Below are 113,582 nucleotides of genomic sequence, written 5' to 3'. Positions count from 1 at the left end.
TGCGGTGGCGCGATTGCTGACCCACTGGGCCGAGATTGTCGGCGCAGAGACCGCCGCCCGCGCCCGGCCGGTCAAGATCGGCCACGGCCGGGGTGCGATGGGCGCCACGCTGACGCTGCTGACGACAGGGGCGTTCGCGCCGCTTTTGACCATGCAACTTCCCGCCATTCGCGAGCGGGTGAATGCCTGCTACGGCTATAACGCGATTTCCCGCATCATCATCACTCAGACCGCTCCGACCGGCTTTGCCGAGGGCAGCGCCCGGTTCGAGCCTGCCCCGGCGCGGGACCGCGATCCCTGCGATGCGGATCGTGCGGCGGCGCGCGCCATCGCCTCCGACATCACCGACCCCGACCTGCAGGCGGCCGTCACGCGGCTTGCGGCACTCAAGCTGGCCCGCGAGGGCCGAAAAAACCGAAAGGCCAATCCATGACATTCGAACTTCGCCATCTGCTGACCGCGTCACTGTTTTCCGCGGCGCTGTCGATGCCCGCTTTCGCGCAGGACAGCGCGACGCAGGCAGATGATGCCGAAACGGCGGCGGAATCCTCGGACGCGGCCGAAAGCGAGACTGCCGCGCAGGCAGAGCCGCAGATCCTTGATGACGTGGTGCTGGGCGACGAATCTGCGCCGCTGACGATCTACGAATATGCCAGCTTCACCTGTCCCCATTGCGCGGCGTTCCACGAGGACGGCTTTCCGCAGCTCAAATCCGAATATATCGACACCGGCAAGGTGCGCTTCATTCAGCGCGATGTGTATTTCGACCAGGTCGGGCTGTGGGCCGGGATCCTCGCGCGCTGCGACGAGGACAAGTTCTATCCCGTCGCCGACATGCTGATGGGCGGTCAGGACGAGTGGATGGGGGCCAAGAATGGCGAGGAGCTGGTGGCCAATCTGCGCAAGATCGGCGCCAAGGCCGGGATGACCGCCGAACAGATCGACGCGTGCTGGGCTGACGGGGACCGGGTCGCCGATCTGGTCGCGACCTTCCAGCACAACGCGGCGGAGGACGAGATCAACGCCACTCCGACCTTCATGATCGGCGGAGAGCAGGTCAGCAACCAGCCCTGGACGGATCTCAAGGCGGTGATCGACGAGAAACTGGCCGAGGCGGAAGACGCGGCTCCGGCCGAGTAATGACCCCGCTCGCCGGACTGAAGGTCGTCGAGCTGGCGCGGATTCTGGCCGGTCCCTGGGCTGGCCAGATCCTTGCCGATCTGGGGGCCGTGGTCATCAAGGTCGAGTCCCCCGAAGGCGACGATACCCGCCGCTGGGGGCCGCCCTTCATCGAGCGGGGTGCGGATGCCTCGGCCGCCTATTTCCACGGCACCAATCGCGGCAAGAAATCGGTCATGGCGGATTTTCGCAGCCCAGAGGGGCAGGAGAAGGTCCGCCAACTGGTCGCGGATGCCGATATCCTGATCGAGAATTTCAAGGTTGGCGGGCTGGCGAAATACGGGCTCGATCATGCCAGTCTCTCGGCGCTGAACCCCCGGCTGATCTATTGCAGCGTGACCGGCTTTGGGCAGACCGGGCCTTACGCGCACCGCGCCGGCTATGATTACATCATCCAGGGCATGTCCGGGTTGATGAGCGTGACCGGCGACCCGGAGGGACAGCCCCAGAAAGTCGGCGTGGCGGTGACGGACATCTTCACCGGCATCTACGCGGCGACCGCGATCCTGGCCGCGGTCGAGCAGCGCCACCGGACCGGGCGCGGACAGCATATCGACATGGCGCTGATGGATGTCGCCGTGGCGATCATGGCCAATCAGGCGATGAATTATCTCGTCACCGGGCAGGCGCCGATGCGAATGGGCAATGCCCATCCCAACCTCGTCCCCTACGCGGTGTTCGATTGCGCGGATGGGTGGATCATCATTGCCACCGGCAACGACGCGCAATACCGTCGGCTTTGCGAGGTGCTGGGGCTGCCGGCCCTGGCCGAAGCGCCTGACTACGCCACCAATGCCGACCGCATCCGCAACCGCGAGGCGCTGAGCGCGGCCATCTCGGCGGTGACACGCGGATGGGGGCGGAACGATCTTCTCGCCGCGCTCGAGGCGCGCGGCATCCCGGCCGGGCCGATCAACGACATGGAGGATGTCTTCGCCGATCCGCAGGTGATCGCGCGCGGTTTGCGGATCGACCCTGACGGTGTGCCGGGTGTGCGGCTGCCGGTCGTTTTCTCGGATGCAGAGCTAGCAACGGATCGCGCCTCGCCGCGGCTGGGTCAGGACGACCCCAGCACCGGCTGAAGCAGCGCGTCGAGCGCAGACCAGTCCGCCAGTTCCAGCCGCACCGGCAGGGCAAGCACTTGGCGACGGAAATCCGGCGGCAAGCGGACGGCATCCTTCTCTGTCGTGACAAGCTGCGCAGCGGCGGCGGTGGCCTCGGCGCTCAGCCGCTGAAGCAGGGCCGGGGTGAAGGGCTGGTGGTCGTCAAGCGCCTCGCCGCGAACCAGATCGGCGCCCAGATCGCGCAGCGTGGCAAAGAATTTTTCGGGATGGCCGATCCCGGCAAAGGCCAGCAGGCGTTGTCCCTGCCAGTCAATCCCGGTTTGCAGCGGAGCGAGCGCACCGGCTAGGTGCGGCACGGTGATCGCGCTGCCCCATGTGGTGCGGAACCGGTCCTGCATGGCGGGCGGGCCGATGGACATCACCGCATCGCATCGCGCCATCCCGGCGGAGACCGGCTCGCGCAGCGGACCCGCGGGGATGCACAACCCGTTGCCGAAGCCCTTGGCCGCGTCCACCACGATCAGTGACAGGTCGTGATGCAGCGCCGGATCCTGGAATCCGTCATCGAGCAGCAGGATCTCGGCCCCGTCACGGATCGCGGCGCGGGCGCCGTCAAGGCGGGACGGGGCGACCCAGACCGGCGCGAAGGCCGACATCAGCAGCGGCTCGTCACCCACCTCTGCGGCGCTGTGGCGGCGCTCATCCACCCGCGTCGGCTCGCTGACCGTCCCGCCATAGCCCCGGCTGACGATGGCGGGCTTGCGCCCCTGGGCCCCAAGGCGCTGTGCCAGGGCAATGACGGTCGGGGTCTTTCCTGTCCCGCCGGCATTCAGATTGCCGACGCAGATCACCGGCACCTCCAGCCTGATCCGCCGCCCGCGCGCCAGCCGCCGCGCCGTGCCGGCCGCATAGAGCGCCGCGAGCGGTCGCAGCAGTGTCGCGGCGGTCGAGGCGGGCCTGATGAACCAGAAGGCCGGGGCGCGTCGGCTCATGCTGTAAGGTCCTTTTCGTCGAGGATCTCGGCCATGACCTGCGCAATCCGGCTGGCGGCGCCGGCCCCGCCCGTGGCCACGGCCCAGGCATTGGTGGCCATCATCGCCGCCTGATCCGGGGCCAGCAGCGTGACCACCGCGCCGGCCAGCCCGCCTGCATCGCCAACCTGTCGGGCGGCGGCCGCACCGTCAAGCTGCGCCCATTCCACGGCGTAGGCGCCATCCCGCGGCCCGTGCATCAGCGCAGAGCCGAGCGACGCCGCCTCGTAGGGGTCGCGCGCCGCGTCGGTCGGTCCGGCCAGCGTCGTGCCCGTGAAGCAGAGCGGGGCGAGCCGGTACCACAGCCCCAGCTCATAGGAATCGTCGGCCAGGTAGACGCTGACCTCGTCGGTCGGGTCTTCGTCGAGGCTGCGTTGCGCAACAACCAGCCCGGCGGCCTCCATGCGTGCCGCCATCGCCTCGGCCCGCCGCGGGTCGTCCGGCATCACGATCAGCATCGCACGATGACTATAGAGCAGCAGGGCAAGATGAGCGTCGATCACCGCCTGCTCCTCGGCCTCTGTGATATGCACGGCCAGCCAGATCTGGCGGCCCTGAAACGCCTCTGCCAGGGCCTCCCGCTCCGCTTCGTTGTGCTTCAGCGGCTCGCGGGCGGGGGTGATCGGCCCGCAGATTTCCACATGCTCCGGTGAGGCCCCCAGCTCCAAGGCGGCCGTGCGGCTGATCGGGTCGGGCAGCAGCAGCCGGGTCAGCAGGGTGATGGCAGAGCGACGCGCCAGCTTGGGCAGGGGCAGGTTGCGCCGCGATCCGGCCAGCCGGGCCTCTGCCAGGATCACCGGAATATCTCGCGACGCGGCGATCTCGATCAGGGGACGCGGCAGGTCGGTGCCGATCAGCAGGATGGCCGCTGGGTTCAGCGCATCGAGATGCGCCCGGATCCGGGTCGCCGTCAGCGGCGGATCGGCGATGGAGCTGACCCCGCGTGTCCCGAGCTCGGCCGGTCCGCCCACCGCTCGGCTGAGCGCCACCTGCATGCCGCGACGCCGGATCTGGGCCAGAAGCTGGATCAGCGGAGCCGGCACCTGTTCGGCGGATATATCGGACTGGTCATACCCGGCCCCGATCCGCATCCAGATCAGCGGGCCGTCGCCATTGGGCAGCGGCAGATCGGGCAGCGGCATCTGCGGGGCGGGCGTGGCGGGCGACAGGATGCCGCGCAGCCAGCCCATCACGCCGCCATCGCCGCCGCCCGGCATCAGATGCCCAGTTCCGCCGTGGGGCTGGTTTCGCGCTCCTCGTCCATCAGCCGGTGCAGATGGGCGATGAAATAGCGGGTATGGGCACTGTCCACGGTGCGCTGCGCGGCCCCCTTCCAGGCCGCCTGCGCCGAGGCGAAGTCGGGGAAAACGCCAACCACGTCGATGGCCGATGTGTCGCGGAACTCGGTTCCGTCCAGATCCGTCAGTTCGCCCCCGAAGACGAGGTGAAGTCGTTGTGTCATCGGAAATTCTCCAGCTTGGGTCGATGGCCGGAAACTATGCGCCCGGCGGCGCGGACGCAATCGCGGCGTCGGCGCGATCCAACGCCGCGGCGATCAGCGCCGGCACCTCGTCTGCCAGCCCGATGGGCGGCAGGCAGGGACCGGCAAAACCCGAGGATTGCAGGGCCTCGGGGATGTCATCGGTCACATGCTCGGCCCGTGTGGCGAAGAACGGCAGGGCAATGGCGCGCGGGCCCAGATTCCGCGCGGCATCGGCGAGGAAGGGGGCCTCCTCGATAAAGCCGGTGACGACGCGGCCGAACGCCCCGCGCAGATTCGCCGCCATCTCCTCCGCCCCGCGCGCCGATCCGCGTGCGCGCTGCGAACCGTGTGCGATCAGCAGAAGCGTGGTGTCGGATGCCTGCCATCCCTGCCGTGCGGCCTCCTGCGCGATCCGGGCTTCGCACAGCGCGGGCAGGGCAGGATCGACCCCGAAGGGCCGCAGGATCAGCGCGGGATCCCCGCCGGCCAGCGTGACCCTGCGGGGCAGTTCGGTGCCGGTGAACCAGCCCTCCGCCATGAACATCGGATAGATCAGTGCCCCGCCGTGACGCATCACCGCCTCATCAAGGGCACCCGGCATGGCGAGCGTCGCGCCGACCGACTTGCGGTCCGAGACTTCTGCAACGGTCCCCGCAAGCGCCTCGATCGCCGCTTGTTGCGGCGCGGGGGCGGAGGGCTGGCCGTGTGCGACGATGATGACGGGGCGGGGCATGCTGGGTTCCGTCCGGGTTCAGGCGCGGGCTGGGATCAGCCAATCACGGCCGCGGCAGGACCGCAACCCGGCCCGGCCGGCGCATCACCCGCCCCGGCTCGTCGCATCGCCCGTCATGGACAGGCGAAAGGACTCGGGTATCACGTCGTGCCCGTCAAGCACAAGATCCGCCGTCATCCGCGCCATTTCCGGCATCATGCCGAAACCGATCTTGAACCCGCCATTCAGCACGAATTGTCCCGGCCGGCCGGGCCATTCCCCGATCAGCGGGGCGCGGCTGCGCGCGCGCGGGCGGATGCCGGCCCAGCTTTCGATCAACTCCGCCCCGTCGAGGCTGGGGCACAGGACGCGCGCCCGGTGCAGAACTGCGTCAAGCTGCGCATCCACGCGGTCATGGTCAAAACCGTTCTCCGAGGTCGAGCCGATCCCGACCGTGCCATCGACATGCGGCACGACATGCACCCCGTCGGTTAAGACTTGCGGCGCGTCGGGCGCATCGTATCGCAGCGACGCACTCTGCCCTTTCACCCCCTGGCCGATCTTGCGCCCGAGATCCTGCGACAGCGCCTCCAGCCCGGCGGCGCCGGTCGCCCAGATCGCTTGTGCCGCCACCTCACCCGGCGTCGCGGGATGCTGGGTGAGGATCTCGCCGCCCCGCGCGGAAACTGCCGCGGCAAGCGCCGCGCAGGCCCGGCGCGGATGAATGCGGGCGGTCAGATCGTCCATCAGCCACCAGCCATCCGCGCTTTCGGGAACAAGCGGCGTGTCCGGGGCCTGCGTCAGCCACATCCGCGCCGCCCCGCGCCAGTTTGCCGAAGCCCCCTCGAGCCGATGCGCGAGCCGGTCCAGATCGGCGCGCGCCACGGGCTGGATGCGGCCGGTGCGGGCATAGCCGGGATCGACACCGCCGGCCTCCGCCACCTCGCGCCAGAAATCACCGGCCGCCAGCAGGCTGTCGAGCTGGATCTGTTTCTTGACGTTCCAGCCATCCGGCGCATGCGGGGCGAGCGCGCCGACCGTGCCGCCCGATGCGCCAGCCGCGATCTCGCATGCCTCCAGCACGCGGACGTGATGGCCGCGCCGGGCGATCTCCCACGCCACGCCAAGCCCGGCAATGCCTGCGCCGATCACGGTGATGCTTGCCATTGCCGCCCTCTTTCGCCAGTTCTGCACATTCAGGGAGTTAACGGCGATGAGCGAACATGACCAGCCACCGGACCTGGAATGGCGCGACGGCGGCGTGCCGGTGTCGCGCCGGTTCGACGATCCCTATTTCAGCCTGGCCGGCGGGCTCGACGAGACGCGGCATGTGTTCCTGTCCGGGAACGACCTGCAAGCGCGCATCGCGGAGGCGGGAGCAGATGTGCTTCACGTGGTGGAGCTGGGATTCGGAACCGGCTTGAATCTGCTGGCGCTTGCCGAGCTTGCGGACCGGCCGGTCCGGTTCAAGAGCTTCGAGGCCTATCCGATGGACGCCAGCCAACTGGCGCAGGCCCACACCGCCTTCCCAGACCTCGCGGAACTGTCGGCGCAGCTTCGTCTTGGCTACGGGTCGCGGCGTTTTCGCGTCGGGCAGGTGCAGGCGGAACTGATCGTCGGCGATGCCCGCCAGACCCTGCCCTTATGGAACGGCATGGCGGATGCCTGGTTTCTCGACGGGTTTTCCCCGGCGAGGAATCCCGAGCTTTGGGGGGCGGAGCTGCTGGCGCAGGTGGGCGCCCTTACCCGGCAAGGCGGAACATTCGCGACCTATTCCGCCGCGGGCCATGTCCGGCGCGCGCTTGAGGCGGCCGGGTTCGAGGTCCACCGCAGCCCCGGCTTCGCCGGCAAACGGCATATGAGCCGGGGGATCAGGCGCTAGCCGCTGCTCGGCCGGGCCGTGGGGCGGGTCGGGGCCGCCGGGGCGGGAGACTCGGGTTCCACGAATGCCGCGGCCGCGGGCGACAGCGCGTCACCCGGCTGCGGTGGCGGGACGGAGCGGGTCAGCACATCTGGCAATGTCTGCCTCGGCTTCGGCGGCGGCGGCACATAGCCGTCGCCGGTCAGATCCCGCGTCGGCGTCAGCGGCATCGGCCGGCCTGCGATGCGGGCGCGATAGATCGGCAGCGCCTCGGTCACCCGCATGACGTAGTTGCGGGTTTCGTCGAAGGGGATCATCTCGACCCAGTCTACCGGATCGGCCTGGGTGCGAATATCGCCGAAACGTTCGGTCCATTCGCGCGACCGGCCCGGCCCGGCGTTATAGCCCGCCGCGACAAGCGCCGATGACGGCCCGAACCGCTCGCGCAGCCCTTTCAGATAGGCGGCGCCGAGCGTGGCGTTATACTGCGGGTCCTGCGTCAGCCGCGCCCGGTCATAGCGCAGCCCGACCTGCCGGGCCATCTGCTGCGCCGTGCCGGGCATCAACTGCATGAGGCCGAGCGCGCCGACATGGGACGAAACGGTATGGTTGAACTCCGATTCCTGGCGGGAAATGGACATGACCAGCTCTGGCGGCAGGTCCAGGGGGGCGCGTTCCAGCCCGGTCAGCGGGAAATAGGCCGCCGGATAGACCGCACCTTGTGCTGCGGCACGCTTGGCCAGTCGCAGCGCATGCCAGGGGTAGCGCATCTCCAGCGTCAGCCGCGCCATCCGCGCGATATCCTCGGCCTCGGCGGTTTCCGACAGATGCAGGAAGAACCGCTGGCCCAGATCCGGGTGGCCGGATGCGAAGGCAAAGACGCCGGCCTGGAACACCTCGTTCTCGCGCAGCGCGGACCGCCGCCATTGCGGCAGCGCAGCCTCCGCCCGTCCGGGCACGGAGAGGGCGGGATCGGTGGGCGCGCCGATGCGTTCGGCGGCGAGTTGGCCGTAATAGGCGGACTGCATCTGCGCCGCTTTCTCGAAGGATTCCCGCGCGGCCGCGTCGGCGCCGGCGGCTTCCTGCGCCCTTCCCTGCCAGTAGAGCGCGCGGGACTGGCTGATGACGCTGCTGGTGTTCTCGCCCAGATTGTCGAAATGCGCCAAGGCCCGGTCCGCATCGCCGCCACGAAGCGCCGCATAACCGGCGAGAAACTCCATCTCGGCATATTCTTCGGTGCCGGGTTCGAGGAAATGCGGTGCCGCGATGCTCTCCGCCGCCGTCCAATCGCCGTCGCGCAGCGATGCCCGCGCGTAATCGGCCCGCGCCGAGGCCCAGATCTCGGGGCGGCGCAGATCCTCGGCAGAGCTGGAGCGTTCCGCCATCAACTCGCGTGCCAGATCATGCAGCTTCGCCTGCACACGCCAGCGGAACCGGTCCATCGCGAGCCCGGCATCGTCCTGCTGCGCGGCCGGCAAAGCGAGGATCATCTCGTCCACACCACCGCGCCGGGCCTGGGTTGCGATCCTTGCCGACGCGAGTGCCCGCTCGGCACCGTCCAGCCGGGACAGCCCCTGCTCCGCGATCTGCCATTCGAACTGATCGAGCAGCGCGAACACACGCGCGCTGTGCAAATCGGCCACGTCAGCGCCGAACCTCGCCAGGAAAGCCGTTTCATCCGTCGCCGTCATCGGCATGGTCAGCCAGACGCGGCGCGCCTCTTGCTGCGCGCGGTCTGGATCCGTCTGCGTCAGGGCGGCAATCAGGGCCATGGCACCAGCGGGCAATTGCGGCGCGTGGCCGTCGAACCAGGCCAGAACGTCCCGTGCCGGGATGTCTTCCGTGATCTTGCCCTCGCCCCGACGGCGCAGAAGCTCCATCCCCGGCCAGTCGGCATGGTCCTGCACAAAGGCCAGGTAATCGCCGAACAAACCGCGACCGGCGCGGAGCGCCTGCCACTCCACCAGGGCGCGCGCCAGCGGGCCGGACTGATCCGCCGCATCCGTCGCGACGGCCCAGTTCCCCGCATTTGCCGCCGTCAGCGCGGTGGCGAGTTCGGGTACCGACTCGGCGCGGGCGGGCAGCGCCGCGGACAGGGTCAGCAGGGCTGCGGCCATCATGTCGCGTAAAGGATACATCATCGCGCCCAATGTGATGGCAAGCCTGCCCATCTTCAATTCACAAGCTTGGCAATTCGCTTTGCCGGGTCTAGTGTCCCGCCAGCTTTTTTTAACCCCCGAGCTTCAGGAGCGTGTCATGTTCAAAGGGTCCTTGCCCGCACTGGTCACGCCGTTCACCCCGGACGGCGAGCTGGATCTGGACATGCTCAAGAAGGTCGTGGAATGGCACATTGCCGAGGGCAGCGACGGGCTGGTGCCGACCGGCACGACGGGCGAGTCCCCGACGCTGAGCCATGACGAGCATCGGCGGGTGGTCGAGGAGGTGGTGCGGATCACCGAAGGCCGGGTGCCGGTGATCGCCGGGACCGGCTCGAACTCCACGCGGGAGGCGATCGGCCTGGCGCAGCATGCCGAGACCGTGGGCGCCGACGCGGCCCTTGTCGTCACGCCCTACTACAACCGGCCTACCCAGGCCGGGCTGATCGCGCATTTCACGGCCATTCACGACGCCACCGATCTGCCGATCATCATCTACAACATCCCCGGCCGCTCGGTGGTGGACATGCTGCCCGACACGATGGGCGAGCTGGCCCGTCTGCCGCGCATTGTCGGCGTCAAGGATGCCACCGGAAAGCTGGAGCGCGTGAGCCAGCAGCGGATTGCCTGCGGGCCCGATTTCGTCCAGCTTTCGGGCGAGGATGGGACGGCGCTCGCCTTCAACGCGCATGGCGGCGTCGGCTGCATCAGCGTCACGGCGAATGTCGCCCCCCGGCTTTGCGCCGAGTTCCAGGCCGCGACCTTGTCGGGCGATTACGGCAAGGCGCTCGAATTGCAGGACCGGCTGATGCCGCTGCATGTGGCGCTGTTCATCGAGCCGGGGCTCGTCGGTGCGAAATACGCCATGTCGCGGCTTGGCATGTGCGATGAGCGGGTGCGGCTGCCGCTTGTCGGGCTGACCCAGGCGACCAAGGCCCGCATCGACGAGGCGATGCAGCACGCCGGGCTGATCTAGGTCGTAGCGTTGCAGCAGGCGGGGCTGTGCACCGGCTGCGCCAAGATCGCGCGCGGTCTGACGATGGCGCGCTCAGTCGCCTTCGTGTTTCAGGCGGGAATCCGCGCCGTCATCCATGATGCTGGGCCGGTCGGATTGGGTGGCCCAGTTCGTGCCGGTGCCGGTGGGCGGCAGCTCCTCCTTGTCCCATTGCAGGTGGATATTCGCCTTGGCGATCATCAGCCCGGTCACCGGGGCGGTCAGGAAGACGAAGACGGTAATCAGCAGCTCGTGCCAGCTGACCCTGCCCCCGAACCAGGCGAAATGGATCATCGAGGCGATCAGCACCGCGCCGACGCCGAGTGTCGCGGCCTTGGTGGGGGCGTGCAACCGGGTCATGGGTTCCGGCAGCTTCACCAGACCGTAAGACCCGACAAAGCCGAAGATCCCGCTGATGACCAGCAGGGCAGAGACGATGATTTCAAAGATCAGGTCCATGTCGTCTCCTATTCGATGATGTCGCCGCGCAGGATGAATTTCGCATAGGCCACCGTGGACACGAAGCCGGTCATGGCGAAGAGCAGCGAGGCCTCGAAATACATCTCGGTGCCCTCGCGAATGCCGAACAGCGTCAGCAGCGCGATCATGTTGATGGCCACCGTGTCGAGCGCCAGAATGCGGTCCGGCACGCCCGGCGCGATCACCACGCGATACAGGTTGAACAGCAGCGCGATGCCGTAACAGGCAAAGGCGAAGAGAAGCGCGTAACCGATCATGTGAAGATCTCCTTCAGCCTTGCCTCGTAGCGGGTCTTGATCTCGGTCACGACGCTATCGGGATCGGGCGCGTGCAGGCAGTGGACCAGCAGGGCGTGTCCGCATTCCGACAGATCGCAGCTTACCGTGCCGGGCGTCAGCGTGATGGTGCCCGACAGCATCGCGATCGCCTCGGGCGAGCGCAACTCCAGCGGGATCACGATCCAGGCCGGCTTCAGTTCGGCGCGGGGTTTGAACAGGACGATCCGCGCGACCTCGATATTCGCGACGACGATATCGCCGATGACCATGCCGCAATAGCTGAGGCAGCGCATCGGAGCGCGCAACGCGCCGCTGCGCGGCCAGTAAGGCGCAATCAGCGCCGGGATCAGCACCGCCAGGATCATGCCGAAGACCAGCGATCCCCAGCGGAAATCATTGACCAGCAACAGCCAGATCACGACCATCAGCACCGACAGGTAGGGATGCGGGAAGAACCGTTTCACTGCCGCGCTCCTTCCTGACGGATCAGCACCGACTCCACGTAGGGTTGCGGATCGAAGAGCTGTTCGGAGATCGAGTCGGTCATCAGCATCGCCGGGCGCGAGAAGACGGTCAGCGCGATCAGCCCGGCCAGCAACGTCCCGGCGGCGACGAAGGTCAGCGTGGGCGACACGGCGTCGTCAATATCCTGGATATGCTCGTCCGGCTCCAGCTTGGGCGGGATCGGGCCTTGCGGGCGGGGCCGCCCCTCCTCCTCGGCCTGGGCCTCGATGCGCTGAAGCTGGTAGGGCAGCCAGAACAGCGTCGAGCCGGCGCGGCTGAATCCGATGATCGCAAACAGCGATGTGACAAGGATGGTGGACCAGATCCCGATCCACCAGATGTCGTCGCGGGTCGCGTCCAGCACCAGCAGCTTGCCGATGAAACCCGACAGCGGCGGCAGGCCGGCGACAGCAATGGCTGCGGCGAAAAAGAAGGCGGCGATCAGCCCGTTGTCGCGGATCTTGGGGCGCAGCGTCAGCCAGAGCTCGCCCTTTCGCCGCGCCGCGATCATGTCGGAGACCAGGAACAGCAACGCCGCGGCCAGCGTGGAGTGAATGGTGTAATACAGCGCCGCAGAGATCGATTGCGGCGTGAAGATCGACACCGCGATCACCAGCGTCCCGATCGAGGCGATGGCCGAAAGGGCGGCAACGCGACCCAGATGGCGCCCGCCGAGCACTCCGATCTGGCCGATCACCAGCGTGATGAGCGCGGCGGGCAGCAACATGTCGGAGGCGATGTCCTCAACCACGGAATCGCCGGGGAAGACCAGGGTGTAGAAGCGAATGATCGAATATACCCCGACCTTGGACATGATCGCGAATAGCGCCGCGACCGGGCCGGGCGCGTTGGCATAGGTCGACGGCAGCCAGAAATGCAGCGGCACGAGGGCCGCCTTGATCGCGAAGACCAGCATCAGCAGCACCGCACCGGTGCGCAGCAGTGCGGTATCCTCGGCCGGCATCTGCGCGACCTTGACCGCCATGTCGGCCATGTTCAGCGTGCCCGTGACCGCGTAAAGCGTCCCCAGTGCCGCGAGAAACAGGGTCGAGCCCATCAGGTTGATGATGACATACTGCACCCCCGCCCGCAGCCGCAGCGCGCCGCCTCCATGGATCATCAGCCCGTAGGAGGCGATCAGCAGCACCTCGAAGAACACGAACAGGTTGAAGGCGTCCCCGGTCAGGAAGGCGCCCATCACCCCCATCATCTGGAACTGCCAGAGCGCGTGGAAATGCCAGCCCTTGCGGTCCCAGCCCGATCCGATGGCGTAAAGCTGGACCACCACTGCCAGGAATGCGCCCAGCACCAGCATCAGCGCCGCCAGCTTGTCGAGCATCAGCACGATGCCGAAGGGCGCGGGCCAGTTGCCGAGCCGATAGACGAAGACCTCGCCGCCGCTGGCATGGAACGCCAGATACAGCGACACCCCGAGCAGCACGATCGACCCGGCGGTCGAAAAGATGCGCTGCAACAGCATGTCGTGGCGCATCCACAGGATGATGAGTCCGCCAATAACCGCCGGAATCACGACAGGGGCGATGATAAAGTGGTTCATTCGGCGTCCCCGTCCTCGCGCCGGTCGGCGTCAGGCATGTCGATATAGTCGTCCCCGCTCTCGATATAGGCGCCGAGCGCCAGCAGCACGACCACGGCGGTCATCCCGAAGGAGATCACGATGGCGGTCAGCGTCAGCGCCTGCGGCAGCGGGTCGGTGTATTCGATCCCGGTCGCGTACGGGTCCAGGATCGGCGGCTTGTTCACCGCCAGCCGTCCCGATGCGACGAGAAAAATGTTGATCGCATAGGACATCATGGTCATCCCGATCACGGTCGGGAAGGTGCGAAGCCGCAGGACCAGATAGACCCCGGCGGCGGTCATGGCCCCGATGGCAATGGCGACGAGTGCTTCCATCAGTTCGCCTCCCCGTGGCTGTGCCCGTCCCGCGACGGATCGATGTCCATCGGCTCGCGATTCACCGTCTCGCCGGCGCGGCGCGCGATCCGCGACAGCGAATTCAGCGCCAGCATCACCGCACCCAGCACGCAGAGGAACACGCCCAAGTCAAAGGCCATCGCGGTGGCCAGCTCGAACTCTTCCAGGAAGGGCAGTTTCACATAGGTGTAGTTCGAGGTCAGGAACGGCACCCCCCAGAGCCAGGCGCCCATCCCGGTCGCGGCGGCGACGACGACGCCCAGCCCGATCATGGCGTGGAACGGCACGCGCTGCTTTTCCTGCGCCCAGGCAAAACCGGACGCCATGTATTGCATCAGCAGCGAAATCGCCACCACGAGACCGGCCACGAATCCGCCGCCCGGCTGGTTGTGCCCGCGCAGGAAGATGAACAGCCCCACGGTCAGCGAGATCGGCAGGATCAGCCGCGTCGCCACCACCAGAAGCAGCGGGTGGCGGTCGCCCGCCTCACGATGGTCATGCCGCCAGTTCAGCAGGCGGCGCGAGGAACGGCCGGTCATCAGCGTCTCGGTCATCGCGAAGATCACCAGGGCGGCGATGCCCAGAACTGTAATCTCGCCGAACGTGTCATAGCCCCGGAAATCGACAAGTGTCACGTTGACCACATTGTCGCCGCCGCCCAGCTTGTAGCTGTTCTCCAGGTGATAGCCCGAGATCGTCTCGAAGGCGAAATCACGACGCATGATGGCATAGGCCAGACCGCCGAAGCCCAGCCCGACCGCCGTCGCGATCAGCGCATCCGCGCCGCGGCGCAGCCCGCCGGTCTCGACCCAGGTGCGTTTGGGCAGGAAATTCAGCGCCAGCAGCATCAGCATCACCGTGGCCACCTCGACCGAGATCTGGGTGAGCGCGAGATCGGGTGCCGACAGATACACGAAAGCGCAGGAGACGATCAGCCCGACAATGCCGATCAGGACGAGCGCGAGCAGCCGGTTGCGGTGGAAGGTGACCATGCAGCCGGTCGCCACGATCAAGAGCACGAAGCCGATCGCCGCCACCGGCTCGACTGGCAGCATCTCCCGTGTGCTCGGCCCGACCGCCCCGGTGGCCCAGGCGAAGATGCCCGCCATCACCACGGTGATCGCCATCATGCTGGCCCCGCGGGCCAGGCGTCCGTCATGCAGCGCGTCGTTGACCGCCTGCGCCCACCGCGCGGCACGGCGGATCACCGCGTCGAACATCGCCTTCGCCTCAGGTCGCGGTGCAGCATCCCAGCCGCTCTGAAGCGGGCGGTGCAGGAATACCAGCAGCGCCCCGCCGGCAATCGCGATGATCGAGGCGATCAGCGCCGCGTTCACCCCGTGCCACATATAGATATGGGGATGCGTCTCCAGCCCGGTCACGGCATCGGCGGAGACGCGCACCAGCCATCCCGACATCGTCATCGGCATCAGCCCGATCAGGATCACCAGAACCACCAGCAGCGCCGGGCTGAACCACAGGCCGGGGCCCGGATCATGCGGGTGGTGGGGGTAGTCGTCGCGCTGATCCCCGAAGAACACCTGCCAGATGAAGCGGAAGGAATACCCGACCGAGAACAGCGCCCCGATCGTGGCCATCACCATGAAAAGCTGCGTGTATCCGGCCCAGACCGTGTCATTCGCCTCGGCCAGCATCATCTCCTTGGAGAGGAACCCGTTGAAGGGCGGGATCCCGGCCATGGACAAGGCCGCGATGGTGCCGATCAGGAATGTCACCGGCATTAGCTTGCGCAGCCCGCCAAGACGCGCGATCGACCGCGTGCCGGTCTCGTGATCGATGATCCCGGCTGTCATGAACAGCGCCGCCTTGAAGGTGGCGTGGTTGATGATGTGGAACACCGCGGCGATCGCCCCGGCCTCTGTTCCCAGCCCCAGCAACATGGTGATCAGCCCCAGATGGCTGACCGTCGAAAACGCCAGCAGCGCCTTCAGGTCATCCTTGAACAGCGCGATCAGCGCGCCGAGCAGCATCGTTACAAGCCCGGTTGTCGCGACCAGGTAGAACCATTCGGGCGTTCCCGCCAGCACCGGCCATAGCCGCGCCATCAGGAACAGCCCAGCCTTCACCATCGTGGCCGAATGCAGATAGGCCGAGACCGGCGTCGGCGCGGCCATCGCATGCGGCAGCCAGAAATGGAACGGGAACTGCGCCGATTTGGTGAACGCACCGATCAGGATCAGGATCAGCGCCGGCAGATAGAACGGCGAGGCCTGGATCGCCTCCTTCGCCTGCAAGATGTCGCTGATGCGGTAGCTGCCGGCGATCTCGCCCAGGATCAGCATGCCTGCGATCATCGCCAGCCCACCCGCGCCCGTCACGGTCAGCGCCATGCGTGCGCCCTGCCGCCCCTCGGGCAGATGTTTCCAGTACCCGATCAGCAGGAAGGAGGACAGCGAGGTCAGCTCCCAGAACACCAGCAGCAGAAGGATGTTGTCCGACAGCACGATCCCCACCATCGCGCCCTGGAACAGCATCAGATAGGTATAGAACTGCCCGACCGGATCGTCTTTCGACAGGTAATAGCGGGCGTAGGTGATGATCAGCAGCCCGATCCCGAGGATCAGGATCGCGAACAGCAGGCTCAGCCCGTCGATGCGAAAGCTCGCATTCAGACCGATCCGCGGCAGCCAGGCGAAATCCGCGACGATCACCTGCCCCTGAAGGATTGCGGGGATATGCAGCACCGCCCCGATCAGCGCCAGCAAGGTCATCGTGCCACAGGAAAACGCCGCGACATTGCGGCCCGAGCGGATCAGCAATCCGGGCAGAAGCGCGCCCAGGAAGGGCAATGCGGCGATCAGTGCTGGTGACATGGCCCCTCGGGAGTTTGCTATGACGGCAACCTAGCGAAAGATTTTTCTCTTTAGAAGGGGCCGCCCTGTCAAGCGGCGGATCGCGCCTGATGATCCGGCTTGCTGCGTTAACCATTCCCTGAAGTCGGCGGCCGAAGACGCTTGTGAAGACCACTTACATATGCAATATCATACACACCAAACCGTCTAGTATGGGCGGTTTATGACCCATGACAGAACGTCCCATCGCTTGTCCGGCCTCAGGCCGGAGGCTCTCGCATGCAATAGGACGCTGACATGGCCCGTTCCGATACTTTCAATGTCATCTATCTTGGCAAGCACGATGTCATCGACACCTTTGAGGGGTATTATTATCCTAATGCTAATCCTCCCCAAGCTGACCCCAACTATAAAGCAGAACAGGCCAGCAAACTGATCGGTGAGTATAACGACCTCACGCCGGAAAGCGTTGTGACGTTCAGCCCCGATAGGGGGGCGAATAGCTACAATACTTATCACGACGGCACGACCAGCCAGTACGCGAATAAGACCTACGACCAAGCCGAAGTGATGTCACAGCTGGTCTATACACAGCCGAACAGCTTCAAGATCACCACGCAGGACGGCACATCCACCAACCATATCTTCGATGCCGTCGCGCTTTATAACGGCGAGGTCACCTTCGACGACGGCACCAAGCGTACGGGTGAGATTGCCATCATCCAGGATAAAGTCGGCAACACCTATATGGTGCCGGTCACGCCAGAACCGCATACCGATTATTATCGGCCCAACATCCCCATGAGTTCGATGTTTCCGGCCGACAAGCCTATTCAGGGAATCAAACTCACCTCCGTCGCGCAAGACACGTTCCGCGGATACTATTTTGCCAACGAAAACTACAATGTCCGCACCGTCCGCTGCTTTGCCGCAGGCACGCTGATCGCGACGGATCGCGGGCTTCGTCCGGTCGAACAGCTCTGTGAAGGCGAGATGGTCAAGACCCGCGACAACGGGTCTCAGCCCGTCCGCTGGATCGGGTGTTCGCGCGTCGATGCCGGCGCGCTGTCGGACACCCCGTCGCTCCTGCCGATCCGCATCTTGAAAGGCGCGCTCGGGAAAGGCGCGCCGAACCGCGATCTGGTCGTGTCGCCGCAGCACCGGGTTCTGGTCCGGTCGCGCATCGCGCAGCGCATGTTCGGCACGGATGAGGTTCTGGTCGCCGCCAAGCATCTCCTGTCGCTGGACGGGGTCGAGGTCGAGCAGCCGGCGGACGGCGTGGCCTACTACCACATCATGTTCGACCGCCACGAGATCATCTATTCCAACGGGCTGGAGACCGAGTCGCTCTACGCGGGCGAAGAGGCCATCCGGGGCATGGACGACGCGGCCCGTGAGGAGCTGTTCACCCTGTTCCCGGAACTCCGCGAGGAGCAGCAGCCGGAAGCGGCGCGGGTGCTGACCAATGGCCGTCGCGGTCGTCAACTGGCCATGCGGCACGCCCAGAACGCCACGCCGCTGCAATAAGCCGTGGCACAAGAAACCCTGGCCGGCGCCGCCTCTGTGCGGTGCCGTTCTCTTGTGATCGGCTCGCACCTCTCCGGCCTCTAGGCGATGTTCGCGTTTCGTGCTAGCGTCGCGAAAACAACCGGATGAGGGCGGGCATGAGGGTTCTGGGCATCGACCCCGGATTGCAGAATATGGGCTGGGGCGTGATCGAGACGGACGGGGCGCGGCTGCGCCACGTGGCCAACGGGATCGTGCATTCCGGCAAGGGGGATCTGGGCGTCCGGCTGCTGCGCCTCTGCGAGGGGCTGCGGGCGGTGATTGCCGCCCATCGCCCGGACGCGGCGGCGGTTGAACAGACCTTCGTCAACAAGGACGCGGTCGGCACGCTGAAGCTGGGTCAGGCGCGGGGCATCGCGCTGCTGGCCCCGGCCGAGGCCGGGCTGGAGATCGGTGAGTATGCCCCCAACGCCGTCAAGAAGGCGGTGGTCGGCGTCGGTCATGCGGCCAAGGACCAGGTGCAGCACATGGTGCGCCATCAACTGCCGGGGGTTGATTTTGCCGGGGCGGATGCCGCCGATGCGCTCGCCATCGCCATCTGCCACGCCCATCATCTGCAATCGCGCGCCCTGCGCATCAAGGTCAGCGCATGATCGGGCGGATTGCGGGGATCATCCTGCACCGGGCCTCGGATCACGTCCTGATCGACGTGCGCGGTGTCGGCTATGTTGTGCATATCAGCGAACGCACCGCCGCCAATCTTCCGCCTGTCGGGCAGGCGACGGCGCTCTATACCGATCTCTTGGTGCGCGAGGATCTGTTGCAGCTTTTCGGCTTTCCGACCCTGCTGCAAAAGGAATGGCACAAGCTGCTGACCAGCGTGCAGGGGATCGGCGCCAAAGCGTCGCTGGCCGTGCTGGGAACGCTGGGCGAGGACGGGCTGGGCCGGGCGATTGCGCTCGGTGACTGGTCGGCGGTGCGCAAGGCGCCGGGGGTGGGCCCGAAACTGGCGCAGCGCGTGGTGCTGGAGTTGAAGGACAAGGCACCCTCGGTCATGGCGATGGGTGGGGCGCTGACCGTGGATGCAGGCATGGCGGTGATCGAGGGCGACACTGATCCCGCCATGACCGCTGCCCCGGCGGGCGCCGCCTCGCGGGCAGGCGAGGCGCCCGGCAATGCGGCCGCGCAATCCGAGGCGCTGTCGGCACTGACCAATCTCGGATATAACCCCTCCGAGGCGGCCTCGGCCGTGGCGCGGGCGGCGCAGGCGGAACCGGCTGCGGCCATGCCCGCGTTGATCCGCGCGGCGCTGCGATCCCTGGCGCCGAAGGAATAGGAGAGGCCGGATGTCCAGCACGCTTCGCACATTCACCCTGATGGCCGCGCTGACCGCGCTGCTGATGGCACTTGGCTGGCTGATCGGCGGGATGACCGGAGCGATCATCGCGCTGCTGTTTGCCGGGGCTGGCAATATCTGGGCGTGGTGGAACAGCGACAAGGCCATGCTGCGCCAGAACAACGCGGTTCCCGTCACCCGCCAGAACGCGCCGGAACTGGTCGATCTGGTGGAAGAGCTGGCCCGGAATGCCGATCTGCCGATGCCGGCGGTCTATGTCATGCAGACCGAGCAACCAAACGCCTTCGCCACCGGCCGCAACCCTGAAAACGCGGCAGTCGCAGTCACGCAGGGCCTGATGCAGATCCTGAACCGAGACGAGCTGGCCGGGGTGATCGCACATGAGCTGGCCCATATCCGCAACCGTGACACGCTCACCATGACCATCGCGGCGACGCTGGCCGGGGCGATTGCCATGCTGGGCAACATGGCGCTGTGGACCGGCGGGCGGAACGGGCGCGGAGGTTTGCTGGCCGGGCTGGCGGCGATGATCCTGGCCCCGATTGCGGCCAGCCTGGTGCAGATGGCGATCTCGCGCACGCGCGAGTTCAAGGCCGACGCGCTTGGTGCCGAGATAGCCGGGCAGACCGGGGGGCTGTCCTCGGCCCTGCAGAAGATTGCGCAGGCAGCGGGGCGGGTGGTGAACGTGCCGGCCGAACGCAACCCGGCCTCGGCCTCGATGTTCATCATCAACCCGCTGTCTGGCATGAATATGGACGGGCTGTTCCGCACCCATCCGCCGACCGAAGCGCGCATCGCCGCGCTGAGAGAGCTGAGGCTGAATGGACGCGCCTGACCCCACGCTGCGCCCCGCGCCCCTGCCCGAGGATGAGCCGGGACGCGCCCTGCGACCGCAGGCGCTGAGCGAGTTCGTCGGGCAGGCCGAGGCGCGGGCGAACCTGGCGGTCTTCATCGAAAGCGCGCGGCGGCGGGGCGAGGCGATGGACCACACGCTGTTCCACGGCCCGCCCGGTCTCGGCAAGACCACGCTTGCGCAGATCATGGCGCGCGAGCTGGGGGTGAACTTCAAGATGACCTCCGGCCCGGTGCTGGCGCGGGCGGGCGATCTGGCGGCGATCCTGACCAATCTGGAAGCCCGAGATGTCCTGTTCATCGACGAGATCCACCGGATGAACCCGGCGGTGGAAGAGGTGCTCTATCCCGCGATGGAGGATTTCGAACTGGATCTGATGATCGGCGAGGGCCCGGCGGCGCGCACCGTGCGGATCGAATTGCAGCCCTTTACGCTGGTCGGCGCGACGACCCGGCTGGGCTTGCTGACGACGCCGCTGCGGGACCGGTTCGGCATCCCGACGCGGCTGCAATTCTACACGGTGGACGAGCTGGATCAGATCGTGCGGCGCGGCGCGCGGCTGATGGGATATGAGGCTGACCCGGACGGCACGCGCGAGATTGCGCGGCGGGCGCGGGGCACGCCGCGGATCGCCGGGCGCCTCTTGCGTCGGGTGGCGGATTTCGCCCTGGTCGAGGGCGACGGGCGGATTTCGCGCGCGGTAGCGGATAACGCGCTGACCCGGCTCGGCGTCGATGACCTGGGGCTGGACGGGGCCGACCGGCGCTATCTGGGGCTGATCGCGGAGAATTACGGCGGCGGGCCGGTGGGGGTCGAGACGATCTCGGCGGCGCTGTCGGAGAGCCGCGATGCGATCGAGGAGGTGATTGAGCCTTATCTTCTTCAGCAGGGGCTGATCGCGCGGACGCCGCGCGGGCGGATGCTGGCATCGAAGGGCTGGCGCCATCTGGGGCTGGACGCGCCGAACGCGCCCGCGCAGCAGCCCTTGTTCGAGGAGTGAGCCCGGACCGGGGCGCTGCCCCGGACCCCGGGGTATTGGGAGTGAAGAAGAATGGAAATCGAGGACCGGGTTCGCCAGAGTTTTGCGAAACAGACGATGATGCAGACGCTCGGCGCTTCGCTGGAGAGTGTGGCCGAGGGGCGGGTGGTGATCGTCTCTCCCATCCTGCCGAGTGTCCTGCAGCAGCAGGGGGCGGGCCATGCCGGGCTGGCCTTTTCCATCGGTGATTCGGCGGCGGGCTATTCCGCGCTGACGGTGATGGAGGCAGGGCGCGAGGTGATGACGGTCGAGATGAAGATCAACTTGATGGCCCCGGCCATGGGGGATCGGCTCGTCGCGGAAGGGCGGGTCATCCGCGCCGGCCGCCGGATCGTGGTGGTCGCCGCGGATGTGTTTGCCGAGACCGGCGATGCCCGCAAGCATGTCGCCATGCTGCAGGGCACGATGATCCCGGTCTAGACTTTTTCCAGCAGGGCTTCACCGCCCGAGATCGAGCACTGGCCGGGCGATTCCTCGGCCTGGAGCGTCGTGATGGTGCCGTCCTCGACCAGCATGGCATAGCGTTTCGAGCGGCCGAACAGCCCCGCCGGGGCGGCGTCGAAATCCATCCCCATCGCCCTGGTGAAGCTGCCGTCCGCGTCGGACAGGAAGGTCAGACCGGCCTCGCCTGCGCCCGTGTCCTTTTCCCAGGCGCCCATCACGAACGGGTCGTTGACACTGATGCACAGGATCCGGTCGACGCCCTTTTCGCGGAACTTGTCGGCGGTGCGCATGAAGCTGGGCACGTGCTGGGTCGAGCAGGTACCGGTGAAAGCACCCGGCAGGGCAAAGATCGCCACGCGGCCCGTGTGGTATTCGGCCAGATCGACCTCAGCCGGGCCGTTCTCGGTCATTTTCAGAAGCGTGCCGTCGGGCAGGCTGTCGCCTTCGCTGAGCGCCATGGTCGGATCCTTTCCGTGTCTTGTTCGCGGGGAGCCTAACCGATTGGCGCGGCGCGACAAGGGTCAGAGTGAGGCGATGTCGTCCAGGAACGCGTCTGCGAAGCGGTCGAGCCTCGCCTCGTCGAGCAGGCGCGACATCGCGTCGCGGCTGGCGGGCCGGGTCTCGGCAATGCGGCGAAGCTGGCTGGTCGAACAGCTCAGCGGCTTTTCGGTCCCGTCCTGGCCGCGCGCGAGCCGCTGCTGGGTTTCGGCCAGCCGGTCGAACAGCGTGCCGGCGGGTCGTCCCGCGAGCGCGCGGCGTTGCGGGTGCATCGGCGCGGCCTCGCCCGCGATCACCTCCAGGAAGGCGGTGCCGTAGCTCTCCAGCTTCTTGGCGCCGACACCGTTGATGCGGGCCATGTCGTCCAGGGTCTTCGGGCGGCGCTCGGCCATTTCCTGCAGGGTCCGGTCCGGGAAGATGACATAGGCCGGCACGCGCTGCGCCTCGGCAAGCGCCCGGCGCTTGGCCTTGAGGGCCGAGAGCAGGGGCGCGTCCTCCTCCGACACCTGCATCTTCGGCGTGAAGGCGGGTTTGGCGCGGCGGATGCTGTCCTCGCGGAGCGTCACCTGCGTCTCGCCGCGCAGGATCGGATGGGCGGCGTCGGTGATGTGCAGGGCACCGTGGCGCGACGGGTCGGGCCGGCACAAGTCGCGGCCCATCATCTGGCGGATGATGGCCTGCCATTGCGGGCGCGACCAGTTGGTGCCGACGCCCCATGTGGGCAGCCGGTCGTGACCTCGCTGGCGAATCTTGTCCGTCTCATTGCCGGTCAGCACGTCGATGATATGGCCCGCGCCGAACCACTCCCCGGTCCGCAGCATGGCCGACAGCGCCATCTGCACAGGCTTGGTCGCGTCGAAGAGGCGCGGCGGGTTCTGGCAGAGATCGCAATTCCCGCAAGGCTCGGCCGTGTCCCCGAAATAAGCCAGCAGCATGACCCGGCGGCAGGACGTGGCCTCTGCGAGACCCAGCAGCGCATTCAGCCGGGTGTGATCGGCCCCCTTGCGGTCGTTTTCGGCCAGACCTTCGTCGATCTGCGCACGGCGCATGCGGATATCGTCGGGGCCGTAGAGGGTGAGCGTTTCGGCCGGTTCGCCATCGCGGCCGGCGCGGCCGATTTCCTGGTAATAGGCCTCGATGGATTTCGGCAGGTCGGCATGGGCGACCCAGCGGATATCGGGCTTGTCGATCCCCATGCCGAACGCGACCGTTGCCGCGACGATCAGCCCGTCCTCGCGCTGAAACCGGCCCTCGGCCTCGCGCCGCGCCTCGGGGTCCATGCCCCCGTGGTAATGCAGCGCGGAATGTCCTGCCGCGTTCAGCGCGGTGGCCAGCGTCTCGGTCTTGGCGCGGCTGCCGCAATAGACGATGCCGGACTGGCCGGGCCGTGCGGCCACGAACTCCATGATCTGGCGGCGCGGGCCGTCCTTGGGCTGGAAGGCCAGGTGGATGTTCGGGCGGTCGAAGCCGCGCAGGAAGGTCACAGGCGCCGTTCCGCCGAACAGCCGGGTCACGATCTCTGCGCGTGTTTCGGCATCTGCCGTGGCGGTGAAGGCGGAAAGCGGCACGCCGAGAGTCTGCTTCAGCTCACCGATGCGCAGGTAGTCGGGGCGGAAATCATGGCCCCATTGGCTGACGCAATGCGCCTCGTCCACCGCGATCGCGGTCACGCCCGCCCGGCGCAGCAGCGGCAAGGTGCCGCCTGAGGCCAGCCGTTCCGGCGCCATGTAGAGGATCTTGAGCGCACCGTCGCGGATCGCGGCAAACACGTCGTCGGTTTCGGCCTCTGTATTGCCGGAGGTCAGCGCGCCCGCCGCCACACCCGCCTCGCGCAGCGCGCGCACCTGATCCCGCATCAGTGCGATCAGTGGCGAGATCACCACCGTGACCCCTTCGCGCATCAGCGCGGGCAGTTGGTAGCACAGCGATTTGCCGCCGCCCGTCGGCATGATCGCCAGCACGTCGCGGCCATGGGCCACGGCCTGCACGATTTCCTGCTGGCCCTCGCGGAAATCATCGAAGCCGAAGATCTGGCGCAGCAGGTCGGCCGGCATCAATACCCCAGGAAGAAGCCCGCATTGTTCTGCAGCGCCATGCGCAGCACGATGATGATGACGAACACCACCAGCGGCGCCAGGTCGAGCCCGCCCGTATTCGGCAGCAGCCGGCGGATGGGGGCATAGATCGGCTCCAACAGACGGGTCAGCCCGTCCCAGATCGTCGCCACCATCGGCTGGCGCAGGTTCAGCACCTGGAAGTTGATCAGCCAGGACATGATGATATGGGCGATCATCAGGAACCAGACGATGCTCAGGATCAGGTCGATGGCCTGGTACAGCGTGGTCATGGTCTTATGCCTCGATCAGGATGCGCAGCATGCGGCGCAGCGGTTCGGCCGCACCCCACAGAAGCTGGTCGCCCACGGTGAAGGCGCCGACATGGTCCGGCCCCATCGCCAGCTTGCGGATCCGGCCGACCGGAATGTCCATCGTGCCGGTCACGGCGACGGGGGTGAGGTCGCGCATCGTCGCTTCTTTCTCGTTCGGGATGACCTTCGACCAGGGATTGTCCTCTTCGATCATCGCCTCGATCTCGCCCACCGGCACATCGCCCTTCAGCTTGAAGGTCAGCGCCTGGGAATGGCAGCGCATGGCACCGATCCGCACGCAGATCCCGTCCACGGGGATCGCGCGCTCCTCCGACCCGCCAAGCGCGTCCGGGCCGCGGCCGAGGATCTTGTTGGTCTCGGCCATGGCCTTCCATTCTTCCTTGGAGACGCCATTGCCCAGATCGGCGTCGATCCAGGGGATCAGCGAGCCGCCAAGGACCGCGCCGAACTGCGCCGCCTCGTCGCCACCCGTCATCGCCTGCTGGCGGCCGAGCACCTGACGGTCGATTTCGAGGATGGCGGATTTCGGGTCGTCGAGCAGGGATTTCACTTCGGCATTCAGCGTGCCGAACTGGGTCAGCAATTCGCGCATATGCTTGGCGCCGCCGCCCGAGGCCGCCTGATAGGTCTGGGTGGACATCCAGTCCACCAGCCCCGCCTTGAACAGCGCGCCCACCCCCATCAGCATGCAGGAGACGGTGCAGTTGCCGCCGACCCAGTTGCGGTTGCCAGCCGCCATGGCCGCGTCGATCTGCGGCCGGTTCACCGGGTCCAGCACGATCAGCGCATCCTCGTTCATCCGCAGGGTCGAGGCCGCGTCGATCCAGTGCCCGTCCCAGCCTTCGGCGCGCAGCTTGGCGTGCATGTCCTTGGTATAGTCGCCGCCCTGGCAGGTCAGGATCGCCTCGCAGCTTTTCAGCGCCGCGAGGTCATAGGCATCCGCCAGCGGTTCGTCGCCCATCGGGGCCTTGCCGCCCGCGTTGGAGGTGGAGAAGAACACCGGCTCGATCTTGTCGAAATCGCCTTCGGTCGTCATCCGGTCCATCAGGACCGAACCCACCATGCCCCGCCAGCCGATCAGGCCGACACGCGGCGTCGCATTCATCGCCATAGCCGTTTCCCCTCAGAGATTCCGCCCATGACCTAAGCCAGCCGCGCCGCCGGTGCAAGGTTGCGCGACGTTCGCGTTGACACCGCAAGGCGCTCTGCTACCCGCGCCGGATCAGGAGGTCGCCGATGTATCCCGTTATCCGATTTGCCAAGGAAATGCTGAAATTTCGCAGCGCGCCGAAGCTGGGGCCGCTCGATGCCCATGTCTCGACGCATATGTGCTGGCCTTGGGATCTCGATCCCTGGGCCGAGTTGAACAACGGTCGGACGCTGACCCTGTATGATATGGGCCGGATCCCGCTGGTCGTCCGCACCGGCATGGTCGATGCGCTGCGCGCGCAGGGCTGGGGGATCACGGTCGCCGGAAACTCCACCCGCTATCGCCGCCGGATCCGGGCCTTTCACCGCTTCACCATGCTGAGCCGCATGATCGGCTGGGACCACCGCTTCATCTATCTGGAGCAGTCGATGTGGCGGAATGGCGAATGCTGCAACCAGATGCTGCTGCGCGGGGCGATCACCGGGAAAGAGGGGATCGTGGCACCCGACCGCGTGCTGGAGGCGATGCAGATCGAGCAGGAGGCGCCGGAGCTTCCCGACTGGGTTGCCGCGTGGATCGCCGCGGACGCACAGCGGCCCTGGCCCCCGCTGCAGTCGCCGGACACGGCATCGCCGGGTCCGGCCGCGGTGACCGACGCGCAGCGCTCACGAGACGCCGGCGGCGCTTGATCGCGCCGCGGCGCATTCGCCCGCGCGGCTGCTGTCAGACGGCGCCCGGTTGAGCCGCCCTGGGCGTGCGGTCGCTGGAAAAGAAGGTTGCCAAAACAGTGCGGTTCGGACTTATCTCGGCTCAGGCCGCGGGAAGGGGACCGATGGAGCGCAGACGCATCTGGGGCTGGTGGTTTTTCGACTGGGCCGGACAGCCCTATCACACGCTGCTGGTGACATTCATCTTCTCGATCTATTTCGCGGAAGTGGCGCGCAACAGCTTCGTGGCCCAAGGGATAGACCCGGTGCAGGCGGGGGCGCAGGCGCAGTCGCTCTGGGGTTACGGGCTGGCGGTCAGCGGCGCGATCATCGCCGTGCTGGCGCCGGTTCTGGGCGCCATTGCCGACACCACCGGGCGGCGCCTGCCGTGGGTCTGGTTCTTCTCGGGCGTGGTGGTCGTGGGTGCGGCTGGTCTTTGGCTGCTGTCGCCGGACGACCCGCGCCTGCTGACCGCAGTGGCGTTTTTCGGCCTGGGCATGATCGGGCTGGAATTTGCCACCATCTTCACCAACGCGCTGCTGCCGGGCCTCGCGTCGCGCGACGAGATCGGCCGGATCTCCGGTTCCGGCTTTGCGTTCGGATATCTGGGCGGGCTGACATCGCTGGCGATCATGCTGATCTTTTTTGCCGAGGGCGGGAACGGCACCACCATCGTCGGGCTCAGCCCCGCATTCGGTCTCGACCCGGTGGCGCGTGAAGGCACGCGCTTCGTCGGCCCGTTCACCGCGCTGTGGTACGCCATCTTCATGGTGCCGTTCTTCCTGTGGGTGAGGGAGCCCGCGGGCAGCGGGCGGCCGATCCGGCTGGGTGTGGCGATGCGCGACCTATTGGGGCTGATCCGCAGCCTGCGCCATCGCCGCAGCCTGGCGGCCTGGCTGATCTCTTCCATGCTGTCGCGGGATGCGCTGAATGCGCTCTACGGCTTTGGCGGGGTCTATGCCGGCACCGTGCTGGGCTGGCCGGTGATCCTGTCGGGCGTGTTCGGCATTGTCAGCGCCAGTGCCGCGGCAGTGATCTCCTGGCTAGGCGGCAAGGCCGACCGCAAATGGGGACCGAAACCCGTCATCATCGCCACAATCCTGGTGCTGAGCCTCGTCTGCGTCATCATCGTCGGCATGAGCCGCGAGTCGCTGTTCGGTGTGCCCCTGACCGCAGGATCGAAGATTCCGGATGCGATCTTCTTCGTCTGCGGGGCGCTGATCGGCGGCGCGGGCGGCGCGATGCAGGCCGCGTCGCGCACGATGACCGTGTTCCACACCTCCGAGGCCCGGGCGACCGAGATCTTCGGCCTCTACGCCCTGTCGGGAAAGGCCACGGCGTTTCTGGCGCCCTTCCTAATCGCGGTGACGACGGATCTGACCGGAAGCCAGAGGATCGGCATCTCTCCGTTGATCGTGATGTTCCTTCTGGCGATCTTCCTGTTACACTGGGTCCATAAGAACGGAGAGGCAGTGCAGTGATCCGCAAGTTGATGTTGACCGCAGCCGCCCTGGTCGGGCTGGCCGCACCGAGTTGGGCCGACCCGCTGGCCAAGGATGTGTTCGGCTATGCGCCCGGCCCCACGGCGGCCCCCGGTGTGGCCATCGGAACCTATAACAAGGGCTGTGTGTCCGGCGCCGTGCAATTGCCGGAAACCGGGCCGACCTGGCAGGCCATGCGGCTGTCGCGCAACCGCAACTGGGCCCATCCCGAGATGGTGAATTTCGTGATCGGCCTGTCGCAGGCGGCGACGAAGATGGGGTTTCGCGGCCTCTATGTCGGGGATATGAGCCAGATGCGCGGCGGCCCGATGCTGTCGGGCCATGCCAGCCACCAGCTTGGGCTGGATGCCGATATCTGGATGCTTCCGCCATCGTCGCTGAGCCTGTCGCGGGCGCAGCGCGAGAACATCTCCTCGATCTCGGTCGTTGCCGGGAACGGGCTGAGCGTCAACGGCAACTGGACCGGCTCGCATTCGGCGATCATCCAGTCGGCGGCGATGGACCCTCGGGTGGACCGGATCTTCCTCGACGCGGCGATCAAGGTGGCGATGTGCGACCAGAATGGCGACCGGGGACGCTGGCTGCAAAAGCTGCGTCCGACGCCGAACCATGACTACCATTTCCATGTCCGGCTGAACTGCCCGCCCGGCAGCCCGAACTGTCAGAACGGTGCCGCGCCGGTGGCCGCCTTGTCGGGCAATGACAATGGCTGCGGTGCCGCGCGGCAGGAGCTGCGCTATCGCGCCAACCCCTCGACCCGCCCGAAAGGGACGCCGAACCCGAATTACCGCCACCCCCGCAGCTTCCGCCTGAGCGAGATGCCGAGGCAATGTCAGGCCGTCGCAACCGCCCGCTGATCTTCTTTGCATTGATGATGCTGCTGACGGCGCCCCCAGCGGGCGCCGCCACGGTTGAGTATGTCGGCACTTATGTCTGGTCGCTGCCGGACCGGGATTTCGGCGGGTTTTCCGGGATCGAGATCAGCGATGACGGGGACGAGTTCCATGTCGTGAGCGACCGCGCCTGGGTGCGATGGGGCAGCGTGGCGCGTGACAGCGCCGGCCGGATTCGCGGCATGCGGATGGCGGGCCGCGCGCAGCTCAAGGACAGCCACGGCACGCCGCTGCGTCCCGGCCATCTGGGCGACAGCGAAGGTCTGGCGATCGGCGGGGATGGAACCGCCTGGATCAGCTTCGAGGGGTTGGACCGGATTGCGCGCTACGATGATCTCGACGGCGCGGCGATCCGCATCCCGATCCCGCCGGACTGGCAACAGATCCCTACCAATGAGGGGTTCGAGGCGCTTGCGATCACCCCGGACGGCAGCCTGCTGACCCTGCCGGAATACGCGCTCGGGGACGGTCAGGAATTCCCCGTCTGGCGCTATCGCGACGGGGTCTGGGACCAGCCTTTCGCGATCCCGGCATCGGACCGGTTCCAGGCCACGGGCGCGGATATCGGGCCCGACGGGATGCTGTATCTGCTGGAGCGGAATTTCCGCGGTCTGCTGGGGTTCCAGTCCCGCGTCCGCCGCTTCGAGTTGCGCGACGACGGCATCGGCGCGGGGGAGGTGCTGCTGGAAAGCACCACGCTGCAATATGACAATCTGGAGGGGATCTCGGTCTGGGATGACGGGCAGGGGATCCGCATCACCATGATCTCGGACGACAATTTCCTGGCGATCCAGCGGACCGAACTGGTCGAGTACCGGGTGCTCGACTGACCACTGCGACATTGCCGTTATGGGCGCGGCGCGATGCAGGGCCAGGGGTCGTGTTGACTCCGGCGCGGTCCTGACCTATCGCCCGTCCGTCCCGCATCGCGGGGCCGAGTTCTTCCGCAACCTTGTAAAACGGAAATCAGACATGACCCGCTTTCTTCCCGGCGTGATCGCCATGGCCGTCATCGTGGTGGCCTCGAATATCCTCGTTCAGTATCATCTCGGCGCCTGGCTGACCTGGGGCGCGATCACCTATCCCTTCGCCTTTCTGGTCACTGACGTGATGAACCGGGTCTATGGCCCCGCCGCCGCGCGTCGCGTGGTGTTCGTGGGGTTTGTGATCGGCGTGGCCTGCTCGCTGATCGCGGCCGGGTTTGACAAGACCACGCTGCGCATCGCCATTGCCTCGGGCTCGGCCTTCCTGCTGGCGCAGTTGCTTGACATCTCGGTGTTCGACGCCATGCGCAACCGCGGCTCTTGGTGGACCGCGCCCCTGATGTCGTCCTGTCTCGGGGCCGCGCTCGACACCGCCATCTTCTTTTCCGTGGCCTTTGCGGCGCAGTTCAGCTTCATCGACCCGACCGACAATGTCGCCTGGGCCAATGAGATGATCCCGTTGCTGGGGGCCGGCCCGGCCGCGCCGGTCTGGATGTCGCTCGCCACGGCGGACTGGTTGATGAAGATGGCACTGGCCCTGCTGGCTCTGGTGCCGTTCCGACTCATCGTCCGCAATATCTTGCGTCGTCGCCCTGCATTTTGAGTTGACTTATCCACAGGCTGTGGCACCCTTTCCCTACGTGGCAACATATTGAAAGGAGGTGGTCCAGTGTCGAGAGTGATATTGGAGAGAGGTGTCGGGACAGTCAGGGGGGCCGCGGCCTGAGGGCAAACCCAAGGGTTCAGAACCCTGGCTGGGACGGACGGATGACTCATCCCTAACCGGACCATCTCCGAGGATCTCGCGGGCCGCTGCTCTTCGCGCGGCCCGTTTCCTTTTTCAGCCATGTCTTTACCGGCGATTAGCTTCTCTGCGCTAACTCCGGGGCATGAGAACCGCGCCCCCTGACCGCCCGCAGCCCGATGTCGCCACCCAACGGCGGGTGCTTCTGGTGGACGACAGCCGGGCACAGCGCGCCATGCTGGCGATCCACCTGAAACGCGCCGGCTATGAGGTGGTGGAGGCGGTGAACGCGGACGAGGCGCTGTCGGCGTTCCGCCACGCCCGCCCCGACATCATCCTGTCGGACTGGGTGATGCGCGGCATGTCCGGCCCCGAACTTTGCCAGCAGATCCGGTCCGAAGGGCACGGCGCCTATATCTATTTCATCCTGCTGACCTCGAAGGCCGAACCGGGGGATATCGCCTTCGGGCTGGAAAGCGGCGCCGATGATTTCCTGATCAAGCCCGCCTCGGCGGCGGAATTGCTGGCCCGGCTGCGGGCGGGCGAACGGATCCTGCAATTGCAGGATGACGCCCGCAGCGCCCATGACCGGCTCAGCGAGACGCTGGCCGCGCTGCGCAGCGCACAAGCCGCGATGGACCGCGATCTGAACGAGGCGAGGCGTTTGCAGCAGGGCCTGATCGGGGACAGCCAGGCGGTGTTCGGCGATTTCCGGGTCTCGAACCTCTTGCGCCCGGCGGGGCATGTCGGCGGCGACCTGACCGGAAGCTTTGCCATCAATGCGCGCAAATTCGGCGTCTTTGCCATCGATGTCTCCGGCCATGGTGTGGCGGCCGCCCTGTTGACGGCGCGGCTGGCGACGCAATTCTCGGCCTCGGTCGATCAGAACGCGGCGCTGTTCATCGACGAGTTCGGGCTCTACGATTCGCGGGCGCCGGCGGTGCTCGGGCGCTATCTGAACCACCTGATGCTGGCCGATCTGAAGACGGATTCCTATTTCACCATGATTTATGCCGTGATCGACCAGGTCAGCGGCGATGTCCGGCTGGTCCAGGCCGGTCACCCGCATCCCATCGTGCAGCGCGCCTGCGGCAGGATCGAACGGCTGGGCGAGGGCGGCTTGCCCGTCGGCGTGATCGAGAACGCAACCTATGAGGAGATCTCGCTCAAGCTGGACCCCGGCGACAGGCTGCTGATCGCCTCCGACGGGCTGTGGGATGCGACCGACAGCTCGGGCAACATGCTGGGTGAGGCGGGGCTGGCGAATATCCTGCGCACCAATCGCGGCACGCGGGGATCGAACATGGTCGATGCGATGGTGTGGTCGGTGCTGGGATATAGCGGCGGGCAGCAATTCGACGACATGTCCGCCGTGCTGGTGGAACATGATGCCAGGCCGAGGGCGGAGGCTGCTGGCGCCTAGCCAGCCGCGTCCCGCGCCGCGCCGGGTTCCGCTTTCCGCCTCAGCGCCTTCACTCCCCGCTCGGCCTCGCCGCGATACCGGGCAATGGCCGCGGACTTCACCGGGCCGTAGCCGCGCATCTGCGATGGTGCGTTCAGGATGTCGCAGAGCGTTCCGACCTCACCCGACTCCGCAAGCGTGGCCACATCGCTCAACATGGTGTCATACCACGCGATCAGTTCGCGTTCCTCGCGCCGCTCGGCCTGCCAGCCGAACGGGTCCATCGCGGTGCTGCGAAGGCGTTTGCCGCGCGCGACAAGCCTGAGCGCCGGGGTCAGCCAGCCGCCGAAGCGTTTCTTGACCGGGCGGCCGCGCGCGTCACGGCGCGCCGGCAGGAACGGCGGGGCGAGGTGATAGACGATGCGCCCGCCCTGCCAATCTTTCGCCAGATTATCGCGGAAGCCGGGCAGGGTCAGCAGCCGCGCGACCTCGTATTCGTCCTTATAGGCCATCAGCCGGAACAGGTTCCGGGTCGCCGCCGCCACCAGCATCTCGCGCTGCGGGGCCGGCAAATCAGGCAGAGCGTCGGAAAAGGCGCCGATCCTTTGGCGAAACCCCGCCGCATAGCGCGCGTCCTGATACAGAACCAGCTCCGCCTCAAGCCGGGCAAGGAGTTGGTCCGGCGTCTCTGTCTGCGGGGCCGGATCTCTGGCAGGCAGCCGCTCGGGCCGCGCGGCCAGCACGCGGCCCAGATCGAAGGCGCGCTGATTGGTTTCCACGGCGGTCCCGTTCAGGATGATCGCCTGGCGCATGGCATCAAGCCCGACAGGTACCAGCCCGGATTGCCAGGCATGACCCAGCAACATGACATTGGCGAACACGCTGTCGCCCAGCCATTCCGCGGACAGCCGGTTTGCGTCGAACGCCGCCAGGTTTTCCGGACCTACTGCCCGGCCGATCTCGGCAACGCGGTCATCCACCCTCAGATCCGCGTCCCGGTTCAGCACCAGATCACCCGTCGGCATTTCCGCCAGGTTCAGCACCATTTTCGTGCCGCGCCGATAGAGCGCCGATGCCTTGGGCGCGGAGGCCACAACCACGTCGCAGCCGATCACCGCGTCTGCGGCACCGTTCTCGATCCGCAACTGGTGAATGCGGTCGGGATGATCGGCCAGCCGCACATATCCCAGCACCGTGCCGAATTTCTGCGCGAAGCCGGTGAAATCGAGCACGGACGCGCCCTTGCCTTCCAGATGCGCGGCCATGGTGATGAGCGCGCCGACCGTCACCACCCCGGTGCCGCCGACGCCGCCGACCAGAAGGTCGAATGTGGCGTCGAGCGGGGGGAGATCCGGCAGCGGCACCCCATCCAGCAGCCTGTCCATATCCAGATCGGCAGGGGTGGGCCGGCGGCGCGTCCCGCCCTCGATGGTCACGAAGCTGGGACAGAACCCGCCCAGGCAGGAGAAATCCTTGTTGCAGCTATTCTGGTTGATCTGCCGCTTGCGTCCGAACGGGGTGTCGAGCGGCTCGACCGAGAGACAGTTCGACGCAACCGAGCAGTCGCCGCAGCCCTCGCAGACGCGGTGGTTGATGACCACCGACCGCGCCGGATCGGGCAGCAGCCCGCGCTTGCGGCGGCGCCGCTTTTCCGTTGCGCAGGTCTGCTCATAGATCAGCACGGTGACGCCCGGTATGTCGCGCAGCTCGCGCTGAATGGCGTCCAGCCGGTCTCGATGATCGAAGCTGGTTTCGGGCGGGAAGGCCGCGCGATCGAACTTGTCGGGATCGTCGCTGACGACCGCGATGCGCGCCACGCCCTCGGCCCGGCAGGACTGCGCGATCGTCGCCGGGCTGACCGGGCCGTCAACCGGCTGACCGCCGGTCATCGCCACCGCGTCGTTATACAGGATCTTGTAGGTGATATTCGCGCCCGCCGCGACGGCCTGCCGGATGGCGAGAGAGCCGGAATGATACCACGTCCCTTCGCCCAGATTCTGGAAGATATGCTTGCCGCCGTTATAGGCCTGCCGCGCGATCCAGGGCACGCCCTCTGCCCCCATCTGTGCATAGCCGACCGTGTTGCGGTCCATCCAGCTTGCCATGACATGGCAGCCGATCCCGGATGCCGCCATCGAGCCGTCGGGCAGCCTGGTCGAGCTGTTATGCGGACAGCCGGAGCAGAAATAGGGCGTGCGCGTGGCGCCGGTGACATTCATCGACAGATCTGGCACGGATTGCAGCGCGGCGGCGCGATCCGGCAGGCCCTCATCCGGGAAATGCCGGTGCAGCCGCGCGGCCAGGATCGGGGCCAGCAGGCGCGGCGACAGCTCGCCCGCGAAGGGGATCAGCGGCGCGCCTTTCTCGTCATGTTTGCCGACCATTGCCTCGGGCTTGTGGCCGGGCCAGTCGTAGAAATGCTCCTTGAACTGGCTTTCGATGATGCCGCGCTTTTCCTCGACCACCAGCACCTCGGTCTTGCGGTGCACGAAATGCAGCGCGTCGCGCCGGGCCAGCGGCCAGACCATGCCGACCTTGTAGATGTCGATCCCGAGCCGGCGGCATGCGCTCTCGTCCAGCCCCAGCAGATGCAGCGCCTCCATCAGGTCGAGATGCGCCTTGCCGGTGGAGACGATGCCGTAGCGCGCGCCCTTGATGTCATAGATGCGGCGGTCGATGGGGTTGGCCTCCACGAAGGCTTCGACGGCGCGCAGCTTGTGGGTCAGCCGGGTCTCGATCTCCGGGCTGGGCAAATCGGCGGGGCGGACATGCAGCCCGCCGGGCGGAGCCTCGAACGCCGGGATGACGAACTGCCGGTCCTCGGGCAGATCCACCGAGGCGCCCGATTCGACCGTCTCCGAGATGGCCTTGAACCCGACCCAGGTGCCGGAGAAACGGGAAAGGGCGATGCCGTATTCCCCGAAGGACAGGTATTCGGCCACGGATGCCGGGTTCAGCACCGGCATGAACCAGGTCATGAAAGCCACGTCGGATTGATGCGGCATGGAGGAGGAGACGCATCCGTGATCGTCGCCCGCCACCACCAGAACGCCGCCCTTCGGCGAACTGCCATAGGCATTGCCGTGGCGCAGCGCGTCGCCGGACCGGTCCACCCCCGGCCCCTTGCCGTACCACATCGAAAACACGCCCTCGACTCGCGCTTCCGGGTCCAAAACCGCCTGCTGCGCACCCAGCACGGCCGTCGCGCCCAGATCCTCGTTCACCGCCGGCAGGAAGGTGATGTCGCTGTCCTGAAGCCGTTTGCGTGCCCGCCACAGCTCCAGATCCACCCCGCCGAGCGGCGAGCCGCGATAGCCGGACACGAAGCCCGCCGTATTCAACCCGGCCGCGCGATCGCGCCGTGCCTGGTCGAGCATGATGCGAACAAGCGCCTGCGTCCCGGTCAGAAACACCCGCCCATTGGTGGCGTCGTAGCGGTCTTCCAATGCGTAGCTGTGCGGACTCGACTGATCCAACATGGCTGATCCTCCCCATTGTGAACAGGGTATACCGAATCATCTGGAGAAATCGGCCAAGTTGGGCGACAGTCAGGCTTATGACCGGAAGAATTAATCAGAATTGGCGCTAATATGGATCAGATTGACCTTACCGAGATCGACCGCGGCATCATCCGCGCCTTGCAACAGGACTGCCGCCTGCCCAACGCGCAACTGGCCGAACGGGTGGGCATGTCGGCCTCGGCCTGCTGGCGACGGATGCGGCTTCTGGAAGAGGCGGGGGTGATCTCCGGCTACGCCGCAACGGTGGACCCGGACCGCGCGGGGCTGGAATTTCAGGCCATCGTGCATGTGAAGCTGGCCCGCCATGATCGCGATGCGGTGAAGCGGGTCATGGCAGAGCTGAATATCCGGCCGGAGGTGGTCGAGTGCTATGCCGTCACCGGTCAGTATGATTATCACCTGCGGGTGATCTGCGCCGACATGGCCGCCTATCGCCGGTTCCTGGATGATTTCCTGTTCCGCCTGCCGGCCATAGAAAGCGCCCAGACCAACGTGGTGCTGGAGGCGATCAAGCGCCGCAGCGTGATCCCGGTCTAGCGACGGATATCGGCGCAGGTTCAGCCCCGCGCGCGCTGAAACCCGAAGGCGCAGCCGATGGTCCAGCTCAGGTTGAAGATCAGGTTGCTGAGCGCGGCCCCCTCGACCCCGAACAGATGCACCATCGGCAGGAATGACAACGCAAAAAGCAGCGTCGAGACCACGGTGACCAGAACCAGCAACCCGTCCTTGCCCATGCTGAGCAGCGCGGGGTTGAGCGCCACGCCCGCGGCGAAGATGATCGACGACATCAGCAGGATGTTCATCACCGTGCCCGCCCCGACGAAATCGGCGCCGAAGACGATCTCGATGATCCGTTCGATGTTCAGCATCACCGGAATGGCCACGACCAGTTGCAGCGCCAGGATCGAGACCGACACGATCACGATAAGCCGGTTGAACCTCGCGACCTTCCCCTGCTCCCACAGCCGCGCGAGTTCGGGATATATGGTCTGGCGCACCGGCCCGGCCAGCTTGACCACCCGGTTCATCACCCGCTTGCCGAGCTGATACATGCCGACCGCCGCCGGGTTCAGCATCGCGCCCAGAACCAGAACGTCGAAGCGGTTGGCGGATTGGCGCAGGATGACGTTGAAATTGGAATTCCACATGAAGCGAAGGATGCCGGGGTTCTCCCTGATCGCGGAGATCCCGTTCGCCGCAAATACTCCGCGATGTCCACGCCGGCGCATCTCGCGCATCGCGAAGCCGAAGCACAGCAGCCGGTCCGAGAGATTCTGCACCAACAGGATCACGAAGAACGCCCATAAACCCATCCCCGCCTGCCACGCGATCACTGTCAGGATCAGACGGATCAGCGCCGAGGCCATGTCGATCTTGGCCAGCACATCGAACCGGTCAAAGACACGCAGAACCGCCGTCGCGGTGGGCCGGAAGGAGAAGAACAGCGCGAAGGCGGTCAGGTAGATATAGTGCGGCCCGGTTCCGGGATCGAGCCCGATCAGCGGCGCCACGAACCCCGCAAGGATCATGCAGGCCAGGGCCGCGACAACGCCCCCGACGGCGTCGATCAGGATGGACAGCTTGATGAGCCGCAGAAACCCGGCATCGTCGCCGCGATTCTGGGCCTGGATCGCATAGCGCATCACCGCCTGCCACGGCTCGATCCGCAGGATCAGGTCAACCACCCGAACAAAGGATTCGACAAGCGCCAGGATGCCCAGATTGGCGGGTCCGAGCGCGCGGGCGGTGATGAACAGCGTGATGACCGCGCCGGCGGAGATGATGACCTGGCTGGCGAAGGTCCAGGACAGGTTTCGGGCCAGCCGTGCGCGCAGCGAGCTAGTCGCCCCCGTCATCGAACCCTGATCTTGCATCACTCGTCACGTTGTAAAACCACAAAATGCAACCGAAACAGCGGTTGCCTTGTTCATGTCGCCTGGCTGGTCGCGGCGCAACAGAAAAATGGCCGGGTAAATAAATGAGCGGAGAAACCGGGCCGGTGTCCCGCCATTCATGTTGGAGTGATGTGCGGCGGTGGTGGCGTGAATTGCACCGAATGCGGACGCAGACGCGAATTGCACGCGAAAAGCTTTCGCCAATGTGAGTGGCCTATTTACAATCCTGAGACGCACATAATTCCCCGAATTGCCCGCAAAACGGGAAAGCCAGCGCAATTCTACAGCCTGCCGCGCAATCGTGCCCGGGCAATCTGATAGAACGCCATGAAAACGACATATTTTCAGCCGGTTGAGACGACGCCGCGACGTTCATTTTCTGAACCAGATCAGGACTATGCTGTTGACAATACCGGCCCGCGATTTCAATCTCGCCGGGGCGGACGGCACCTGTCGGCTGCTGCCGCTTTAACGAGTTTGGGAACATCCTTTGTCGTTCCGGGCCGCAATTCGGCCATGATCTGGAATTGCGATGCGATGATCTCGATGCGATGCATTGTTGCGTCGCAGTTGAATGAAGTGAGGTCACTCGATGCGGGTTCTTGTCACCGGCGCCGCAGGATTCATCGGATATCACCTGTCTGAAATGCTGCTGTCCGAGGGCCATCAGGTCATCGGTCTGGACAGTCACAACGACTACTACGATCCGGCGCTGAAGGGCGCGCGCGAAGGTCAGCTAAAGCTCAACCCCGATTACCAGGCCATCCGCGGCAAGGTCGAGGAGCCGGGGCTGCTGATGGAGCTGTTCGCGACGCACAAGCCGGAGGCCGTGGTCCATCTGGCCGCGCAAGCCGGCGTCCGGTATTCCATCGACAATCCGCGCGCCTATGTGGAAGCGAACCTGCTCGGCAGTTTCGAGCTGCTCGAGGCGGCTCGGGCGCACCGGCCGAACCATCTGCTGATGGCCTCGACCAGTTCGGTTTACGGCGCCAATACGGAGATGCCTTACCGCGAGATCGACAAGGTCGACACGCAGATGTCCTTCTACGCGGCGACCAAGAAGTCGAACGAGGCGATGGCGCATTCCTATGCGCATCTGTTCGGGATTCCGACGACCATGTTCCGCTTCTTCACCGTCTATGGACCCTGGGGACGCCCCGACATGGCGCCCTATCTGTTCACGAGCGCGATTTTCGAGGGCCGGCCGATCAAGGTGTTCAACCACGGCGACATGCGGCGCGACTTCACCTATGTCACCGATCTTGTCCGCGCCATCCGCCTGCTGATCGACGCCGCCCCCGCTAGGCCCGCCAATCCGGCCGAAATCGCGCCGGATGATTCGCTGTCGCCCGTCGCCCCCTGGCGCGTGGTGAATATCGGCAATGGCGAATCGGTGCAGCTCATGGATTTCATCGCCGCGATCGAGGATGCTGCCGGGCGCGAGGCCATCAAGGACATGCTGCCGATCCAGCCGGGCGACGTGCCTGCCACCTGGGCCGATACCGCGCTGCTGCGACGCCTGACCGGCTATGCGCCGCAGACTTCGGTCCGCGACGGGGTGCGCAGCTATGTCGAATGGTTCCGCGACTTCTACAAGATCGCCGCGGAATGAGCGCGCTGTCCCGGATCCCGGTCCTGATTTCCTCGGCCGGGCGCAGGGGGGCACTGGTTCGGGCCTTCCAGCAGGCCGCGGGCGGCGCCACCGTCGTGCATGGCTGCGACATGCAGCCCGAGCTGTCCTCCGGCTGCGTGCTGGCCGATCATGCGCATCAGGTTCCGCGCTGCACGGCCCCCGACTTTATCGACCGGATCGAGGAGATCGTGCGGCAGAACGGCATCCGGCTGATCGTGCCAACCATCGACACGGAGCTTGCGGCCTATGCCGCCGCGGCGGATCGCCTGGCCGATGCCGGGGCATTCGTCCATGTTTCCCCGCCCGGCGTGATCGCCACGGTGCGCGACAAGATGCAGACCATGCAGGTGCTGGGCGCGGAAGGGGTTCCTGTCCCGCCGAGTTGCAGCGAGTCCGCGCTTCGCGCCGATCCGGATCGTCTGGGGGGCTGGCCGGTCTTCGGCAAGCCGGTCGGCGGCAGCGCCAGCCGGGGTCTCGGCGTCTATCGGGCGCTGTCGGATCTGCCCGACGGCTACCCCGAGGCAATGATGTTCCAGCCGGTACTGAACGGGCCGGAATACACGATCAACATGTTCATCGACCGGAACGGCGCGCTGCGCTGCGTGGTGCCGCATCTGCGCATCCAGACCCGTGCCGGCGAGGTGGAAAAGGGCCGGACCACCCGCCGCGACGATCTGCGCGAATTGGCCGAGGGGATCCACCGCGCCTTGCCGGGTGCGCGGGGCGTGCTGTGCTTTCAGGTGATGGACGATGCGCAGCGCGGTCCGCAGGTGATCGAGATCAATGCGCGGTTCGGCGGCGGCTATCCGCTGGCCCATCATGCCGGCGCCCGCTTCGCGGACTGGCTGGTCGAGGAGGTGTCGGGACAGGAAAGCCGCGCCCATGACGACTGGCGCGACGGTGTCACCATGCTGCGATATGACGATGCGGTCTTCACCGGCTGACCGCATCGTCTTCGATCTGGACGACACGCTGTATCTGGAACGCGATTTCGCGTTCAGCGGATTCGCGGCGGTGGGACACTGGGTCGAGGCGCGGCACGGTGTGCCGGGCTTCGCGGCCATGTGCCGGGCGCTGTTCGACAGCCCGCATCGCCCGGCCATCTTCGATGAGGCGCTGCGGCGGACCGGGCTGACCGATCGGCAGACCGTGGGGGAGTTGGTGGGGATCTACCGTGACCACGACCCGCGCATTGCGCTGTGCCCCGATGCCGCACGCTATCTGGACCGACGCGGCGGGATGTTCGGCCTGATTACCGACGGGCCGGATCGGATGCAGCGCAACAAGATCGCGGCGCTCGGGCTGTCCCGCCATTTCGATCAGATCATTCCGACCGGGCAATGGGGCGCGGGTTTCGGCAAGCCGCATCCCAGGGCGTTTCAGGAGATCGAGGCCGCCGCGCCGGACCGGCGCTGCGTCTATGTCGCGGACAATCCACGCAAGGATTTCGTGACCCCGAACCGGATGGGATGGATCACCGTCCAGATTTGCCGACCGGGGCGGGTGCATCTGGTGTCGCCACCGGATCGGGCCCACGCAGCGCAGCGCGTGATCGAAACCTTCGATCAGCTCGATGCGGCGCTTTCGGCCGATTGAGACGGCGCAACACGCGGCGACTGCCGGGCTGCCTGATCGATGAGCTCGTCCCATTGCGACATGATTTGCGCGGGCTTCAGCCGGTTTGCCATGAGATGGGCCGATCGCCCCAATGCGCGGCGCAGCTCCCGGTTGCGGCTGATCCGCTCCATCGCCTGGGACAGGCCCATCACGTCGCCATCGGGCACGATCAACCCGTTTTCTTCATGCCGGATCATCTCGGACACGCTGTAGCGGCAATCGAACCCGATGGCGGGCAGGCCGGAGCATGTGGCCTCTGCCAGCACATTGCTGAAGCCCTCGTAGCGCGAGCTGACCACCAGCACATCGCCCGCCGACATCCAGTGCCGCGCGGTCGGCGCCAGCCCCGCCAGCCGCACCCGGCCCTCCAGCCCGTGATCCCGGATCCGCTGCGACAGCGCCCCATGCGCGCCGCCCTGTCCGAAAATGTCGAGTGTGGCGGGCAGGTCGCGGGGCAGGGCCGCGAAGGCGTCGATCAGCATGTCGAAGCCTTTTTGCGGCGTCAGTCGGCCCACCGCGACGAAGCGGCAGGTCTCGGATGGCGGGGCCGGGGAGAAGTCGACCGGCAGGCAGGGGTTCGGGATGATCCGCGCCCGGTCCCGCTGCGATGGCGCCAGGTCGTCCGCTGCGTCCTGCGTCTGCATCGCGATCCCGGCCGCGCGCGGCATCAGTGCTTTCTGCAACCTGCGCCAGACGCGCGCGGACTGCGCGCTCGGATTGTTGCGCTCGGAGATGACAACGGGCACGCCCGTCCCGGCCGATGCGATCAGGGTCAGACAGTTCACCTTGGTCAGGAAGCTGACCACGAGATCGGGCTTCAGCTTGCGGATCAGCCGGCCCGTATCCACCGCGCGGCGGGGCTGGAGCAGCGGTCCACGCGCGCGCTGCGGCCCCATGACATGCAGCCGGACCGAGCCCGGATAGGCGAAGAAGCTGCCCGCCTCGGGCATCATCATCGCGGCCACGTGAACCTCGTCGCCCAATGTGGCGCGATGCGCGGCAAGCGCGGCCATGACCTTCTCGGCACCTCCCGCCCCGAACCCGGCCTGGATCATCAGGATCTTCAACGGAACTCCTCCCGACGCTATTCCGCCGCGTTCACCACCGCCGGCCGCTCGAAGCGCAGCCAGGGCGGGGTGTCTGTGGTGCAGAAGCCGCTCAGCCGCTTGCGGTCGCGGACCGTGTCGACCGGATGCCAGAACCCGGTATGGCGATAGGCGTTCAACTCCCCGTCCTGCGCAAGCTGGGCCAGCGGGGCACGCTCCAGCGGCTCGGAATCGTCGACGAGATAGTCGAACACCGTCGGCTCGAACACGAAGAAACCCCCATTGATCCAGGTGTCCTGCGCCCGGACACTGTCGGTGAACGCGGTCACGCGGCTGTCGAGCAGTTCCAGATTGCCGCCACGCGCCGGCGGGCGCACCGCCGTGACCGTCGCGATCTTGCCGTGGCCGTGATGGAAATCGACAAGCGCCGAGATATCCACATTTCCCAGCCCATCGGCATAGGTCACCATGAAGCTCTCGTTGCCGATCCAGTCCCGCAAAAGACGCAACTGCCCGCTATTGGCGGTGAAAATGCCGGTATCGACCACCGCCACGGTCCAGCCGGCACCATGGGTAGGATGCAGCTCGACCTGTCCGGTGTCGATCGACACGCGCACGTCGTTCGCCATCAGGTGATAATTGGTGAAGAACTGCTTGATGACCGCCGTCTGATGACCGGCGGCGATGATGAAATCGCTGAAGCCGAAATGGCTGTAGATATCCATCACCCGCGTCATGATCGGGCGTCCGCCGATTTCGATCATCGGCTTGGGAATTGTGCTGATCTCCTCGGCGGGAAGCGTATCGCTTCCTCCAGCAAGCAGGATCGTCTTCATCACGCGCCCTCTCGATCGTCTATGGCAGCTCAGGAAATCTCGGGAATGTTATGCGACGGCGTGTTCAATCGCCGGGGGCGAGGCGATGCGGGGTTCGGCCTCCAGCCCCATCTCGGTCAGAAGCAGCCGGTTGACGGCATGGATGTCATTGTTGCGGCGCACGCGCTCGCGCGCCTGCCGTCCCATGCGCGCGGCGAGATCGGGATCGTCCAGGAAGCGGCGCATCGCACCCGCCAGGGCCACCGGATCACCCTTCGGCACCACGACGCCGCCTTCGCCATCGCCCACCGTCTCGCCACAGCCTGGCGCGTCGGTGGTGATGACAGCGCGGGCGGAGGACATGGCCTCGAGAATGGTGCGGGGCACGCCTTCGCGTAACCGGGTCGGCAGGACAAAGACATGGCACGCCCTTAGGTAGGGCCGCACATCCCGCGTCGCGCCGTGATAGATGATCTCGCCGGAATCATGCAGAAGCTGGAGGGTCTCGGCGTCGATGGCATCGGGATTGCTGTCCGTCGGGCCAAGCAGTTCCAGCCGGAACGCGCGCCCCTCGTCGCGCAGGATCCGGGCGGCCTGCAGCAGATCCGAGATCCCCTTGCTGCGCAGCATCCGGGCCACGAAGAGAAAGACCGGAATGCCGTCCGGGATCGGCGTGGCCGCGAAATGATCGGTATCGGCCCCGGAACCGGGGATCGCCACCATGCGCGCCTCCTCCGGGATCATGCGGAACCGGCGCAGATCCTGCAGATCGGCAGAGTTGTAGTAGAAGCCGAGACGCACAGCCCGCAAAGCTCTGCGATGCAGCTCGATCGCGACGCGCCGAACCACCCGCCGCTTTCCCTGCGGCGCATCCTCGGAGAACGCGTATCCCAGCCCGGTGAACAGCGGGTAGCAGCGGTGATGGCGCTCGAGCCGCGCGGCGAGGCAGCCATAGACGATGGGCTTCATGGTATAGGGCAGGATCACGTCCGGCCGCCGGTCCCGGATCAGCTTGCGCAGCGCGCGCAGGGTCTGGACATCCTGCGAGGGGTTCAGCCCGGTGCGGTGCATCGGCACCGTCAGTGGCTCGATTCCTTCGGCGCGCAGGCGGGTTTCCGTCTCGGGGTCGAAGTCCGGCGCCGCGGCGAGCACGCGGTGGCCGTTTGCCATCATGCGCTGCATCAGCGTCAGCCGGAAATTCACAAGCGACCAGGCCAGCCCGGCAATGACAAGGACGGTTTTCGGCGCCACCGCCGGTGCCGGCACCTGCGCTCCCTCCAGATCTCGGGTGAACCGGTTCATGCCATCGCCTTTCCCCGTGCCACGAAGACCGGCTCCGGGAATTGATGCGGCTGCGATGCGGGCACAAGCTGCGGCCGTGCTGCGGGGAAGGGATGAACCGCGCCTTTCGGCTCCGCGCCGGGCCCCGGAGTCTCGGGGCCGGTGCTGCCGTTGAAGCCGGGCACCAGCTCCGCCAGGCCGCGCCGCACGGCAGTCTCGTCGCCGCTGCGTGCCGAGCGTTCGAGCTGCAAGAGCGCCGCCCTGAGGCGCGAGATCGGCAGGGGGCGTGGTATCGCGCAGCTTACGCCGGCAAAACCTGCGGGTTCGACGACCTCGTTGCGGTCGAACAACTCCTCGAACAGCTTCTCGCCCGGCCGGATGCCGATGTAATCGATCTGGATGTCTTCGCCCGGCACCTTGCCGGCCATGCGGATCATCCGCTCCGCCATCTCGACGATGCGCACCGGCTTGCCCATGTCCAGCACATAGATCCGGCCGTTATGGTCAGGCGCGCGAAGACCCTGGGCTGCGGCGACCAGCGTCAGCTCGACCGCCTCGCGAATGGTCATGAAATAGCGCTCCATGTCCGGGTGGGTGACGGTCAGCGGCCCACCGCGCGCGATCTGCTCCTGAAACAGCGGGATCAGCGAACCGGAAGACCCCAGCACATTGCCGAACCGCACCGCAAAGAACCGCGTGTCGCAACCCAGATCGCGGGTGATGAGATCCTGCGCCTGGCAGTAGAACTCGGCCACGCGCTTTGTCGCGCCCATGATGTTGGTGGTGTTGACCGCCTTGTCGGTCGAGACCTGCACGAATGCCCTGACGCCGACCGCGCGGGCGGCGTCGCAGACATTGCGCGTGCCGATCACGTTGGTCAGCACGCCTTCGCAGGGATTGGCCTCCACCAGCGGCACATGTTTCAGCGCCGCGGCGTTGAACACCATGTCGGGCAGATGTTCCTCGAAGATCGACTGCAGATGCACCCGGTCCCGGATGCAGCACAGATGCAGCTTGCGCGGCACATCGGGGAAGTGGCGCGCCAGAAGCCGGTCGACCTGGTAGGCGTTGTATTCGCTGTGCTCGATCAGAACGAGCTCCTTCGGCCCGAGCGAGGCAAGCTGCCGGACCAGCTCGCTGCCGATGCTGCCGCCTGCGCCGGTCACCAGCACCTTCTGGCCCCGATAGGTGTTGCGCAGCAATTGCAGCTCCACCGATTTCTGCGGCCGGGTCAGCACGTCCTCGGGGTCGATGGTCCGCGCATTGCCGGCCGTCTGCGACAGGTTCTCGGGATCGGTCAGGTTGGGCAGGGAACGCAGCTTGATGCCATGCGCCTCGGCCCAACTGCGCAGCACGCCGATGCCCTCGCTGTCGTAATGCGTCACAGACTCTGTCAACAGCAGCGCGCGCGGCAGCTCGTCGGCCGCCATCAGCCGACGGATGACCTTCTGCGGGTTCCGCACCGAACCAAGGATCGGCACCGAATGGAACAGCAGATCGGCGCTGTCCATGGCGTGATCGACAATGCCGACGATGCGATAGGGCGACAGGCCCTGATGCACCGCGCGCATGAACATGTCGCTCGTCGCACCAAGACCGACAAGCACCGCCGGCTCGCCCTCGCCTGAGACATTGCGCCGGCGGCGGCGCACCTCGCGCGTGCGGGCCATCACGCGGGCGCCTGCGAACATCGTCAGCATCAGCAGGAACATGATCGGGAAGGTGGTGATCGGCAGTTCGGGCAGCCAATAGGATCCGCGCGCCATGAACCAGCAGGCGGCGACGGCCATGATCGTGCCCGGGATCAGGGTCAGCAGGCCGGGCACGGTCGCCGAATGCCGGTGGCGGCGATAGAAGCCGGACAGGATCAGGATCGGGATGACCACCAGCAATGACGCGCCGATGAATTCCGGCATGACCGCGATCTCGGTGTAGCTGAGATAGGAGCCAGAGGCGAGCACGATGCTGATCGACGCCGCCGTAACCACGGAGACCAGATCGGCAGCAAACAGCTTCCAGTTCGACCGAAGCTCGGATCCGATGGTCACGAATTTTCTGGAGGCCCAGAATCCGAGCCGCCGCAACTCGTCAACACGCGCAAACATAACACACACACCTATCAAGGTCAGTCGAGCGATCTCGCGGACAACCCCCGACAAAATCAGAACTAATGCCCCGTAGCTATGATGGCACGATCATGGCGTCCACAACCCGTCAGTTCGCATGGGTTCGGCAAATACCGCCGATCCGGACATCTGCTGACCTGCCATGGGCAGTGCCGGCAATTTTCCTGCTTGTATGGGGGGTTCTGCACATTCGTTGAAGGTCGACACTTGCAAACTTACAACTGAAAAGTGAGCCAGGTTTGTCGTTGCACTTTGACCCGGCGTCAGGACAGGCGCCGCGCTGAAAACCGTTCAGCAAAACGGGCGCAGGTGCCGCGCCGCCGCGCACTGCATGATTCGACATATATCCCTGGCGGCGCGGATCAGGCATCAGGCCACGCCGTGAACTGCTTGCCGGTCATCGCTTCAAGACGGGCGATCTGAGGGCGGTAGAATGCCGAAAGCTCTGCCCTCAGCTTTTCATCGAAATCCGGGTATTTCACGGGCCGCGCGACCAGGTTGCGCAACGTGCTGACCGCGGCGGTGTTGCGGATCGGGTCGACCAGCGGGCGGAACGGTGCCAGCATACGCCGCAACGGCCGTGGCACGACGGCGGCGCGGGAATCCTTGATGCGCCCCTCGATCGGCAAGGCCAGCACTTCGCGCAATCCCAGATGCGCCGAGCATTGGGCAAGCTGCCGCACCGGATCGCGCTTGATGTCCTCATAGCGGAGAACCAGGATCTGCTCCGCCGGGAACAGATCATAGAAACGCTGCATATGGTCGGCATAGCGGCCGTCATTCAGAAACCGGCCCGAAGCGGATTTGTCAGGGTCGAGATGGTGGGAGATGTTCGCGTCCACCTCTCCGCGCCGGAACAGCATCAGGTAATCCGAGTAGGCCCGCGCAACCGGGTCGCGCAACTGAAAGATCAGCCGCACATCCGGGACGTGCCGCCGGATCCGTGCGGCCGCCTCCGGCGCGGTCAGATAGCTGTTCGATTTCTCGCCCAAGACTGTGCGGGGCGACGCCTCGCCAAGCTCCTCCAGATAGGCGTCGATGCCCTCCTCGTAGCGGCGCGAGAAGAAATGCGGCTCGTGGCTGGGCATGGTGATCTGCGGCGATTGCTGCAACGAGTGCTGCAGCCAGGTCGTCGCGGATTTCGCGGCGCCGGCGATGATGAAATCTGGCAAATGGCGGGCATCGCTCATTGCATCATGTCCTGCTCGGTCTCGGCGGTATCGATGGCGGGCAGGTTGATATCCAGCGTATCGCCCGGTTGCAGCCGGTCGTTGGGCAGGATCTCTCTGCTGTCGCCGTCGCGGGTGACGATGAAGATCGGCTCCGGCGGCGTTTCCGCGTCCGGGGCCGGCGTGTCCGCCCCCAGCACCGCCTGAAGCTGAGCCCGCGCCGTTGATTGCCGGATTCGCGCCGCCGCGAGTTCGGACTCCAGCACGCTCAGCCGTGCGAGGCGTTCGGCGATGGCATCGGTGGTGATCGTGTCGCGGTCGCGTTCGGCCTGGTTCAACTGCTCGTCCAGCAGAAGCAGGGCCGTCTCGATCTCCAGCCGCTTCGACTCCAGCTCGCTCAGCGAGGCTTCCAGCGAGGTCACGCGGGCATTCACGGCAAGCCCCCGCTCGTTCAGCGATTCGATCCCGGCAAGCTGTTCACGGGTCGATTCGATCTGCTCATCGCGCAACTCGAGCTGCTTGGTCAGGCGCGCGCCCTTTTCCTGCAACATGACGTGCAGGTCGTTGTAGCTGTCGATCCGCACCTGCCGCGCCGTCTGGTCGGCGATCTGCAATCGCCGTTGCACGTCCTTTTCGGATGGCGTCGGCGCGTCAGTTGCAGCCGTCGGATCGCCCTGCAATTCGGCCAGTTCGCCGCGGATCCGGGCCTGTTCGGTCTCGAAGGCGCGCAGCGTGCCCTCCGCCTCGCTCAGCGCGCCGGAAAGCGCCACGATTCTGACCGTGTCATTGGCGGCCTGCGCCCTAAACATGCCGCCCGCAAGCGCAAGCGCCTGGCGCGCCGTCATGCCGGGCCGGTATTCGACCGCGCCGCGCTGTTCGACATTGCCCAGAACATAGACCGGCAGGCTGGACATGAGTTCGACGGAAAGCTGCGGGGTCTCATCCAGCCCGGCCCGCCGGCGCAGCAGGTCGGATATCGCCTCGCTCAGCTCTGCCTGGGTCAGGCCCTCGGCCTGCAGGGTGCCGGCGAGCGGAAGCTGAAGACTGCCTTCCGGGCTGATCCCGTACTCGCCCGACAGGCCCTGCCAGCCGGTCAGGCTGTTGAGCCGGTAATCATAGGTCAGGACGCGGATCATCAGCCGGTCCTGCGGGTTCAGGCGATAGGGTTCGGCCTGCGCGTGGGCCGATTGCGGCTGGATCGCGAGCGCGCAGACGGCAAGGATCGGCGCGATGCGGGGGGCGGTGAAGCGGCAAAACCAGCGTCTCGGCAAACGGCGTATCCGGTCGATCATGCGTCACCTGCCAACTCCGCCAGCCATGTCTCGACGGCCGACATGCCGCTGCCGTCCATCACCTGCCAGGGATCATCGGCCCGGTCCGGGTCGAGCCCGTCCTGCGCCTCTTCCCAGGCATCCGGCAGCAGATCGCCGTCGCGATCCGCCGCGCCATCGGATGCGGCGATGTCGGACCAGCCATCGACTTCCGCCGGGTCGTCGATGACCTCGCCCCGGCATTCGCTGACATCGGTGATGACCCGCTGATCCAGCCGGTCACGATGCGCGCCGTCAGGCAGCACGTCCCCCGCCCGCCGGATCAGCGATCCGGGCAGATCCGACGCCGCAGCCGGTGCCAGGGTCAACTCGATCGGCGCATCGGTCTGCAGGTTCTCGGCCAGCGGGTCGAGGACCGGCAGATCAGATTCGCCGTTGCAGCTTCGCGCGATGTTGTCCTGCGCGAAGATGCGCACGTCATTGCCCTCCACCCGGTCGAACAGCTCGACCGCGGCGGTGGCGCGCTTGTTCGTCGAGGGGCCGGTCATGGCGAGGTTGCCGACATAGGCGATACGGGCATTGCCCAGATGGTCGTAGAACTCACCGAATTGGCTGATCGGATCATAGAAGACGTTGTTGACCACTTCGACCGGCCCGATATCGGTTGCCTTGATGTCGGGATTGCGGTCGCGGTGATGGGCGAAGATGTTTCGCAGCAGGCTGATCCGCCCGCATTCATATCCCTGCCCCTCTTCCGAGCAGATCAGTGCGCCCTTGGAGTGGCGGCCCTTGGGATGGTTCGCGCCGTCCAGGCTATAGGCCAGGATGCTGTCGGCCAGCGTGATGTCCGACGAGGTGCCGCTGGAGACATGGATCGCGAAGGTCTCGTCCGAGGCGAACATCAGCGACAGATTGCCCAGATAGACATCGGTGCCATTCTCCACCGTCAGCGCATCGATGGTGGAGCTTTCCCGGTCGCCCGCGCCGGGGCGCAGCTTCAGAAAGCGGATCACCACGTCGTCGGCGTCCTTCGCGATGATCGGGCCGTGGGTGGCGCCGGCGCGGTTGCGAAGCTGGATCCCGTCGCCCGGCGCGGTCTGCCCGGCGATGTAAAGGTCGGATTTAGCGAAGATCGGCTCGTCCAGCTCGATCGTGCCGGAGACCTGGAACACGCAAACCCGCGGCACGTCGCGCTCGGCACAATCGCGCAGGCTGCCTGTGCCGCGCGCCTCCAGATTGGTGACGGCGATCACCTCTCCGCCGCGCCAGCCGGTTGCGGCGGCGCCGTATCCCTGCGCACCAGGAAAAGCCGCTGCCCGCGGTTCCTGCGCCGCGGATTGCAGGGCCAGCCACGGCAAGATCGCAAGCAGGACGGCCAAGCGCCAGACAAGCCTGCGTAAGGCGGGATCAGTAATAGCCATAGCTGCCCCCGAGATTGGTCTGCCGGAAACGGCGCGCCTCGATATCGTTGATGACGGTGCCCGCGATCTTGACGCCGCTATCCTCCAACCGCTCGGCACAGTTGCGCAGCGCGCGCTCCGGCGTCTTGCCCGAGCGGACGACGATCAGCGTGTTGTCGGTCAGCGTCCCCAGCCGGGCGGCGTCCGCGACACCCAGTGCCGGGGGCGTGTCGATCAGGATCATGTCATATTTGCGGATCATCTTCGGCAGCACGTTCTTCTCGAAATCCGACACGACGCGCGGGGTCAGCATCGTTTTCTGGTCGAAGGAGATGACGTCGAAATTGCCGTCCTCGCCCGCCGCCACCGCCGCCTGATCCAGCGTGATGCGGCCGTCATTCATGTCCGAGAGCGAATGGGCGTTGACGTTGCCGCTGACATATCGCGTGGCCCCGGCGCGCTGCGTGTCGAAATCCAGCAGCAGCACCTCCATCCCGTCCTGCGAGGCGATGGCCGCCATGGATGTCGCCACGGTCGACTTCCCCTCATTGGGCAGGGCCGAGGTAATCATCGCCACGCGCGGGGCCTTGTCGCGCGTGTCCTGGCTGGACCAGACTGTCAGCAGCGCGCGCATCGCCTCGCTGTATTCGGACCGGGGATAGCGGTTGACGAACCAGGTGGGCCGATGGTTGCGGAACAGGCCGCGACGCGGGATCCGGGGCAGATTGCCCAGATTGGGCAACTGGCTGACATGGGTGGCCTGCGGGCCGTTCCAGATCTGCCGGTTCATCGTGCTGCGCAGCAGCGCCAGGATGAACCCGAGGATCAGCCCGCCCGGCAGCGCGAGTGCCAGCGTCGTCGGGATATTCGGCCGGAACGGCTCGGTCGGCACTTCCGCCGTCGTGATCTGCCGGGCATCGGGCTGCACCTGATCGCGCTGCGGCTCCAGGATGTTCAGGCGCTCCACCGCGGTCTGGTAGCGGGTGTTCATCAATTCCACCCCCAGCTCAAGCCGGGCCAGACGAAGCTCGCTCAGCGTGCGTTCAGAGAGCTGTTCCTCGACCTCGGCCAGATCGGCCTCCAGCCGTTGCCGTTCGGCCGTGTTCCCCTCGTTTCTCTGGTTCATCACGTCGATGACCGAGCTGATATGGGTTCGTTCGCGGCGCAGCCGGTCGGGCAGTTCCATGTCGTCCAGCACGTTTTCGCGGATGAAGGTCGCCAGTTCCATCTGTGCCAGCGTCAGATCCTCGCCCATCCGGTCGATCTGGCTTTGCAGATACTCGATGGACTTCTCGATCCCCTCGCTCTGCGCCTCGGTTGACATGGCAATGAAGGCCTTGACCACCGAGTTCGCGATGGCCGCCGCCATGTCCGGCGATGAGGATTCCGCCACGACGGTAATCACAAAACTCTCGCCAGAGCGCTGCAGCGTGTAAGACGCCAGCACCTTGTCGATCACCGCGCGGCCGCGCGCGGGCGAATCGACCGCCGGACCGCCCTCGCTCACCGGCAGGAAGGTCGGGTCGCTGAACAGGTCGAGCGACTTGGCCACCCGTTCGGCGAAATTGCGCGAGCGCAGCCGGTCAAGCTCGGTCTCGACGCGGGCGCGGGTCAGGTCGAACACCTCGAGCTCGGTATCGACCTGGCTGATCCGCACCTCCGACGTGGTCAGCGCCATGCCGGCCTCGGCGCGATACATCGGCGTGACGCGCGACAGGTAGGCATAGGTGCCGCCCATCACCAGCAGCACCACGACCAGCATCAGCCACATGTTCCGTCGCAAAAGCTGGATGAATTCCTCGCTGTCCATCCGCTCTTGCGGGGTGGATGCGGGTTTGACGGCACGACGCCTTGGCAGGCCGGGGCTGTTCATGCCGCCTCCTGGCGCGGGGTTGAACAGCGCCTCCGCCGGACACGGCGGTACAGATCAGCATGTCGCAAGATATACTCGTTCATGGACAAAAACTCGGCAACTCGTCGACGGCAGGCCTCCGACAACACAACACGGTCGGCCGCAGATAATTCTAACAGACCTCTCGCGGCCTTCGCCAGTGCCTCGGGCTCTCCGGGCGGGCAAACCGCGCCGCAGCCCTCCACCAGCCAGGCGCAATCGCCGATATCCGTGACCACCGCCGGCACCCCGGCCGCCATCGCCTCGGCCACCGCGAGCGGCAGCGCCTCGCCCCAGGCGGAGCTCAGCAGATACAGGTCCAGACCCGGCACAAGCTGGGGAATGTCTCGCCGCGCCCGAAGCGCGGTGAGGCGGTCGGCAATGCCGCATCGCAGCGCCTCCGCCATCGCCGCCCCGTTGGGCTGGCCATCGCCGATCAACACCCCGTGAGCATCCACTCCATCCGCGATCAGCCGCGCAATGGTTCGCGCGAAGGTGGTGTGGTCCTTCATCGGGTGGCTGCGGCCGATGGTTCCGATGATCTTTCGTTGCGGCGGAATGCCCGTCAGGGCACACAGGCGGGACCGGGCTTCCGCGTCCGGTGAAAACTCTGCGGAATCAACCGCATTGGGCAGAAATTCCCAATGATTGGGAGGCAGGCCGAACGCGATATGCTGAGCCGCCGACCGGCGCGAGCAGTAGGTGATTCGATCCGCCCGGCCCGAAAGACAGCGCAGCGCGCGCAGCACCACCCGCGTCGCGCGCTTTTCCAGCCGCAGGTCGGACAGGGAATGGTGGATCGCCCAGATCAGCCCGATATCGCTGCGCCGCGACAAAAGCAGCGCCAGCGTCGCCACGAGACAGCCGTGATACATCCAGCCATGAACCAGCCGGGCCTGCGTCCCTGCAATGACGGTCTGGAAACGGCGCACCGCAAAACCCAGATCGCGCCCGGATTGCGCGCCGAGGTCCACCACCTCGACACCGAGCTCGCGAATCATCTCGCCGATCTCTCCCGGCGGCATGACCGAGACGACGAGATGATCGTGGCGGCGCGCGTCAAGGGCGCGCAAATAACGGTAAAGCATCATCTCGGCGCCACCTAATGATGTGCCGGCAATCACATGAACAATTTTTGATTGAGCCATACCGTGGAAAACTTGATAACCGAACAAAACAAAGCACACGCTAATCGAGATTTCGTGAATTTGAAACGGAAAGTTTAATGCATGTGCGCGCCTGCTGCGAATGGACGGCATTGATCGTTGCGGCAGAAGCGGTTAATTGGCTAAGACAAGACCAAGGCGTTTACGTGTTATCGAGTATCAGGTTCAGTTCGTGTCCCGTCCTCTGGAATTTCTCATCTCGGCGATATTGTTAGCCGTATCTCTGCCCGTTCAGCTTTCGGTTGCATTATTAATTTATATGCAACTCGGCCGGCCGGTCATTTTCCGTCAGATCCGGGCTGGAAAAAACGCGCGAAAAATAACTGTTGTCAAGTTTCGGACGATGACGGATGCGCGGGATGCGGCCGGCGCGCATTTGCCCGACGATCAGCGCCAAAGCGCAATGACCCGGCTGATCCGGCGACTGCGGATCGATGAGCTGCCGCAATTATGGCACGTGCTGCGCGGCGACATGGCGCTTGTCGGGCCGCGCCCGTTGCTGCAATCGACAGTGGCCGGTTTTGGCCGCCTGGGCGAGATCCGCAATTCCGTGCCGCCCGGTCTGACCGGCTGGGCGCAGGTCAGCGGGAATACCCGCCTCAGCAATGCCGAGAAGCTGGCCTTCGATCTCTGGTATGTGGCGCATCGTCGCGCGGGGCTGGATCTCCGCATCCTGGCCGAAACACTGCTGGTGCCGCTGCGTGGCGAGGTCCGGCACGACGCCCGGCTGGCGCGTGCCTCTCGCTGGGCGCGCGAGCGTTTCGGTCGCGCGGTCGAGGAGGCAGCATGAGGACCGTCTTCATCGGCGCGGTGGAGGGATCGGCGGTCGCGCTGCGGGCGCTGTGCGAAGCCGGTCAGGCGCCGGATCTGGTGGTGACGCTGCCGCTTGAGCGCGCCTCGGCCCATTCGGATTTCGCCGATCTCGGCCCGATCGCGGGCGCGCATGGCATCCGCTTGCAGCGCGTGGCGCGCACGGATGATCCGGCGCTGATGGAGGCGCTGCGCCAGATGGCGCCGGACCTTGTCATGATCATCGGCTGGTCGCAGTTGATCGGTCGCGACCTGCTGGACCTGCCCGGCCAGGGCGTGCTGGGCTTCCACCCCGCGCCATTGCCCAGGATGCGCGGCCGCGCCGTCATCCCCTGGCAGATCCTGACCGGGCAGCGGGTCGGCGGCGCCACGCTGTTCTGGATCGACGAAGGCGTCGACGATGGCGAGATCGCGGCGCAGAGCGTGTTTGATATCGACCCGGACCGGATCACCGCCCGCGAACTCTATGACCGCGCGGTGGGAGAGATGGCGCGGATCCTGCCGCCGCTCGTCGCGGGGATCGCGGCGGGCGAACGCCCCGCCATCCCGCAGGATCACGACGCGGCCACGATTTGCGCCCGGCGCCGCCCCGAAGATGGCGAGATCGACTGGACCCGGTCCGCCGCGATGATCGAGCGGCTGATCCGCGCCGTCGGCCCGCCCTATCCCGGCGCGACCACCCGGACCGGCAAGTCAGAGATCGTGACCGTCACCTGCGCAAGGCTGCATCCGCGCAGCGACCGTTTCATCGGCCTGCCCGGCCAGATCCAGCACATCGACGGGCGAGAGGTGACGGTGATGTGCGGCGATGGGCGCTGCCTCGACCTGCTCGACTGGTCCGGGCCTGTGCGGCTCGGGCGCCATGCAATTCTGGGGGGCAGGGCATGACCGACGCATTGGCGGGATTCGGCCCTGTCCTGGTGATTGCCCCGCATCCCGATGACGAGGTGCTTGGCGTCGGCGGCACGATGGCGCGGCTCTCCGATGCGGGGGCGGAGCTGCATGTCGCCATCGTGACGACGGGCCGTGCGCCGCGCTTTGCCAGCGAGCAGGTGGCGGCCGTGCGGGCCGAGGCCAAGGCCGCGCATGACGCGCTTGGCGTGACCGAGACGCACTACCTCGACTGCCCCGCGGCGGAACTGGGCGAATACGCGCATACCGAGCTGAACGCCGCGATCTCCGCCGTGGTGGGGAACGTCGCGCCGCGCACCATCTTCGCGCCGCATCCGGGTGATATTCACCTCGACCACCAGCTCAGCTTCCTGTCCGCCCTCGTTGCGTCGCGCCCGCATCAGCAGGCCTATCCGACGCAGATCTTCGCCTATGAGACGCTGTCGGAAACCAACTGGAACGCGCCCTATCTGACGCCCGGTTTCCTGCCCAACATGTTCATCGACATCTCGGACAGCTTGCAGCGCAAGCTGGACGCGTTCGCCATGTTCGAGAGCCAGCAGAAACCGCCGCCGCATGAACGCTCCGTCGCGTCGCTGACCGCGCTTGCCACGTTGCGCGGCGCGACCGTTCACCGCCGCGCGGCGGAAGGTTTTGTCACGATCAGAATGGTGGTTTGACGATGCAGCGATCCCAGAACTGGCCGGTTTTCGACGAGGAGCAGATCGCGGCTGTCGCGGCAACGCTCGCATCCGGCAAGGTGAATGCCTGGACCGGCCCGGATGTGCGCGCCTTCGAGACGGAGTTCGCCGCCCATGTCGGAACCAGCCACGCCATCGCCATGTCAAACGGTTCCGTGACGCTGGACGCGGCGCTGCGCGCGCTCGATCTTCAGCCGGGCGAGGAGGTGATCGTGACGCCGCGCAGCTTCGTCGTCTCGGCAAGCTGTGTCCTTCTGGCGGGCGGGCGTCCGGTGTTCGCCGACATCGACCCCGACAGCCAGAACATCACGCCCGAGACGATCGCGCCGCTGATTACGGATCGCACGATCGGGATCATCCCGGTGCATCTGGCCGGATGGCCCTGCGACATGGCCCGGATCATGGAGCTGGCACGGCAACATGATCTCTGGGTGATCGAGGATTGTGCGCAAGCACATGGCGCCCGCATCGGTGATCGGCCGGTGGGCGGGTTCGGCACGCTCGGATCCTATTCCTTCTGCCAGGACAAGATCATGTCCACGGGGGGCGAAGGCGGCATGGTCGTCACGGATGACGCGGATCTCTTCGACCGGATCTGGAGCTTCAAGGATCACGGCAAGGACCGGGAGCTGGTGTTCCAGCAGAACCCGCCACCCGGTTTCCGCTGGCTGCATGCGGCGGGGCCGGGGACGAATCTGCGCATGACCGGACCATCCGCCGCGATTGGCCGCATCCAGCTTCGCCGCCTGCCGGACTGGCGCGCGGCGCGTGAAGCCAACGCCCTGACCCTGGCCAAGGCGCTTGGCGAATCGCCGGCGCTGCGCATCCCGATGCCGCCCGAGGGGATCACCCATGCGTGGTATCGCTTCTACGCCTTCCTGCGCCCGGAAACGCTGGCAGCCGGATGGGATCGCGACCGGATCCTGGCCGAGGCCGGCGCGCGAGGTCTGCCGGTGTTCTCCGGGAGTTGCTCAGAAATCTATCGCGAGCAGATTTTCGCCGCACCCGGCAACCGCCCGGACGCGCCCCTGCCGGTGGCGGAGGAGCTGGGGCGCACCAGCCTCGCCTTCCTCGTCGATCCGACATGGTCGGCAGAGGAGCTGCACAGCCTCGCCGGAGCCCTGCTGGAGGTGCTGGCCGATGCGACGGGCTGAGAGGTGGGCAGGAACCGGATGCGACACAGCGTTTCGACGGGGGATGTGATGGAGCGTCCCGGCATCGACCGGTCGCGGCGGATCATGCTGTGCACGGATGACAGATCGCTGCAGGAGCGGCTCATGCCGGGATTGCAGTGCCGGGGTTTCCAGGTCTCGCTGGCGGCGGATGCGGATAGCGCGTTGTTCCAGCTCAACGTCGTGCCGCCGGATGTGATGCTGTGCGACCAGGCCTTGCCGGGGTATGAGGGCATGGCGCTGTTGCAGATGATCCGGCGTGACCGCGGCGATCTTGCGGCGATGCCGATCATCGTCATGTCGGAATATGGCCATTCCTCCGACATCGCCGCGGCCAAGCTGGCGGGGGCCGATGATTACGCGGTCAAGCCGGTGGACCTCAATCTGATCGTGGCCTCCATCGAGGCGCAGCTTCGCATCGCGGCGCGCCTGCGCTCGGCCATGCTGATCGAGGGCGAGCTTGACGAGGGCGTGCCGCGCATCCATGCCTTCCACCGGCTGCTCGACGGGCTGTCCTTTGGCATCGTGCTGTTCGATTCGCATGGCCAGCAGATCTTTACCAACCGCAGCGCGCGGCAGCTTTCGCGCGCCCATGCTGCCCGGATCCGAAGCTGGGTGCTGCGCCAGGTGTCGCAGATCGGGCGCGAGAACGGGAATGGCGCGAACTGCGTCCAGTTTCCACTGCTTGATTTCCGCATGATCCCGACCGGCCTGTCGCGCGGCAATGCGGCGCAGCAGCTTTTCGTGGCGACAATGGCGCTGACCGCGAAGGACGACCCGGAGATGATCGTCGCCTCGCTGATCTTCGCCACCAGCCATCAGAGCGACGAGGGCGGTCGGCTGGTCGCGGACGCCATCGGGCTGACCCCGACCGAGGCCCGGCTGGCCCAGTTTCTTGCCGAGGGGCTGCGGCTGGACCAGATCGGCGACATGATGGGGATCGCCAAGCCGACGGTGAATTATCACCTGCGCAATATCTATCAGAAAAGCGGCACGTCGCGGCAATCCGACCTGATTACCCTGCTGCGCGCGGTGCATCTGGCCGAATCGCCGGGCGGTCCGGCCGCCGACGGCTAGGCGGCCCGGCCTGGCGGCGCCAGGCGATCATAGATCTCGGTCATCTGGCGGATATGCACCTCGCGCCCGTATTTGGCATGCACATCTGCGCGGGCATTGGCGACGATGCGGGCATATTGGCCGGGGTCGTTCAGCAGGTCCAGCACCGGGGCGACGAAGGCGGCGGGATTTTCGGGCGCCACCAGAAAGCCGTTTTCGCCATCCCGGATGGCCTCGGGATTGCCGCCATGCGCGGTGGCGATCACCGGTGTGCCCAAATGCATCGATTCGATCAGCGTGCGGCCGAAAGGCTCGTTGATCGCCGTGACCAGATACAGATCGACCCCCGCCATGTAGCCCTGGATCGGGTGGCGGAAGCCCATCATGCTGATGGCGTCGGACATCCCCAGGGACGCTGCCTTGTCCAGGCATTGCTGCCACTGCGTGGGGTCGGTATCCACCGCGCCGCCGAACAGGAGCCCGTGCACCGGGCGGTCGGTCACGGCGTTGCGGATCGCGGCCACGGCCTCGACAAAGCGAACCGGCTTCTTGCGGTCCACCAGCGTTCCGAACCATCCCAGCAACAACGTGTCATCGGGCAGGCCCAGCTCCGCCAGAATGTCCCGTCGCGCCTGCGCGGGATCGGGCACCTGGTCGTCGAAATCGAACGGGCTGCGCACCACCGTGAAGATGTCGTCCACGGGCCGGACCGGGGCGGCGGGGCGCGAGAAATGCGAGACGCTGACGATCTGGTTTGTCAGCAGCGGCGCCATCTTGTTGATCCCGAAGGCGCGCGGATCCTGGCGGTGATGCCACAGGTGCTTGCGCCGGGCCATGCGCGTCGGGATCACCCAGTTGGTGTGGATTCGCCCCTCATTGGTGTGGACGATCTGCGGATCGAGACGCCTGATCTCGCCCATCATCCGCCGCGAGAGAGAGCCGATATAGCGGCCGATCCCGACATCTCCGTCGCGCGGGTAATTCAGGGTGCGCATCAGCGGCAGATCCTCGATCACCTCGCAATTGAGGCCCATGTCCCGGAAATATTCGCCCACCGTGCCCAGCCTCTGATGCAGCAGGATGCGCACGTCGAAGCGGTCGGGGTCGAGGCCGGTGATGAGATTGAGCGCGGAGACATGGCTTCCCCCGAGGCCGGTATCCCCGGCAAAGGGAAACAGAATTCTGACTGGGCACATAACACAGAACTTCCCGAAAGCGGCCCGAGGCAAACACCGCGCCGGACCCCAGTAAACAACGTGTTATGATTAGCATGGCTGCCCTGCGCAACAAAGCGCCTTGCCGCATATTTTTGCTGCCTTCATAATCGCCGAGGTAACGAGTTTGGACCGAGTCGATGAGTGATCTTGCGGCAGCGCCAAGGCCGATTGAGGCGGGCGCGGCACGGGGAGAGACGTTTTTCCGCGCCGACATGATGCTGGCGACCATCGCGGTGTTCCTGTCGCCGATCAACTTCCTTCGCGCGGATTTCGCCTATGTGACGCTCGGTGATCTGTTCGCGCTGGCGACGATCTCGGTGATGTTCGTGCAGGGCCGGCTGCCGCTTTATCCGTTCGGTCAGGCGACGGCGGGATGGCTCATCAGCGTGCTGATGCTGACCTTCGGGCTGATCATCGGTTCGGCGATGAACGGGGATCTTCTGAACGGCCTCGTCGTGGTCGGCCAGTATTGCTTTTCGCTGATCCTGCTGCCGCTTCTGTTCATGCAGCGCGACCGGCAGGAACTGGTGTTCCTCATCAAGGTTTTCGTGGCGGCAATGGTGATGGTGCTGATCCACGGCGCATGGGCGGTGGTCTACACCCCCGAGGATCTGCGATTCGTCAGCCGCAATGGCCGCCTGGCCGGCCTGGTCGAGCGTGAGAACGCCACCGCGGCACTTGCCGCGATTGCCATCACCTTCACGCTCTGGCTGTTCTTCATCAAGGAACTCAGGCCGTGGCTGCTGCCCGTGGTTCTGGCGCCGCTCGTCTGGGGGCTGCTGCTGACGGGGTCGAATTCCGGCTTCCTGCTGACCGCCATCGGCGCGTCCTGCCTGGCCTTGTTCAGCGGCGCGCTGCGCGTGCTGATCGGCATGGCCCTCGGCGCGGGAGCGTTCATCTATGTTCTGCTGACATGGGGGGATCTGTTCCTGCCCGAGGTGTTCATGGAGCGGGTCTTCGGCGCGTTGGAAAGCGGCGATGTCAGCGAGGCCGGAACCTTCGAGGATCGGCTGGCGCTGATGCGCGAGGCCTTCGCGATCTCACGCGACACGATTTTTCTCGGCCTCGGGGCCGACCAGTATCGCGTGGTCAGCAGCTATCAGGCGCCGGTGCATAATGTCTATCTGCTGCTGCTGGCGGAGGGCGGGCTCATCAGCCTGCTGGGTCATTTCGGGCTGCAGGTCACGGGGCTGTATATCGCCTGGCCGGTCTGGGCGCGCAGGGCGACCCGCTGGTTCGGCGCGCTGACCATCGTGATGACGCTGATGCTGGCCTTCGCGCAGATGGGAATCACCCATTACTACGCGCGGTTCTGGGTGGTGCCCTGGCTGCTCGCCATCGCGGTCAGCGTGGCGGCGCGCGCGGAGGAAGAGACGGGCTACTGAGGCGGTCCCGAGATGTTCCACAGGTGCCGCAAACAAAAGACCCCGCGGACCGGGTGGTCTGCGGGGTCTTTTGGTGCCCAGGAGAAGACTCGAACTTCCACGCCTTGCGGCACACGGACCTGAACCGTGCGCGTCTACCAATTCCGCCACCTGGGCAGGTGTCGTGAGGCGGGTGATTATCCCTGCGGCCAAGGGGTGTCAACGGGGATTTCGCAGAATCTTGCGCCTGCCACCGCTGCAATGGCCCGGAGCCGGCGCCTGCAGCTTGCCCGCCCCGGCCCGGCACGTTATCAGCGGGGACGACGCCGCTAGCAAGAGGGCTGCTCCATGTCGAAGATCGTCACGATTTACGGCGGTTCCGGTTTTGTCGGACGCCAGATCGCCCGGCGGATGGCCAAGCATGGCTGGCGCGTGCGGGTGGCCGTGCGCCGCCCCAGCGAGGCGCTTTTTGTGCGGACCTATGGCGCGGTGGGCCAGGTCGAGCCGGTGCCGTGCAACATCCGGGACGATCTGTCGGTGCGCGCGGCGATGGCCGATGCCGAGGCGGTGGTGAACTGCGTCGGCATCATGGTCAACGAGGGCAGGAACCGCTTCGAGGCCGTGCAGGCCGACGGCGCGGGCCGCATCGCGCGTCTGGCCGCCGAGACCGGCGTGTCGCGCATGGTGCATGTCTCGGCCATCGGCGCGGATGCCGAATCGGACAGCGATTACGCGTCCTCCAAGGCCGGGGGCGAGGCGCAGGTGCTGGCGCATTTCGCGGATGCGGTGATCCTGCGCCCCTCGGTGATGTTCGGACCGGAGGGCGGCGTGTATGAACGCTTCGCGGCCATGGCCGGCATGGGGCCGGTGCTGCCGATCACCGGCGGCGCGACGCGGATGCAGCCGGTCTATGTCGATGATGTGGCCGCCGCGGCGGAAATGGCCGTGCTGGGCCAGGCCGCGCCGGGGATCTATGAGCTTGGCGGACCCGACGTGATGACGCTGCGCGAAATCGTGGATCAGACGCTTAAGGCCAGCTATCGCCGCCGCCTCGTGGTGAACCTGCCATTCTGGCTGTCGGGCATCGTCGGCGGAATCTTCGACATCGGATCTAAGATCACCGGCGGCTTGCTGACCAACCGGATCCTGACGCGGGACCAGGTGCGGCTGCTGCGGCAGGACAATGTCGTGTCGCCGCAAGCGCGTGGCTTCGCCGAGCTGGGGATCGAGCCGCTCTCTCCGGGGGCGGTCATCGACGAGTATCTCTGGCGGTTCCGTCCCAACGGTCAATATGCCGACATGACCGCATCCGCCAAAAACCTGCGGACACGCTGAGAGCATCATGGACAACACGATTGCCGCGGCCCTGCTGGGTCTGCTGGAAGGGCTGACCGAGTTCATCCCGGTTTCCTCGACTGGCCATATCCTGCTGGCCGGACATTTCCTTGGCTTCGACAGCCCCGGCCGCGCCTTCGAGGTGCTGATCCAGCTCGGCGCGATCCTGGCCATCCTGGGCGTCTATGCCGGGCGGCTGTGGTCGCTGTTCTCCTCCGCGCCGCATGACCCGGCGGCGCGGCGCTTTATCCTCGCCGTGCTGCTGGCCTTCCTGCCGGCCGCCGTCATCGGCGTGATGGCGCATGAAATCATCAAGACCGTGCTGTTCGAGACCCCGGTGCTGATCGCCTCGATGCTGGTGATCGGCGGGATCATCATCCTGATCGTGGACCGCCATGCGCCCACGCCGCGGGTGGAGCAGGCCGAGGCGATTACCCTGCCCATGGCGGTCGGCATCGGCTTCATTCAGTGCCTCGCGATGATCCCCGGCGTCTCACGCTCCGGCGCGACGATCGTGGGGGCGATGCTGATGGGTGTCGGAAAGCGCGCCGCGGCAGAGTTCTCGTTCTTCCTGTCCATGCCGACCATGGCCGGCGCCTTTGCCTATGATCTGATGCAGAATCGCGATATTCTGGACGGGCAGGCGCTCGGGAATATCGCCATCGGCTTCGTCTGCGCCTTCTTTTCGGCCGTGATCGTGGTCAAGTGGCTGCTCGGCTACGTCTCGCGGCACGGATACGCGCTGTTCGGCTGGTGGCGAATCATCGTCGGAACCGTTGTTTTGCTGGCGCTTGCGGCTGGTGGGTAAGCCAATCTGACCTATTTTGTCGGTCGAATGCCGCCTTTCTTCTCTGTCTGACCATTAAAATGGCATTTAGGTCAGTTATGCTGCCTTTTAATCGTTCTTTTGCCTGTGTAGGGGAGTGGGGAGTGAGAATTGGGGGCGCAGCGCATGGCCACGCAGAAGATGCTCAAATTTGTCGATGTCGGGCGGGAGATGCCCGAAAAGCGGTCGGCTGAGGAGCGCAGCGACGATTTCCATGAGATCTACCAGGAATTCGCCGCCGCCAAAGCCGCCGAGCAGGCGAGCCGGTGCAGCCAATGCGGCGTGCCCTATTGTCAGAGCCATTGCCCGCTGCATAACAACATCCCCGACTGGCTGCGCCTGACCGCCGAGGGGCGGTTGCAGGAGGCGTACGCCGTCAGCCAGCAGACCAACACTTTCCCCGAGATCTGCGGCCGCATCTGCCCGCAGGACCGGCTGTGCGAAGGCAATTGCGTCATCGAGCAGTCGGGGCATGGCACCGTCACCATTGGCGCGATCGAGAAATACATCACCGACACCGCATTCGACGAAGGCTGGGTGGAGCCGATCCGCCCGGCACAGGAGCGCGGTGAGTCCGTCGGCATCATCGGCGCGGGGCCGGGCGGGCTGGCCGCCGCCGACCGGCTGCGGCGCATGGGGTTCCAGGTGACGGTCTATGACCGGCATGACCGCGCCGGCGGGTTGATGATCTATGGCATTCCCGGCTTCAAGCTGGAGAAGGACATTGTCGAGCGCCGCAACCGCCAGCTTGAAGAGGGCGGGGTGGAGTTCGTGCTGAACGCCAATGTCGGCGAGGATATCAGCTTTGACGCGATCCGCGGCAAGCATGACGCTGTGCTGATCGCGACCGGCGTCTACAAGACCCGCGATCTCGACATCGACAATGCCGCCGCCAAGGGCGTGATCCGGGCGCTGGATTTCCTGACCGCTTCGAACCGGATCGATCTGGGCGACGAGATCCCGGATTACGCCGATGGCGAGCTGGACGCGAAGGGCAAGCGGGTGCTGGTCATCGGCGGCGGCGATACAGCGATGGACTGCGTGCGCACGGCAATCAGGCAGGGCGCGACATCGGTGAAATGCCTGTATCGGCGGGACCGGACGAACATGCCCGGCTCTCAGCGCGAGGTGCAGAATGCCGAGGAAGAGGGCGTCGAATTCGTCTGGCTGTCGGCGCCCGGAAGCTTTGTCGGGGCGGTCGAGGGCGAGAGCGGCATCGACACGCCGATCAATGACGAACAGGCCCATATCTCGGCCGTGCGGGTCCAGAAGATGCGGCTGGGCAAGCCCGATGTGTCGGGCCGCCAGAGCCCGGAGCTGATCGAGGGGGCGGACTACGACGAGCCCGCCGAGATGGTCATCAAGGCGCTGGGTTTCGAGCCCGAGGAGCTGCCGCGGCTCTGGGGGGTCGAGGGGCTGGAAGTGACCCGCTGGGGCACGATCAAGGCGGAGTTCGGCAGCCACCAGACCAGCCTGCCGGGCGTCTATGCGGTGGGCGATATCGTCCGGGGTGCGAGCCTTGTCGTCTGGGCGATCCGCGACGGGCGCGAGGCCGCCGACAGCATCGCCGCCTATCTGAGCGAGACCGCGCAGGTCGCGGCGGAGTGATGGCACAGCGCGCCGCACATGGCGTACACAGGCTGTACACCGCGCGTACACAGGCTGCGCACGGAGGCGTTGCGCGGCGCGCATCCGCGCCGATCGGGGCCTGTATCGGCGCATGCGCGTTCATGTCAGCCTTTCTGACCCTTTCGCCCGCACAGGCGCAGCAATTCGGGCCGCCGGACGGCTGCGCACTGGAGATGACCGTGCAGCTTCGCGGCTGTGTCGTGGCGCAGCATTACCGCTGCGAGGCCGATGCGCCGGGCGATCAGCATGTCACCTATTACAACCGCGAGGGGGCGAGCTATCACTCCGTCATCGACGCCGAGACGCGCTGGCTGGAATCGAACGATCTGCGCACCGGGCTGAGCGATGTTCTGATCGAGGAGTCGGCCGATCACGCCTCGCTGACCACGCTGCTGCGCACCGGCCGGGACGATTTCGATTTCTGGACGCTGTCCAACACCGGCGAGCGACTGCGCAATATCGGCGAGGACCGGTTGACCGGCGAGACCGCGGTGATCGACGGGGTCAGGCTGGAACTGACCGAGTTCGAGCTGCGGACATTTTCCGAGGACGGGCAGTTGCTGATCGACTCGGCAGGTCAGCAATTCGTCAGCCGCGATCACGGGCGCTTCTATGGCGGCCTCAAGCGGTCCGAGGACTGGACCGGCGCGGTGCAGGAAACCAACGATACGCCGGTCGCCTTCGCCACGCCCGGAGAGGCCGGGTTCGGATCGACCGAGCCGCTTTACGATTGCGACATGCAGATGGTGCGGTCCGGCCCCGGACCCGGCCCGGCGCGCGCCGACCAGATCCCGGCGCGGCTGACCGCGCCCCCGATGAACACGCAGGCGGCGCTGCCGCAAGCTGCACAGAGCATCTCTTTTCAGGAGGTCGTCCCATGACTGAATTTCCGCAAGACTGGCAAGCCCGCGAAGACGCCCGCCGCAACTGGATGGCGGAAAACAGCCTCTATCGCGCCGAGGACGAGCATTCCTCCTGCGGGGTGGGTCTGGTGGTCAGCATCGACGGCACGCCGTCGCGCCAGGTGGTGCAGAACGGCATCGACGCGCTGAAGGCGATCTGGCATCGCGGCGCGGTGGATGCGGATGGCAAGACCGGCGACGGGGCGGGGATCCATGTCCAGATCCCGGTGCCGTTCTTCTATGACCAGATCCGCCGCACCGGGCATGAGCCGGACAAGGACAAGCTGATCGCGGTCGGGCAGGTCTTCCTGCCGCGCACCGATTTCGGCGCGCAGGAGCGCTGCCGCACCATCGTCGAGACCGAGGTGATCCGCATGGGTCACTATATCTATGGCTGGCGGCATGTGCCGGTGGATATTTCCGTGCTGGGCGAGAAGGCCAATGCGACCCGGCCCGAGATCGAGCAGATCCTGATCCGCAACGAGAAGGGGCTGTCGGCGGTCGAGTTCGAGCGCGAGCTGTATATCATCCGCCGCAGGATCGAGAAGGCGGCGGCCGCCGCACAGATCCCGCAGCTTTATTTCTGTTCGCTGTCCTGCCGCAGCGTGATCTACAAGGGGATGATGCTGGCCGAGCAGGTGGCGGAGTTCTATCCCGACCTGAAGGATGAGCGCTTCGAGAGCGCGTTCGCGATCTATCATCAGCGCTATTCGACCAACACCTTCCCGCAATGGTGGCTGGCCCAGCCTTTCCGCATGCTGGCCCATAACGGCGAGATCAACACGCTGAAGGGCAATCTGAACTGGATGCGCAGCCACGAGATCCGCATGGCCTCATCCGCCTTCGGGGACATGGCGGAGGACATCAAGCCCATCGTGCCGGGCGGGTCGTCGGATTCCGCGGCACTGGACGCGGTGTTCGAGGTGATGGTGCGCTCGGGCCGGTCGGCGCCGATGACCAAGACCATGCTGGTGCCGGAGAGCTGGTCGAAGGCTGTGACCGACATGCCGAAGGCCTGGGCCGACATGTATGCCTATTGCAACGCGGTGATGGAGCCCTGGGACGGCCCGGCGGCGCTGGCGATGACCGACGGGCGCTGGGTCTGCGGCGGGCTGGACCGCAACGGGCTGCGTCCGATGCGCTATGTGGTGACGGGCGACAATCTGCTGATCGCCGGATCCGAGGTCGGCATGGTGCCGGTCGATGAGGCGAGCGCGGTCGAGAAGGGCGCGCTGGGGCCGGGGCAGATGATCTGCGTCGATATGGAAGAGGGCAAGCTTTACCACGATTCGGAGATCAAGGACCGGCTGGCCGGGTCGCAGCCCTTCGGCGAGTGGATCGAGAAGGTCGTGCAACTGTCCGAGGAGATGCGCGATCTGCCCGAGGAGCTGACCTTCCGCGGCGAGGAGCTGCGCCGGCGCCAGACCGCGGCGGGCTATTCCATCGAGGAGCTGGAGAACGTGCTCTCGCCCATGGCGGAGGACGGCAAGGAGGCGCTGGCCTCGATGGGCGACGACACGCCGCCGGCGGTGCTGTCCAAGCAATACCGGCCGCTGAGCCATTTCTTCCGGCAGAATTTCAGCCAGGTGACGAACCCGCCCATCGACAGCCTGCGCGAGACGCGGGTGATGTCGCTGAAGACGCGGTTCGGGAACCTCAAGAACGTGCTGGACGAATCGAGCGCGCAGACCGAGATCCTGCTGCTGGAGACGCCGTTTGTCGCCAATGGCGAATTCGCCGAGATGATGAACATGTTCGGCGATGCGGCGACGGTGATCGACTGCTCCTTCCCGAAGGATGCCGGGCCTGAGGCGCTGGGCGAGGCATTGGCGCGGGTCCGGGCCGAGGCCGAGGACGCGGTGCGTTCCGGGGCGGGGCAGCTCGTGCTGACCGACGAGAAGCTGGGGGCCGACCGGGTGGGCATGCCGATGATCCTGGTGACCTCGGCCGTGCATAGCTGGCTGACGCGGAAAGGGCTGCGGACCTTCTGTTCGCTCAACATCCGGTCCGCCGAATGTATCGACCCGCATTATTTCGCGGTGCTGATCGGATGCGGGGCGACGACGGTGAATCCCTATCTCGCGCAGGACAGCATTGCCGACCGGATCGACCGGGGGCTGCTGGAGGGCACGCTGATCGAGAATATGCGCCGCTACCGCGATGCGGTGGATGCGGGGCTGCTGAAGATCATGGCGAAGATGGGGATTTCGGTCCTGTCCTCCTATCGGGGCGGGCTGAACTTCGAGGCGGTGGGTTTGTCGCGCGCGCTCGTGAACGAATATTTCCCTGGCATGCAGAGCCGGATCTCCGGGATCGGTCTGCACGGCATCCAGCACAAGCTGGAAGAGGTTCATGCGCGCGGCTTTGCCGGCGACGCCGATCTGCTGCCGGTGGGGGGCTTCTACAAGCTGCGCCGCTTGGGCGAGAAACATGCCTGGGAAGCCAACACCATGCGGCTTCTGCAACTGGCCTGCGAAAAGGCCAGCTATGACGTGTGGAAACAGTTCTCCAAGGCGATGCGGTCGAATCCGCCGATCCATGTGCGCGATCTTCTGGACATCAAGCCGATGGGCAAGCCGGTCCCGATCGAGGAGGTCGAATCGATCACCTCGATCCGCAAGCGCTTCGTGACGCCGGGGATGAGCCTGGGCGCATTGTCGCCCGAGGCGCATATGACGCTGAACATCGCCATGAACCGGATCGGCGCCAAGTCGGATTCCGGCGAGGGCGGCGAGGATCCGGCGCATAGCCATCCGCTGCCCAATGGCGACAATCCCTGCGCCAAGATCAAGCAGGTGGCGTCGGGCCGGTTCGGGGTCACGGCGGAATATCTGAACGCCTGCGAAGAGCTGGAAATCAAGGTGGCCCAGGGCGCCAAGCCCGGCGAGGGCGGGCAGTTGCCCGGCATGAAGGTGACGAAGCTGATCGCGCGGCTGCGCCATTCGACGCCGGGTGTCACGCTGATTTCGCCGCCGCCGCATCACGATATCTATTCCATCGAGGATCTGGCGCAGCTCATCTATGACCTGAAGCAGATCAACCCGCGTGCCAAGATCACGGTGAAGCTGGTGGCCTCCAGCGGTGTCGGCACGATTGCGGCGGGCGTGGCCAAGGCCAAGGCCGATGTGATCCTGATTTCGGGCCATAATGGCGGCACCGGGGCCTCGCCCGCGACGTCGATCAAGTTCGCCGGTCTGCCCTGGGAGATGGGGCTGACCGAGGCGCATCAGGTGCTCGCCATGAACAATCTGCGCGAGCGGGTGACGCTGCGCACCGATGGCGGGCTGCGCACGGGCCGCGACATCGTCATGGCGGCGATGATGGGGGCCGAGGAATACGGCATCGGCACCGCAGCACTGATCGCCATGGGCTGTATCATGGTGCGTCAGTGCCAGTCGAATACCTGCCCGGTGGGGGTCTGCACGCAGGATGAAAAGCTGCGCGCGATCTTCAACGGCTCGGCTGACAAGGTCGTCAACCTGATCACCTTCTATGCGACCGAGGTGCGCGAGGTGCTGGCCAGCATCGGGGCGCGGTCTCTGGATGAGGTGATCGGGCGCGCCGATCTGCTGACTCAGGTCAGCCGTGGCTCGGCCCATCTGGACGATCTGGATCTGAACCCGCTTTTGATCACCGTCGATGGCGCGGACAAGATCGTCTATGACCGCACCAAGCCGCGCAATGCGGTGATGGACACGCTGGATGCCGAGATCATCCGCGATGCGGAACGCTTCTTCAGCGCGGGCGAGAAGATGCAGCTGCATTATGCGGTGCGGAACACGCTGCGGACCATCGGCACGCGGACCTCGTCGATGATTGTGCAGACCTTCGGGATGCGGAACAATCTGCAACCCGATCACCTGACGGTGCGGCTGTCGGGCAGTGCCGGTCAGTCGCTGGGTGCGTTTGCCGCGCCGGGGCTGAAGATCGAGGTCTCGGGCGACGCGAATGACTATGTCGGCAAGGGGCTGTCGGGCGGCATGATCGTCGTGCGCCCGCAGATGGTCTCGCCGCTGGTCGCGGAGGACAACGTCATCATCGGCAATACCGTGCTCTATGGTGCGACCGACGGCTATCTGTTCGCCGCCGGGCGCGCGGGAGAACGCTTCGCGGTGCGCAACTCGGGCGCGAAGGTGGTGATCGAGGGCTGCGGCACGAATGGGTGTGAATACATGACCGGCGGTGTGGCGGTGATCCTGGGCCGGGTGGGGACCAATTTCGGCGCCGGGATGACCGGGGGGATGGCCTATCTGTATGACCCGGACGGGGTGGCGCAGAACTATATCAACCCGGAGACGCTGGTGACCTGCCCGGTCACGGTGGCGCATTGGGAAGATGAGCTGAAAGGGCTGATCGCGCGCCATGCCGAGGAGACCAATTCGGTCAAGGCGCGCGAGATCCTGGACAACTGGGACCGCGAGAAGGCGCATTTCCTGCAGATCTGCCCCAAGGAGATGCTGCCCAACCTGGAGCATCCGATTGCCGAAAGCGGCGATCTGGCGGCCATGCCGGCCGAGTAACCTTCCTCACGGGCAATTCAGCGGGGGCCATCTGGCCCCCGTTGTCATTTGATGGCATAGTGACGTCGAGTAACGTGCTGGTTCCGAAGGCGCTTTTCTGGATGCGGATTGCAACTCTTCTCCTGCTGGGCGGGATGCTGACGACCTGGCCGTCGGGTGGGCCAGTGGCGTCGGAGATGGTCACGGACCGATTCTACGATGTGGTGGTGCCGGGCCTCGCCCGCGGGCGGGTGGCGTTCCTGGCGGACGGGCGGGTGATCGGGCAGCGATCCACCGAGACCGAGCTGGAGCAGAAGGGCCGGTGGTGGCGCGATGACGGGCTGCTGTGCCTGGAGGACGAGCCGGGCGACAAGCCGGTCTGCGTGCAGGAATTGCCGCATGACGATCCGCGCGGCTTCAGCCTGCGCTACATGATCTTCCGCGCCGATCTGACGCCGGAGGGCTGATCCCCCCGGCGAGGATGTGCCGGATCCATACGGAGTCGCGTCATGCGCCAAATCCCCACGAAACCGATTGCCGCCTTGCTGGCGGGGCTGTGTCTTACCCTGCCGGTCGCGGCGTCTGCGCAATCGCAAATGGCGGTTCTGGATTACACCTGTGCGGATGCGCGGCGCCTGTCGGTGGCCTTCATCAATGCCGGGGATGGGAGCTTCGCGGTTCTGCAGGATGGCGGGCGGCTGGTGACGCTGGAGATCGCGCCGTCGGGTTCCGGCGCGCGCTACCTGTCCGATGATGGCCGGATGGAGCTGTTCACCAAGGGGAATGCCGCCACGGCGAGCCTGATCGGCGATGAGGATATTCCGCTGTACCGGGACTGCGACGGGGTGGCTCAGGCCCGGTGATAGGGCGCGCCGGCCAGGATCGAGGCGGCGCGGTAGAGCTGTTCGGCCAGCATCACACGCACCAGCATATGCGGCCAGACCATGCGGCCGAGGCTGATCTGCCAGTCGGCGCGCTGGCGCAGGCCTGGGTCCAGCCCGTCCGCGCCGCCGATGACGAGGCAGATGTCGCGGCCCTGATCGCGCAGCGCGGCGAGCCGGTCGGCAAAATCGGGTGAGCTGGGCTGCTCGCCGCGCTCATCCATCATCACCACGAAGGATCCGGCGGGGATGGCGCGTTCGATCAGCGGGGCCTCGGCGGCCATGCCGCCGCCGCGCTTGTCCTCGACCTCGATCACCTGCACCGGCGGCAGGCCGAGGCTGCGGCCGGTCCTGGCGAAGCGGTCGAGATAGTCGTCGATCAGGGTCAGCTCGGGCGATTTCCGCAGACGGCCGACGGCGAGGAGGGTGATGCGCATGGGGTGTTTTGCGGCGCGGGCGGCGAGGCGTCAAGCGGCTGCGCCGGGGCTGGTGGCTTGCGCAACGGGGGTTTCTGGACAGCCGGTCCCGCCCGCATCCTTGCGCGGGCAGGAAGATGGGGTCGTGGCGGCCGGCGATGCTCCGCGCGCGGCAGCCCCGGGGCGCTTAATGCGCGGCGGTGTCGCTGCGCAGCGCCTTGAGCTGGTCGCTGGGCATCCACATCTTCTCGAGCTGGTAGAAGTCGCGGACTTCGGGCCGGAACACATGGACGACGACATCGTCGGTGTCGATCAGCACCCAGTCGCCGGCATCCTTGCCCTCGATCCGGGCGGATCGGCCGGTGGCGTCCTTGACCCGCTGGGCGAGTTTTTCGGCGATGGTGGCGACCTGGCGGGCGTTGCGCCCGGATGCGATGACCATGTGATCGGCCATGGCGGAGCGGCCGCGAAGATCGATCGTCACGACATCCTCGGCCTTGTCATAGTCAAGAGAGGTCAGGATGCGCTGCAGGATCTCGTCGCTGCTCAGATCATGCGGCGCGGCGGTCACATTCGGCTGTACGGCCGATTGGACTTGGGTGGACAGGGGTTCATCCTCCGGTCATCGCGCCTGATCGCCCCGGCGCCGGGCTGATCTCAATATAGCATTCATGCGGCTATTCTCAATCACCGGCGATGAATTTCGGCGGCGTGGCGCCGTCCTCGTCGCCCAGCACCCGCACCTCGCGCTGTGGGAAGGGGATGGAGATGTCATGTTCCTTGAACGCGTCCCACAGCGCCAGGAACACCTGGCCGCGCACATTGGTGAGCCCGCCCTGCGCATCCGAGATCCAGAAGCGCAGCACGTAATCGACCGAGCTGTCGCCGAAACCGGTGATCCAGCAGACCGGCGTGCGCTGCGCCAGCACGCGCTTGACGGTCATGGCTGCGTTGATCGCAACCTTGGAGACCTTGTGCGGATCATCGCCATAGGCGGTGCCGAAATGCACGTCCAGCCGCACGAAATTATTGGTATGCGACCAGTTCACCACCTGGCTGGTGACCAGATCCTCGTTCGGGATCAGGAATTCCTTGCCGTCGCGCGTGACCACCGAGACATAGCGGGCGCCGAGCGCGTCGATCCAGCCGAACGTGTCGCCCAGGCTGATGACGTCGCCGGGCTTCACCGATTTGTCGAGCAGGATGATGACGCCGGAGACGAGGTTCGAGACCACCTTCTGCAGGCCGAAGCCAAGCCCGACGCCGACCGCGCCGGAAAACACCGCAAGCCCGGTCAGGTCCAGCCCGATCGCCTTGAGCCCGATCACCACCGCCAGGGTGAACAGCGCCACCTGCAGGATCTTGGCGGTGAGCACCCGCATGGTGGGCGACAGATCCGCGGTGTCGGCCAGCCGCCGGGTCAGCACCCCGGTCAGCAGCCGCGCCCCCGCCAGCAGCGCGGTCATCACCGCGAGCGCCTGCAGGACGGTCAGCGCCGAGAGGCGGAACGAGCCGATGCTGATCGCGATGCTGTCCATGAGCTGGGCTGCCGCGGGTGTCAGGTCCAGCAGATACAGCACCGCCCAGATCCAGGCCGCCCATTTCGCGATGCGCCGCATCAGCGGGTTCACGATCAGCCGTGAGGCAAAGGCGATGAACAGCACCGCGGTGGCAATCGTCGCCGCCAGCCGGATCACATGGCTGAGCGACGGCCATGTCACCTCGCGCATGACCAGCACCACGATCCAGGCCATGGCCGAGAACAGGATCAGCCGCAGCCGCCGGTCGATCACCAGCCCCAGCCGCAGCCGCCATTTCGCCCAGCCCTCGCGCCGCCGCAGCCAGAGCCGCAGACGCGGCGACAGCAGCCGGGCCAGCAGATGCGCGGCCAGGATCATCACCAGCACCGCGAGCACCTGATTGAGCCGCGAGGGCAGCAGCATGGTGCGCGCGATCTGGTCCAGCTCCTGCCAGAACCCGCCGGCGGCGTCGATGATGGCGTCAGGGGGGGCGATACCTTCCATATGTTCAATTAGACCGCCGCCGGGCAGGCTCTGCAAGGCCCGTGCGGATGAACAAAGATGAGTTTCCGCTTGCCTGACCGCCCTTTGTCGGGCTAGGCGTGCAGCCGGAACACGGGAGACGCTGGCGCAGGCCAGGGCCGAAGGAGCAACCGCCCCGGTAATCTCTCAGGCAAAGGGACCGGTTCCGCATAAACTCTGAAGAGTGGTCCGCAAGGGCCCGCCGAAGGATAACGATCTCAGGCGCCGGCGACGGCAGGGACAGAGGGGGCAGCCAACGGCGCGGGGCCACACGCTGGGAGGATGCTCTTGACTGAACTGAAACGCACACCGCTTCACGAACTCCATCTGTCGCTTGGCGCGAAGATGGTGCCCTTTGCCGGATGGGAGATGCCGGTCCAGTACAAGGCCGGGGTGATGGCGGAACATCTGCATACCCGCGAGAAGGCCGGGCTGTTCGATGTGAGCCATATGGGGCAGGTGATCCTGCGCGCGCCCTCCGGCACTGCGGAGGATGCGGCGCGCGCGCTGGAAACGCTGGTGCCCGCCAATCTGCTCGGGCTGGCCGAGGGGCGGCAGCGCTATGGCCTGTTCACGAACGCGCAAGGCGGGATCCTTGACGATCTGATGATCGCCAATCGCGGGGATCACCTGTTCCTGGTCGTCAATGCCGCCTGCGCCGATCAGGACATCGCGCATCTGCAGACGCTGGACGGCGTCACCGTGGAGCCGGTGACGGACCGGGCGCTGCTGGCGTTGCAGGGGCCGGAGGCGGTGGGCGTGCTGTCCGGGCTGGTCCCGGATGCGGCTGCGATGAAATTCATGGATGTGGCGATCCTCGACTGGGACGGGGTGGCGCTGTGGGTCTCGCGCTCGGGCTATACGGGCGAGGACGGATTCGAGATCTCGGTGCCCGCGGCGGCGGCGCGGGAGTTTGCCGACCGGCTGCTGGCCGATGCGGCGGTGGCTCCGATCGGGCTTGGCGCGCGGGATTCGCTGCGGCTGGAAGCGGGGATGCCGCTTTATGGCCATGACATGGATGCGGGGGTGACGCCGGGGGCGGCGGCGCTTGGCTGGTCGATCCCCAAGATCCGCCGCCGGGACGGTGCGCGGGCGGGCGGGTTCCCCGGCGCGGATGTGATCCTGGCGGAACTGGCCGAGGGCCCGGCAAAAAAACGTGTCGGGCTGCGCCCCGAGGGCCGCGCGCCGATCCGCGAGGGCGTGGCGATCTTCGACGCGGCCGAGGGCGGCGCGCAGATCGGCACGGTCTGTTCGGGCGGGTTCGGGCCGAGTGTCGGTGCGCCCGTCGCCATGGCGATCCTGCCCGCGACGCTTGCCAGCGGCGACACGGTCTGGGCAGAATTGCGGGGCAAGCGGATCCCGGTCTCTGTCGCCGATCTTCCCTTCATCACACCTGACTACAAGCGCTGAGGAGCATCCCCATGCTGAAATACACCGAAGATCACGAATGGCTGAAGCAGGACGGTGACGAGGTCACGGTCGGCATCACCGCCCATGCCAGCGAGCAGCTTGGCGATGTCGTTTTCGTCGAACTGCCGGAGGTCGGCCGCGAGGTCGAGAAGGGCGAGGAGATCGTGGTGATCGAATCTGTCAAGGCTGCGTCGGACATCGTGGCGCCGATCGCGGGCGAGATCGTGGCCGTGAATGACGATCTGGCCGATAATCCCGGCGCGGTCAATGACGACGCGATGGCGGCGTGGTTCTTTCGCATCAAGCCGGCCGGTGGCGAAAGCATCGACGGCTTCATGGACGAGGCGGCGTACAAGGCGCTGATCGGCTGAGGCCGGACCGGGGGCGCTGCCCCCGGACCCCCCGGGGTATTTCGGGTGAAGAAGAATTGGGCATGTTCCCGTGTGCGGAGATCTGGACGAGATGACGCGTTGGAATCCTACCGACTACAATCCTGACGATTTTGCCAATCGGCGCCATATCGGACCCTCTCCGGCCGAGATGGAGGAGATGCTGGCGGCGGTGGGGGCGGAGAGTCTCGATGCGCTGATCGAGCAGACCGTGCCGGGCTCCATCCGGCAGGACGCGGCGCTCGACTGGGCGCCGTTGTCCGAGGCCGCGCTTCTGGACAGGATGCGGGCGGTTGCGGCGAAGAACGAGGTGATGACCAGCCTGATCGGGCAGGGTTATTACGGCACGGTGACGCCGCCGGCGATCCAGCGGAATATCCTGGAAAACCCGGCCTGGTATACCGCCTATACGCCCTATCAGCCGGAGATCGCGCAGGGCCGGCTGGAGGCGCTGCTGAATTATCAGACCATGGTCAGCGATCTGACCGGGCTGCCGGTGGCGAATGCCTCGCTGCTGGATGAGGCGACGGCGGCGGCCGAGGCGATGGCCATGGCGCAGCGTGTGGCGAAGTCGAAGGCGAAGGGGTTCTTTGTCTCCGAAAACCTGCATCCGCAGACGATTGCGGTGATCGAGACGCGGGCGGAACCACTGGGGATCGAGGTGATCGTGGGGCGGCCCGAGGATCTGGAGCCGGAGGCGGTCTTCGGTGCGATCTTCCAGTATCCGGGCACGTTTGGCCATATCCGCGATTTGAGCGCCGAATGCGCCGCGCTGCATGACGCCAAGGCGGTGGCGATTGTCGCGACGGATCTGCTGGCGCTGTGCCTGCTGCGCGAGCCCGGCGCGATGGGGGCGGATATCTGCGTGGGTTCCAGCCAGCGTTTCGGCGTGCCGATGGGCTATGGCGGGCCTCATGCGGCCTTCATGTCCTGCCGGGATGCGTTCAAGCGGGCGATGCCGGGGCGGATCGTCGGGGTCTCCATCGACGCGAAGGGCAATCAGGCCTATCGCCTCGCGCTGCAAACGCGCGAGCAGCATATCCGGCGCGAGAAGGCGACCAGCAATGTCTGCACGGCGCAGGCTTTGCTGGCGGTGATGGCGTCGTTCTATGCCGTGTTCCACGGGCCGGTGGGGCTGCGGGCCATTGCGCAGCGTGTGCATCTGCATGCGGTGACGATTGCGGATGCGCTGCGCGCCGCCGGGGCCGAGGTGGAGCCGGAGGCGTTTTTTGACACGATCACCGTGCGGGTGGGCGTGGGGCAGTTGGGGATTCTGGCCGCCGCTCGCAATCACGACATCAATCTGCGCAGGATCGGGCGGGATCGCGTCGGGATCTCGGTCGATGAGACCACCGATGCGGGCGTCATTGCGCGGCTGCTGGACAGCTTCGGGATCACCGATCCCGCGACCCCCGCGACCGCGCCCGCGATCCCAGAGGATCTGCTGCGCGAGAGCGATTATCTGACCCATCCGGTGTTCCACATGAACCGGGCGGAATCGGAGATGATGCGCTATATGCGGCGGCTCTCGGACCGCGATCTCGCGCTGGATCGGGCGATGATTCCGCTCGGGTCCTGCACGATGAAGCTGAATGCCGCGGCCGAGATGATGCCGATCACCTGGCCGGAATTCGGCGCGCTGCATCCTTTTGCGCCGGCGGATCAGGCCGCGGGCTATGCCGAGATGCTGGAGGATCTGACGGAGAAGCTGTGCACGATCACCGGCTATGACGCGTTCTCGATGCAGCCGAACAGCGGCGCGCAGGGGGAATATGCGGGCTTGCTGACCATTCAGGCCTATCACCGGGCGAATGGCGACGATCAGCGCGATGTGTGCCTGGTGCCGTCAAGCGCGCATGGGACCAACCCGGCAAGCGCCCAGATGTGCGGCATGAAGGTCGTGGTCGTCAAATCGGCGCCGAATGGCGATATCGATCTGGAGGATTTCGGCGACAAGGCCAAGGCCGCGGGCGACCGGCTGGCGGCGGTGATGATCACCTATCCGTCCACGCATGGCGTGTTCGAGGATACGGTGCGCGAGGTCTGCCGGATCACTCATGAGTATGGCGGGCAGGTCTATATCGACGGCGCGAATATGAACGCGCTTGTCGGGCTGGTGAAACCCGGAGAGATCGGCGGCGATGTCAGCCATCTGAACCTGCACAAGACCTTTGCCATTCCGCATGGCGGCGGCGGGCCGGGCATGGGGCCGATCGGGGTCAAGGCGCATCTGGCGCCGCATCTGCCGGGCGATCCGCGCGGGGGCGACGGCGCGGTCTCTGCGGCGCCTTATGGCAGTGCCTCGATCCTGCTAATTTCATGGGCCTATATCCTGATGATGGGCGGGCCGGGGCTGACGCAAGCGACGCGGGTGGCAATCCTGAACGCGAACTATATCGCCGCACGTCTGGCCGGGGCCTATCCGATCCTGTTCATGGGCAATCGCGGACGGGTGGCGCATGAATGCATCATTGACACCCGGCCCTTTGCCGAGCATGGCGTGACGGTGGACGATATCGCCAAGCGGCTGATCGATAACGGTTTCCATGCGCCGACGATGAGCTGGCCGGTCTCCGGCACGCTGATGGTCGAGCCGACCGAGAGCGAGACCAAGGCCGAGATCGACCGATTCATCGCCGCTTTGCTGTCGATCCGCGAGGAGATCCAGGCGGTGGCCGATGGCGAGGTTGACGTGGAGGTCAGCCCGCTGCGCCATGCGCCGCATACGGTCGAGGATCTGGTCGCGGAGTGGGACCGCCCCTATAGCCGCGAGCAGGGTTGTTTCCCGGCCGGGGCCTTCCGGGTGGATAAATACTGGCCGCCGGTCGGGCGTGTGGACAACGTTCATGGCGACCGCAACCTGATCTGCACCTGTCCCCCGCTGGAGGATTACGCCGAAGCGGCGGAATAAAGCGGCGGCGGCTGAGATCCCGGCCGCGGCGCATCGTGCCGGGTGCCGCTGTCGCGCTCGGACCGGGCGCGCGCCAATCCGACGCGATTTTTCGTTGATCGGGGCACGTGACCCGGCGACACTGCCGTCACAGGCAGAAACAAGAAAAACAGAACGGGCAGATGATGATCGTTACGGTGAAGATGCGGCTTGCCGCGATGGGCGCGGTTCTGGCCGTGGCCCTGGCGGGGTGCGGCGGGGATTCCGCGCCGTTGCGGCGTGGCGCGAAAGGCGATGTGGCGTGCATGGAACGCGCCATCTTCTTCGAGGCCAACCGCTCCAGCCGGGTGGGGATGATCGCGGTGGGCAATGTGGTGATGAACCGCGTGGCCTCGGATGATTTTCCGAACACGGTGTGCGGGGTGGTCGGGCAGAAGAACCAGTTCGCGCCGGGGGTGATGACGCGCAAGATGAACTCCCGCGCGATGCCGGATGTGCAGGAGGCGGCGCGGGCGGTGCTGCGCGGCGAGCGCGCGCCGGGCATCGGCAAGGCGCGGTTCTTTCACACCTATGGCTACCGATTCCCCTATCGCAACATGCACTATGTGCTGACCGCCGGCGGCAATGCCTTCTACGAGAAGCGCAAAAAACACCTGGTGACGCAGCCCGTGCCGCGCCGGCCCATCGACTGAGGCGCAGGTTCAGCGCGCGGCGCGCGCGATGCTGCGGCGGATGCGCCGGGCGAAGCGTTCGGCACGCGCGGGGCTGACGGTCTCGGCATCATGGAGCGCCAGCCAGCGCAGTCGGGCCTGCGGGGCGCAGGGATGCAGGATGGCCAGCCGCAGCACCCGGCGCAGCGGCTGGCGCAGCACCAGCCGGTCGATCCAGCCGGGCGAGCCCATGGTGGTGATTGCCACCACCTGCCGAAGCCGGGACAGGCGCGGGTGCAGACGGCTTTTGTCCGGCGCGTGATCGAAAGCGATGCCGGGCCGCCAGACGCGGTCGAACCAGCCTTTCAGGATGGCCGGAAACCCGTACCACCAGGTCGGGAAGACGAGGATCAGCAGCTCGGCCGCCTGCAGGGCCGCGCCATGATTCGCGATGTGCGCATCGGGGATGGCACCGGGATCGGCGTAATAGGCGCTGCGTTCGCCCGCGGTCAGGCGCGGCTCGAACCCGGTCTAGTAGAGGTCGATCCGGCGCAGCGAGGCGCCCGCGTCCTGCGCTGCTTTCGCGGCGATCTCTGCCAGATGGCGGTTGAGACTGGCGGGAACGGGGTGGGCGACGATCAGCAGCGCGTTCATTTCGGCTTCGGCCGGAACGCCTCGATCCGTGCCGGGTCGGTCTCGATCCGGGCGGCGCCGAGCAGGTCGAGGCAGTAGGGCACGGCAGCAAACACCGCGTCGAGGCAGGTGGCGATGGCCGAGGGCTTGCCGGGGATGGTGATGATCAGGCAGGCCCCGCGGCTGACCGCGGTCTGGCGCGACAGGATGGCGGTCGGCACCTCGCGCAGGCTGGCGCGTCGCATCTCCTCTCCGAAGCCGGGATATTCGCGCTCGGCCACGTCCATCACCGCCTCTGGCGTCAGGTCGCGGGGTGCGGGGCCGGTGCCGCCGGTCACGAGGATCAGATCGGCGCCCTGATCGGACAGCTCGCGCAGCCGGGACGCGACCACCTCTCGCCCGTCGGGGACGATGCTGCGGCTGATCTCCATCGGCGAGGTGACGGTGCGCCGCAGCCAGTCCTCGGCGCCGGGGCCGCCCTTGTCCTCATAGGCACCCGCTGCGGCGCGGTCGGAGACGGTCAGGATTGCGACGCGGGCGGGGCGGGCGGCTGTGTCGGTCATGGCGGCAAGTCTGCATCCCCGCGCGGGGGAAGGAAAGCCCGGCGGCGATGTGGGGCGGCTGGATGACTGGCGCAGCGCCGCCCGGTCTATCTTGATGCCGCCGGTGTGGTGAGGCCTTGATCCGCAGCTCGGGCGTGCAGAACATCTGTTGCAGCCGCTGGCGACGGTATCCCGTCCCCGACCCTGCGCACGGCTTGAGGCCGCAGCGCGGGGGTTTTCGGTCTGAATCAAAAGGGGAAACCCGGCCTCTCAACCCTTGATTGTGCGCGCGGCCCGCGCCTAGGCTTGGGCAGGCGATGATGGAGGCACGGATGACGGATTTCAGGTTTTCGCGGCGGCTGTTCCTCGGCGCGGCCGTATCGGCGCTGTTGCCGATGCGCGCGGCTGGCGAGATGCCGGATCCGAACCGCTTCGTGGCGCTCGATGCGCCGCCGCAGCAGATCGAGGCGGCCATTGCCGCGATTGACGGGATCGTGGCAGAGGTGATGGCGCGGAGCGGGGTTCCGGGCATCGCCGTGGCGGTGGTTCATGGCGGCCGCACGGTGAAGGCGGGCGGATACGGATTGCGCGAGATCGCGGCCCCCGATGAGATCACCCCGGACACGGTCTTCCAACTCGCCTCCGTGTCGAAATCCATCAGTGCCACGGCGATTGCCGCGCGGGTCGGGCAGGGTGCCGTGGGTTGGGACAGCCGGATGCGGGAGCTGCTGCCGTGGTTCGCGCTGTCCGATCCAGCGGTGACCGCGCGGCTGACCATTGGCGATCTGCTGAGCCATCGCTCCGGCCTGCCCGATCATGCCGGCGACGATCTGGAGGATATCGGCTTCGGTCGGCGCAGGGTGCTGGAACGGCTGCGGCTCTTGCCGCTCAGCGCCTTTCGTGACAGCTACGCCTATACGAATTTCGGATTCACCGCGGCAGCGGAAGCCGTGGCGGCGCAGGCCGAGATGGACTGGAGCGAGCTGGTCGCGCAGGAGATCTTCGCGCCGCTCGGCATGTCTGCCACGAGCGCGCGGTACGACGACTTCATGGCGCGGGCCGATCGCGCCGTGCCCCATGCCAGGACCGAGGATGGTTTCGCGCCGCTGTTCCAGCGTCAGCCGGACCCGCAGGCCCCGGCGGGCGGGGTCAGCGCCTCGGTCAGCGACATGGCGAAATGGCTGGCGATGATGCTCGCGGATGGGGGTGATCTGATCCCGGCTGCGGCGCTGCGTCCCGCCATCTCGCCGCAGGCCGTGTCGGTGCCCGCCCCGACATCGGATGCGCGGGCCGGGTTCTACGGCTTCGGCTTCAACGTGTCGACCGAGTCCTCGGGGCGGAAGAGCCTGAGCCATTCGGGCGGGTTCCTGATGGGGGCGGGGACGTGCTTCACGCTGATCCCGTCGCTCGATCTGGGGATCGTGGTCTTGTCCAACGCCGCGCCGGTCGGCGCGGTGGAGGCGATTGCCGCCTCCTTTACCGATCTGGCCCAGCTTGGGCGGATCAGCCGGGACTGGTACGCGGCCTATCAGGGGCTGGTCGGTCCTTTCTTCACGCCCCTGGGCAGCACGGCCGGGATGGCGCCGCCCCGCGCCTCCGCCGCGCCGCCGGATGCGGGCTGGGCGGTCGGCAGCTATCAGCATCCCTATTTCGGCAGCGTCGAGGTGCGCGGGGGCCGCGACGGGCTGGAGCTGGTGGCCGGGCCGGCGGCCATGGTGCTGCCGCTGCGCCCTTGGGATGGCCGGACGATGGTCTTCGATTTCGTCACCGAGAATGCGGTCGAGGGCTCGCGCTCGCTGGCCGTGTTCTCGGGCGAGGGCGAGGTGGCGGAGGCGCTGGAGATCGAGCTGTTCGGAGAAAACGGCCCGTCGCGTTTCCTGCGGCGCGCGCCGGGGTAATCCTGCCGCGCGTCAGTTGCGCGTGGTGATCGAGAAAAGCGATGCGGGGTGGGACATGCGCACCTGGGTCAGCGCCTCTCCGTTCAGGAAGGTGCGGCGTTCCAGCACGAAGATCGGCGCGCCGGGCGAGAGCGCCAGCCGCTCGGCCACGTGATCCGACGCCCCATCCGCCCGCAGCGTGGTTTCGACATCGGTGGCCGGGATCAGGCTGACCAGCCATTCATTCGGGCTTTGCTGGCTGAAATCGGCCTCGGCGCTTTCCGGCAGGCTGTCGAGGCTGATCTGGCGTTCCTCAAGCTGGAACGGGACATTGTTGGCCAGATGCAGGCATTCGACATGCAGCATCCCGGCCGGCCCGCCGAATGCCGTATCCGCCTTGGAGATGCGCCGGTCCAGCAGGCGGTAACCATATGTGTCGCCGCGCGCCTCGATCCCGTGGCGCACGATCGGGATGCTCATCCGCGACGCATGGGCCTGACGGGCGGCGACGCGTGTGCCGGCACGCTTGCGCCGCTCCACCAGCCCCTGTTCGGAGAGCGCATCCATCGCCCGCCGCACCGTGCCGCGCGCGACGCCGAATTCGGCGGCAAGCTGGGGTTCGGTCGGCAGCTCATGCCCGACCGGCCAGTCGCCGTCATTGATCCGGCGCAGCATCTCGTCGCGTATGGCGGCAAAGCGTTTCATCATCCCTTGCGATCCTAATCGCTTTCTGCCTCGGCTGAGAAGCGAGAAATAAGATTGAACAAATGAAAAATATGTTTAAACATATGAGGGGAGATGCGCCAGCCGTGATTCGGATTGCGGCGCCGCATCGGGGGATGACGCAGACCGGAACGGGTCTGACGCGAGATTGCGATGTCTTGGATGGCCGGGCAGATCGCCCGGATAAATCGACAGCTCGGAGAGGGAGGAGCGAGATGAAAAGACGGAATTTCCTGAGGACGGCCGGGATCGGCGCCGCGGCGAGCGCCGTGGCCGCGCCCGCGATTGCGCAGGACGTGCTGCAATGGAAGATGGTCACGGCCTGGCCGAAGAACCTGCCCGGGCCGGGTGTGGCGGCGCAGAAGCTGGCCGACCGGATCACGCTGCTTTCGGGCGGCCGGATCGAGGTGCAGCTTTTCGGCGCGGGCGAGCTGGTGCCGGGCAATGGCGTTTTCGACGCGGTGTCGCAGGGCACGGCGGATCTGTATCATGCGGTGCCCAGCTATTGGGGCAGCAAGTCGAAGGCGATCCTGCTGTTTTGCAGCCAGCCCTTCGGTCTGACCGCGACCGAGCAGGTCGGCTGGATGAGCTATGGCGGCGGTCAGGAGCTTTATGACGAGGTCTATGCGGGGTTCGGGCTGAAGCCGTTCCTGTGCGGCAATTCCGGCCCGCAATGGGCGGGCTGGTTCCGCGAGCCGATCAACTCGGCCGAGGACCTGAAGGGGCTGCGCTTCCGCTCGACCGGGCTCGCCTCCGAGATGTGCACCAAGCTGGGCATGTCGGTGCAGGCGCTGTCGGGCGGCGAGATGTTCCAGGCGCTGCAGTCGGGCGCGCTCGATGCGGGCGAGTTCATCGGGCCGTGGACCGATGCCGCCGTCGGCTATCAGCAGATTGCCAAGAATTACTACTGGCCCGGCATCGGAGAGCCGGGGTCGGCCGAGGAATGTGCGGTCAATCTGTCAAGCTGGGAGGCGCTGCCCGACGATCTGAAGGCGGCGGTGCGGGCGGCCTGCGAGAGCCTCTATAACGAGGTGCTCACCGAGTATCTGACCAACCATGCCCGCGCGCTGAGCGAGCTGGTGGCGAATGACGGCGTGCAGGTGCACCGCCTGCCCGACGACGTGCTGGCCGCCATGTGGACCGCCGCAGGCGAGGTCTATGACGAGTTGCTGGCGGGCGACGAGACCACGAAGAAGGTTACCGAGAGCTTCATGGCCTATCGTGACCTGATCGCCGGCTACCAGGTGCAATCCGAGGCCGGTGCGATCAATGCCCGCGCCGCGGCGATGGGCGTCTGATGCTAAGGCTGGCGGACGGTCTGGACGCGATCAATCGGATCACCGGCCAGACGGTCCGCTGGCTGGCGCTGCTGCTGCTGGCGGTGCAGTTCGCCATTGTGCTGCTGCGTTACGTGTTCGGGATCGGCGCGATCTGGGCGGATGAGGCGGTGCTGTACACCCATGCCAGCCTGTTCATGCTGGCCTCGGGCTATACTCTGCTGATCGACCGGCATGTCCGGGTCGATATCTTCTATGCAAGCTGGCCGCCGCGCGGAAAGGCCCTGCTGGACCTGGCGGGGCATTGCCTGCTGCTGCTGCCCAGCCTCGCCGTGATCGCCTGGTGGAGCTGGCCTGCCATCCGCGCCTCATGGGCGATCCGCGAGGGGGCGATTTCGGTTGGCGGTCTGCCGTTTTCCTATCTGCTCAAATCGCTGATCCCGGCCTTCTGCGCGCTGATGGCGGTGCAGGGGATCGCGCTGATCCTGCGCGACCTGGCGCGGCTGACCGGACACGGCGAGGGAGAGACGCCGCATGCTTGATCTGTGGATGATCGCGGCGCTGATCGTGGGCATTCTGCTGGGCTATCCGGTGGCCTTCACCATCTCCGGCGTCGCGGTTTTGTTCGCCGGGATCGGCTGGCTGACCGGCGGGTTCGAGACCGCGCTGTTCGGGGCGATCGGCCAGCGTTTCTTCGGCATCATGACCAATCGCACGCTGATCGCCATCCCGCTTTTCGTGATGATGGGGGTGATCCTGCAACGCTCCGGCATTGCCGAGCGGCTGCTGGAGACGATGGCGCGGATGTTCGGGCATCGGCGCGGGGGGCTGGGCATCTCGGTGGTTCTGGTCGGCGCGCTGCTGGCGGCCTCGACCGGCATCGTCGGGGCGACGGTGATCGCGATGGGGATGATCGCGCTGCCCACGATGATCCGCAACGGCTATGACGTGCCGCTGGCCTGCGGCACGGTCTGCACGGCGGGCACGCTGGGCCAGATCATCCCGCCCTCGACGCTGCTCATCATCCTGTCGGACGTGATGTCGTCAGCCTATCAGCAGGCGCAATATGCGCAGGGGAAGTTCTCTATCCAGACCATCTCTGTCGGGCAGACCTTCGCCGCGGCGATGCTGCCGGGTCTGGCGATCGTGGGGATCTACCTGATCTATCTGGTGGTCCGCGCCTGGCTGCGCCCGAACGACATGCCGCCGGTGATGGACGAAGGCGGCCGGCCAACGGCCGGGGAGGTCATGGCAGCCGTGGTGCCGCCGATTGCGCTGATCGTCGCGGTGCTCGGCGCCATACTGGGCGGCATCGCGACTCCGACCGAGGCGGGCGCTGTCGGTGCGGCGGGCGCGCTGTTGCTGGCGGGGCGTCACGCCGGGATGCCGGCATGGCAATTCTGGCTGGGCTTCGGCGCGCTTCTGGCACTGGCCATCGCGGCGGGCGCGGCCCCGGTGCGGATGCAGCGCAGCGATCTGACCCAAGCGCAGTTCATGCTGGGGCTGGGCTATGCCGTGCTGGCGGTGCTGTCGATGATCGTGCTGGGCCTCGCCGCCTGGCGCGTCAGGCTGGGCGGGATGCTGGCCGCGGTGGTCACCGAAACCGCCACGGTCAGCGCGATGATCTTTGCCACCATCCTGATGGCCGGGATGTTCTCGCTTGTGTTCATCGGGCTGGGTGGCGAGGAGCGGCTGGCGGATTTGCTGGAGCAGATGCCGGGCGGGCCGACAGGGGCGCTTCTGTTCACCATGGGGCTGATCTTCATCCTCGGCTTCTTTCTCGATTTCGTCGAGATCTCGGTGATCCTGCTGCCGCTGGTGGTGCCGGTGCTGATCACCATGGGCCATGATCCGATCTGGCTGGCGGTGCTGATCGCGATCAACCTGCAGACCAGCTTCCTGACCCCGCCCTTCGGGTTCTCGCTGTTCTATCTGCGCGGCGCGGCCCCGCCCGAGGTCTCGACGGGGCAGATCTATCGCGGTGTGGCACCTTATCTGGCGTTGCAGGCCGCGGCGGTGGCGGTGGTCTGGCTGCTGCCGGTGATCGCGACATGGCTGCCGGGATGGCTTTATGGCTGAGATCCTGCCGCCCGAGCCCTGGACCGGACGCAGCGACCCGGAGGACGGTCCGAATGCGCTGCGCCTGCATCATCGGGCCGGTGCCGATGGCGCGAGGGTCGCGTTGCTGGGATTTGCCTGTGACGAGGGGGTGCGCCGCAACAAGGGCCGGCCCGGCGCGGCTGAAGGTCCGTCGGCGCTGCGCGCGGCGATGGCGGGGCTGGCCGTGCCGGCCGGCTGGCCGGGATTTGCGGATCTGGGCGATGTCGGCGTGACCGGGTCCGATCTGGCGGACGGGCAGGCGGCCATGGCGCGGAGGATCGCGGAGGGGCTTGTCCGGCATGATCGCGCCGTCGTGCTCGGCGGCGGGCACGAGACCGCCTTCGCCTCGTGGGGCGGGTTGCGGCGCGCGCGCGCCGGGCGAATCGGGATCGTCAATATCGACGCGCATCTGGATATTCGGAACCCCGGCGCAGAGGGTGCGTCCTCCGGCACGCCCTTCGCCCAGATCCGCGCCGAAGACCCGGAGGGCTTCGACTATCTCGTGTTGGGTCTGTCGGAAGAGGCCAACACCCAGGCGCTGCGCGAGCGGGCGGCGGAGTGGTCGGTCGGCGTTGTCGCCGACCGCGCTTTGCAATCAGGCGCCGAGCCGGCGCGGGCGGCGGTCGAGGCGCTGTGTGCGCGGGTCGATCAGGTCTATCTGACGCTGGATCTGGACGTGCTGCCGCATGCGGTCATGCCGGCGGTCAGCGCGCCCGCCGGGCGCGGTGTGCCGCTGCATGTGGTGGAGGCGCTGATCGACATGGTGTTTGACTGTGCGCCCACAGTCCCGGTGGCGGATATGGTGGAGTTTTCGCCGCGGCTGGACCCGAGCGGATGCGCCGCGCGCAGCGCCGCGCTGCTGGGGCGGCGGCTGTTGCTGGGGCGCGGAGATTCGCGGCAGGACTGACCGGCCAAAGCCGCGGCGCGCCCTGCGGACAGAGTCACGAATTGCGGCAATTGCTGGACCTTTCCGTGCCGCTCGCATTAAAGCGGGTGGAACCGGCCCGCGGCGGGCGCCCCGCCTGCACTCTCATCAGGGTCGCGCCACCCGATGCCGTCTGGAACGCCGATGCCCGACCCGATCTCTCCGCCGCTGCAACTCGACCGGATCTCCTGCCGCTTCGGGCGCCATGAGGTGCTGAAAGACATCTCGGTCGAGGTGCCGGCGGGGCAGATCACCTGCCTGCTGGGCGAATCGGGCTGCGGGAAATCGACCTTGCTGCGGCTGATTTCGGGGGTGGAGCGGCCCACGAGCGGCGCGATTTTCATGGCCGGGCGTCAGATCACCGGCGAGGGCGTGTTCGTCGAGCCGGAGCAGCGCCGCATCGGGTTCATGTTCCAGGATTACGCGCTGTTTCCCCATCTGAGCGTGGCGGACAACCTGACCTTCGGATTGCGCGATCTGCCCGGCGATCTGCGGCGCGCGCGGGTCACGGATATCGCCGAGCGGATCGGGATCGCTCATCTCTTGGACCGGTTCCCCTATGCGCTGTCGGGGGGCGAGCAGCAGCGCGTGGCGCTGGCCCGCGCGCTGGCGCCGCAGCCCGCCATCCTGCTGATGGACGAGCCGTTTTCCAATCTGGACCAGGGGTTGCGCGAACGGGTCCGCCGCGAGACCGTGGACACGCTGCGCAAGCTGGGCACGACGGCGATCCTGGTCACCCATGACCCGCAGGAGGCGCTGGCGGTGGGTGACCAGATCGTGCTGATGAAGCAGGGCCGGATCGAGCAGATCGGCAGTTCCTTCGACATTTACGACCGTCCGAACTCGGCCTACTGCGCCGAGTTCATGGGGCCGTGCAACCGGCTGACCGGGATCTGGGCGGGTGGCGAGATCGAGACCCCGATCGGCCGGTTCGCGGGAAATCTGGACCTGCCGGACGGTGCGCTGGCACTGGCCTGTATCCGCCCGCAGGCCATCACCATCGGCCAAAACGGCGAAGGCATCGTCGCCCGCATCCTCGGCAAGACCTTCCTGGGCGAAAGCGAGCAGATCGATGTCAGCGTGCATCCGCTGGCCGAACCGCTGCGGATGCACAGCCATGAGCGCATCCCGATGAAGATCGGCGAGCAGGTGCATCTGCAACTGAATGGCGCGCAAGTGCATGTTTTTGCAGAACCTGTATCGCGGAACTGACGAAAATCACCTGCAAGAAATAGTTGACTGAAATGCTTTGGCACGCTAGCAGGGCGGCGACACCGAAGTAACCGATTGATTTTGTCGGTTTCCCAATTGGAGATGTTGGAATGAAGATTGCCGCCCGCCTGACCGGAGTCCTGATCGCCTCCACCGCCCTGACCGGCGGTGCGACCGCCGCCGCGGCGCAGGAGCTGAACATCTACACCTCGCGCGAGCCGGGGCTGATCGAGCCGCTGCTGGAGGCCTTCACCGACTCCACCGGCATCGCGGTCAACACCGTGTTCCTGAAGGACGGGCTGGCCGAGCGGGTCGAGACCGAGGGCGAAAGCTCGCCCGCCGATGTGCTGATGGCGGTCGATGCCGGCAACCTGGCCGATCTGGCCGAGCGCGGGCTGACCCAGCCCATCGACTCCGAGGTGCTGGATGCGGCGGTCCCGGAAAACCTGCGCGACCCCGACAACCAGTGGGTGGCGCTGTCCACCCGCGCCCGCGTGGTCTATGCCGCAAAGGATCTGGATCTGGACGCGATCACCTATGAGGAGCTGTCGGACCCGAAATGGCAGGGCAAGCTCTGCATCCGTTCGGGCCAGCATCCCTATAACACGGCGCTCTTCTCGGCCTATCTGGCTCATCACGGGGCCGAGGCCACCGAAGAATGGCTGACCGGCATCAAGGACAATCTGGCCCGTCAGGCCGGCGGCGGCGACCGTGACAGCGCCCGCGACATCCTTGGCGGGATCTGCGACATCGCGGTCGCCAACTCCTACTATGTCGGCCGGATGCGCTCGGGCGCGGGCGGCGACGAGCAGACGGAATGGGGCGATGCGATCAAGGTGATCCTGCCGACCTTCGAGAATGGCGGCACCCATGTGAATATCAGCGGCGCGGCCATCGCGAAATATGCGCCCAACAAGGACGAGGCCATCCAGCTTCTGGAATATCTGGTTTCCGACGAGGCGCAGAAGATCTATGCCGAGGCGAATTACGAGCACCCGGTGAAGGAAGGCGCGCCGCTGGACCCGATGGTCGAATCCTTCGGGGAGCTGACCGTGGACACGATCCCGCTGACCGAGATCGTCACCTATCGCAAGGAAGCCAGCGAGCTGGTGGACAAGGTCGGTTTCGACAATTGATCCGGCCCTGTCCGAAACGCACGGGCCCTGCCGGATGACGCGATGACGCTCGCCCTTGCGCCGCAGGAGATCCCGGCCAGACCCTTCCGCATCCGCGGGAGGGTCTGGATCGTTCTGAGCGCGGTGATCGCCGCGCTGATGCTGCTGCCGGTGCTGGCACTGATCTGGCAGGCCGCGCGCGGCTCGGCGGGGCTGTGGTCGCATCTGGCCGCGAACGTGCTGCCGCATGCGCTGTCGCAGACCGCGATCCTGCTGGCCGGGGTGGGGGTGCTGGTCGCGGTGATCGGGACGACCATGGCCTGGCTGGTGACGGCCTATGATTTCCGCGGGCGGCGGGTTCTGGAATGGGCGCTGCTGCTGCCGCTGGCGGTCCCGACCTATATCGTGGCCTATGCCTATCTCGACATGCTGCATCCGATCGGGCCGGTGCAATCGGCGATCCGCGCCGTGCTGGGCTATGACAGCCCGCGCGATTTCCGCCTGCCCGATATCCGCAACATGGCGGGCGCCATCATCCTGCTCAGCCTGGTGCTGTATCCTTATGTCTACCTGCCGACGCGGGCGATGTTCATGACCCAGGCCGCCAATCTGGTCGAGGTGTCGCGCACGCTGGGCACCGGGCGGGCGCAGGTGTTCCGCCGGGTGGCGCTGCCGCTCGCCCGACCGGCCATCGCCGTGGGGATGAGCCTTGCGCTGATGGAGACGCTGAACGATATCGGCGCGTCGGAATTTCTGGGCGTGCGCTCGCTGACCATTTCCATCTACACGACCTGGGTGACGCGGTCCGATCTGCCCGGCGCGGCGCAGATCTCGCTCGCCATGATCCTGCTGGTCGTGCTGCTCGTTTCTCTGGAGCGGTGGGCACGGCGGCGGCAGCGTTTCTCGGTCAGCGCGCAGCGGTCGCGCAGCTTCGAGCCGAGGCGGCTCAGCGGCGGAGCCGGGCTGGCGGCGCTTGCGGTCGGGCTTGCGCCGGTGCTGCTGGGTTTCGTGTTCCCCGCGCTGTTCCTGGCCTCGGAGGCGTGGCGGCGATTCCGGTTCGCCGGGCTGTCGGATACGCTGGTGACCGAGGCGGCCAACACCTTCATCCTGTCGGCGTCAGCGACGCTGGCGGTGCTGCTCTGCGGGCTGGTTGTGGCCTATGCTGCGCGGCTGCGGCCCAAGCGCGACATGCTGGCGCTGCAACGCATCGCCTCGCTGGGTTATGCCATGCCGGGCACGGTGCTGGCGCTGGGGATCCTGATCATTTCCGCCGGGCTGGATCGCTGGATCGACCAGACGGCGCGGCAGGTTCTGGGGGTCTCGACCGGGCTGCTGATCATCGGGTCGGGTGCCGCGCTGGGTTATGCCTATCTGGCGCGGTTCCTGGCCATCTCGGTCGGCTCGATCGAGGCGGGGTTCAGCCGCATCCCGCGCAGTTACGATCACGCCGCGCGGGCATTGGGCAGCGGGGCGACAGGTGCCATGTGGCGCGTGCATCTGCCGCTGTCGCGTGGCGCGATGGCGGCGGCGGGGCTGCTGGTTTTCGTGGATTGCATGAAGGAGCTGTCTGCGACGCTACTGCTGCGCCCGCTGAATTTCGAGACGCTGTCGACTCATCTTTACGCCGAGGCCGCACGCGGCACCTATGAGGATGCCGCCCTCGCGGCCCTGGCGATCGTGCTGGTGGGGATCCTGCCGGTGGTGATGCTGGCACGGGTCGGCCGGCGCGACTGAGGCCGGGCGCGGGCACATCCCCCGCACCCGGCCCCTTGCGACCCCGATCCTAGCCGCCCATCACCGTGCGGATCATCAGATACATGACCGACGGTCCCAGCAGGCAGCCAAGCCCGGTATAGAAGGTGGCCGTCATTGCCCCATAGGGCACCAGCCGCTTGTCGGTGGCGGCCAGACCGCCCGCGACCCCGCTGGTCGTGCCCATCAGCCCGCCATAAGCCATCGCCGCCTTGGGATTGTTCAGCCGGATATAGGGCGCGATGAACGGGGTGCCGATCATCACCAGCACCGATTTCACCAGCCCCGCGGCGACCGACAGCGCCACGATCTCGCTCGACGCGCCAAGCGCCGATCCGGTCACCGGCCCCACGATATAGGTGGCGGCCCCGGCCCCCAGCGTGGTCATGCTGACCGAATCGTTGTAGCCGAACATCAATGCCACCGCCGCGCCGACAACGAAGGACAGGACAATGCCCAGCAGAAGCGACAGCACACCGACCATGCCGGACCTGCGAATCTCCTGCAGATCGACACCGTAGGCCGTCGAGACGATGGCGAAGTCCCGCAGCATCGAGCCGCCCATGATGGCGAGACCTGCGAACAGCGGAATGTCAGACAGACCCTTGGTGCCGCCGGTGAACAGCCCGCCCAGCCAGGCCAGCACCAGTCCCATGATGATCGCGACGGCCGAGCCGTGCAGCCGGCCGCGGGTCAGGTGATGCGAGACGTAATAGCTCAGCCACATCACCGCGCCGACCACCACGAAGGCGAAAAGCAGCCCATTCTTGATGAGAACGTCGGAGACCAATTCCATGCTTACACCTCCGCTTCTTCGCTGATCGGGGGCAGGGGCGGCTCCGCGCCGCCAATGCGCGACAGGACCGGGACAAGCCCCCAGGACAGCACCGTGGCAAGCACCCCGGCCAACAGCGCGACCGGCCCGGCGCCGACGGCGGCCACGACATTCTGGATCGAGGCCATGGCGACGACGATGGGGATATACATCGCGCTCCAGAACAGCACCCCGTCGGCGCTGTGCTGGGGAAACTGGCCGGCGCGGCGCAGCCGGTCGGTCAGCAAGATCAGCAGCAGCATGGCAAAGCCGACCCCACCAACATTCGATTCCACCCCGAGCAGCGCGCCGAGCGCATCCCCCACGATCATGCCCGCAATGAGGCAGGCCGCCAGAACGGCGACACCGTAAACAATCATCGAATTCCTCCCTGAAATACGGCCGCCGGCGGGCCTCCCCCCGCCGTGCGGTCGCGAAAACTAGCGATAAAGCTCCGCGTAGGATTTGCGCAGCTCGGCCTTCTGAACCTTGCCCATCACGTTGCGGGGCAACTCCTCGACGAAGATGATCTTCTTGGGCTGCTTGTAGCGCGCGAGGCTGTCGCCGATGGCGCTGAAGATGTCGTCCTCGCTCGGCGCGGCACCGGGCTGCGGCACGACCACGGCGGTCACGCCCTCGCCCAGATCGGGGTGCGGCACGCCGATCACGGCGCTTTCCAGCACGCCGGGCAGATCGTCGATCAGCGCCTCGATTTCCTTGGGATAGACGTTGTAGCCGCCCGAGATCACGAGATCCTTGTCGCGGCCGACGATGCGCAGATACCCGTCCTCGCCGATCTGGCCCAGATCGCCGGTGATGAAGAACCCGTCATCGCGGAATTCCGAAGCGGTCTTTTCGGGCATCTGCCAATAGCCCTCGAACACGTTGGGGCCGCGCACCTCGATCGCGCCGATCTCGCCGTCGGGCAGCGCCTTGCCGGTTTCGCGGTCGGTCACGCGGATCTCGATCCCCGGCAGCGCCATGCCCACCGCGCCGGGCTTGCGCGCGCCGTCATAGGGGTTGGTGGTGATCATGCAGGTTTCGGTCATGCCATAGCGTTCCAGGATCGCATGCCCGGTCCGATCCTCGAAGCTGCGGTGATCCTCGGCCAGAAGCGGGGCCGAGCCCGAGACGAAGAGCCGCATGTTCTGCGTGGCGTCGCGATCCAGCCGGTCGGATTTCAGGAGGCGCGTGTAGAAGGTCGGCACGCCCATCAGCACGGTGGCGTCGGACATCAGCGAAACCGCCTGATCGGCATCGAACTTGGTCAGCCAGATCAGGCTCGACCCTGCCACCAGGGTCATGTTGACCGCGACGAACAATCCGTGGGTGTGGAAGATCGGCAGGGCGTGGATCAGCACGTCCTCCGCGCTGTAATGCCAGCTTTGCAGCAGCGCTTCGGTGTTCGAGGCGAGATTGCCGTGGGTCAGCACCGCGCCTTTCGAGCGTCCGGTGGTGCCGGATGTATAGAGGATCGCGGCCGGGTCGTCTTTTTCGCGCGCGACTGCCTCGGTCATCGGGGCCGCGTCGCGGGCCAGCTCCGCCAGGCTACCATCGCCGGATGCGCCAAGGCTCTCGACGCTCAGCGCATCGCCGGCGCGCGACTTGTGCTGGTCCAGGCTGGCGGGCGTGCAGACGAACAGCCGGGGCGATGCGTCGCCCAGGAAATAGTCGATCTCCGCGCCGGTATAGGCGGTGTTCAGCGGCAGATAGACCCCGCCGACCTGCAACGTCGCCAGATAGAGGCAGATGGCTTCCGGCGATTTATCGGTCTGCACCGCGACCCGGTCGCCCGGCTGCACGCCAATCCCGGTCAGCACCGCCGCAAGTTTCTGCGTCAGCTCACGGATCTGCGCATAGCTGACATCCGGCTGATCGGGGCGGCGGAACAGAGCCTTGTCCGGCTGCGCCTCTGCCGAGGTGAGAAAGCTTTCGTAAATGGTCTGCATCGGTATCCTCCCATATGCAGTTCAACAAGTCAGTGATGTGTCAGCGCGCCAGGATCGCGGCAAGCGGCTTGCCGGTTGCGATCGTGCCGGCGCGGACAAATGCTTCGTGCTGCGCCTCGATGGCGCCGGGTTCGTACAGATAGTTGATCATCAGCCCGTGCGCGGAGTCGAGAGCGCCCGGCGACAGGTTGGCCGGCCAGTTGACCCGCCAGGCGGATGCGCCGTTACCCAGGTGGAACCGGGCGACCGGATCGAGGGGCTGGCCGGACCGTCCCTTGGCGGCGGTGAAGTAGCTTGCGGCGAGGGCCTCGACCTCCGGCTTCAGCTCCGCCTGCCGCTCCGGGTTGTCCTGCCAGTCGTCCTTGCGTAGACGTTCGGCAAGTGCCGTGGCGCGGGGATCGTCCTGCCCGGCCAGCCATGCGGCAAATCCGGGTGCCGGAGACAGGGTCACAAAGGTCTTGAGCGAAGGAAGCTCCGCCGACAATTCGGCGACCACCTGCTTGATGAGGAAATTCCCGAAGGAGACGCCCTTGAGGCCCCGCATCGTGTTGTTGATCGAATAGAACACGGCCGTATCGGCATCCTCTGCCGACCCCTCGCTGGCGGCATTCAGGATGGGTGCGATCCGGTCCGGGGTGTCGCGGGTCAGCGCCACCTCGACGAAGATCAGCGGTTCGTTGCCGGTGGCCGGGTGGAAGAAGGCGTAGAACCGGCGATCTGCCGGATCGAGCCGGCGGCGAAGATCTTCCCACCCGGTCATCGGGTGCACGGTCTCGTAGCGCATGATCTTTTCCAGCACTTCGGCCGGGGTGGACCAGCTTATCCGCTCCATCCGCAGAAAGCCGCGATTGAACCAGGAGCCGAAGAGATGCGCGAAATCATTGTCCACCGGCGCAAGCGTGGGATCCTTGCGGATCTCCGCCAGCAGCTCGGCCCGCATGGACACCAGCCTAAGCGTGGCCCCCGGTGCGGTGTTCAGGCGCCGCAGCAGGGTCTGGCGCGGCGGTTCGACAGCATCGAACAGCGGCACCAGCGTATCCGCGGTCGGGTCGCTGTCATATGCGGCGAAGGCGGAGCGGATGGCGTCCGGGTCGGGATTGAACCCGTCCCGCAGCAGGCAGAAGAACTGCCGCTTGCCGTCCCGATCCTGCTCGGCATAGGCGGCAAGCGCCTGTTCGGCCACGGCCACGCGCGCGGCGTCGCCGATGCGGCCCATCAGCACCTCGCAGGCGGCGACCAGACGTTCCGCAGGCGGGCGGGCCAGGGCCTTGCGCAGCGCCGTTTCGTCGCTGCCCCGCGCGGTTTTCTCACGCCGGTCGCCGCCCATGATCGCCTGCGCCAGATCGTTCAGAAATGCCAGTTTCGGTCGCGCCATGCTTCGTCCTCCCTGCAACTCTTATACATAAATCACCACCTGATGTATATAACAGAAAGTTTGATGGACATGAGGCGCGAAACCGTCAGAATTTCCGCGTGGCGACAGCAACTTGACCGGACCGACGCATGACAGTGAAGAACAGGATGACCGCGCCGCAGATCCGGCAGGCGATGGAAAACGCGATTGTCGAGGGCCGATTCGCGCCGGGCGACAAGCTGGATCTGGAAAAGCTGGAAGCGGAATTCGCCTGCTCGCGCACCCCGATCCGCGAGGCGCTTCAGGCGCTGGAGGTCTCCGGTCTCGTCCGCATCGAGCCGAAACGGGGCAGCTTCGTGACCCGTCTGGACGTGGTCGAGCTGACCGAGCGGTTCGAGGTGATGGCCGAGCTTGAGGCGATGAGCGCAAGGCTGGCCGCGACCCGCGCCGGTGCCGACGACATCTGGCGGATCCGGGAAACGCTGGCCGGATGCGAGACGGCGGCCGAGACCGGGAACAGCGACGAATATTATCACCAGAACACCTATTTCCATCACGCGATCTACGCGGCCTCCGGCAATCGCTTCCTGGAAGCCGAGGCGCGCCGGATGCAGACGATGCTTCAGCCCTATCGCCGCAGGCAGGTGCAGTTGCGCGGGCGGATGATGCGGTCCTTGCATGAACATCGCCGGATCGTGCAGATGATCGAGGCTGGCGATGCGGAACGCGCGGCGACGGAGATGAACGCGCATGTCGTCATTCAGGGGGAGCGGTTCCACGAACTCGTTGCGGCGCTCCGGCTCGATCCGGTCTGATTGGGGACAAAGCGTCCCGCTGCCCGCGCGGTGCTTGAACAGCCGCCGGTTCCGGCGCTATGCCCGACATGCTTGCGGGCCCGGGCGACATGACGCCGGGGCCATGACCGGCTGGCGGAGGCAAGGAAAAGGGGCGGATCGTGACCAAGACATGCTGTGGCGCGGGGGGCGGTGGCAAGCTGGACGCGCGGGACGCCGCTTATCTGGCGGCGGCGCAATCGGTGCCACCGGCGGCCGAGGCCACGCGACAGCAGCTTTCATCGGCACTGATCCCGCTGAAGGGCGGATTCTTCGACATGGGCGCAAGGCGGTCGCGCTTTCCCGAGGATCTGGACGCGCCGCGCCGCAAGGTGAAGCTGTCGCCGTTCCGCATCGCTGCCACCGCCTGCAGCAATGCCGAGTTTGCCCGTTTCGTGACCGAGACCGGCTATCGTAGCGTGGCGGAGGCGGAGGGCTGGTCCTATGTCTTCCATCTGTTGCTGGCCGAGCCGGAGCGGTGGACCGAGGCGCCGGCCTCGGTGCCGTGGTGGCGCAAGGTCGATGGCGCCTTCTGGGCCGCGCCGGAGGGCCCCGGCAGCGATCTGGCCGGGCGCGAGGATCACCCGGTTGTGCATGTCTGCTGGTATGACGCGCTTGCCTATTGCACCTGGGCGGGGTTGCGCCTGCCAAGCGAAGCGCAATGGGAATATGCGGCGCGTGGCGGGCTGGCCCGGCGCAAATTTCCCTGGGGCGACGCGTTCTGGCCGGGCGGTCGGCCCGCCATGAACACCTGGCAGGGCGAGTTCCCGATGGTGAATACCGGCGAGGACGGATTTGTCGGGACAGCCCCCGTGACCGCCTACAGCCCGAACGGGTACGGCGTCTACAATATGTGCGGCAATGTCTGGGAATGGACGCAGGATCTGTTCGGCAGTGAACCTGTCTCCGGCCCGTTCCCGCTGCGCGATCCGACCGGCCCGGCGCAAGGCTATGCGCGGGTGCAGCGCGGCGGATCCTATCTGTGCCATGTCAGCTATTGCGACCGTTATCACGTCCATTCCCGCACCCGGAATGACCCCGAAAGTTCGACCGGGCATATCGGGTTCCGGGTCGCGGCGGCGGGGTAGCGGCGTTCCGCACCACGCGGCGGGACGGCCTGCGGCGGCGTGAGGCACAGTGCCGTCGCGGAGTGCGGGCTTGACTGGCCGCGCCTTGCGTGCCACGCCTGTCCTCACGCGACGGGGGCGCCCGGGATGACCGGGCTGAGATGCACCCTTTGAACCTGAACCAGATAATGCTGGCGGAGGGAGGCGCGGGTGGGGCCTCCCTTCTGCTTGGGAACTTGCTCGTCCGATCCTCCTCGTCCGGCGAGAGAGGCGGCCATGATCCCCAACATCCTCAGCATTGCCGGATCCGATTGCTGTGGCGGTGCCGGCATTCAGGCCGACATCAAGGCCATCTCGGCCAATGGCGGCTATGCCATGTCGGTGATCGCGGCACTGACCGCGCAGAACACCCGCGCGGTCACGCAAGTCCAGATCACGCGGCCCGACATGGTGCTGGCCCAGATCAGGGCGATCCGCGACGATATCCGCATCGACGCGGTGAAGATCGGGATGCTGGGCACGGCAGAGGTGATCGCCGCCGTTGCGCAGGGGTTGGAGGGGCTGCGCTGCCCGGTGGTCCTCGATCCGGTGATGGTGGCGAAAAGCGGTGCGCGGCTCTTGGATGAATCCGCGGTCTCGGCGCTGTGCGGCCATCTGCTGCCGCGCGCCACGATCATCACGCCCAACCTGCCCGAAGCCGCCGATCTGCTGGGCCGCCGCGAGGCGAAGACCACCGACGACATGGCGGAACAGGCGCAGGCGCTGCTGGCGCTCGGCCCGCGCCACGTGCTGCTGAAGGGCGGGCATCTGCCCGGCGGGGACAGCCCCGATCTGCTGGTCGGCGACGGCCGCGCCCGCTGGTTCGCGGCGACGCGGGTCGTATCGAAGAACACGCATGGCACCGGCTGCACCCTGTCCGCGGCGCTGGCGACGCAGCTTGCCCTCGGCCTGACCGTTCCGCGCGCGGTGGAGCGGGCCAAGCGCTACACCACCGACGCCATTGCAGCGGCCGGCGCCCTGTCCGTCGGGCACGGCCATGGCCCGGTGCATCATTTTCACAACCAGAAAGGAATCTGACCCATGTCCTTCACCCAGCAACTCCGGCGCGACACGGCGCAGCTTCGCCAGCAGATCCTCGACATGCCGTTCAACCGCGACCTGGCCGCAGGCACCCTGCCGCAGGAGGTGTTTCGCGGCTATATCGTTCAGGATGCGCATTATCTCGAAGGCTTCGCCCGTGCCCTTGCCATGGCGGCGGCCAAGGCGCCGGATGCGGATGCGGTGGCGCAGCTTGCCGGGTCCGCGATCAAGGCGATCTCGGTCGAGCGGGGGCTGCATGGCGAGTACATGGCCCAGTTCGGGGTCAGCGCCGAGGAATACGAGGCGACGGAGATCTCCGAGGCCTGCGATCACTATGTCTCCTTCCTGCTGCGCATGGTGGCGACCGATGACTTCGCGGTCGGGTTGACGGCGCTGCTGCCCTGTTTCTGGATCTATCACGAGGTCGGACAGAAAATTGCCGCCGAGGCCGTGCCGGGCAACCGCTACCAGGCCTGGATCGACACCTATGCCAGCGAGGATTTCGCGGATGGCGTCCAGCGGATGCTGGAGCTGATCGACCGAACGGCCGCCGCCTCCTCGGACGCCACGCGGGCGCGGATGCAGCGCAGCTTTGCCCGGAGCTGCTGGCATGAATGGCATTTCTGGGACAGCGCCTATCATATGCGGGGCTGGCTTGCGCCGGATGCCGAGCCGAGCGCGAAACGGATGCCGGCCATCGCGGAATAGCCCGGATCGGCGCGACCGCATTGCCCGGCTGCGGCACATCTGAACCGCAGCCGGACGGCCCGTCCCGCCGCGCCCCCGCTGCCGTCCCGGCCCCCGCAAGCCGCGACAGGGGTGGATGCCGGTGCCGTTCCGCCGCAAGATGCGCAGCAACGCCGCAGCAGGGGGGCTTTGGAAGATGACGCGCAATGGCGGACAGTTGCTGGTGGACTGCCTGATGGCGCTCGGCGCCACGAAGAGCTTCGGGATTCCGGGCGAAAGCTATCTGGCGGTGCTCGATGCGCTGCACGACACCGCAGGGCGGCTGGATTTCGTGCTGTGCCGGAACGAAGGCGGGGCGGCGTTCATGGCGGCGGCGCATGGCAAGCTGACGGGTCAGCCGGGCATCTGTCTGGTCACGCGCGGGCCGGGCGTCACCAACGCCTCGATCGGGATCCACACGGCGATGCAGGACAGCGCGCCGATGCTGGTCTTTGTCGGGCAGGTCGGCACCGACATGCGTGGGCGCGAAGCGTTCCAGGAAATCGATTACAGGGCGGTGTTCGGGTCGATGGCGAAATGGGCGGTGGAGATCGACGAGATCGACCGCATCCCCGAACTGGTCGGCCGCGCCTGGCGCACCGCCATCTCCGGGCGGCCGGGGCCGGTCGTGGTGGCGCTGCCCGAGGACATGCTGACCGACATCACAGACGCCGAACCGCTGCCCGGCCCGATCGTCGCGGCCGAGCCCGCCCCCGACCCGGAGATGCTGGAGGAGGCGCGCGGGCTTCTGGCGGCTGCCGAACGACCGCTGATCCTGATCGGCGGCTGCAACTGGAGCGCGGCGGGGCGGGCGGCCATGCAGGACTTCGCGGAGCAATCGCAGATCCCGGTCGTCGCGGCTTTCCGTTTTCACGACTGCTTCGACAATCACGCGCCGGTCTATTGCGGCGAGGCCGGGGTGGGGATGCCGCCGCATGTGCGCAAGCTGGTGGCGGATGCCGATGTGATCCTTGCGGTGAATATCCGCTTTGGCGAGATGACGACCGATGCCTATTCGCTGCTATCTGTGCCGCTGCCGGCGCAGCGGATCATCCATGTGCACGGATCGGATGCCGAGATCGGGAAAATCTATCAGCCCGCCATCGCGATCCAGTCCGGGCCGAATAATTTCGCCCGTGCGATTCGGCCGGTCCGGGACAAATGGGCAGGCTGGCTGGCGCAGGGACGGGCCGGCTATGACGCCTCCTTCGAGGCGCCGGCCCAGCCCTCTCCCGTTGATATGGTGGCCGTCATGGCGCATCTGCGCGACGTGCTGCCGGGCGATGTGATCCTGACCAACGGGGCGGGCAATTTCACCGTCTGGCCGAACAAGTTCTTCCGCTTCGGTGCAGAAGCGCGGCTGCTGGCGCCCCAGTCCGGCGCGATGGGATACGGCCTGCCCGCGGCCATCGCGGCGAAGGTCAATTTTCCCGAACGATGCGTGGTCTGCTTCGCGGGTGACGGCGATTTCCAGATGAACCTGCAGGAGATGGCGACCGCGGCACAGGCTGATGCCCAGCCGATCATCCTGCTGCTCAATAACGGGATCTACGGCACGATCCGCGCGCATCAGGAGCGGAACTATCCCGGCCGCGTGTCGGGCACGACTATGGACAATCCCGACTTCGTGGCGCTTGCCAGGGCCTTCGGGTTCCATGCCGAGCGGGTGGGCAACACGGCGGATTTCGGCGCCGCCTTTGACCGTGCGCTTGCCTCGAAAACCGGGGCGCTGCTGGATCTGGACATCTCGCCCGAGGCTCTGACGCCGCGCCAGACGCTCAGCCAGATGCGCGAGGCCGCGCTGGCGGCGAAGCGCGAGGACTAAACCGAAGCGATATCGCGGGGCGCAGGATCTCGGACACCGCTGCCTCACATGGCGTCTGCATCAGCCCCGGCAAGCATGGTCTGCAGCGCCGCCTGAAGGGCGGGCATATCGCCCGCGGGGGCCTTGATCGAGCCCTCGGGTAGTGGCGTGTTGGCCAGCGGGCTGTCCGGCTCCACCACCGCAAGCAGCGGCAGATCCGCGGAAAGATAGTCGGAGAGTTTCGATGGCAGATAGGGGTTGCGGGCAAATGCGCCGGCCGTCGCGGTATCGTTGAGGAACAGCCAGCGCATCTCGCGCATTCGCGCCAGGGCGTCGAGATAGCCGAGCGGCGGGCTGATCCGCACCTGCCGGCCCAGCCCCAGCCGGGCCACCAGCTCGGGCAGCGCGGGATCGGGGGTGCCGAACACATGCAGCACGAGACGCTGTGCCACTCCCGGCTGCAGCGCGGCCATCGCATGAAGCAGCTCGCCCAGCCCCCGCCGCGGATTGGCATGGCCGAAATAGCCGACCCGGCACAGCCGGTCTGGCGGCGCGGTTGCGGGCAGATGTGACAGAAGCAGCGGGCCCGGCTGCGGATGGGGCGAGATCTCCGAAACGGCGCGGGCCCGGTCGCGCACCGCCTGCGGATCGTCTTGCGAAAGCATCAGCGCCTGCTGGACCGGGTTGGTGAAGATAATCCGCTCGGCCAGGCAAAAGGGCAGATATTCCGCCCAGAACATCAGCGGCTTTCCCGTTGGGACCGGGTATCCGCGGTCGCGGATCAGCGCGCTGATCCCCATCTGTTCCAGCCATGCCTCATCGGCCGGGGCCTGTGCGGGGTTGCCGTCCAGATCCAGCCGGCACGGGTCCGAAAACTCCGCCACCCAACGATCCGCCAGACCTGCGGCCAGAAGGGCCGCGGCGGCGAAATGCGACTGCGCCCACATTGCGCGGGACCGGATCTCGCGGTAATGGCGACGGCCGGTTGCGCCGGAGCGCACGGCTTCGACGACTATCTCGGAAAACTGGCGCGCCGCGGTGGCGCGGGCGGGCCAGTTCTCGGCCGTGACCAGCAGATGACGCCCGATCAGCGGACGGATCGCCGCATAGAGCGACAGGTCCAGACCGGCGCGTCCGGTCATGTCGTTGGATATGACATCCACCCGTTCGCCGGCGGTCTCGATCCGGCGCGCCATCACGTTTCCAGCGGTATTGGCGAAGGGCGGGAAGGCGAAGGAAATGACGAGCGTGTCGGAACTCTCCGGCAGGCGGGGCGGCGCTAACCCGGCTTGCAGGAGCCGTTGCCGTGCATGGTCGAACCAGCCCGTGCTGGCGTGATCGCCGCGCCAGACCATCGGCGGCAGACCGGCGAAGATCTGCGCGGCGCGTTCTGGATCCCCCGCGTCAAGCGCGAGACCGACCATCTGGCGCGCGCCGTCCAGCGTCGGCTGGAGCATCTGCGCACGCTGCAACAGCGCCAGTCGCGTCGCGGGCGGGACGCGGCCGGCCAATTGGTCCTGCGCCCGCCGAAGCCCCTGCGCGACCATGTCCGAGGGGGCCTCGCTCACGATCGGCGCCGGCCCAGCAATCCGGCCAGGATGCGTCGCAACCCAGAGCCGGTGTTGCCGGGCTTTGCGGCCGGGACTGGCCGTGACCGCACCGCGGCAAGCTCGGTTTCCACCTCCCTGACCCGTGCGGAAAGTTGCGCGATGGCAATGTCTGCCGCCGTGGGGTCGCGCATCTCGGTTCTGAGCTGCGCGAGTTCGGCGGCGAGCGAATCCCGCTCATCCAGCGATCTGGCCAACGCATCCTGCAGCGTCGCGACATCCGTGCCGGTGACAAGATCCCGCATCGGGTCGCGCTGCCCGGTGCTGCGGCCGGGATCGGTCGGGTCTGGATCGGTCATGGATATCGCCTGCTCTGCCTTGGTTTCACGTGTTTCTAGCGCAGGCCGTGCCGGGAATGCCACGCGTTTGCGCACGCATGCCGTCGGACGTGTCACGGTGCGGGCGCGAACCCGCTTGCTGACGCGGTTTGGCGCGCTATGGTTCGCGGTCGAAGAGTTTTGCGTGCCGGGACCAACATCATGCAGGGCAGCATGGCGCAGGCAGCGCCGCTTCATGTGGCCGTGATCGGGGCGGGAGTCATCGGTGCCAGCACGGCCCTGGCCCTGCTGGCCGACGGGCATCGGGTGACGTTGCTGGACCCGGCCGCGCCGGGCGGGCGGCAGGCTGCCAGTTTCGGCAATGGCGCCTTCATCAGCCCGGCCTCGGTCATTCCGATGTCGCATCCCGGCATCTGGCGCAAGGTGCCGGGATATTTGCTGGATCCAGCCGGCCCGCTGACCATCCGCTGGCGTGATGCGCCGCGGCTGGCGCCGTGGGTGTGGCGCTTCGTGATGGCGGGCCGGTCCGCCGCGCATGTCGAGCGCACGGCTTGCGCGCTTGCTGCGCTGCTGGGTGAGGCGCCGAGGCAGCATCTTGGGATCGCTGAGCGGATCGGCCGGCCCGATCTGATCCGGCAGGACGGTCTGATCCATGTCTTTACAGACCGCGCCGCCTATGAGGCAGAGGCGCCGGCCTGGACGCTGCGCCGACGCCTTGACGTCAGGATCGCGGAGATGTCGGAGGCGGAACTGCGCGAGCGCCTGCCGGAGCTGTCGCAGCACTATCGCTTCGGGATCCGCGTGGTTGACGGCGCGCATTGCACCGATCCCGGCGGCTATGTCGCCGCCATGCTGGGCTGGGCGCGGCGGCAGGGCGCAGTGCTGCGCCGCGCATCGGTGACGGGGTTTCGTGTCGAGGAAGGCAAGCTGCGTGCGCTGCGCTGCGGGGCCGACGAACTTGACTGCGACCGCGCCGTGATCGCCTGCGGGATCGGGGCGCGCGATCTGGCGCGCGCTGCGGGGGATCGCATCCCGCTGCAAAGCGAGCGCGGCTATCACGTCGAGATTGCGGATCCGCCGATCCGGCCAGAATGCCCGGTGATGCCGCAGGAAGGGCGCATGGCGAATGTGGTCACGCAGGGCGGGTTCCGTGCCGCGGGGCAGGTCGAGCTGGCATCACCGCACGCCGCGCCGGACTGGCGGCGCGCCGAGATCCTGCTGGCGCATCTGCGGCGCAGCTGGCCTGCGCTGAACGACGTGGCGGAGGCGCAGGTGTCGCGGTGGATGGGGCACCGCCCGTCTACCCCGGACGGGCGGCCGGTGATCGGTCCGGCATCGGGTGCAACCGATATCATCCATGCCTTCGGACACGGCCATATAGGTCTTGCCGCGGCGCCGATGACGGCACGGCTGGTCGCGGACCTGCTGGCCGGGCGGGCGGGCCCGGTCGATCTGTCACCCTACGCGCCAACCCGGTTTCGGCGGGGTTGAGCCGCATCGCGCCGGGTTGGGCGCTGCCTGCTGCGGGGTGGTCACGAATGCGGGATCGGTGATATGAATTCTGTCATCTCGCCATAAGAGAACCGCAAATAAAACCGATCTCACCAACAGAGAGTAACCGACATGACCACCAGATTTCCCCTTCTCCTCGTCGCCGGGACGCTGGCCGCCGGTGCCGCCCAGGCTGAGACCTGGGATATGCCCGTCGCCTATCCCTCGCATAATTATCACACCGAGAATGCGGTGGCCTTCGCCGAGGAGGTCGGCGCATGCACGAATGGCGAACTTGAAATCACCGTTCATCCCAACGGGTCGCTGTTCAAGGGCGACGAGATCAAGCGGGCCGTCCAGACCGGCGATGCGCAGATCGGCGAGCGGCTGCTGTCGGCCCATGCCAACGAGGACGGGATCTATGGCTACGACTCGGTCCCGTTCCTGGCCAGCTCCTTCGAGGCTTCCGAGAAGCTGCGCGCGGCGGCGGAGCCGGTGCTGGCCGATCTGATGGCCGGGCAGGGGATGACGCTGCTTTACTCCGTGCCGTGGCCGGCGCAGGGGATGTATTTCACGCAGGAGGTGAACTCCGTCGATGACATGGCCGGGATCAAGTTCCGCGCCTATAACGCCAGCACGGCGCGGGTCGCGGAACTGGCGGGCATGGTGCCGACGCAGGTCGAGGCGGCGGAATTGAAACAGGCGCTGGCGACCGGGGTGGTGGCCGCGATGATCTCCTCCGGCTCGACCGGGGTGGATGAGAAGGCCTGGGAGGACATGTCCCATTTCTACGACGTGAAGGCCTGGCTGCCGCGCAACACGGTCTTTGCCAACACCGCCGCCTTCGAGGCGCTGCCGGCCGAGCAGCAGGACTGCGTCACGACCGCCGCCGCCAACGCGCAGAGCCGGGGCTCCGAGGAAGCCGCGGCGCTGAGCGGGGGTTTTCTCGACACGCTGGCCGAGAACGGCATGACCGTCGCGGAACCCGGCGAGCAACTGGCCGCCGATCTGGCCGAAATCGGCGAGCAGATGACGAATGAGTGGCTGGAATCGACCGGCGAGCAGGGGCAGTCGATCATCGACGCCTACCGCGCCAAGTAAGCGGCGCAGGCCACGGCGCTGCCGCGCCGCTTTCAGACCGGCGGATCCCACAGCGGGATGCGCCGGTCAGCCCGACCGGAACCGAGGTGACCATGCGATCGGCACTGAATATGCTGTATACCGGCACAGGCTACGTGGCGGCCTGCGCGCTGTTCATGATCCTCGTGCTGGTCGTCGTGCAGATGGTGGCGCGCTGGCTGGGCCTGCTGCTGCCGGGCGGGGCCACTTATGCGGGCTACGCGATGGCGGCGGCCTCGTTTCTGGGCATGGCCTATACCTTCGTCCAGAATGAACATATCCGCGTCGGCCTGTTCGTCGATCGCAGCGGCAATCAGCGCCGTGCGCTGGAAATCTGGTGCTACGCGATCGGCACGGCGACGGTGCTGTATTTCGCCTGGTACGCAATCCAGGCGCCGATCCTGAGCCATCGCTTCGGCGATGTCTCGCAGGGGCAGGACGCCACGCCGCTGTGGATCCCGCAGCTTTCCATGGCGGTCGGGGTCAGTGTCATGGCCATCGCCATGCTGGACAATCTGGTCCGGGTGCTGACGACCGACAGTTTCGGGGTCGATCCGCCCCGCGCGGAGCCGGAGCGCGACGTGCTGGCGGATCGCCGGCTGCGCTTCGCCGTTCTGGGCGGGTTTCTGCTGGTGGTCTATGCCGCGCTGCATCTGATGACCGGGCTGGACCGGGAGGCGACGGGGCTGAAGATCGGGGTGTTCCTGTTCGTGATGTTCTTCCTGCTCGGCTCGGGCGTCTGGGTCGGGCTGGCGCTGATGGGCGTGGCCTATATGGGGATGATCGGATTTACCTCGCGCAATCCGGGCAGTTCGATGTCGATCACCATCTGGACGAGTTCGTCGAGCTGGACGCTGACTTCGCTGCCGCTGTTCATCTGGATGGGCGAGATCCTGTATCGCACGCGCCTGTCCGAGGACATGTTCAAGGGGCTGGCCCCCTGGCTGTCGCGGCTGCCGGGCGGCTTGCTGCATACAAATGTGGTGGGCTGCACCGTGTTTGCCGCCGTGTCCGGCTCATCCGCTGCCACGCTGACCACGGTGGGCAAGATGTCGATCCCCGAGCTGCGCAAGCGCGGCTATCCCGAATTCATGATCATCGGCACGCTGGCGGGGGCGGCGACTCTTGGCCTGATGATTCCGCCTTCGCTCACGCTGATCGTCTATGGCGTCACGGTAAAGGAGAGCATCACGAGCCTGTTCATGGCGGGCGTCGTCCCCGGCCTGGTGCTGGCGGCGATGTTCATGCTGTATATCGCCGGCTGGTCGCTGGCGCGTCCCAAGGACCGGCCCGACGCAGAGCCGCGGATCGGATTTCTCGGCGCGCTGCGCAACTCCGTGCTGCTGATCCCGGTGATCGCGCTGATCGTGATGGTGATCGGCTCGATGTATCTGGGCATCGCCACGGCGACCGAAGCGGCGGCTTTCGGCGTGGTGGGCGCGCTGATCCTGGCGCTGCTGCAAGGCTCGCTTGGCTGGAACAGCTTTGTTGAGAGCCTGCTCGGCGCGACCCGCACATCGGCGATGATCGCGCTGATCCTGATGGGGGCGAGCTTCCTGACCCTGTCCATGGGATTCACCGGCGTTCCGAGGACGCTGGCCGAATGGATCGGCGCGATGGAGCTGTCCCCGGTGGCGCTGATCGCCGCGCTGACGCTGTTCTACATCGTGATCGGAATGTTCCTGGACGGGATCTCGGCGGTGGTGCTGACCATGGCGATCATCGAGCCGATGGTGCGCGGTGCCGGGATCGACATGATCTGGTTCGGCATCTTCGTGGTGGTGGTGGTCGAGATGGCCCAGATCACCCCGCCGGTCGGGTTCAACCTGTTCGTGCTTCAGGGCATGACCAAACACGACATGGGCTATATTGCCCGGACGGCGTTGCCGATGTTCCTCATCATGGTGGTGATGGTGGCGATCCTGGTCGCCTTCCCCCGCCTTGCCACCTGGCTGCCGGCGATGGTCATGCAAGCGCCCGGTGGATGAGCGCGCGGGACGGGCTGATCTGGGTGGGTCGCCATGCCCGGCCGATCCTTCTGGCGGGGCTGTTCATCGTGCCCTTGCTGCCCATGCCGCACGGGATGTTCCAGCCGGTCCTGCCGCTGCTGGTCAGCATGCTGATCGGTCTGGCGCTGTGCCGTCTGGATCTGCCCGCGCTGCTGGCGGACCTGGCCGACCCGCGCTTTCTTCCGAGCCTGCTGATCGGGCTGGCCCTGTTCCAGATCGTTGCGGCGATGCTGTTTCACGGGTTGGGGTCAGTGCTGGGCGTCGGTCCCGGACTGCTGATGATCGTCATGGCCTTCGCGGCGGCGCCGACCCTGACATCTGCCCCGAATATCGCGCTCATGCTGGGCTATGATGCGCGGCTGACCCTGCTCTGGACGCTGTGCTCGACCTTTCTGGCGCCCGCCACCATTCCGCTCGCCTTCGGCGCGACTGGGCTGGCGCTGGAGATCACGCCGTCTTGGCTGGCGCTGAAGCTGTTCGCCATGCTGATGGGCGGGATCGGGTTGGGGGTGGTTCTGCGGCGCGGGCTCGGCCCCGCACGCATTGCGCGGGACGCGGCGGCGCTCGACGGAATGTCGGCACTGGTCGTGCTGGCCTTCCTGTTTCCGCTGCTGGACGGGGCGGTATCAGAAATCGCGGCGCAGCCGGACCGGGCGATGGGCCTGGCGGTGCTGGCGGTGGCGCTGAATCTGGGGGCCAACCTGGTGACCCGGTGGCTGGCCGGGTTCGCGTTCGCCCGTCCCCGCGCCCGCGCACTGGGTCTGATTTTCGGCAATCGCAACATCGCCATCCTGCTGGCGGCGCTGCCCCATGACCCGTCCTTCAGCCTGTTCGTGGCAATGGCGCAGATCCCGATCTACAGCTCGCCCGTCATCCTGCGGGCGTTGGACGGAGAGGGCGCGGCATGAGCGGCTTTATCGGCGTCCTCGCCCTCGACACGGCTTTCCCGCGCATCCCCGGCGATGCGGGCCATCCTGACAGCTATCACCTGCCGGCCCGTATCCGGCTGGTGGAGGGGGCGGGCAGCCCCGAGATTGTGCGCGACAGTCCGCCGGATCCGGGTCTTGTCCAACGCTTCGCAGAGGCGGCGCGCGGGTTGGAGGCCGAGGGCGCAGTCCTCATCACCTCGACCTGCGGATTCCTGATCTCGGTGCAGCAGGTCATCGCGCGGCGGGTCAGCGTCCCGGTGCTGCTGTCCGGCCTCAGCCTCGCGCCGCTGATGCTGTCGCTCGCGCCGCATCGGCCGGTCGGCGTCCTGACCGCCGCGGCGGACCGTTTGGGCCCGGCGACGCTGCGGGCGGCCGGTCTCGCGGCGGACCGCCTCCGCGTGGCAGGGCTGGAGAACGTTCCGCTCTTTTCAGAGACTTTTCTGGTGCCGAAGCACGCACAGCGCCGCAGCTTTTCGCGCGACGCGATGGAGCGCGCGGTCGTGCAGGCCGGGCGCAGCCTTCTGGCGCAGACCCCGGAGATCAGCGCCGTCGTGCTGGAATGCGGCAATCTGCCACCCTACGCACCGGCGCTTCGGCGCGCGCTGAACCGCCCGGTTGTCAGCGTTCTGGACGGGGCCAGGCTGCTCACCGGCTGACCGGGCGCAGGTCACGCGAATTTGCGGCGCGCCGCAGTGACGGATGCCGCCTCGGACAGATCCTCGTGGACGTGGTTGTCGGAGATCCCGGTGCCAAGCGCGGTCGTGATCGGCACGATTCCGGCCCAGATCGGCAGGTCGTGATCCGCATCTTCGTCCACGGGCGGTCCGCTGCGCCGCTTGGCGCTCGCATGTTCGATGTCCATTGCCAGCACGCCGGTGGCCTTGCGCTCCCGCGCGCTCATCTCCCGCACCTCACCGCTGCGACCGGGGAGCAGATGATTGAGGATGGCATCGAGTGCCGGGCCGACTTCATCCTCGCTCGCGGCGCGTGCGGTGCCGTGGACGACCGCGCTGCGGTAATTCACCGAATGATGAAAGCCGGAGCGCGCGGCCACGATGCCGGTCAGCCGTGTGACCTCCATGCAGAGCGGCTTGCCCTGCAGCCCGACGATCCGGGTCTTCGATGCGCCGTGCAGATAGATGACCCGTCCGATCCGCGCGAAGGCCATGGGGATGACCATCGGCCGGTCATGGGCGATGAAGCCGACATGGCCGACAAGCGCCTCGTCCAGGATCGCATGAATGACGTCCTCATCATAGCTGGCCCGCTTGGGCTGGCGGGCTTTGGCATAGGCGGGGCGCATGGTGTTTCTCCTTTATCTTGACTCACCGGGGTTATTGCGCGCCAACTGGACTTATTGAATATCCAGTTTTAGAACAAACTATCATGCCAGTTTCGATTGCTTCCCTGACCTCGCCCGATCCCGAGCTGGCCGATCCGATGCCGGTGCAGATCTATCGCGACCTGCTTTCGGCGCTGCGCGACGGGCGGCTGGCGGATGGTGCGACGTTGCCATCAAGCCGCGCGGCGGCGCGGGCGCTCGGGCTGTCGCGGACGACCCTGATTACGGCCTATGATCTTCTGCGGGCGGAAGGCGTGCTGCTGACCCGGCAGGGTGCGGCGCCGAAAGTGGTTGCCCCGCCGTCGCCGCCGCCGGACGCGCAGCCAAAGGGTGCGGCCCCGCGGCCTTCGGCACGTGGGGGCGCAATGGCGCGGGATCATCGTCAGGATGTCTACGCCGCCGATCGGGGGGTGATGGCGCCGGGCACGCCGGACGAGACGCTGTTTCCGCGCGACGAGTGGGCCTTGGCGCTGAGACGCGCGGCTCAGCGGCGACATGGCGAGGCGTCGGCATACGGGATGCTTCACGGCGTGCCGGAACTGCGGCAGGCCATCGCTGAACGTCTGACCAGTGATCGCGGCGTCCGCGCCGACCCGCAGCGCATCCTCATCACGCCCGGCACGCAGGCGTCGCTTGCGCTGCTGGCGCAGGTGATGACCGACGCGGGAGAGACCGTGGCGATGGAGTGTCCGGGATATGCCGGTGCGCGCGCGGCCTTCACCGGGGCGGGCCTGTCCATCGCGCCTGTCCCCGTCGATGCGGAGGGGATTGCGGTGACTGCCATCCCGGATGATGCCCGGCTGATCTATGTCACGCCTTCCAACCAGTATCCGCTGGGCTATCGCATGTCGCTTTCGCGCAGGATGGCGCTTCTGGATCATGCGCGTCGCCATGCGGCCCTGATCCTGGAGGATGATTACGACAGCGAGTTCCTGTGGCGCGGCCGCGAGATTGCAGCACTTGCGGCGCATGGGCCGGAGCAGGTGGCCTATCTGGGATCGGCCGCGAAGGTGCTGATCCCGGCGCTGCGGATCGGCTGGATGATGCTGCCCGACGCGCTTGTCGCGCCGATGCGGGCGGCGCAGCGCAATCTGGGTCTGCTAGTCAACCTGCACGGGCAATATGCCCTGGCGGAGATGATGCGCTCCGGCCGCTACCGGACCCATCTGCGGCGGATCACCCGCGCCTACGAGACGCGCGGGCTGGCGCTGGCTGATGCGTTGGCGGACCTGCCCGGAATTGCGCTTCGTCCCCCGGATGGCGGCGTCCAGCTCGCCCTGCGCTTTTGTGGCGATCAGGACGAGGGCGCCGTGCTGGCCGCCTGTGGTCGCGCGGGGTTCAGGCCTTCGCGTCTCTCGGCCAGTTCACTTGGTGCTATTCGCGGTCTGATCGTGGGGTTCGCGGACGCCACACCTCAGCGGATCCGGGGGTTCCGCGACGTGCTTGCGGGCGCGTTGCGTGCGCATGGGAAAGCGCCCTGAAATTGCGGGCTCAGCGCAGCCGGGCATCAGTTTTGTTAAGCCGCGCTAGATGCAGATGAACAGTCGCCTTGCCGGTTGCAGCGGGCTGCGACGGCGTCCGGCTGCGTTGAAGGCGAGTTGGACACCCATGTGTTTTTTCCTGAGCCAGCAGGCCGGAAATCCGTCGAAGATGCCCCTGCGTCACCTTCCGAGTAAGAACAAATCTCCGACTGCGGGCGCGCTTCAAAAATACAACGAATACAAGCCATAAGTATGCGCACAAAACTATATGAAAATTAAAGTTGTAATTAATAATTTTGCATCTTATCAAAAACTTACTGGGATCACTCCGGTCTGAATCCGGGCGAAATCAGTAACATAACTTAACGATATGGGGGACGCGCATGCGTGGCGCCGGTCATTGGCCGGGCTGTGCCGTGATGCCGCATGTCTGACGCGCGAGGTGACACATGGCGATCTTGAATCTTGATATTCTGGATGGTGAAACAAAAACGATTGACTCAACCAATTGGACCGATGGGGACACGCTCAACATCACCGCACTCAGTTCGGGGACGTTGGTGATTGACGGGGTCGATGTCGAGATAGACAACGCTGCGTCGATTGCCGCGCTGTCGAATCCGACCTTCATCGCGCAGAACGGCGGCTCGCTGACCTTGGATAAGGGCGCTCTCGGCCTCAGCGTTCTGAGCAGCATGAACTTCATCGTCAAGGATGACAGTGACATCACTTTGAGGGAGGGCACGATCGGCGGGGGCATCGCCGACAATCTTGGCGGCAACATCTCTGTCAGCTACGAGGGCGAAAATCATACAGGGACGTTCACCTACAAGCCCTCCAGTGTCGCCCTGCTGGGGACAAAGACCTTCACACTGAACGGGATGCAGGAGACCGACGCCTTCACCGTCGAAGGGCGAACCAATCTGAAACTCGACGGCAGTGACGCAGATGATGCGTATGACGGGACACATCTCAGCCTGGTGTCGAAAGGCAGTGCGCTGCTGGGGCTGGTTGGGGTGTCCGACACCATTAAGCTCAAGATCCCGATGACGGCGGATGAGTTCGCGCTGTTCAAGGCGGATCCCGACGCCTACCTGACCTCGGACACCTTTACCTTCCCCGGCATCCTGAAATGCTTCACACGCGGCACGCTGATCCGCACGGTGCGCGGCGACGTGCCGGTGGAGGAGCTGGCGGTCGGTGATCTGGTGATGACGCGCGAAAACGGGCCGCAACCGATCCGCTGGATCGCCTCGCGCAAGCTCGACGCGTTCGCGCTTTCGGTCTGTCCGAAGCTGCGGCCGATCCGCATCCGGGCGGGGGCATTGGGTCAGCACAGCCCGACGCACGATCTGCGCGTCTCGCCGCAGCATCGGATCCTGATCCGCTCCAGCATCGCGCGGCGCATGTTCGGAACGGAGGAGATCCTTGTCGCCGCGAAGCAATTGCTGGACATAGACGGGATTGATGTGGCGTCGGACCTTGCCGGGATCGAGTATTTCCACCTGATGTTCGACGCCCATGAGATCGTGATCTCGAACGGCGCGGAGACGGAATCGCTGTTCACCGGGCCGGAGGCGCTCAGATCAATCGGGCGCGCGGCATTCCGTGAACTCGTCATCCTGTTCCCGCAACTCCGCCAATCCGATCGGGCCGCGGTCTCCGCCCGGCCGTTTGCGCAGGGACGAAAAGGGCGGAAGCTGTCTGCGCGCCATGCGAAGAATCAGCAGCCGCTGGTGACACTGGACATGTAAACAAATCCTTCAACTGCGCGAAGTCACACCCCTTCCGCGCCCGTCGCGGGAGGGGTTTCGGGTAGGCGTTGAGGGGTCTGGCGATCCAACCACGCGCGGCGCCGGTCCTTCGCTAACGCGCGGAAGGTTCGGCATCTTTCCGGTCGTGATCTGACCGAAGCTTCATCCAACCGTCACGTTGCCGTCGTCTAAGCGCAACAGTTTGGCGGGATCAGTGCGCCACCGAGACACCGGATGGCACATGCGAATCGAAGCGCAAAACATCACCCGAATTTTCGGCTCCACCCGAGCCGTGGACGCTGCCAGCTTTACCATCGACCGGCCGATGATGATCGGCATAATCGGCAGTTCCGGGGCCGGCAAATCCACGCTGCTGCGCATGCTCAACCGGCTGACGGATGCCAGCGACGGGCAATTGCTTGTTGATGGGCGCGACGTGCTGGCGCTGCGCGGCGGCGAAAAGCGGTCATGGCAGTCCGATTGCGCGATGATCTTTCAGCAGTTCAACCTTGTCGGGCGGCTCGACGTGGTCTCGAACGTGCTTCATGGGCTGCTGAACAAGCGCGGCACGCTGTCCACGCTGTTCAACATCTGGTCGCGCGCGGATATCGACCGCGCCATTGCCATTCTGGACCGGCTGGGCATCGCCGAACAGGCGACGAAGCGGGCAGAGGCGCTGTCAGGTGGTCAGCAGCAGCGCGTCGCCATCGCCCGCGCGCTGATGCAGGATCCCAAGATCATCCTGGCCGACGAACCCATTGCCAGCCTCGATCCGATGAACGCGCAGGTCGTGATGGACACACTGCGCGCGATCCATGACGAGGACGGGCGCACCGTGATCTGCAACCTGCACACGCTGGACACGGCCCGGCGCTATTGCGACCGGGTGATCGGCATGCGCAAGGGCCGGATCGTCTTTGACGGCACGCCCGAACAACTCACCACCGGCGTCGCGCGCGACATCTACGGCGCGGGCGTGGATTTTTCTGAAACGGCGACCTCGACGGCCATCGGCGGAGATACCGGCGGCGACCGCGAATATGCCGAGCAGATGCTCACCGACTGACATTCCTTCATCACTGGAGACGACCATGAAACTGACGCTTATTGCTTCTCTGCTGGGTGCCGTGATGGCCATCCCCGCCGCCGCGCAGGAGATCACCGAGTTCAATATCGGCGTTCTGGGCGGCGAGAACGCCCAGGACCGCATGACCAGCAATGAGTGCATGCGTGCCTATGCCGAGGAAGAACTGGGTGTGCCGGTCAAGCTGTTCACCCCGGCCGATTATGACGGCGTGATCCAGGGCCTCCTGGGCGGCACGCTGGACATGGCGTGGCTGGGCGCGTCGGGCTATGCCAAGGCCTATCTGACCGACCCCGAGGCGGTGGAGCCGGTGCTGGTCAAGACCAATCTCGACGGCAGCTCGACCTATTTCTCGATCGGCTTCGCCCGCGCCGACAGCGGCATCACCTCGATGGAGGACATGGAAGGCAAGGTGCTGGGTTTCGGTGATCCGAACTCCACCTCCGGCTACCTGATCCCGGCCGTCGAAATGCCGAAGGCCGGTTTCTCGGTCGAGCCGGGCCAGTATTTCAGCGACGTGAAATTCACCGGCGGTCATGAACAGACCATCGTCGCGGTGAATAACGGCGACATCGACGGCGGCGTGACCTGGGCCGACGGTCAGGGCGACTGGGAAGACGGCTATAATTCCGGCGCGCTGCGCAAGGCGGTGGACTCCGGCATCGTCGACATGAACGACCTGGTCGAGATCTGGCGCTCCAAGCCGATCCCGGAAGGGCCGGTCGTGCTGCGCAAGGCGCTGCCGCAGGACGTGAAAGACAAGATGACCGCCCTGGTCGCGGGACTGCTCGAAAAGGACCAGGAATGCGCCTACGGCGTCGCGGCCGGTGAAACCG

Annotated in this window: 102 protein-coding genes, 1 tRNA gene, 1 pseudogene and 2 riboswitches (2 of these 106 running past the window's edge); of the genes and pseudogenes, 61 read left to right on the top strand and 43 right to left on the bottom strand. The window is 66.4% G+C overall.

Going from position 1 to position 113,582, the window contains the following annotated elements:
- The 3 genes in view from BLT73_RS02710 to BLT73_RS02700 are tightly spaced (each overlapping or abutting the next) and all read left to right on the top strand, a layout consistent with a single transcriptional unit that may run on beyond the window.
- Positions 1-433, top strand: partial view of a DUF721 domain-containing protein gene (locus tag BLT73_RS02710; RefSeq protein WP_090520591.1) — the 3' portion only. 92 nt of this gene lie to the left of the window's left edge; 433 of the gene's 525 nt are visible here — the last part of the coding sequence; the start codon falls outside the window, past its left edge; the stop codon is at positions 431-433.
- Positions 430-1,140, top strand: coding sequence for a DsbA family protein (locus BLT73_RS02705; protein ID WP_090520590.1), 711 nt, complete (start codon positions 430-432; stop codon positions 1,138-1,140). Before BLT73_RS02710 ends, BLT73_RS02705 begins: the two co-directional genes overlap by 4 nt.
- Complete coding sequence (locus BLT73_RS02700; protein WP_090520587.1) at positions 1,140-2,261, top strand: CaiB/BaiF CoA transferase family protein; 1,122 nt, start codon at positions 1,140-1,142, stop codon at positions 2,259-2,261. Before BLT73_RS02705 ends, BLT73_RS02700 begins: the two co-directional genes overlap by 1 nt.
- Here the strand turns inward: BLT73_RS02700 and lpxK are convergent.
- The 5 genes from lpxK to BLT73_RS02675 all read right to left on the bottom strand — a co-directional run bounded on the left by lpxK (position 2,237) and on the right by BLT73_RS02675 (position 6,636).
- Entirely contained in the window at positions 2,237-3,235 is a 999-nt protein-coding gene (gene lpxK / locus BLT73_RS02695) for a tetraacyldisaccharide 4'-kinase (RefSeq protein ID WP_090520585.1), read from the bottom strand. The two genes, BLT73_RS02700 and lpxK, sit on opposite strands and share 25 nt — an antisense overlap.
- Positions 3,232-4,491: a 3-deoxy-D-manno-octulosonic acid transferase gene (locus BLT73_RS02690; protein WP_090520584.1), complete on the bottom strand. Its 1,260-nt coding sequence runs from the start codon at positions 4,489-4,491 to the stop codon at positions 3,232-3,234. The genes lpxK and BLT73_RS02690 overlap by 4 nt, the downstream gene beginning before the upstream one ends.
- Positions 4,491-4,736: a DUF4170 domain-containing protein gene (locus tag BLT73_RS02685; protein WP_090520581.1), complete on the bottom strand. Its 246-nt coding sequence runs from the start codon at positions 4,734-4,736 to the stop codon at positions 4,491-4,493. The genes BLT73_RS02690 and BLT73_RS02685 overlap by 1 nt, the downstream gene beginning before the upstream one ends.
- Before the next feature lie 34 nt (positions 4,737-4,770).
- Entirely contained in the window at positions 4,771-5,490 is a 720-nt protein-coding gene (locus tag BLT73_RS02680) for a CbiX/SirB N-terminal domain-containing protein (RefSeq protein WP_090520579.1), read from the bottom strand.
- 84 nt (positions 5,491-5,574) lie between these two features.
- Positions 5,575-6,636 carry an NAD(P)/FAD-dependent oxidoreductase gene (locus BLT73_RS02675; RefSeq protein WP_090520577.1) on the bottom strand — a complete coding sequence of 354 codons (1,062 nt, stop codon included), beginning with the start codon at positions 6,634-6,636 and terminating at the stop codon, positions 5,575-5,577.
- Between the two features lie 46 nt (positions 6,637-6,682).
- Between BLT73_RS02675 and mnmC2 the strand changes: the two genes are divergently transcribed.
- Entirely contained in the window at positions 6,683-7,351 is a 669-nt protein-coding gene (gene mnmC2 / locus BLT73_RS02670) for a tRNA (5-methylaminomethyl-2-thiouridine)(34)-methyltransferase MnmC2 (RefSeq protein WP_090520575.1), read from the top strand.
- On the opposite strand, the gene BLT73_RS02665 is transcribed toward mnmC2, so the two are convergent.
- Positions 7,348-9,450: a lytic transglycosylase domain-containing protein gene (locus BLT73_RS02665; RefSeq protein ID WP_245726936.1), complete on the bottom strand. Its 2,103-nt coding sequence runs from the start codon at positions 9,448-9,450 to the stop codon at positions 7,348-7,350. The genes mnmC2 and BLT73_RS02665 overlap by 4 nt on opposite strands.
- A gap of 136 nt (positions 9,451-9,586) precedes the next feature.
- Between BLT73_RS02665 and dapA the strand changes: the two genes are divergently transcribed.
- On the top strand, positions 9,587-10,462 hold the full coding sequence (dapA, locus tag BLT73_RS02660; protein WP_090520574.1) for a 4-hydroxy-tetrahydrodipicolinate synthase: 876 nt from the start codon (positions 9,587-9,589) through the stop codon (positions 10,460-10,462).
- A 72-nt stretch (positions 10,463-10,534) separates the two neighbouring features.
- Here dapA and BLT73_RS02655 read toward each other — a convergent pair whose 3' ends face one another.
- Genes BLT73_RS02655 through BLT73_RS02630 form a run of 6 tightly spaced genes read right to left on the bottom strand, consistent with a single transcriptional unit; the run spans position 10,535 to position 16,511 of the window.
- Positions 10,535-10,939 carry a Na+/H+ antiporter subunit G gene (locus BLT73_RS02655; protein WP_090520573.1) on the bottom strand — a complete coding sequence of 135 codons (405 nt, stop codon included), beginning with the start codon at positions 10,937-10,939 and terminating at the stop codon, positions 10,535-10,537.
- 8 nt (positions 10,940-10,947) lie between these two features.
- A complete protein-coding gene (locus BLT73_RS02650) occupies positions 10,948-11,217 on the bottom strand; it encodes a K+/H+ antiporter subunit F (RefSeq protein WP_090520571.1) in 270 nt (89 codons plus the stop codon).
- Positions 11,214-11,663 (bottom strand): Na+/H+ antiporter subunit E, encoded by a 450-nt coding sequence (locus BLT73_RS02645; protein ID WP_090520959.1) that lies wholly within the window; start codon positions 11,661-11,663, stop codon positions 11,214-11,216. Before BLT73_RS02645 ends, BLT73_RS02650 begins: the two co-directional genes overlap by 4 nt.
- Before the next feature lie 35 nt (positions 11,664-11,698).
- Entirely contained in the window at positions 11,699-13,300 is a 1,602-nt protein-coding gene (locus BLT73_RS02640; RefSeq protein WP_090520569.1) for a monovalent cation/H+ antiporter subunit D, read from the bottom strand.
- On the bottom strand, positions 13,297-13,656 hold the full coding sequence (locus tag BLT73_RS02635) for a Na+/H+ antiporter subunit C (protein WP_090520567.1): 360 nt from the start codon (positions 13,654-13,656) through the stop codon (positions 13,297-13,299). The genes BLT73_RS02640 and BLT73_RS02635 overlap by 4 nt, the downstream gene beginning before the upstream one ends.
- Positions 13,656-16,511, bottom strand: a complete 2,856-nt coding sequence (locus BLT73_RS02630) for a monovalent cation/H+ antiporter subunit A (RefSeq protein ID WP_090520564.1) — start codon at positions 16,509-16,511, stop codon at positions 13,656-13,658. The genes BLT73_RS02635 and BLT73_RS02630 overlap by 1 nt, the downstream gene beginning before the upstream one ends.
- Positions 16,512-16,787: 276 nt before the next feature.
- Between BLT73_RS02630 and BLT73_RS02625 the strand changes: the two genes are divergently transcribed.
- From BLT73_RS02625 to BLT73_RS02600, 6 genes are all read left to right on the top strand, one after another.
- Positions 16,788-18,017, top strand: coding sequence for a Hint domain-containing protein (locus BLT73_RS02625; protein ID WP_090520562.1), 1,230 nt, complete (start codon positions 16,788-16,790; stop codon positions 18,015-18,017).
- 137 nt (positions 18,018-18,154) lie between these two features.
- On the top strand, positions 18,155-18,649 hold the full coding sequence (gene ruvC / locus BLT73_RS02620) for a crossover junction endodeoxyribonuclease RuvC (protein WP_090520957.1): 495 nt from the start codon (positions 18,155-18,157) through the stop codon (positions 18,647-18,649).
- Positions 18,646-19,332: a Holliday junction branch migration protein RuvA gene (gene ruvA, locus BLT73_RS02615; protein ID WP_090520561.1), complete on the top strand. Its 687-nt coding sequence runs from the start codon at positions 18,646-18,648 to the stop codon at positions 19,330-19,332. The genes ruvC and ruvA overlap by 4 nt, the downstream gene beginning before the upstream one ends.
- A gap of 10 nt (positions 19,333-19,342) precedes the next feature.
- Entirely contained in the window at positions 19,343-20,188 is an 846-nt protein-coding gene (locus tag BLT73_RS02610; protein ID WP_090520560.1) for a zinc metalloprotease HtpX, read from the top strand.
- A complete protein-coding gene (gene ruvB, locus BLT73_RS02605) occupies positions 20,175-21,206 on the top strand; it encodes a Holliday junction branch migration DNA helicase RuvB (protein ID WP_090520558.1) in 1,032 nt (343 codons plus the stop codon). Before BLT73_RS02610 ends, ruvB begins: the two co-directional genes overlap by 14 nt.
- A 51-nt stretch (positions 21,207-21,257) precedes the next feature.
- On the top strand, positions 21,258-21,665 hold the full coding sequence (locus BLT73_RS02600; RefSeq protein WP_090520557.1) for a PaaI family thioesterase: 408 nt from the start codon (positions 21,258-21,260) through the stop codon (positions 21,663-21,665).
- On the opposite strand, the gene BLT73_RS02595 is transcribed toward BLT73_RS02600, so the two are convergent.
- The 4 genes from BLT73_RS02595 to asd form a co-directional block, all read right to left on the bottom strand.
- Positions 21,662-22,147 (bottom strand): peroxiredoxin, encoded by a 486-nt coding sequence (locus BLT73_RS02595; protein WP_090520555.1) that lies wholly within the window; start codon positions 22,145-22,147, stop codon positions 21,662-21,664. The genes BLT73_RS02600 and BLT73_RS02595 overlap by 4 nt on opposite strands.
- Before the next feature lie 63 nt (positions 22,148-22,210).
- Positions 22,211-24,241 carry a DNA helicase RecQ gene (gene recQ / locus BLT73_RS02590; RefSeq protein ID WP_090520554.1) on the bottom strand — a complete coding sequence of 677 codons (2,031 nt, stop codon included), beginning with the start codon at positions 24,239-24,241 and terminating at the stop codon, positions 22,211-22,213.
- Entirely contained in the window at positions 24,241-24,534 is a 294-nt protein-coding gene (locus tag BLT73_RS02585) for a YggT family protein (RefSeq protein WP_090520552.1), read from the bottom strand. The genes recQ and BLT73_RS02585 overlap by 1 nt, the downstream gene beginning before the upstream one ends.
- Positions 24,535-24,538: 4 nt before the next feature.
- Positions 24,539-25,687 (bottom strand): aspartate-semialdehyde dehydrogenase, encoded by a 1,149-nt coding sequence (gene asd, locus BLT73_RS02580; protein WP_090520550.1) that lies wholly within the window; start codon positions 25,685-25,687, stop codon positions 24,539-24,541.
- A gap of 125 nt (positions 25,688-25,812) precedes the next feature.
- Here asd and BLT73_RS02575 point away from each other — a divergent pair, with 125 nt between their 5' ends.
- The 6 genes from BLT73_RS02575 (at position 25,813) to BLT73_RS02550 (ending at position 31,979) form a co-directional block, all read left to right on the top strand.
- Entirely contained in the window at positions 25,813-26,415 is a 603-nt protein-coding gene (locus tag BLT73_RS02575; protein WP_090520549.1) for an acyl-CoA thioesterase, read from the top strand.
- Positions 26,416-26,558: 143 nt separating this feature from the next.
- The gene (locus BLT73_RS02570; protein WP_090520547.1) at positions 26,559-27,914 is read left to right on the top strand and encodes an MFS transporter; all 1,356 of its coding nucleotides are present in this window, start codon (positions 26,559-26,561) and stop codon (positions 27,912-27,914) included.
- On the top strand, positions 27,911-28,792 hold the full coding sequence (gene mepA / locus BLT73_RS02565; protein WP_090520546.1) for a penicillin-insensitive murein endopeptidase: 882 nt from the start codon (positions 27,911-27,913) through the stop codon (positions 28,790-28,792). The genes BLT73_RS02570 and mepA overlap by 4 nt, the downstream gene beginning before the upstream one ends.
- On the top strand, positions 28,765-29,658 hold the full coding sequence (locus BLT73_RS02560; RefSeq protein ID WP_090520544.1) for an esterase-like activity of phytase family protein: 894 nt from the start codon (positions 28,765-28,767) through the stop codon (positions 29,656-29,658). The genes mepA and BLT73_RS02560 overlap by 28 nt, the downstream gene beginning before the upstream one ends.
- A 142-nt stretch (positions 29,659-29,800) precedes the next feature.
- Positions 29,801-30,415: a queuosine precursor transporter gene (locus BLT73_RS02555; protein ID WP_090520543.1), complete on the top strand. Its 615-nt coding sequence runs from the start codon at positions 29,801-29,803 to the stop codon at positions 30,413-30,415.
- 286 nt (positions 30,416-30,701) lie between these two features.
- Entirely contained in the window at positions 30,702-31,979 is a 1,278-nt protein-coding gene (locus BLT73_RS02550; protein WP_090520541.1) for a PP2C family protein-serine/threonine phosphatase, read from the top strand.
- Here BLT73_RS02550 and BLT73_RS02545 read toward each other — a convergent pair.
- Positions 31,976-35,437 carry an indolepyruvate ferredoxin oxidoreductase family protein gene (locus BLT73_RS02545; RefSeq protein WP_090520540.1) on the bottom strand — a complete coding sequence of 1,154 codons (3,462 nt, stop codon included), beginning with the start codon at positions 35,435-35,437 and terminating at the stop codon, positions 31,976-31,978. The two genes, BLT73_RS02550 and BLT73_RS02545, sit on opposite strands and share 4 nt — an antisense overlap.
- A gap of 111 nt (positions 35,438-35,548) precedes the next feature.
- Between BLT73_RS02545 and BLT73_RS02540 the strand changes: the two genes are divergently transcribed.
- The gene (locus tag BLT73_RS02540; protein ID WP_090520539.1) at positions 35,549-36,016 is read left to right on the top strand and encodes an Lrp/AsnC family transcriptional regulator; all 468 of its coding nucleotides are present in this window, start codon (positions 35,549-35,551) and stop codon (positions 36,014-36,016) included.
- Positions 36,017-36,036: 20 nt separating this feature from the next.
- Here BLT73_RS02540 and BLT73_RS02535 read toward each other — a convergent pair whose 3' ends face one another.
- Positions 36,037-37,353 carry a lipopolysaccharide biosynthesis protein gene (locus BLT73_RS02535; protein ID WP_090520537.1) on the bottom strand — a complete coding sequence of 439 codons (1,317 nt, stop codon included), beginning with the start codon at positions 37,351-37,353 and terminating at the stop codon, positions 36,037-36,039.
- Between the two features lie 613 nt (positions 37,354-37,966).
- Here BLT73_RS02535 and BLT73_RS02530 point away from each other — a divergent pair.
- Genes BLT73_RS02530 through BLT73_RS02520 form a run of 3 tightly spaced genes read left to right on the top strand, consistent with a single transcriptional unit; the run spans position 37,967 to position 40,603 of the window.
- Positions 37,967-38,986 (top strand): NAD-dependent epimerase/dehydratase family protein, encoded by a 1,020-nt coding sequence (locus BLT73_RS02530; RefSeq protein ID WP_090520535.1) that lies wholly within the window; start codon positions 37,967-37,969, stop codon positions 38,984-38,986.
- Entirely contained in the window at positions 38,983-39,951 is a 969-nt protein-coding gene (locus tag BLT73_RS02525; protein ID WP_090520533.1) for an ATP-grasp domain-containing protein, read from the top strand. The genes BLT73_RS02530 and BLT73_RS02525 overlap by 4 nt, the downstream gene beginning before the upstream one ends.
- Entirely contained in the window at positions 39,932-40,603 is a 672-nt protein-coding gene (locus BLT73_RS02520) for an HAD family hydrolase (protein WP_176804853.1), read from the top strand. The genes BLT73_RS02525 and BLT73_RS02520 overlap by 20 nt, the downstream gene beginning before the upstream one ends.
- Here BLT73_RS02520 and BLT73_RS02515 read toward each other — a convergent pair.
- From BLT73_RS02515 to BLT73_RS02475, 9 genes are all read right to left on the bottom strand, one after another.
- Positions 40,573-41,691, bottom strand: coding sequence for a glycosyltransferase (locus BLT73_RS02515; protein WP_090520531.1), 1,119 nt, complete (start codon positions 41,689-41,691; stop codon positions 40,573-40,575). The genes BLT73_RS02520 and BLT73_RS02515 overlap by 31 nt on opposite strands.
- Positions 41,692-41,708: 17 nt before the next feature.
- Positions 41,709-42,506 carry a sugar phosphate nucleotidyltransferase gene (locus BLT73_RS02510; RefSeq protein WP_090520529.1) on the bottom strand — a complete coding sequence of 266 codons (798 nt, stop codon included), beginning with the start codon at positions 42,504-42,506 and terminating at the stop codon, positions 41,709-41,711.
- A 48-nt stretch (positions 42,507-42,554) separates the two neighbouring features.
- Positions 42,555-43,787 (bottom strand): glycosyltransferase family 4 protein, encoded by a 1,233-nt coding sequence (locus BLT73_RS02505; protein ID WP_090520528.1) that lies wholly within the window; start codon positions 43,785-43,787, stop codon positions 42,555-42,557.
- Positions 43,784-45,871: a polysaccharide biosynthesis protein gene (locus BLT73_RS02500; RefSeq protein WP_090520527.1), complete on the bottom strand. Its 2,088-nt coding sequence runs from the start codon at positions 45,869-45,871 to the stop codon at positions 43,784-43,786. Before BLT73_RS02500 ends, BLT73_RS02505 begins: the two co-directional genes overlap by 4 nt.
- Positions 45,872-46,254: 383 nt before the next feature.
- Positions 46,255-47,082: a sulfotransferase family protein gene (locus BLT73_RS02495; RefSeq protein WP_090520526.1), complete on the bottom strand. Its 828-nt coding sequence runs from the start codon at positions 47,080-47,082 to the stop codon at positions 46,255-46,257.
- A complete protein-coding gene (locus tag BLT73_RS02490; protein ID WP_090520524.1) occupies positions 47,079-48,353 on the bottom strand; it encodes a polysaccharide biosynthesis/export family protein in 1,275 nt (424 codons plus the stop codon). The genes BLT73_RS02495 and BLT73_RS02490 overlap by 4 nt, the downstream gene beginning before the upstream one ends.
- Positions 48,350-49,711, bottom strand: a complete 1,362-nt coding sequence (locus BLT73_RS02485; RefSeq protein WP_090520522.1) for a pectate lyase family protein — start codon at positions 49,709-49,711, stop codon at positions 48,350-48,352. The genes BLT73_RS02490 and BLT73_RS02485 overlap by 4 nt, the downstream gene beginning before the upstream one ends.
- 28 nt (positions 49,712-49,739) lie before the next feature.
- On the bottom strand, positions 49,740-51,605 hold the full coding sequence (locus tag BLT73_RS02480; RefSeq protein ID WP_090520520.1) for a GumC family protein: 1,866 nt from the start codon (positions 51,603-51,605) through the stop codon (positions 49,740-49,742).
- Positions 51,602-52,882 carry a glycosyltransferase gene (locus BLT73_RS02475; RefSeq protein WP_090520518.1) on the bottom strand — a complete coding sequence of 427 codons (1,281 nt, stop codon included), beginning with the start codon at positions 52,880-52,882 and terminating at the stop codon, positions 51,602-51,604. Before BLT73_RS02475 ends, BLT73_RS02480 begins: the two co-directional genes overlap by 4 nt.
- A gap of 25 nt (positions 52,883-52,907) precedes the next feature.
- On the opposite strand from BLT73_RS02475, the gene BLT73_RS02470 reads away from it, so the two are divergent.
- From BLT73_RS02470 to BLT73_RS02450, 5 genes are read left to right on the top strand one after another with little or no spacing between them, the layout of a single operon-like run.
- Complete coding sequence (locus tag BLT73_RS02470) at positions 52,908-53,579, top strand: sugar transferase (protein ID WP_090520515.1); 672 nt, start codon at positions 52,908-52,910, stop codon at positions 53,577-53,579.
- Complete coding sequence (locus BLT73_RS02465; RefSeq protein ID WP_090520513.1) at positions 53,576-54,487, top strand: methionyl-tRNA formyltransferase; 912 nt, start codon at positions 53,576-53,578, stop codon at positions 54,485-54,487. The genes BLT73_RS02470 and BLT73_RS02465 overlap by 4 nt, the downstream gene beginning before the upstream one ends.
- On the top strand, positions 54,484-55,170 hold the full coding sequence (locus BLT73_RS02460) for a PIG-L deacetylase family protein (RefSeq protein WP_090520511.1): 687 nt from the start codon (positions 54,484-54,486) through the stop codon (positions 55,168-55,170). The genes BLT73_RS02465 and BLT73_RS02460 overlap by 4 nt, the downstream gene beginning before the upstream one ends.
- 2 nt (positions 55,171-55,172) lie before the next feature.
- Positions 55,173-56,345: a DegT/DnrJ/EryC1/StrS family aminotransferase gene (locus BLT73_RS02455; protein WP_090520509.1), complete on the top strand. Its 1,173-nt coding sequence runs from the start codon at positions 55,173-55,175 to the stop codon at positions 56,343-56,345.
- A gap of 18 nt (positions 56,346-56,363) precedes the next feature.
- Positions 56,364-57,440 (top strand): response regulator, encoded by a 1,077-nt coding sequence (locus BLT73_RS02450; protein WP_090520507.1) that lies wholly within the window; start codon positions 56,364-56,366, stop codon positions 57,438-57,440.
- Here the strand turns inward: BLT73_RS02450 and BLT73_RS02445 are convergent.
- A complete protein-coding gene (locus tag BLT73_RS02445; RefSeq protein ID WP_090520506.1) occupies positions 57,437-58,615 on the bottom strand; it encodes a glycosyltransferase family 4 protein in 1,179 nt (392 codons plus the stop codon). The two genes, BLT73_RS02450 and BLT73_RS02445, sit on opposite strands and share 4 nt — an antisense overlap.
- A gap of 158 nt (positions 58,616-58,773) precedes the next feature.
- Here BLT73_RS02445 and BLT73_RS02440 point away from each other — a divergent pair, with 158 nt between their 5' ends.
- Complete coding sequence (locus tag BLT73_RS02440; protein ID WP_143025610.1) at positions 58,774-60,021, top strand: O-antigen ligase family protein; 1,248 nt, start codon at positions 58,774-58,776, stop codon at positions 60,019-60,021.
- Between the two features lie 71 nt (positions 60,022-60,092).
- Here the strand turns inward: BLT73_RS02440 and BLT73_RS02435 are convergent.
- Positions 60,093-60,177: transfer RNA gene (locus BLT73_RS02435), tRNA-Leu, on the bottom strand.
- A gap of 171 nt (positions 60,178-60,348) precedes the next feature.
- On the opposite strand from BLT73_RS02435, the gene BLT73_RS02430 reads away from it, so the two are divergent.
- From BLT73_RS02430 to BLT73_RS02400, 7 genes are all read left to right on the top strand, one after another.
- Positions 60,349-61,335, top strand: coding sequence for a complex I NDUFA9 subunit family protein (locus tag BLT73_RS02430; protein WP_090520503.1), 987 nt, complete (start codon positions 60,349-60,351; stop codon positions 61,333-61,335).
- A gap of 7 nt (positions 61,336-61,342) precedes the next feature.
- The gene (locus tag BLT73_RS02425; RefSeq protein WP_090520501.1) at positions 61,343-62,143 is read left to right on the top strand and encodes an undecaprenyl-diphosphate phosphatase; all 801 of its coding nucleotides are present in this window, start codon (positions 61,343-61,345) and stop codon (positions 62,141-62,143) included.
- A 144-nt stretch (positions 62,144-62,287) separates the two neighbouring features.
- Positions 62,288-63,769, top strand: a complete 1,482-nt coding sequence (locus tag BLT73_RS02420) for an NAD(P)-dependent oxidoreductase (RefSeq protein ID WP_090520499.1) — start codon at positions 62,288-62,290, stop codon at positions 63,767-63,769.
- Between the two features lie 122 nt (positions 63,770-63,891).
- Positions 63,892-64,671: a hypothetical protein gene (locus tag BLT73_RS02415; protein ID WP_176804852.1), complete on the top strand. Its 780-nt coding sequence runs from the start codon at positions 63,892-63,894 to the stop codon at positions 64,669-64,671.
- The gene (gene gltB / locus BLT73_RS02410; protein ID WP_090520496.1) at positions 64,668-69,212 is read left to right on the top strand and encodes a glutamate synthase large subunit; all 4,545 of its coding nucleotides are present in this window, start codon (positions 64,668-64,670) and stop codon (positions 69,210-69,212) included. Before BLT73_RS02415 ends, gltB begins: the two co-directional genes overlap by 4 nt.
- 101 nt (positions 69,213-69,313) lie before the next feature.
- Positions 69,314-69,658, top strand: a complete 345-nt coding sequence (locus BLT73_RS02405; RefSeq protein ID WP_176804850.1) for a hypothetical protein — start codon at positions 69,314-69,316, stop codon at positions 69,656-69,658.
- A gap of 42 nt (positions 69,659-69,700) precedes the next feature.
- Positions 69,701-70,054, top strand: coding sequence for an MliC family protein (locus BLT73_RS02400; RefSeq protein WP_090520492.1), 354 nt, complete (start codon positions 69,701-69,703; stop codon positions 70,052-70,054).
- On the opposite strand, the gene rlmH is transcribed toward BLT73_RS02400, so the two are convergent.
- The 3 genes from rlmH to BLT73_RS02385 all read right to left on the bottom strand — a co-directional run bounded on the left by rlmH (position 70,042) and on the right by BLT73_RS02385 (position 72,512).
- On the bottom strand, positions 70,042-70,509 hold the full coding sequence (gene rlmH, locus BLT73_RS02395; protein ID WP_090520490.1) for a 23S rRNA (pseudouridine(1915)-N(3))-methyltransferase RlmH: 468 nt from the start codon (positions 70,507-70,509) through the stop codon (positions 70,042-70,044). The two genes, BLT73_RS02400 and rlmH, sit on opposite strands and share 13 nt — an antisense overlap.
- Positions 70,510-70,675: 166 nt before the next feature.
- Positions 70,676-71,059, bottom strand: coding sequence for a ribosome silencing factor (rsfS, locus tag BLT73_RS02390; protein ID WP_176804848.1), 384 nt, complete (start codon positions 71,057-71,059; stop codon positions 70,676-70,678).
- Between the two features lie 112 nt (positions 71,060-71,171).
- Complete coding sequence (locus BLT73_RS02385) at positions 71,172-72,512, bottom strand: mechanosensitive ion channel family protein (protein WP_090520489.1); 1,341 nt, start codon at positions 72,510-72,512, stop codon at positions 71,172-71,174.
- 102 nt (positions 72,513-72,614) lie between these two features.
- Positions 72,615-72,703: riboswitch (glycine riboswitch) on the top strand.
- 115 nt (positions 72,704-72,818) lie between these two features.
- Here BLT73_RS02385 and gcvT point away from each other — a divergent pair.
- The 4 genes from gcvT to BLT73_RS02365 all read left to right on the top strand — a co-directional run bounded on the left by gcvT (position 72,819) and on the right by BLT73_RS02365 (position 77,911).
- A complete protein-coding gene (gene gcvT, locus BLT73_RS02380) occupies positions 72,819-73,940 on the top strand; it encodes a glycine cleavage system aminomethyltransferase GcvT (protein WP_090520487.1) in 1,122 nt (373 codons plus the stop codon).
- Positions 73,941-73,951: 11 nt separating this feature from the next.
- Entirely contained in the window at positions 73,952-74,311 is a 360-nt protein-coding gene (gene gcvH, locus BLT73_RS02375; RefSeq protein ID WP_090520486.1) for a glycine cleavage system protein GcvH, read from the top strand.
- A 91-nt stretch (positions 74,312-74,402) separates the two neighbouring features.
- Entirely contained in the window at positions 74,403-77,240 is a 2,838-nt protein-coding gene (gene gcvP, locus BLT73_RS02370) for an aminomethyl-transferring glycine dehydrogenase (RefSeq protein ID WP_090520955.1), read from the top strand.
- 161 nt (positions 77,241-77,401) lie between these two features.
- Entirely contained in the window at positions 77,402-77,911 is a 510-nt protein-coding gene (locus tag BLT73_RS02365; protein ID WP_090520484.1) for a cell wall hydrolase, read from the top strand.
- Between the two features lie 9 nt (positions 77,912-77,920).
- Here the strand turns inward: BLT73_RS02365 and BLT73_RS02360 are convergent, their stop codons facing one another.
- The 3 genes from BLT73_RS02360 to mog are packed head-to-tail and all read right to left on the bottom strand — an operon-like array spanning position 77,921 to position 79,065.
- Positions 77,921-78,382, bottom strand: a complete 462-nt coding sequence (locus BLT73_RS02360; RefSeq protein ID WP_090520482.1) for an NAD(P)H-dependent oxidoreductase — start codon at positions 78,380-78,382, stop codon at positions 77,921-77,923.
- A gap of 18 nt (positions 78,383-78,400) precedes the next feature.
- Positions 78,401-78,523, bottom strand: coding sequence for an NAD(P)H-dependent oxidoreductase (locus tag BLT73_RS16945; protein ID WP_143025608.1), 123 nt, complete (start codon positions 78,521-78,523; stop codon positions 78,401-78,403).
- On the bottom strand, positions 78,520-79,065 hold the full coding sequence (mog, locus tag BLT73_RS02355; RefSeq protein WP_090520480.1) for a molybdopterin adenylyltransferase: 546 nt from the start codon (positions 79,063-79,065) through the stop codon (positions 78,520-78,522). Before mog ends, BLT73_RS16945 begins: the two co-directional genes overlap by 4 nt.
- A gap of 311 nt (positions 79,066-79,376) precedes the next feature.
- Between mog and BLT73_RS02350 the strand changes: the two genes are divergently transcribed.
- Positions 79,377-80,942 carry a serine hydrolase domain-containing protein gene (locus BLT73_RS02350; RefSeq protein ID WP_090520953.1) on the top strand — a complete coding sequence of 522 codons (1,566 nt, stop codon included), beginning with the start codon at positions 79,377-79,379 and terminating at the stop codon, positions 80,940-80,942.
- A gap of 12 nt (positions 80,943-80,954) precedes the next feature.
- Here the strand turns inward: BLT73_RS02350 and BLT73_RS02345 are convergent, their stop codons facing one another.
- The gene (locus tag BLT73_RS02345) at positions 80,955-81,629 is read right to left on the bottom strand and encodes a histidine utilization transcriptional repressor HutC (protein ID WP_090520478.1); all 675 of its coding nucleotides are present in this window, start codon (positions 81,627-81,629) and stop codon (positions 80,955-80,957) included.
- Positions 81,630-81,859: 230 nt separating this feature from the next.
- Between BLT73_RS02345 and BLT73_RS02340 the strand changes: the two genes are divergently transcribed.
- The 7 genes from BLT73_RS02340 (at position 81,860) to BLT73_RS02310 (ending at position 90,007) form a co-directional block, all read left to right on the top strand.
- A complete protein-coding gene (locus tag BLT73_RS02340; protein WP_090520477.1) occupies positions 81,860-82,942 on the top strand; it encodes a TRAP transporter substrate-binding protein in 1,083 nt (360 codons plus the stop codon).
- Positions 82,942-83,463: a TRAP transporter small permease subunit gene (locus BLT73_RS02335; RefSeq protein ID WP_090520475.1), complete on the top strand. Its 522-nt coding sequence runs from the start codon at positions 82,942-82,944 to the stop codon at positions 83,461-83,463. Before BLT73_RS02340 ends, BLT73_RS02335 begins: the two co-directional genes overlap by 1 nt.
- Complete coding sequence (locus BLT73_RS02330; protein ID WP_218132495.1) at positions 83,456-85,000, top strand: TRAP transporter large permease; 1,545 nt, start codon at positions 83,456-83,458, stop codon at positions 84,998-85,000. The genes BLT73_RS02335 and BLT73_RS02330 overlap by 8 nt, the downstream gene beginning before the upstream one ends.
- A complete protein-coding gene (gene hutG, locus BLT73_RS02325; protein WP_090520472.1) occupies positions 84,993-85,928 on the top strand; it encodes a formimidoylglutamase in 936 nt (311 codons plus the stop codon). Before BLT73_RS02330 ends, hutG begins: the two co-directional genes overlap by 8 nt.
- 162 nt (positions 85,929-86,090) lie before the next feature.
- Positions 86,091-87,158, top strand: coding sequence for an ABC transporter ATP-binding protein (locus BLT73_RS02320; protein ID WP_090520471.1), 1,068 nt, complete (start codon positions 86,091-86,093; stop codon positions 87,156-87,158).
- 110 nt (positions 87,159-87,268) lie between these two features.
- Entirely contained in the window at positions 87,269-88,294 is a 1,026-nt protein-coding gene (locus BLT73_RS02315) for a Fe(3+) ABC transporter substrate-binding protein (protein WP_090520469.1), read from the top strand.
- A gap of 42 nt (positions 88,295-88,336) precedes the next feature.
- Positions 88,337-90,007 carry an ABC transporter permease gene (locus BLT73_RS02310; protein WP_090520467.1) on the top strand — a complete coding sequence of 557 codons (1,671 nt, stop codon included), beginning with the start codon at positions 88,337-88,339 and terminating at the stop codon, positions 90,005-90,007.
- A 49-nt stretch (positions 90,008-90,056) separates the two neighbouring features.
- Here BLT73_RS02310 and madM read toward each other — a convergent pair whose 3' ends face one another.
- Genes madM through BLT73_RS02290 form a run of 4 tightly spaced genes read right to left on the bottom strand, consistent with a single transcriptional unit; the run spans position 90,057 to position 94,163 of the window.
- The gene (madM, locus tag BLT73_RS02305) at positions 90,057-90,821 is read right to left on the bottom strand and encodes a malonate transporter subunit MadM (protein ID WP_090520465.1); all 765 of its coding nucleotides are present in this window, start codon (positions 90,819-90,821) and stop codon (positions 90,057-90,059) included.
- Between the two features lie 2 nt (positions 90,822-90,823).
- Complete coding sequence (madL, locus tag BLT73_RS02300) at positions 90,824-91,219, bottom strand: malonate transporter subunit MadL (protein WP_090520464.1); 396 nt, start codon at positions 91,217-91,219, stop codon at positions 90,824-90,826.
- 60 nt (positions 91,220-91,279) lie between these two features.
- Positions 91,280-92,788, bottom strand: a complete 1,509-nt coding sequence (locus tag BLT73_RS02295) for a malonate--CoA ligase (protein ID WP_090520462.1) — start codon at positions 92,786-92,788, stop codon at positions 91,280-91,282.
- A 40-nt stretch (positions 92,789-92,828) separates the two neighbouring features.
- Positions 92,829-94,163, bottom strand: coding sequence for a malonyl-CoA decarboxylase (locus BLT73_RS02290; protein ID WP_090520461.1), 1,335 nt, complete (start codon positions 94,161-94,163; stop codon positions 92,829-92,831).
- A 128-nt stretch (positions 94,164-94,291) separates the two neighbouring features.
- On the opposite strand from BLT73_RS02290, the gene BLT73_RS02285 reads away from it, so the two are divergent.
- From BLT73_RS02285 to BLT73_RS02265, 5 genes are all read left to right on the top strand, one after another.
- Positions 94,292-94,957 (top strand): GntR family transcriptional regulator, encoded by a 666-nt coding sequence (locus BLT73_RS02285; RefSeq protein ID WP_090520459.1) that lies wholly within the window; start codon positions 94,292-94,294, stop codon positions 94,955-94,957.
- A 140-nt stretch (positions 94,958-95,097) separates the two neighbouring features.
- Entirely contained in the window at positions 95,098-96,063 is a 966-nt protein-coding gene (locus BLT73_RS02280) for a formylglycine-generating enzyme family protein (RefSeq protein ID WP_245726934.1), read from the top strand.
- Between the two features lie 103 nt (positions 96,064-96,166).
- Positions 96,167-96,262, top strand: a riboswitch (TPP riboswitch).
- A 56-nt stretch (positions 96,263-96,318) separates the two neighbouring features.
- Positions 96,319-97,119 carry a bifunctional hydroxymethylpyrimidine kinase/phosphomethylpyrimidine kinase gene (gene thiD, locus BLT73_RS02275; RefSeq protein ID WP_090520457.1) on the top strand — a complete coding sequence of 267 codons (801 nt, stop codon included), beginning with the start codon at positions 96,319-96,321 and terminating at the stop codon, positions 97,117-97,119.
- A 3-nt stretch (positions 97,120-97,122) separates the two neighbouring features.
- Positions 97,123-97,830, top strand: coding sequence for a thiaminase II (tenA, locus tag BLT73_RS02270; RefSeq protein WP_090520454.1), 708 nt, complete (start codon positions 97,123-97,125; stop codon positions 97,828-97,830).
- 175 nt (positions 97,831-98,005) lie between these two features.
- Entirely contained in the window at positions 98,006-99,673 is a 1,668-nt protein-coding gene (locus tag BLT73_RS02265) for a thiamine pyrophosphate-binding protein (RefSeq protein ID WP_090520951.1), read from the top strand.
- Between the two features lie 44 nt (positions 99,674-99,717).
- On the opposite strand, the gene BLT73_RS02260 is transcribed toward BLT73_RS02265, so the two are convergent.
- Together BLT73_RS02260 and BLT73_RS02255 are read right to left on the bottom strand one after the other, a co-directional pair.
- Positions 99,718-101,220, bottom strand: a complete 1,503-nt coding sequence (locus BLT73_RS02260) for a glycosyltransferase family protein (RefSeq protein ID WP_090520452.1) — start codon at positions 101,218-101,220, stop codon at positions 99,718-99,720.
- Positions 101,217-101,558, bottom strand: a complete 342-nt coding sequence (locus BLT73_RS02255) for a hypothetical protein (RefSeq protein ID WP_090520451.1) — start codon at positions 101,556-101,558, stop codon at positions 101,217-101,219. Before BLT73_RS02255 ends, BLT73_RS02260 begins: the two co-directional genes overlap by 4 nt.
- A 180-nt stretch (positions 101,559-101,738) precedes the next feature.
- On the opposite strand from BLT73_RS02255, the gene BLT73_RS02250 reads away from it, so the two are divergent.
- From BLT73_RS02250 to BLT73_RS02230, 6 genes and pseudogenes are all read left to right on the top strand, one after another.
- Positions 101,739-103,028 carry an NAD(P)/FAD-dependent oxidoreductase gene (locus BLT73_RS02250; RefSeq protein WP_245726933.1) on the top strand — a complete coding sequence of 430 codons (1,290 nt, stop codon included), beginning with the start codon at positions 101,739-101,741 and terminating at the stop codon, positions 103,026-103,028.
- 132 nt (positions 103,029-103,160) lie between these two features.
- Positions 103,161-104,129: a TRAP transporter substrate-binding protein gene (locus BLT73_RS02245; RefSeq protein WP_090520449.1), complete on the top strand. Its 969-nt coding sequence runs from the start codon at positions 103,161-103,163 to the stop codon at positions 104,127-104,129.
- A 92-nt stretch (positions 104,130-104,221) separates the two neighbouring features.
- Positions 104,222-104,668, top strand: a pseudogene (locus BLT73_RS17540) (TRAP transporter small permease); the annotation flags it as partial.
- A gap of 135 nt (positions 104,669-104,803) precedes the next feature.
- The gene (locus tag BLT73_RS02240; RefSeq protein WP_245727025.1) at positions 104,804-106,135 is read left to right on the top strand and encodes a TRAP transporter large permease; all 1,332 of its coding nucleotides are present in this window, start codon (positions 104,804-104,806) and stop codon (positions 106,133-106,135) included.
- A complete protein-coding gene (locus tag BLT73_RS02235) occupies positions 106,132-107,064 on the top strand; it encodes a hypothetical protein (RefSeq protein ID WP_090520447.1) in 933 nt (310 codons plus the stop codon). Before BLT73_RS02240 ends, BLT73_RS02235 begins: the two co-directional genes overlap by 4 nt.
- Complete coding sequence (locus tag BLT73_RS02230; protein ID WP_090520446.1) at positions 107,061-107,741, top strand: aspartate/glutamate racemase family protein; 681 nt, start codon at positions 107,061-107,063, stop codon at positions 107,739-107,741. The genes BLT73_RS02235 and BLT73_RS02230 overlap by 4 nt, the downstream gene beginning before the upstream one ends.
- Positions 107,742-107,752: 11 nt before the next feature.
- Here the strand turns inward: BLT73_RS02230 and BLT73_RS02225 are convergent, their stop codons facing one another.
- Positions 107,753-108,388, bottom strand: coding sequence for a pyridoxamine 5'-phosphate oxidase family protein (locus BLT73_RS02225; protein ID WP_090520444.1), 636 nt, complete (start codon positions 108,386-108,388; stop codon positions 107,753-107,755).
- Between the two features lie 83 nt (positions 108,389-108,471).
- Between BLT73_RS02225 and pdxR the strand changes: the two genes are divergently transcribed.
- The 4 genes from pdxR to phnD all read left to right on the top strand — a co-directional run.
- Positions 108,472-109,908: a MocR-like pyridoxine biosynthesis transcription factor PdxR gene (gene pdxR, locus BLT73_RS02220; RefSeq protein WP_090520442.1), complete on the top strand. Its 1,437-nt coding sequence runs from the start codon at positions 108,472-108,474 to the stop codon at positions 109,906-109,908.
- A gap of 449 nt (positions 109,909-110,357) precedes the next feature.
- The gene (locus tag BLT73_RS17535) at positions 110,358-111,662 is read left to right on the top strand and encodes a Hint domain-containing protein (RefSeq protein WP_245726932.1); all 1,305 of its coding nucleotides are present in this window, start codon (positions 110,358-110,360) and stop codon (positions 111,660-111,662) included.
- 241 nt (positions 111,663-111,903) lie between these two features.
- On the top strand, positions 111,904-112,728 hold the full coding sequence (gene phnC, locus BLT73_RS02210; protein WP_090520440.1) for a phosphonate ABC transporter ATP-binding protein: 825 nt from the start codon (positions 111,904-111,906) through the stop codon (positions 112,726-112,728).
- A gap of 25 nt (positions 112,729-112,753) precedes the next feature.
- Positions 112,754-113,582, top strand: partial view of a phosphonate ABC transporter substrate-binding protein gene (gene phnD, locus BLT73_RS02205; protein ID WP_090520438.1) — the 5' portion only. The gene runs 80 nt beyond the window's last position; the window shows 829 of its 909 coding nt (coding positions 1-829); it begins with the start codon at positions 112,754-112,756; its stop codon lies off the right edge, out of view.

Source organism: Paracoccus isoporae (assembly GCF_900101865.1).
Taxonomy (GTDB): domain Bacteria; phylum Pseudomonadota; class Alphaproteobacteria; order Rhodobacterales; family Rhodobacteraceae; genus Paracoccus; species Paracoccus isoporae.
Note: the sequence above shows the minus strand (reverse complement) of the source record. Positions and strands in the feature narration are given on the sequence as shown.

Excerpts from the sequence above, each read along its gene's own strand:
- BLT73_RS02595 (WP_090520555.1), bottom strand. The coding sequence starts at position 22,147 with ATGGCGCTCAGCGAAGGCGACAGCCTGCCCGACGGCACGCTTCTGAAA.
- BLT73_RS02680 (WP_090520579.1), bottom strand. The coding sequence starts at position 5,490 with ATGCCCCGCCCCGTCATCATCGTCGCACACGGCCAGCCCTCCGCCCCC.
- ruvC (WP_090520957.1), top strand. The coding sequence starts at position 18,155 with ATGAGGGTTCTGGGCATCGACCCCGGATTGCAGAATATGGGCTGGGGC.
- BLT73_RS17535 (WP_245726932.1), top strand. The coding sequence starts at position 110,358 with ATGGCGATCTTGAATCTTGATATTCTGGATGGTGAAACAAAAACGATT.
- BLT73_RS02525 (WP_090520533.1), top strand. The coding sequence starts at position 38,983 with ATGAGCGCGCTGTCCCGGATCCCGGTCCTGATTTCCTCGGCCGGGCGC.
- phnC (WP_090520440.1), top strand. The coding sequence starts at position 111,904 with ATGCGAATCGAAGCGCAAAACATCACCCGAATTTTCGGCTCCACCCGA.
- BLT73_RS02310 (WP_090520467.1), top strand. The coding sequence starts at position 88,337 with ATGACGCTCGCCCTTGCGCCGCAGGAGATCCCGGCCAGACCCTTCCGC.
- BLT73_RS02610 (WP_090520560.1), top strand. The coding sequence starts at position 19,343 with ATGTCCAGCACGCTTCGCACATTCACCCTGATGGCCGCGCTGACCGCG.
- gltB (WP_090520496.1), top strand. The coding sequence starts at position 64,668 with ATGACTGAATTTCCGCAAGACTGGCAAGCCCGCGAAGACGCCCGCCGC.
- BLT73_RS02645 (WP_090520959.1), bottom strand. The coding sequence starts at position 11,663 with ATGGTCGTGATCTGGCTGTTGCTGGTCAATGATTTCCGCTGGGGATCG.
- BLT73_RS02230 (WP_090520446.1), top strand. The coding sequence starts at position 107,061 with ATGAGCGGCTTTATCGGCGTCCTCGCCCTCGACACGGCTTTCCCGCGC.
- BLT73_RS02350 (WP_090520953.1), top strand. The coding sequence starts at position 79,377 with ATGACGGATTTCAGGTTTTCGCGGCGGCTGTTCCTCGGCGCGGCCGTA.
- BLT73_RS16945 (WP_143025608.1), bottom strand. The coding sequence starts at position 78,523 with ATGAACGCGCTGCTGATCGTCGCCCACCCCGTTCCCGCCAGTCTCAAC.
- BLT73_RS02335 (WP_090520475.1), top strand. The coding sequence starts at position 82,942 with ATGCTAAGGCTGGCGGACGGTCTGGACGCGATCAATCGGATCACCGGC.
- BLT73_RS02540 (WP_090520539.1), top strand. The coding sequence starts at position 35,549 with ATGGATCAGATTGACCTTACCGAGATCGACCGCGGCATCATCCGCGCC.
- BLT73_RS02600 (WP_090520557.1), top strand. The coding sequence starts at position 21,258 with ATGGAAATCGAGGACCGGGTTCGCCAGAGTTTTGCGAAACAGACGATG.
- BLT73_RS02430 (WP_090520503.1), top strand. The coding sequence starts at position 60,349 with ATGTCGAAGATCGTCACGATTTACGGCGGTTCCGGTTTTGTCGGACGC.
- BLT73_RS02250 (WP_245726933.1), top strand. The coding sequence starts at position 101,739 with ATGCAGGGCAGCATGGCGCAGGCAGCGCCGCTTCATGTGGCCGTGATC.
- BLT73_RS02340 (WP_090520477.1), top strand. The coding sequence starts at position 81,860 with ATGAAAAGACGGAATTTCCTGAGGACGGCCGGGATCGGCGCCGCGGCG.
- BLT73_RS02420 (WP_090520499.1), top strand. The coding sequence starts at position 62,288 with ATGGCCACGCAGAAGATGCTCAAATTTGTCGATGTCGGGCGGGAGATG.
- BLT73_RS02560 (WP_090520544.1), top strand. The coding sequence starts at position 28,765 with ATGTCAGGCCGTCGCAACCGCCCGCTGATCTTCTTTGCATTGATGATG.
- gcvH (WP_090520486.1), top strand. The coding sequence starts at position 73,952 with ATGCTGAAATACACCGAAGATCACGAATGGCTGAAGCAGGACGGTGAC.
- BLT73_RS02705 (WP_090520590.1), top strand. The coding sequence starts at position 430 with ATGACATTCGAACTTCGCCATCTGCTGACCGCGTCACTGTTTTCCGCG.
- BLT73_RS02490 (WP_090520524.1), bottom strand. The coding sequence starts at position 48,353 with ATGATCGACCGGATACGCCGTTTGCCGAGACGCTGGTTTTGCCGCTTC.
- mog (WP_090520480.1), bottom strand. The coding sequence starts at position 79,065 with ATGACCGACACAGCCGCCCGCCCCGCCCGCGTCGCAATCCTGACCGTC.
- BLT73_RS02445 (WP_090520506.1), bottom strand. The coding sequence starts at position 58,615 with ATGTGCCCAGTCAGAATTCTGTTTCCCTTTGCCGGGGATACCGGCCTC.
- BLT73_RS02495 (WP_090520526.1), bottom strand. The coding sequence starts at position 47,082 with ATGAGCGATGCCCGCCATTTGCCAGATTTCATCATCGCCGGCGCCGCG.
- mnmC2 (WP_090520575.1), top strand. The coding sequence starts at position 6,683 with ATGAGCGAACATGACCAGCCACCGGACCTGGAATGGCGCGACGGCGGC.
- BLT73_RS02685 (WP_090520581.1), bottom strand. The coding sequence starts at position 4,736 with ATGACACAACGACTTCACCTCGTCTTCGGGGGCGAACTGACGGATCTG.
- BLT73_RS02460 (WP_090520511.1), top strand. The coding sequence starts at position 54,484 with ATGACCGACGCATTGGCGGGATTCGGCCCTGTCCTGGTGATTGCCCCG.
- BLT73_RS02585 (WP_090520552.1), bottom strand. The coding sequence starts at position 24,534 with ATGACCACGCTGTACCAGGCCATCGACCTGATCCTGAGCATCGTCTGG.
- recQ (WP_090520554.1), bottom strand. The coding sequence starts at position 24,241 with ATGCCGGCCGACCTGCTGCGCCAGATCTTCGGCTTCGATGATTTCCGC.
- ruvA (WP_090520561.1), top strand. The coding sequence starts at position 18,646 with ATGATCGGGCGGATTGCGGGGATCATCCTGCACCGGGCCTCGGATCAC.
- hutG (WP_090520472.1), top strand. The coding sequence starts at position 84,993 with ATGGCTGAGATCCTGCCGCCCGAGCCCTGGACCGGACGCAGCGACCCG.
- BLT73_RS02290 (WP_090520461.1), bottom strand. The coding sequence starts at position 94,163 with ATGGCGCGACCGAAACTGGCATTTCTGAACGATCTGGCGCAGGCGATC.
- BLT73_RS02245 (WP_090520449.1), top strand. The coding sequence starts at position 103,161 with ATGACCACCAGATTTCCCCTTCTCCTCGTCGCCGGGACGCTGGCCGCC.
- BLT73_RS02510 (WP_090520529.1), bottom strand. The coding sequence starts at position 42,506 with ATGAAGACGATCCTGCTTGCTGGAGGAAGCGATACGCTTCCCGCCGAG.
- BLT73_RS02500 (WP_090520527.1), bottom strand. The coding sequence starts at position 45,871 with ATGTTTGCGCGTGTTGACGAGTTGCGGCGGCTCGGATTCTGGGCCTCC.
- tenA (WP_090520454.1), top strand. The coding sequence starts at position 97,123 with ATGTCCTTCACCCAGCAACTCCGGCGCGACACGGCGCAGCTTCGCCAG.
- BLT73_RS02630 (WP_090520564.1), bottom strand. The coding sequence starts at position 16,511 with ATGTCACCAGCACTGATCGCCGCATTGCCCTTCCTGGGCGCGCTTCTG.
- BLT73_RS02265 (WP_090520951.1), top strand. The coding sequence starts at position 98,006 with ATGACGCGCAATGGCGGACAGTTGCTGGTGGACTGCCTGATGGCGCTC.
- BLT73_RS02345 (WP_090520478.1), bottom strand. The coding sequence starts at position 81,629 with ATGATGAAACGCTTTGCCGCCATACGCGACGAGATGCTGCGCCGGATC.
- BLT73_RS02255 (WP_090520451.1), bottom strand. The coding sequence starts at position 101,558 with ATGACCGATCCAGACCCGACCGATCCCGGCCGCAGCACCGGGCAGCGC.
- BLT73_RS02550 (WP_090520541.1), top strand. The coding sequence starts at position 30,702 with ATGAGAACCGCGCCCCCTGACCGCCCGCAGCCCGATGTCGCCACCCAA.
- dapA (WP_090520574.1), top strand. The coding sequence starts at position 9,587 with ATGTTCAAAGGGTCCTTGCCCGCACTGGTCACGCCGTTCACCCCGGAC.
- pdxR (WP_090520442.1), top strand. The coding sequence starts at position 108,472 with ATGCCAGTTTCGATTGCTTCCCTGACCTCGCCCGATCCCGAGCTGGCC.
- BLT73_RS02535 (WP_090520537.1), bottom strand. The coding sequence starts at position 37,353 with ATGCAAGATCAGGGTTCGATGACGGGGGCGACTAGCTCGCTGCGCGCA.
- BLT73_RS02640 (WP_090520569.1), bottom strand. The coding sequence starts at position 13,300 with ATGAACCACTTTATCATCGCCCCTGTCGTGATTCCGGCGGTTATTGGC.
- madL (WP_090520464.1), bottom strand. The coding sequence starts at position 91,219 with ATGATTGTTTACGGTGTCGCCGTTCTGGCGGCCTGCCTCATTGCGGGC.
- BLT73_RS02465 (WP_090520513.1), top strand. The coding sequence starts at position 53,576 with ATGAGGACCGTCTTCATCGGCGCGGTGGAGGGATCGGCGGTCGCGCTG.
- BLT73_RS02545 (WP_090520540.1), bottom strand. The coding sequence starts at position 35,437 with ATGTTGGATCAGTCGAGTCCGCACAGCTACGCATTGGAAGACCGCTAC.
- BLT73_RS02295 (WP_090520462.1), bottom strand. The coding sequence starts at position 92,788 with ATGCAGACCATTTACGAAAGCTTTCTCACCTCGGCAGAGGCGCAGCCG.
- BLT73_RS02365 (WP_090520484.1), top strand. The coding sequence starts at position 77,402 with ATGATGATCGTTACGGTGAAGATGCGGCTTGCCGCGATGGGCGCGGTT.
- BLT73_RS02440 (WP_143025610.1), top strand. The coding sequence starts at position 58,774 with ATGAGTGATCTTGCGGCAGCGCCAAGGCCGATTGAGGCGGGCGCGGCA.
- BLT73_RS02315 (WP_090520469.1), top strand. The coding sequence starts at position 87,269 with ATGAAGATTGCCGCCCGCCTGACCGGAGTCCTGATCGCCTCCACCGCC.
- BLT73_RS02405 (WP_176804850.1), top strand. The coding sequence starts at position 69,314 with ATGCGGATTGCAACTCTTCTCCTGCTGGGCGGGATGCTGACGACCTGG.
- BLT73_RS02225 (WP_090520444.1), bottom strand. The coding sequence starts at position 108,388 with ATGCGCCCCGCCTATGCCAAAGCCCGCCAGCCCAAGCGGGCCAGCTAT.
- BLT73_RS02530 (WP_090520535.1), top strand. The coding sequence starts at position 37,967 with ATGCGGGTTCTTGTCACCGGCGCCGCAGGATTCATCGGATATCACCTG.
- BLT73_RS02425 (WP_090520501.1), top strand. The coding sequence starts at position 61,343 with ATGGACAACACGATTGCCGCGGCCCTGCTGGGTCTGCTGGAAGGGCTG.
- lpxK (WP_090520585.1), bottom strand. The coding sequence starts at position 3,235 with ATGAGCCGACGCGCCCCGGCCTTCTGGTTCATCAGGCCCGCCTCGACC.
- gcvP (WP_090520955.1), top strand. The coding sequence starts at position 74,403 with ATGACGCGTTGGAATCCTACCGACTACAATCCTGACGATTTTGCCAAT.
- asd (WP_090520550.1), bottom strand. The coding sequence starts at position 25,687 with ATGGCGATGAATGCGACGCCGCGTGTCGGCCTGATCGGCTGGCGGGGC.
- BLT73_RS02505 (WP_090520528.1), bottom strand. The coding sequence starts at position 43,787 with ATGAACCGGTTCACCCGAGATCTGGAGGGAGCGCAGGTGCCGGCACCG.
- rlmH (WP_090520490.1), bottom strand. The coding sequence starts at position 70,509 with ATGCGCATCACCCTCCTCGCCGTCGGCCGTCTGCGGAAATCGCCCGAG.
- BLT73_RS02700 (WP_090520587.1), top strand. The coding sequence starts at position 1,140 with ATGACCCCGCTCGCCGGACTGAAGGTCGTCGAGCTGGCGCGGATTCTG.
- BLT73_RS02570 (WP_090520547.1), top strand. The coding sequence starts at position 26,559 with ATGGAGCGCAGACGCATCTGGGGCTGGTGGTTTTTCGACTGGGCCGGA.
- BLT73_RS02330 (WP_218132495.1), top strand. The coding sequence starts at position 83,456 with ATGCTTGATCTGTGGATGATCGCGGCGCTGATCGTGGGCATTCTGCTG.
- BLT73_RS02400 (WP_090520492.1), top strand. The coding sequence starts at position 69,701 with ATGCGCCAAATCCCCACGAAACCGATTGCCGCCTTGCTGGCGGGGCTG.
- BLT73_RS02475 (WP_090520518.1), bottom strand. The coding sequence starts at position 52,882 with ATGCCGTCCATTCGCAGCAGGCGCGCACATGCATTAAACTTTCCGTTT.
- BLT73_RS02655 (WP_090520573.1), bottom strand. The coding sequence starts at position 10,939 with ATGGACCTGATCTTTGAAATCATCGTCTCTGCCCTGCTGGTCATCAGC.
- madM (WP_090520465.1), bottom strand. The coding sequence starts at position 90,821 with ATGGAATTGGTCTCCGACGTTCTCATCAAGAATGGGCTGCTTTTCGCC.
- BLT73_RS02520 (WP_176804853.1), top strand. The coding sequence starts at position 39,932 with ATGCGGTCTTCACCGGCTGACCGCATCGTCTTCGATCTGGACGACACG.
- BLT73_RS02415 (WP_176804852.1), top strand. The coding sequence starts at position 63,892 with ATGTCAGCCTTTCTGACCCTTTCGCCCGCACAGGCGCAGCAATTCGGG.
- ruvB (WP_090520558.1), top strand. The coding sequence starts at position 20,175 with ATGGACGCGCCTGACCCCACGCTGCGCCCCGCGCCCCTGCCCGAGGAT.
- BLT73_RS02450 (WP_090520507.1), top strand. The coding sequence starts at position 56,364 with ATGCGACACAGCGTTTCGACGGGGGATGTGATGGAGCGTCCCGGCATC.
- BLT73_RS02240 (WP_245727025.1), top strand. The coding sequence starts at position 104,804 with ATGACCGGGCTGGACCGGGAGGCGACGGGGCTGAAGATCGGGGTGTTC.
- BLT73_RS02555 (WP_090520543.1), top strand. The coding sequence starts at position 29,801 with ATGACCCGCTTTCTTCCCGGCGTGATCGCCATGGCCGTCATCGTGGTG.
- BLT73_RS02285 (WP_090520459.1), top strand. The coding sequence starts at position 94,292 with ATGACAGTGAAGAACAGGATGACCGCGCCGCAGATCCGGCAGGCGATG.
- BLT73_RS02635 (WP_090520567.1), bottom strand. The coding sequence starts at position 13,656 with ATGGAAGCACTCGTCGCCATTGCCATCGGGGCCATGACCGCCGCCGGG.
- BLT73_RS02235 (WP_090520447.1), top strand. The coding sequence starts at position 106,132 with ATGAGCGCGCGGGACGGGCTGATCTGGGTGGGTCGCCATGCCCGGCCG.
- BLT73_RS02320 (WP_090520471.1), top strand. The coding sequence starts at position 86,091 with ATGCCCGACCCGATCTCTCCGCCGCTGCAACTCGACCGGATCTCCTGC.
- BLT73_RS02625 (WP_090520562.1), top strand. The coding sequence starts at position 16,788 with ATGGCCCGTTCCGATACTTTCAATGTCATCTATCTTGGCAAGCACGAT.
- thiD (WP_090520457.1), top strand. The coding sequence starts at position 96,319 with ATGATCCCCAACATCCTCAGCATTGCCGGATCCGATTGCTGTGGCGGT.
- BLT73_RS02690 (WP_090520584.1), bottom strand. The coding sequence starts at position 4,491 with ATGCCGGGCGGCGGCGATGGCGGCGTGATGGGCTGGCTGCGCGGCATC.
- BLT73_RS02385 (WP_090520489.1), bottom strand. The coding sequence starts at position 72,512 with ATGGAAGGTATCGCCCCCCCTGACGCCATCATCGACGCCGCCGGCGGG.
- BLT73_RS02480 (WP_090520520.1), bottom strand. The coding sequence starts at position 51,605 with ATGAACAGCCCCGGCCTGCCAAGGCGTCGTGCCGTCAAACCCGCATCC.
- BLT73_RS02665 (WP_245726936.1), bottom strand. The coding sequence starts at position 9,450 with ATGATGGCCGCAGCCCTGCTGACCCTGTCCGCGGCGCTGCCCGCCCGC.
- BLT73_RS02650 (WP_090520571.1), bottom strand. The coding sequence starts at position 11,217 with ATGATCGGTTACGCGCTTCTCTTCGCCTTTGCCTGTTACGGCATCGCG.
- BLT73_RS02455 (WP_090520509.1), top strand. The coding sequence starts at position 55,173 with ATGCAGCGATCCCAGAACTGGCCGGTTTTCGACGAGGAGCAGATCGCG.
- BLT73_RS02675 (WP_090520577.1), bottom strand. The coding sequence starts at position 6,636 with ATGGCAAGCATCACCGTGATCGGCGCAGGCATTGCCGGGCTTGGCGTG.
- BLT73_RS02575 (WP_090520549.1), top strand. The coding sequence starts at position 25,813 with ATGTATCCCGTTATCCGATTTGCCAAGGAAATGCTGAAATTTCGCAGC.